Origin of the sequence: Acetobacter sp. A11-2, from assembly GCF_040208445.1 — a bacterium.
Lineage (GTDB): Bacteria > Pseudomonadota > Alphaproteobacteria > Acetobacterales > Acetobacteraceae > Acetobacter > Acetobacter oryzoeni.
In genome coordinates this window covers 1901968-2000000 of record NZ_CP157843.1, presented here as the reverse complement: position 1 = coordinate 2000000, position 98033 = coordinate 1901968, and the positions used below count along the sequence as shown (strand labels likewise).

89 protein-coding genes, 4 tRNA genes, 2 rRNA genes and 2 pseudogenes (2 of these 97 only partly in view) are annotated in these 98033 nt (G+C 51.7%); 41 read left to right on the top strand and 56 right to left on the bottom strand.

Features of this window, described 5'->3' with window-relative positions:
- The 3 genes from ABNV41_RS09735 to ABNV41_RS09725 all read left to right on the top strand — a co-directional run.
- Positions 1-2657: ribosomal RNA gene (locus tag ABNV41_RS09735) — 23S ribosomal RNA — on the top strand (it extends 86 nt beyond the left edge of the window).
- Between the two features lie 108 nt (positions 2658-2765).
- Positions 2766-2881 (top strand): 5S ribosomal RNA (gene rrf / locus ABNV41_RS09730).
- 55 nt (positions 2882-2936) lie between these two features.
- Positions 2937-3013: transfer RNA gene (locus tag ABNV41_RS09725), tRNA-Met, on the top strand.
- 103 nt (positions 3014-3116) lie between these two features.
- Here the strand turns inward: ABNV41_RS09725 and ABNV41_RS09720 are convergent.
- On the bottom strand, positions 3117-4040 hold the full coding sequence (locus ABNV41_RS09720) for a LysR family transcriptional regulator (RefSeq protein WP_087651585.1): 924 nt from the start codon (positions 4038-4040) through the stop codon (positions 3117-3119).
- Between the two features lie 120 nt (positions 4041-4160).
- Here ABNV41_RS09720 and ABNV41_RS09715 point away from each other — a divergent pair, with 120 nt between their 5' ends.
- The 4 genes from ABNV41_RS09715 to ABNV41_RS09700 are packed head-to-tail and all read left to right on the top strand — an operon-like array spanning position 4161 to position 9165.
- Positions 4161-5801, top strand: coding sequence for an MFS transporter (locus tag ABNV41_RS09715; protein ID WP_087651584.1), 1641 nt, complete (start codon positions 4161-4163; stop codon positions 5799-5801).
- Between the two features lie 15 nt (positions 5802-5816).
- The gene (locus ABNV41_RS09710) at positions 5817-6893 is read left to right on the top strand and encodes an HlyD family secretion protein (RefSeq protein WP_050818589.1); all 1077 of its coding nucleotides are present in this window, start codon (positions 5817-5819) and stop codon (positions 6891-6893) included.
- A gap of 4 nt (positions 6894-6897) precedes the next feature.
- A complete protein-coding gene (locus tag ABNV41_RS09705; protein ID WP_050818588.1) occupies positions 6898-8421 on the top strand; it encodes an efflux transporter outer membrane subunit in 1524 nt (507 codons plus the stop codon).
- Between the two features lie 9 nt (positions 8422-8430).
- The gene (locus ABNV41_RS09700) at positions 8431-9165 is read left to right on the top strand and encodes a hypothetical protein (RefSeq protein WP_050818587.1); all 735 of its coding nucleotides are present in this window, start codon (positions 8431-8433) and stop codon (positions 9163-9165) included.
- A 98-nt stretch (positions 9166-9263) separates the two neighbouring features.
- Here ABNV41_RS09700 and arsC read toward each other — a convergent pair whose 3' ends face one another.
- On the bottom strand, positions 9264-9611 hold the full coding sequence (gene arsC / locus ABNV41_RS09695) for an arsenate reductase (glutaredoxin) (RefSeq protein ID WP_087651580.1): 348 nt from the start codon (positions 9609-9611) through the stop codon (positions 9264-9266).
- An 80-nt stretch (positions 9612-9691) separates the two neighbouring features.
- On the opposite strand from arsC, the gene ABNV41_RS09690 reads away from it, so the two are divergent.
- Positions 9692-11383, top strand: coding sequence for a SulP family inorganic anion transporter (locus tag ABNV41_RS09690; RefSeq protein ID WP_050818585.1), 1692 nt, complete (start codon positions 9692-9694; stop codon positions 11381-11383).
- Here the strand turns inward: ABNV41_RS09690 and ABNV41_RS09685 are convergent.
- Together ABNV41_RS09685 and ABNV41_RS09680 are read right to left on the bottom strand one after the other, a co-directional pair.
- Entirely contained in the window at positions 11378-12163 is a 786-nt protein-coding gene (locus ABNV41_RS09685; RefSeq protein ID WP_050818584.1) for a sulfite exporter TauE/SafE family protein, read from the bottom strand. The two genes, ABNV41_RS09690 and ABNV41_RS09685, sit on opposite strands and share 6 nt — an antisense overlap.
- 29 nt (positions 12164-12192) lie before the next feature.
- A complete protein-coding gene (locus ABNV41_RS09680; protein WP_050818583.1) occupies positions 12193-13119 on the bottom strand; it encodes an MBL fold metallo-hydrolase in 927 nt (308 codons plus the stop codon).
- An 88-nt stretch (positions 13120-13207) separates the two neighbouring features.
- Here ABNV41_RS09680 and ABNV41_RS09675 point away from each other — a divergent pair, with 88 nt between their 5' ends.
- The 5 genes from ABNV41_RS09675 (at position 13208) to ABNV41_RS09655 (ending at position 15801) form a co-directional block, all read left to right on the top strand.
- The gene (locus tag ABNV41_RS09675) at positions 13208-13888 is read left to right on the top strand and encodes a peroxiredoxin (protein ID WP_050818582.1); all 681 of its coding nucleotides are present in this window, start codon (positions 13208-13210) and stop codon (positions 13886-13888) included.
- A 4-nt stretch (positions 13889-13892) separates the two neighbouring features.
- On the top strand, positions 13893-14321 hold the full coding sequence (locus tag ABNV41_RS09670) for a helix-turn-helix transcriptional regulator (RefSeq protein WP_050818581.1): 429 nt from the start codon (positions 13893-13895) through the stop codon (positions 14319-14321).
- A gap of 14 nt (positions 14322-14335) precedes the next feature.
- On the top strand, positions 14336-14899 hold the full coding sequence (locus ABNV41_RS09665; protein ID WP_050818580.1) for a DNA-3-methyladenine glycosylase I: 564 nt from the start codon (positions 14336-14338) through the stop codon (positions 14897-14899).
- Between the two features lie 70 nt (positions 14900-14969).
- Positions 14970-15416 carry a hypothetical protein gene (locus tag ABNV41_RS09660; RefSeq protein WP_349934635.1) on the top strand — a complete coding sequence of 149 codons (447 nt, stop codon included), beginning with the start codon at positions 14970-14972 and terminating at the stop codon, positions 15414-15416.
- Between the two features lie 25 nt (positions 15417-15441).
- A complete protein-coding gene (locus ABNV41_RS09655) occupies positions 15442-15801 on the top strand; it encodes an ArsC family reductase (RefSeq protein WP_050818578.1) in 360 nt (119 codons plus the stop codon).
- Positions 15802-15852: 51 nt separating this feature from the next.
- On the opposite strand, the gene bfr is transcribed toward ABNV41_RS09655, so the two are convergent.
- From bfr to ABNV41_RS09640, 3 genes are all read right to left on the bottom strand, one after another.
- Positions 15853-16338, bottom strand: a complete 486-nt coding sequence (gene bfr, locus ABNV41_RS09650) for a bacterioferritin (RefSeq protein ID WP_003624713.1) — start codon at positions 16336-16338, stop codon at positions 15853-15855.
- A gap of 186 nt (positions 16339-16524) precedes the next feature.
- Positions 16525-17550, bottom strand: a complete 1026-nt coding sequence (locus ABNV41_RS09645) for a DUF4105 domain-containing protein (protein ID WP_050818577.1) — start codon at positions 17548-17550, stop codon at positions 16525-16527.
- Positions 17547-19511: a triacylglycerol lipase gene (locus ABNV41_RS09640; RefSeq protein WP_050818576.1), complete on the bottom strand. Its 1965-nt coding sequence runs from the start codon at positions 19509-19511 to the stop codon at positions 17547-17549. Before ABNV41_RS09640 ends, ABNV41_RS09645 begins: the two co-directional genes overlap by 4 nt.
- A 119-nt stretch (positions 19512-19630) precedes the next feature.
- On the opposite strand from ABNV41_RS09640, the gene ABNV41_RS09635 reads away from it, so the two are divergent.
- Positions 19631-20221: a histidine phosphatase family protein gene (locus tag ABNV41_RS09635; protein WP_349934634.1), complete on the top strand. Its 591-nt coding sequence runs from the start codon at positions 19631-19633 to the stop codon at positions 20219-20221.
- 321 nt (positions 20222-20542) lie between these two features.
- The gene (locus ABNV41_RS09630) at positions 20543-22219 is read left to right on the top strand and encodes an alpha-keto acid decarboxylase family protein (protein WP_050818574.1); all 1677 of its coding nucleotides are present in this window, start codon (positions 20543-20545) and stop codon (positions 22217-22219) included.
- A gap of 125 nt (positions 22220-22344) precedes the next feature.
- On the opposite strand, the gene ABNV41_RS09625 is transcribed toward ABNV41_RS09630, so the two are convergent.
- The 9 genes from ABNV41_RS09625 to ABNV41_RS09585 form a co-directional block, all read right to left on the bottom strand.
- A complete protein-coding gene (locus tag ABNV41_RS09625) occupies positions 22345-23082 on the bottom strand; it encodes a class II aldolase/adducin family protein (protein ID WP_050820036.1) in 738 nt (245 codons plus the stop codon).
- Between the two features lie 37 nt (positions 23083-23119).
- Positions 23120-24166 (bottom strand): isopenicillin N synthase family oxygenase, encoded by a 1047-nt coding sequence (locus tag ABNV41_RS09620; RefSeq protein ID WP_050820035.1) that lies wholly within the window; start codon positions 24164-24166, stop codon positions 23120-23122.
- Positions 24166-24657 carry a hypothetical protein gene (locus tag ABNV41_RS09615; RefSeq protein WP_349934632.1) on the bottom strand — a complete coding sequence of 164 codons (492 nt, stop codon included), beginning with the start codon at positions 24655-24657 and terminating at the stop codon, positions 24166-24168. The genes ABNV41_RS09620 and ABNV41_RS09615 overlap by 1 nt, the downstream gene beginning before the upstream one ends.
- Before the next feature lie 282 nt (positions 24658-24939).
- Positions 24940-26325 carry an IS1380-like element IS1380A family transposase gene (locus ABNV41_RS09610; protein ID WP_012812390.1) on the bottom strand — a complete coding sequence of 462 codons (1386 nt, stop codon included), beginning with the start codon at positions 26323-26325 and terminating at the stop codon, positions 24940-24942.
- A gap of 16 nt (positions 26326-26341) precedes the next feature.
- Positions 26342-26701, bottom strand: a complete 360-nt coding sequence (locus ABNV41_RS09605) for a hypothetical protein (RefSeq protein WP_349934631.1) — start codon at positions 26699-26701, stop codon at positions 26342-26344.
- Positions 26702-26730: 29 nt separating this feature from the next.
- Positions 26731-29004, bottom strand: coding sequence for a TonB-dependent receptor (locus ABNV41_RS09600; protein ID WP_087651980.1), 2274 nt, complete (start codon positions 29002-29004; stop codon positions 26731-26733).
- Positions 29005-29151: 147 nt separating this feature from the next.
- Positions 29152-29904 (bottom strand): amino acid ABC transporter ATP-binding protein, encoded by a 753-nt coding sequence (locus ABNV41_RS09595; protein WP_050820032.1) that lies wholly within the window; start codon positions 29902-29904, stop codon positions 29152-29154.
- A complete protein-coding gene (locus ABNV41_RS09590; protein WP_080986819.1) occupies positions 29894-31471 on the bottom strand; it encodes an ABC transporter substrate-binding protein/permease in 1578 nt (525 codons plus the stop codon). The genes ABNV41_RS09595 and ABNV41_RS09590 overlap by 11 nt, the downstream gene beginning before the upstream one ends.
- Positions 31471-32424, bottom strand: coding sequence for a LysR family transcriptional regulator (locus ABNV41_RS09585; RefSeq protein WP_050820031.1), 954 nt, complete (start codon positions 32422-32424; stop codon positions 31471-31473). The genes ABNV41_RS09590 and ABNV41_RS09585 overlap by 1 nt, the downstream gene beginning before the upstream one ends.
- Positions 32425-32739: 315 nt before the next feature.
- Here ABNV41_RS09585 and ABNV41_RS09580 point away from each other — a divergent pair, with 315 nt between their 5' ends.
- Together ABNV41_RS09580 and ABNV41_RS09575 are read left to right on the top strand one after the other, a co-directional pair.
- Positions 32740-33603, top strand: a complete 864-nt coding sequence (locus ABNV41_RS09580) for a dimethylarginine dimethylaminohydrolase family protein (RefSeq protein WP_050820030.1) — start codon at positions 32740-32742, stop codon at positions 33601-33603.
- A gap of 35 nt (positions 33604-33638) precedes the next feature.
- Positions 33639-34550 carry a glyoxylate/hydroxypyruvate reductase A gene (locus ABNV41_RS09575; protein WP_050820029.1) on the top strand — a complete coding sequence of 304 codons (912 nt, stop codon included), beginning with the start codon at positions 33639-33641 and terminating at the stop codon, positions 34548-34550.
- Here the strand turns inward: ABNV41_RS09575 and ABNV41_RS09570 are convergent.
- A protein-coding gene (locus ABNV41_RS09570; protein ID WP_082779839.1) for an IS5 family transposase occupies positions 34540-35336 on the bottom strand; the annotation gives its coding sequence in 2 pieces (ribosomal slippage) (positions 34540-34997 and positions 34997-35336; 798 coding nt in all). The two genes, ABNV41_RS09575 and ABNV41_RS09570, sit on opposite strands and share 11 nt — an antisense overlap.
- Before the next feature lie 127 nt (positions 35337-35463).
- Between ABNV41_RS09570 and ABNV41_RS09565 the strand changes: the two genes are divergently transcribed.
- Together ABNV41_RS09565 and ABNV41_RS09560 are read left to right on the top strand one after the other, a co-directional pair.
- A complete protein-coding gene (locus ABNV41_RS09565) occupies positions 35464-36708 on the top strand; it encodes a M20 family metallo-hydrolase (protein WP_205737124.1) in 1245 nt (414 codons plus the stop codon).
- A 116-nt stretch (positions 36709-36824) separates the two neighbouring features.
- Positions 36825-37424: pseudogene (locus ABNV41_RS09560) on the top strand (flavin monoamine oxidase family protein); the annotation flags it as partial.
- A gap of 276 nt (positions 37425-37700) precedes the next feature.
- On the opposite strand, the gene ABNV41_RS09555 reads toward ABNV41_RS09560, so the two are convergent.
- Complete coding sequence (locus ABNV41_RS09555) at positions 37701-38723, bottom strand: IS110 family transposase (protein WP_050818395.1); 1023 nt, start codon at positions 38721-38723, stop codon at positions 37701-37703.
- Positions 38724-38984: 261 nt separating this feature from the next.
- A complete protein-coding gene (locus tag ABNV41_RS09550) occupies positions 38985-40370 on the bottom strand; it encodes an IS1380-like element IS1380A family transposase (RefSeq protein ID WP_012812390.1) in 1386 nt (461 codons plus the stop codon).
- A 93-nt stretch (positions 40371-40463) separates the two neighbouring features.
- Between ABNV41_RS09550 and ABNV41_RS09545 the strand changes: the two are divergent.
- Both ABNV41_RS09545 and ABNV41_RS09540 read left to right on the top strand, forming a co-directional pair.
- Positions 40464-41474: pseudogene (locus ABNV41_RS09545) on the top strand (flavin monoamine oxidase family protein); the annotation flags it as partial.
- Positions 41474-41893: a cytochrome c gene (locus tag ABNV41_RS09540; protein ID WP_349934630.1), complete on the top strand. Its 420-nt coding sequence runs from the start codon at positions 41474-41476 to the stop codon at positions 41891-41893. The pseudogene ABNV41_RS09545 and the gene ABNV41_RS09540, both read left to right, overlap by 1 nt.
- 47 nt (positions 41894-41940) lie before the next feature.
- On the opposite strand, the gene ABNV41_RS09535 is transcribed toward ABNV41_RS09540, so the two are convergent.
- The 8 genes from ABNV41_RS09535 to ABNV41_RS09500 all read right to left on the bottom strand — a co-directional run bounded on the left by ABNV41_RS09535 (position 41941) and on the right by ABNV41_RS09500 (position 51156).
- Positions 41941-42016: transfer RNA gene (locus ABNV41_RS09535), tRNA-Glu, on the bottom strand.
- A 534-nt stretch (positions 42017-42550) separates the two neighbouring features.
- Positions 42551-42985 carry a DUF1489 family protein gene (locus tag ABNV41_RS09530; RefSeq protein WP_050818569.1) on the bottom strand — a complete coding sequence of 145 codons (435 nt, stop codon included), beginning with the start codon at positions 42983-42985 and terminating at the stop codon, positions 42551-42553.
- Between the two features lie 44 nt (positions 42986-43029).
- On the bottom strand, positions 43030-44184 hold the full coding sequence (gene hemW, locus ABNV41_RS09525) for a radical SAM family heme chaperone HemW (RefSeq protein WP_349934629.1): 1155 nt from the start codon (positions 44182-44184) through the stop codon (positions 43030-43032).
- A gap of 4 nt (positions 44185-44188) precedes the next feature.
- The gene (locus ABNV41_RS09520; RefSeq protein ID WP_050818567.1) at positions 44189-46171 is read right to left on the bottom strand and encodes a potassium transporter Kup; all 1983 of its coding nucleotides are present in this window, start codon (positions 46169-46171) and stop codon (positions 44189-44191) included.
- Between the two features lie 113 nt (positions 46172-46284).
- Entirely contained in the window at positions 46285-46983 is a 699-nt protein-coding gene (locus ABNV41_RS09515; protein ID WP_050818566.1) for a YggS family pyridoxal phosphate-dependent enzyme, read from the bottom strand.
- Positions 46984-47126: 143 nt separating this feature from the next.
- Entirely contained in the window at positions 47127-48158 is a 1032-nt protein-coding gene (locus ABNV41_RS09510; RefSeq protein WP_349934628.1) for an NAD(P)H-quinone oxidoreductase, read from the bottom strand.
- A 124-nt stretch (positions 48159-48282) separates the two neighbouring features.
- On the bottom strand, positions 48283-50049 hold the full coding sequence (locus tag ABNV41_RS09505; protein ID WP_050818565.1) for a chloride channel protein: 1767 nt from the start codon (positions 50047-50049) through the stop codon (positions 48283-48285).
- A gap of 84 nt (positions 50050-50133) precedes the next feature.
- Positions 50134-51156: an ABC transporter substrate-binding protein gene (locus tag ABNV41_RS09500; RefSeq protein WP_050818564.1), complete on the bottom strand. Its 1023-nt coding sequence runs from the start codon at positions 51154-51156 to the stop codon at positions 50134-50136.
- A 95-nt stretch (positions 51157-51251) separates the two neighbouring features.
- On the opposite strand from ABNV41_RS09500, the gene ABNV41_RS09495 reads away from it, so the two are divergent.
- Complete coding sequence (locus ABNV41_RS09495; protein WP_196332587.1) at positions 51252-51464, top strand: hypothetical protein; 213 nt, start codon at positions 51252-51254, stop codon at positions 51462-51464.
- A gap of 21 nt (positions 51465-51485) precedes the next feature.
- On the opposite strand, the gene ABNV41_RS09490 is transcribed toward ABNV41_RS09495, so the two are convergent.
- The 8 genes from ABNV41_RS09490 to tkt form a co-directional block, all read right to left on the bottom strand.
- Positions 51486-51713 (bottom strand): hypothetical protein, encoded by a 228-nt coding sequence (locus tag ABNV41_RS09490; protein WP_050818562.1) that lies wholly within the window; start codon positions 51711-51713, stop codon positions 51486-51488.
- An 18-nt stretch (positions 51714-51731) separates the two neighbouring features.
- On the bottom strand, positions 51732-52316 hold the full coding sequence (locus ABNV41_RS09485; protein WP_050818561.1) for a gluconokinase: 585 nt from the start codon (positions 52314-52316) through the stop codon (positions 51732-51734).
- A gap of 10 nt (positions 52317-52326) precedes the next feature.
- Positions 52327-53040 (bottom strand): ribose-5-phosphate isomerase RpiA, encoded by a 714-nt coding sequence (gene rpiA / locus ABNV41_RS09480; RefSeq protein ID WP_050818560.1) that lies wholly within the window; start codon positions 53038-53040, stop codon positions 52327-52329.
- Positions 53041-53056: 16 nt separating this feature from the next.
- Positions 53057-53803, bottom strand: a complete 747-nt coding sequence (pgl, locus tag ABNV41_RS09475) for a 6-phosphogluconolactonase (protein WP_050818559.1) — start codon at positions 53801-53803, stop codon at positions 53057-53059.
- On the bottom strand, positions 53800-54687 hold the full coding sequence (locus ABNV41_RS09470; RefSeq protein ID WP_349934626.1) for an HAD family hydrolase: 888 nt from the start codon (positions 54685-54687) through the stop codon (positions 53800-53802). Before ABNV41_RS09470 ends, pgl begins: the two co-directional genes overlap by 4 nt.
- A 37-nt stretch (positions 54688-54724) precedes the next feature.
- The gene (gene gnd / locus ABNV41_RS09465; RefSeq protein ID WP_050820271.1) at positions 54725-55723 is read right to left on the bottom strand and encodes a phosphogluconate dehydrogenase (NAD(+)-dependent, decarboxylating); all 999 of its coding nucleotides are present in this window, start codon (positions 55721-55723) and stop codon (positions 54725-54727) included.
- Positions 55724-55744: 21 nt separating this feature from the next.
- Entirely contained in the window at positions 55745-58600 is a 2856-nt protein-coding gene (locus ABNV41_RS09460) for a bifunctional transaldolase/phosoglucose isomerase (protein WP_349934625.1), read from the bottom strand.
- Between the two features lie 84 nt (positions 58601-58684).
- Entirely contained in the window at positions 58685-60787 is a 2103-nt protein-coding gene (gene tkt / locus ABNV41_RS09455) for a transketolase (RefSeq protein WP_050818556.1), read from the bottom strand.
- Between the two features lie 339 nt (positions 60788-61126).
- On the opposite strand from tkt, the gene ABNV41_RS09450 reads away from it, so the two are divergent.
- The 4 genes from ABNV41_RS09450 (at position 61127) to ABNV41_RS09435 (ending at position 64539) form a co-directional block, all read left to right on the top strand.
- Entirely contained in the window at positions 61127-61699 is a 573-nt protein-coding gene (locus tag ABNV41_RS09450; RefSeq protein WP_050818555.1) for an ankyrin repeat domain-containing protein, read from the top strand.
- 98 nt (positions 61700-61797) lie between these two features.
- On the top strand, positions 61798-62868 hold the full coding sequence (gene hisC / locus ABNV41_RS09445) for a histidinol-phosphate transaminase (RefSeq protein ID WP_050818554.1): 1071 nt from the start codon (positions 61798-61800) through the stop codon (positions 62866-62868).
- A gap of 176 nt (positions 62869-63044) precedes the next feature.
- Positions 63045-63332, top strand: coding sequence for a hypothetical protein (locus ABNV41_RS09440; RefSeq protein ID WP_050820270.1), 288 nt, complete (start codon positions 63045-63047; stop codon positions 63330-63332).
- Between the two features lie 145 nt (positions 63333-63477).
- Positions 63478-64539 carry a transporter gene (locus ABNV41_RS09435; RefSeq protein ID WP_050818553.1) on the top strand — a complete coding sequence of 354 codons (1062 nt, stop codon included), beginning with the start codon at positions 63478-63480 and terminating at the stop codon, positions 64537-64539.
- A gap of 3 nt (positions 64540-64542) precedes the next feature.
- Here the strand turns inward: ABNV41_RS09435 and ABNV41_RS09430 are convergent, their stop codons facing one another.
- The 3 genes from ABNV41_RS09430 to ABNV41_RS09420 are packed head-to-tail and all read right to left on the bottom strand — an operon-like array spanning position 64543 to position 66611.
- Positions 64543-64890: a YnfA family protein gene (locus ABNV41_RS09430; protein ID WP_050818552.1), complete on the bottom strand. Its 348-nt coding sequence runs from the start codon at positions 64888-64890 to the stop codon at positions 64543-64545.
- A gap of 3 nt (positions 64891-64893) precedes the next feature.
- Positions 64894-65751, bottom strand: coding sequence for an ABC transporter ATP-binding protein (locus ABNV41_RS09425; protein WP_050818551.1), 858 nt, complete (start codon positions 65749-65751; stop codon positions 64894-64896).
- Complete coding sequence (locus ABNV41_RS09420; protein WP_050818550.1) at positions 65748-66611, bottom strand: ABC transporter permease; 864 nt, start codon at positions 66609-66611, stop codon at positions 65748-65750. The genes ABNV41_RS09425 and ABNV41_RS09420 overlap by 4 nt, the downstream gene beginning before the upstream one ends.
- A 189-nt stretch (positions 66612-66800) precedes the next feature.
- Here ABNV41_RS09420 and ABNV41_RS09415 point away from each other — a divergent pair, with 189 nt between their 5' ends.
- A complete protein-coding gene (locus ABNV41_RS09415; RefSeq protein WP_050818548.1) occupies positions 66801-68165 on the top strand; it encodes a transglycosylase SLT domain-containing protein in 1365 nt (454 codons plus the stop codon).
- Between the two features lie 81 nt (positions 68166-68246).
- Here the strand turns inward: ABNV41_RS09415 and ABNV41_RS09410 are convergent, their stop codons facing one another.
- The 5 genes from ABNV41_RS09410 to rfaD are packed head-to-tail and all read right to left on the bottom strand — an operon-like array spanning position 68247 to position 72899.
- Positions 68247-69236: a hypothetical protein gene (locus ABNV41_RS09410; protein ID WP_050818547.1), complete on the bottom strand. Its 990-nt coding sequence runs from the start codon at positions 69234-69236 to the stop codon at positions 68247-68249.
- Complete coding sequence (gene pgeF / locus ABNV41_RS09405) at positions 69233-70018, bottom strand: peptidoglycan editing factor PgeF (RefSeq protein WP_050818546.1); 786 nt, start codon at positions 70016-70018, stop codon at positions 69233-69235. The genes ABNV41_RS09410 and pgeF overlap by 4 nt, the downstream gene beginning before the upstream one ends.
- A complete protein-coding gene (locus ABNV41_RS09400) occupies positions 70015-71043 on the bottom strand; it encodes a class I SAM-dependent methyltransferase (RefSeq protein WP_050818545.1) in 1029 nt (342 codons plus the stop codon). Before ABNV41_RS09400 ends, pgeF begins: the two co-directional genes overlap by 4 nt.
- Before the next feature lie 8 nt (positions 71044-71051).
- Positions 71052-71894, bottom strand: coding sequence for a prolipoprotein diacylglyceryl transferase (gene lgt / locus ABNV41_RS09395; protein WP_050818544.1), 843 nt, complete (start codon positions 71892-71894; stop codon positions 71052-71054).
- A 24-nt stretch (positions 71895-71918) separates the two neighbouring features.
- Positions 71919-72899 (bottom strand): ADP-glyceromanno-heptose 6-epimerase, encoded by a 981-nt coding sequence (gene rfaD, locus ABNV41_RS09390; protein ID WP_050818543.1) that lies wholly within the window; start codon positions 72897-72899, stop codon positions 71919-71921.
- A gap of 149 nt (positions 72900-73048) precedes the next feature.
- Between rfaD and ABNV41_RS09385 the strand changes: the two genes are divergently transcribed.
- Positions 73049-73351: a putative quinol monooxygenase gene (locus ABNV41_RS09385; protein WP_003623595.1), complete on the top strand. Its 303-nt coding sequence runs from the start codon at positions 73049-73051 to the stop codon at positions 73349-73351.
- Between the two features lie 52 nt (positions 73352-73403).
- On the opposite strand, the gene ABNV41_RS09380 is transcribed toward ABNV41_RS09385, so the two are convergent.
- Positions 73404-74158, bottom strand: a protein-coding gene (locus ABNV41_RS09380; protein WP_087651418.1) for an IS5 family transposase whose coding sequence is annotated in 2 segments (ribosomal slippage) — positions 73404-73819 and positions 73819-74158 — 756 coding nt in all. Because the reading frame shifts where the segments join, the coding sequence is not laid out codon by codon here.
- Positions 74159-74304: 146 nt separating this feature from the next.
- The gene (locus ABNV41_RS09375) at positions 74305-75897 is read right to left on the bottom strand and encodes an L-lactate permease (protein WP_349934624.1); all 1593 of its coding nucleotides are present in this window, start codon (positions 75895-75897) and stop codon (positions 74305-74307) included.
- A 179-nt stretch (positions 75898-76076) separates the two neighbouring features.
- On the opposite strand from ABNV41_RS09375, the gene ABNV41_RS09370 reads away from it, so the two are divergent.
- Positions 76077-77420 carry a lytic transglycosylase domain-containing protein gene (locus ABNV41_RS09370; RefSeq protein WP_196332622.1) on the top strand — a complete coding sequence of 448 codons (1344 nt, stop codon included), beginning with the start codon at positions 76077-76079 and terminating at the stop codon, positions 77418-77420.
- 79 nt (positions 77421-77499) lie between these two features.
- On the top strand, positions 77500-78900 hold the full coding sequence (locus ABNV41_RS09365; RefSeq protein ID WP_087651540.1) for a sugar porter family MFS transporter: 1401 nt from the start codon (positions 77500-77502) through the stop codon (positions 78898-78900).
- A gap of 113 nt (positions 78901-79013) precedes the next feature.
- Here the strand turns inward: ABNV41_RS09365 and ABNV41_RS09360 are convergent.
- Positions 79014-79158, bottom strand: a tRNA-Arg gene (locus ABNV41_RS09360).
- A 297-nt stretch (positions 79159-79455) separates the two neighbouring features.
- On the opposite strand from ABNV41_RS09360, the gene ABNV41_RS09355 reads away from it, so the two are divergent.
- Entirely contained in the window at positions 79456-80787 is a 1332-nt protein-coding gene (locus ABNV41_RS09355; RefSeq protein WP_349934623.1) for an integrase arm-type DNA-binding domain-containing protein, read from the top strand.
- 73 nt (positions 80788-80860) lie between these two features.
- Here the strand turns inward: ABNV41_RS09355 and ABNV41_RS09350 are convergent, their stop codons facing one another.
- The 3 genes from ABNV41_RS09350 to ABNV41_RS09340 form a co-directional block, all read right to left on the bottom strand.
- The gene (locus tag ABNV41_RS09350) at positions 80861-81796 is read right to left on the bottom strand and encodes a hypothetical protein (protein WP_349934622.1); all 936 of its coding nucleotides are present in this window, start codon (positions 81794-81796) and stop codon (positions 80861-80863) included.
- A 273-nt stretch (positions 81797-82069) separates the two neighbouring features.
- Positions 82070-82252, bottom strand: a complete 183-nt coding sequence (locus tag ABNV41_RS09345; protein ID WP_349934621.1) for a hypothetical protein — start codon at positions 82250-82252, stop codon at positions 82070-82072.
- Entirely contained in the window at positions 82242-82478 is a 237-nt protein-coding gene (locus tag ABNV41_RS09340; protein WP_349935104.1) for a helix-turn-helix transcriptional regulator, read from the bottom strand. The genes ABNV41_RS09345 and ABNV41_RS09340 overlap by 11 nt, the downstream gene beginning before the upstream one ends.
- A gap of 144 nt (positions 82479-82622) precedes the next feature.
- Here ABNV41_RS09340 and ABNV41_RS09335 point away from each other — a divergent pair, with 144 nt between their 5' ends.
- The 8 genes from ABNV41_RS09335 to ABNV41_RS09300 all read left to right on the top strand — a co-directional run bounded on the left by ABNV41_RS09335 (position 82623) and on the right by ABNV41_RS09300 (position 89366).
- Entirely contained in the window at positions 82623-82889 is a 267-nt protein-coding gene (locus tag ABNV41_RS09335) for a hypothetical protein (RefSeq protein ID WP_349934620.1), read from the top strand.
- Positions 82886-83329, top strand: a complete 444-nt coding sequence (locus tag ABNV41_RS09330) for a hypothetical protein (RefSeq protein ID WP_349934619.1) — start codon at positions 82886-82888, stop codon at positions 83327-83329. Before ABNV41_RS09335 ends, ABNV41_RS09330 begins: the two co-directional genes overlap by 4 nt.
- Positions 83326-84549 (top strand): hypothetical protein, encoded by a 1224-nt coding sequence (locus ABNV41_RS09325; RefSeq protein ID WP_349934618.1) that lies wholly within the window; start codon positions 83326-83328, stop codon positions 84547-84549. The genes ABNV41_RS09330 and ABNV41_RS09325 overlap by 4 nt, the downstream gene beginning before the upstream one ends.
- 146 nt (positions 84550-84695) lie before the next feature.
- Entirely contained in the window at positions 84696-85001 is a 306-nt protein-coding gene (locus tag ABNV41_RS09320; RefSeq protein WP_014457422.1) for an AlpA family transcriptional regulator, read from the top strand.
- A gap of 2 nt (positions 85002-85003) precedes the next feature.
- Positions 85004-85600: a hypothetical protein gene (locus tag ABNV41_RS09315; protein WP_349934617.1), complete on the top strand. Its 597-nt coding sequence runs from the start codon at positions 85004-85006 to the stop codon at positions 85598-85600.
- Positions 85587-86648, top strand: a complete 1062-nt coding sequence (locus ABNV41_RS09310; RefSeq protein WP_349934616.1) for a toprim domain-containing protein — start codon at positions 85587-85589, stop codon at positions 86646-86648. The genes ABNV41_RS09315 and ABNV41_RS09310 overlap by 14 nt, the downstream gene beginning before the upstream one ends.
- 4 nt (positions 86649-86652) lie before the next feature.
- Positions 86653-88548, top strand: a complete 1896-nt coding sequence (locus ABNV41_RS09305; RefSeq protein WP_349935103.1) for a DUF927 domain-containing protein — start codon at positions 86653-86655, stop codon at positions 88546-88548.
- Between the two features lie 248 nt (positions 88549-88796).
- Positions 88797-89366, top strand: coding sequence for a recombinase family protein (locus ABNV41_RS09300; RefSeq protein WP_281854742.1), 570 nt, complete (start codon positions 88797-88799; stop codon positions 89364-89366).
- An 868-nt stretch (positions 89367-90234) separates the two neighbouring features.
- Here ABNV41_RS09300 and ABNV41_RS09295 read toward each other — a convergent pair.
- A tRNA-Arg gene (locus ABNV41_RS09295) sits at positions 90235-90311 on the bottom strand.
- Between the two features lie 72 nt (positions 90312-90383).
- Positions 90384-90836, bottom strand: coding sequence for a hypothetical protein (locus ABNV41_RS09290; RefSeq protein ID WP_050818539.1), 453 nt, complete (start codon positions 90834-90836; stop codon positions 90384-90386).
- A gap of 219 nt (positions 90837-91055) precedes the next feature.
- Between ABNV41_RS09290 and guaA the strand changes: the two genes are divergently transcribed.
- Positions 91056-92657: a glutamine-hydrolyzing GMP synthase gene (gene guaA, locus ABNV41_RS09285; RefSeq protein WP_050818538.1), complete on the top strand. Its 1602-nt coding sequence runs from the start codon at positions 91056-91058 to the stop codon at positions 92655-92657.
- A 72-nt stretch (positions 92658-92729) separates the two neighbouring features.
- Here the strand turns inward: guaA and ABNV41_RS09280 are convergent, their stop codons facing one another.
- The 4 genes from ABNV41_RS09280 to mtnA form a co-directional block, all read right to left on the bottom strand.
- Positions 92730-93770 carry a cysteine synthase A gene (locus tag ABNV41_RS09280; protein WP_003623602.1) on the bottom strand — a complete coding sequence of 347 codons (1041 nt, stop codon included), beginning with the start codon at positions 93768-93770 and terminating at the stop codon, positions 92730-92732.
- Between the two features lie 112 nt (positions 93771-93882).
- On the bottom strand, positions 93883-94806 hold the full coding sequence (locus ABNV41_RS09275) for a DUF2272 domain-containing protein (RefSeq protein ID WP_050818537.1): 924 nt from the start codon (positions 94804-94806) through the stop codon (positions 93883-93885).
- A gap of 142 nt (positions 94807-94948) precedes the next feature.
- Entirely contained in the window at positions 94949-95467 is a 519-nt protein-coding gene (ybaK, locus tag ABNV41_RS09270) for a Cys-tRNA(Pro) deacylase (RefSeq protein ID WP_050818536.1), read from the bottom strand.
- A 118-nt stretch (positions 95468-95585) separates the two neighbouring features.
- Positions 95586-96716, bottom strand: coding sequence for an S-methyl-5-thioribose-1-phosphate isomerase (mtnA, locus tag ABNV41_RS09265; protein WP_080986708.1), 1131 nt, complete (start codon positions 96714-96716; stop codon positions 95586-95588).
- 284 nt (positions 96717-97000) lie between these two features.
- Here mtnA and ABNV41_RS09260 point away from each other — a divergent pair, with 284 nt between their 5' ends.
- The gene (locus ABNV41_RS09260; RefSeq protein WP_050818534.1) at positions 97001-97720 is read left to right on the top strand and encodes a hypothetical protein; all 720 of its coding nucleotides are present in this window, start codon (positions 97001-97003) and stop codon (positions 97718-97720) included.
- A 262-nt stretch (positions 97721-97982) separates the two neighbouring features.
- On the opposite strand, the gene ABNV41_RS09255 is transcribed toward ABNV41_RS09260, so the two are convergent.
- Positions 97983-98033: the final stretch of a hypothetical protein gene (locus ABNV41_RS09255; protein ID WP_230844577.1), read on the bottom strand. 459 nt of this gene lie beyond the right edge of the window; 51 of the gene's 510 nt are visible here — the last part of the coding sequence; its start codon lies beyond the right edge, outside the window; it ends in the stop codon at positions 97983-97985.

The window sequence follows — 98033 nt, the reverse complement described above, 5'->3', positions numbered from 1 at the left end:
CCGCGAGCAGGCATTGATCCGCAGATTTCCGAATGGGGCAACCCACCCAGCGATGGGTATCGTGATCTGAATACATAGGGTTACGAGGCGAACCCGGGGAATTGAAACATCTCAGTACCTGGAGGAAAAGACATCAATTGAGATTCTGCTAGTAGTGGCGAGCGAACGCGGAACAGGCCAGTCATTTTTGAAGAAGAAGCAGAACAGTCTGGAAAGGCTGACCACAGTGGGTGATAGTCCCGTATGTGTAGTGTCTTTGAGAATGCTTGAGTAGGGCGGGGCACGTGAAACCCTGTCTGAACATGGGGGGACCACCCTCCAAGCCTAAATACTCCCTAGTGACCGATAGCGAACAAGTACCGTGAGGGAAAGGTGAAAAGCACCCCGACGAGGGGAGTGAAAGAGACCTGAAACCGGATGCCTACAAGCAGTCGGAGCCTCTTATGGGGTGACGGCGTACCTTTTGTATAATGGGTCAGCGAGTTTCTGTTTGCAGCGAGCTTAAGCCGATAGGTGTAGGCGTAGCGAAAGCGAGTCTGAATAGGGCGCATAGTTGCTGGCAGAAGACCCGAAACCGAGTGATCTAGCCATGGCCAGGCTGAAGGTGCGGTAACACGCACTGGAGGGCCGAACCCACGCCTGTTGAAAAAGTCGGGGATGAGCTGTGGCTAGGGGTGAAAGGCCAATCAAACTCGGAGATAGCTGGTTCTCCGCGAAATCTATTGAGGTAGACCGTCAGGTGGTTACCCCGGGGGGTAGAGCACTGGATGGGCTAGGGGGGCCCAAAGCCTTACCAAACCCAACCAAACTCCGAATACCCGGAAGTATAGCCTGGCAGACAGACAGTGGGTGCTAAGGTCCATTGTCGAGAGGGAAACAGCCCAGACCACCAGCTAAGGCCCCCAAATCGTGGCTAAGTGGGAAAGGATGTGGGGATTCCATAACAACCAGGAGGTTGGCTTAGAAGCAGCCATCCTTTAAAGAAAGCGTAATAGCTCACTGGTCTAATAGAAACCCTGCGCCGAAAATGTAACGGGGCTCAAGCCACGTGCCGAAGCTGTGGGTGCATATCTATGATATGCGCGGTAGCGGAGCGTTCCGTAAGTCTGTGAAGGAGACGGGGTGACCCTCTCTGGAGATATCGGAAGTGCGAATGCTGACATGAGTAGCGACAAACAGTGCGAGAAACACTGTCGCCGAAAGTCCAAGGGTTCCTGCGCAAGGTTAATCCACGCAGGGTTAGTCGGCCCCTAAGGCGAGGGCGAGAGCCGTAGTCGATGGGAAACAGGTGAATATTCCTGTACCTGCCAGAAGTGACGAATGCGATATGTTGTCAGGTCTTAACGGATTGACCTGGCTTTTGGAGCATTCCAGGAAATAGCTCTGGCGTATAGACCGTACCCGAAACCGACACAGGTGGACTGGTAGAGAATACCAAGGCGCTTGAGAGAACGATGCTGAAGGAACTAGGCAAATTGCTCGTGTAACTTCGGGATAAGCGAGACCCGTTGGTGGGCAACCATTGGCGGGTGGCACAGACCAGGGGGTAGCGACTGTTTATTAAAAACACAGGACTCTGCGAAGTCGAAAGACGACGTATAGGGTCTGACGCCTGCCCGGTGCCGGAAGGTTAAGAGGAGGTGTGAGAGCGCTGAATTGAAGCCCCGGTAAACGGCGGCCGTAACTATAACGGTCCTAAGGTAGCGAAATTCCTTGTCGGGTAAGTTCCGACCTGCACGAATGGCGTAACGACTTCCCCGCTGTCTCCAGCATCGGCTCAGCGAAATTGAATTCCCCGTGAAGATGCGGGGTATCCGCGGTCAGACGGAAAGACCCTATGAACCTTTACTGCAGCTTTACAGTGGCATCAGAGACATTCTGTGTAGGATAGGTGGGAGGCTTTGAAGCAGGGGCGCCAGTTCCTGTGGAGCCATCCTTGAAATACCACCCTGAATTTTTCTGATGTCTAACCGTGGTCAGTTAGCCTGATCCGGGACCCTGTATGGTGGGCAGTTTGACTGGGGCGGTCGCCTCCCAAAGTGTAACGGAGGCGCGCGATGGTGGGCTCAGGCCGGTCGGAAACCGGCTGTTGAGTGCAATGGCATAAGCCCGCCTGACTGCGAGAGTGACAGCTCGAGCAGAGACGAAAGTCGGCCATAGTGATCCGGTGGTCCCGCGTGGAAGGGCCATCGCTCAACGGATAAAAGGTACTCTAGGGATAACAGGCTGATCTCCCCCAAGAGTCCACATCGACGGGGAGGTTTGGCACCTCGATGTCGGCTCATCACATCCTGGGGCTGGAGCAGGTCCCAAGGGTTCGGCTGTTCGCCGATTAAAGTGGTACGTGAGCTGGGTTTAGAACGTCGTGAGACAGTTCGGTCCCTATCTGCCGTGGATGTTGGAGACTTGAGAGGATTTGTCCCTAGTACGAGAGGACCGGGATGAACATACCTCTGGTGCACCGGTTGTCGCGCCAGCGGCACCGCCGGGTAGCTAAGTATGGAAGGGATAACCGCTGAAAGCATCTAAGCGGGAAACCCACCTCAAAACTAGGTCTCCCTGAGGGTCGTGGTAGACCACCACGTTAATAGGCCAGGTGTGAAAGCGTGGTAACACGTGCAGCTAACTGGTCCTAATCACCCAATAGGCTCACTCTCTTACTGTCCCCTTAAAAGGACGGCCCGTGCACAGAAATCATCCATATAACGCCTACTTCTTCATAACCAACCGTCCTCCACACACCCCTTACAGGGTGGACTGGATGACCTGGTGGCCATGGCGGGGAGAGATCCACCCGATCCCATCCCGAACTCGGCCGTGAAAACCCCCAGCGCCTATGATACTGTGGCTTAAGCCACGGGAAAGTCGGTCGCCGCCAGGTCTTCCAATCCACCCTATACAAATCTTACCCCTACAAATTTCAACACATCTTCAACCGCGGGGTGGAGCAGCCCGGTAGCTCGTCAGGCTCATAACCTGAAGGCCGCAGGTTCAAATCCTGCCCCCGCAACCATACCTAAAGCCCCGCTCAACCAATCGGTTGGCGGGGCTTTTTTGTGTCTCAAAAAAGCCCTAGCTAATTTGGTGTCCGCGGCGGGATTCGAACCCACGGCTTACTATGGGGGAAATTTTACCAATACCTGGCGGGCAACACGGAAAAGGGTTTCTCGCAACCAGCGATGCACTGGGTCCATATCACGGCGAGGATGCCACGATTGAAAAGCTTCCACGGATGGAAGTGAAAGCGGAAATTCAAAAGAAGTCAGCCCCAGAGCATCTAATGAGATATGATCAATCACAATACCCGGTAAAGGTAGAATGAGATCTGTATTTTTCATACTTTCTATCATTGCATGGTAATTGGGCACTACCATCGCAATCCTACGGGTGAGCCCATGTTGATTACGCAGCATCCAATCAATAGGGCCTTGTGCCCGGCCTCTGCGTGAAACGCTGATGTAATCGTAGCGCACCATGCTTTGAGGTGTGATGGGCTCTGCCAGAATTGGATGTTCTTTACGTACAAGGCCCCGCATATAATCGCGGAAAATGGTCTGGCGGCGTATTTCGGGCTTCATTGTGTCTGTCGCACCGATGTACAAATCTACACTGCCATCGCGCAGTGGATCAGATGCAGCGGCATCAAGCTCAGGTGCCCAGATAACTTCACAGCGTGGGCAATCTTTTTTCAAGGCTTCCAAGAGTGGAAGTGCCAAGGCTGCCACAACCAGATCATTCGCCCGGATGGTAAAAGTAGGCGCCATGTTTGCCAGATTGGCAAGTGCGCGTGTTTCTATAAGGCTATCTGCCGCTACAACAACATCCTGCACACGGTTGAGTATGCCTGCGGCAAAGGTTGATGGGGTCATGCGTCGGCCAGATTGCACAAGAATAGGGTCAGCAAACGCTTTGCGTAATTTGGCCAGCTGGCGGCTCATGGCCGGTTCGCTGATTTTTAGCCGACGTGCAGCAAGAGAAACGCTTTCTTCTTCAACAAGAACCTGAAGGTAGCGCAAGAGGTCGAGATCATAACCTTTCATCCTTTCAGAAATAGATGTTGATTTATGGAATGGCCAGAAGTTTCTATTCCGAAAATCGAATTCGTCACTTACCAGAAATGGAGGTTGTCGGGGGCGCTGTAGGCGGCTTGAACTGCGCTTATGAATACTGCCGCTCCTGCACAAGGAGGAGGTGCCGCACCGGTTATTCACGCTGCGCCACCACGCCCTTCTTACATCCCACCCTTTGGCCTACGTACTGTTATTGGCTGTTTGGGCATGCTGCTTGCCGTGCATGTTGCAGGATTTAATGAGCATGTGACCGAGATTGGTCTGTCCGATATTCGCGGCGCCATGCACATTGGGCATGATGAGGGCACCTGGGTTATTGCCATTTATGAGGCGTTCAATATTGCAGCCATGGCGTTTACGCCGTGGTTTTATATGACGTTCTCAATCTATCGTTTTTCCATTTTCATGACAGCAGCCATGGCGCTGCTTTCCATCCCTGCACCTTTTATGCCGGATGTGACGTCGCTTTGTATTTTGCGTGCCTTTCAAGGTTTAACAGCCGGGTGTCTGCCGCCTGTGCTGATGACCGTGATGTTAAAATACCTTCCACCAGAAATACGCGTATTTGGCATTGGGGGGTACGCCATGAGTGCGACCTTCGGCCCTAATCTGGGTTTGCCGTTAGAAGCATTCTGGTTTGAACGTATGGGGTGGCACTGGCTGTATTGGGAAATTATTCCAACGGCAGTGTTGGCCATTGCGATGATGGCTTATGGTTTGCCGAAAGACCCAATGCATTTTGAGCGGTTTGAAAAGTTCAACTGGCTTGGCTTGTTGGTTGGGCTACCGGCCATCTGTTCCTTGGTGATTGTGCTGTATCAGGGAGACAGGTTGGATTGGTTCCGCTCCTCCGTCATTACGGATCTGACATTCTGGGGTGGCGCAGCTTTTATTGTCTTTGTGATTAACGAAGCCTTTCATCCCAGCCCTTATTTTCGCATTCAATATTGGCGGTCTCGTAATATCCAAGCGGCTTTGCTCTCACTGGTCGGTATTCTGGCCATCTGTGCGATTATGGGGGATATTCCAGCCACCTATCTGTCGGCTGTGCGTGGGTATCGGCCTATTCAAACAGCGCCTGTTTCTTTGGTAGTTGCATTACCGCAGCTGATTATGCTGCCGCTGATTGCTGCTTTCTGTAACAGCCGTAAGGTAGATTGCCGTTTTGTGCTGGCGGGTGGCATGTTGTGTCTGGCTGCTTCTGCATGGTTGGGCACATGGCTGACTGTGGATTGGGTGCGGGATAATTTTTATCCGCTACAAATTCTGCAGGTTTTTGGCCAGCCCATGACCGTTATTCCCACTCTTATGTTGGCAACCCTTGCTATGGGCCCCGCCGATGGCCCATTTATTTCTGGCATGGTCAATATGCTTAAAGGCTTGGCCAATGCAGTTGCTTATGCATTGTTTGCGGCATTAACCCGCCGGCGTGAACAATATCACTCCACAATGTTGCTTGATCATCATGGCACGCATGGCTTGGCCTTGCAGGGTATGGGCAACCCTATTACGCAACAGCTTTCCGTGACATCGCCCGATAGTGCACATGTTGCACGTAATTCATTGCAGGTTTTCCATACCTATGTGCATGAGCAGTCACTCGTTCTGGCGCTGAACGATATCTATTATGTGCTGATCTGGGTCTGCCTTGGTTATGCCTGCATGAACCTTGTTTTGCCGCGCCGGGTGTATCCGCCGCGCGCGCCTTCTGCAAATACTCCAGCCCGCTAATCCGGAATACAGATTATGATCTATAAAAAACCGCTGCTTTACGCTGGCTGTGCCGCTGCTGTGCTTGCCCTTGTTGCATGGGGTGGTTCGCGGCTGATTAATGGTGATGGTGTCAACCAATATACCAATGATGCGTATGTAACAGCAGATTTCCCTACAGTTGCACCTAAGGTGTCAGGCCGTATTGATAGGGTGATTGCGCAGGATAACCAGCTTGTGCATGCAGGTGAAGAACTGGCGCATATTGAGGATGATGATTACCGGGCAGCCTTGGAAGTGGCAAAAGGTAATGTGCTGGCAGCCCAAGGTGATGTTGCTAATCTGGAAGCCGAACTTGGCCGGCAGGATGCCATTATTGCGCAAACACGTGCTGCTGTAATGGCAGATCAGGCAGCGTTGATGTTTGCTCGCCAAAATGCCACCCGGTATCGCAATCTTTCTTCTGGCGGTGCGGGCACAATTGAGCAAAAGCAATCTTCTGAAGCACAGGAAAAAGAAGCAGTTGCGGCCATAGCGCGAGATCAGGCCGGAGTAGATGCGGCTATTCGGCAGGTTGCTGTTTTAAAAGCCCAGCTTCAGCGGGCCCGTGGTGTTTTGCTGCGTATGCAGGGTGATGAAAAACAGGCAGAACTCAACCTGTCTTACTGCACCATTCCGGCTCCAATGGATGGCGTGGTGGGTGAACGTGGTGTGCGTGTAGGGAATTATGTGCACCCCGGTACGGGTATTTTGGCTGTTGTGCCTGTTCATGAAGCCTATGTGCTAGCCAATTTTCAGGAAACGCAGCTTACAAAAGTGCAAACCGGCCAGAGTGCGACTGTTTGGGTCGATACATTTCCCGGTCATCCGCTCAAAGCTCATGTGGATTCATTGGCGCCTGCCACGGGTGTCGCTTTTGCACCTATTCAGCCAGATAACGCGACGGGTAACTTCACCAAGGTTGTGCAGCGTATTCCCGTTAAACTCACGTTTGATCCAGGCCAGCCGCTTGCAGCAAAGGTGCGTGTTGGCATGTCTGTTGAGGTGAATATTGATACGGCGTCAAAGTCAGAAGGCCCGCATGCCAATAACTCTCGTTATATCTGGCAGTAATGTCATGAAGCGTCTTTTTCTTTCCGGCTTGTCTGTATTCGTGCTTTCTGGCTGCACAGTCGGGCCGAACTATCATAAACCGCAGGTGAAAGCGCCAGCAGATTGGCGCGCAACGCAACCGCCAGCAGAAAGCCAGATTACAACGGCATCAACAGATCCGCAGTGGTGGACGCTGTTTCATGATCCGGTGCTGACAAAGCTGGAAAATGAAGTTGCAGCCTCTAATCTGGATCTTAAAGCCGCCAGCCTGCGTTTGATGCAAAGCCAGGCAGAGCGGCGGATTGCCAGTGCCGCACAGTTTCCACATGCAGAAGCCAACGCCTCTTATGGGCGAGAACGGGCCAGCACCAATGGTGTGTTGGGGTTGCTGGGCACTATGGAGCGTGAACAGGCAGGATCTATTGCATCTGGCTCTCAAGGGTTTGGCCCAACCGCCTTGCCCGGAAGTGTTGGGAACCCATCATTCAACTTGCCTCAATACGGTATGAACGCATCGTGGGAAGTGGACTTCTGGGGGCATGTGCGCAGGCAGGTGGAAGCAGCTACAGCGGCCATGCACGAAACGGAAGAAATGCGGCGTGATATTCTGGTGTCTCTTATGGCGGAGACAGCGCAGGATTATATAGATTTACGCGCCACACAAACGCAGATTGGTATTTTGCAACATAATATTCAGGTTGCAAAAGATAGTGTAAAACTCACAACATTGCGGTTTGAGCAAGGTGCCGCCACACGCTTGGATGTGGCGGAAGCTACAGGACAGCTGCATACATTTGAAGCACGTTTGCCGCCATTGCAGGCGCAGGCAACACATATGCTGAATGCTCTGAGCTTTCTGGTTGCACGTGAACCGGGTGCATTAGATGCAGAACTTGGGCCACCAGGCCCCATTCCGCTTGTGCCTGCTTTGGTGCCGGTTGGTTTGCCATCTGAACTGGCAGAACGCCGGCCAGATATCCGTATGGCTGCGGATCATTTACATGCCGCCACAGCCAGTATTGGTGTGGCCATTGCAGATTTCTTTCCGCGGGTTACGCTATCTGGCAGTTTGGATGTGCAGGCGCTTCAGTTTAGCGGGTTAGGATCATGGGCATCACGCCAATATGGTTTTGGCCCCACGGCAACGCTTCCTTTGTTTGAAGGTGGGCGGCTGACAGGCCAGCTGCATTTGCGCAAGGCGCAGCAGAAAGAAGCTGCCACCATGTTCCAGCGCACGGTTTTAAAGGCGTGGCAGGAAATTGATGATGCCATGGCCGATTTTACGGCGGCGCAGCATCGGCGAGATGAATTGGCCGAAGCCGTGCATGAAAACGAAATTGCAGTAGATACGGCCAAGGCTCAATATGTGCAGGGCTCATCCGATTTCTTGAATGTGCTGACATTGCAGAATGCACTGTTGTCTTCTCAAAGCGCGTTGGCTGATGCCACGGCACGCGTGGCAGGGTCTGTTACGCATCTTTATCGTGCGGTTGGTGGCGGCTGGGAAGGGATGTACCCAGAAAGAACAAAAGCAAAAAAACATGTGTGAGATTAGCGTATGATAACAATCAGGCAAGCTCCTACGTTAGGCAGTGCACATTCAGATACGTTAATACTCCGCTGCCATTTTGCATTTGCTGATTATCAAGATCCTGCACATATCCATGATGGGCGCTTACGTGTGCTTAACCTTGGCATGCTTAAGCCAGAGCAGGTGTATCATCTTGGGCCAGAAGCCAATGTGGATATTCTCACATGGCTATCTGCGGGAAGTCTGGTGAGTCATGCAGATGGTTTTGAGCAGGAAAAAGTAGGGCAGGGCGGACTGCATCTTTTAAGTACGGGCACGGGCTGTAAAAGACTGGAATGGTCTGCTGGCCCAGAGGGTGCCGCGTTTATTCAGTTCTGGTTTATGGCTGATGTAGAAGGTGTGGCCCCTGCGCAGGAAGTTCGTGCAAGTTTTCTTCAATTGGAAGATGGCGGTTTTAGAATTCTTGCATCAGGATTTCCTGAAGATGATCCAGAAGAAGATGGTCAGATTACAGATGGCGCACCTGTTACCTTAACGGCGCGGGCCCGTTTGTTACATGCCATTATACCAGCGGCAGAGGGAGCTGCTTACAGTACCACGTTAGGGCGAGATCTATATCTGCTGGTTGTATCAGGCATTGTGACAATAGATGGGTGTGTTCTGCATTGTGGTGATGCAGCAGCAATAACCGGTCAGCCGGATATCGTTGTGATTGCGCAGGAAAAAGCAGAGCTTCTTCTGGTCGATGTCGCATCTCGTTAGATATAAGGGGCTCAAGTAACAGAATGCTTGAGCCCCTTATATCTAAAACCATACGCTCATTCTTTGTGAGAAAGATAAGGCATATGGTTGCGCTTGCTTTATAACAGTTCCAGCACAACATCAGCCGGACGGCAGGCTTTTGCGCCTTTGGGTGTAACCACAACGGGGCGATTGAGAAGCTTGGGGTGTTCTGCAATGGCATCAAGTATCTGATCATCGCTGATGCCGGGCGCATCAAGCCCCAATTCCTTACATAAAGCTTCCTTGCTGCGTAAAATGTCGCGCGCGCTCAACTTTCCTTTGGCTAAAATGTTTTCCAATTCTGCCCGGGTTGGTGGCGTTTTGAGATAAAGGATAACCTCCGGTTCAATTCCTGCATCTCGAATAAGGCCCAAAACTGTGCGTGACGTGCCGCAAGAAGGGTTGTGGTAAAGAGTGACAGACATAGGTGCATCCTAAAGAGTGAGGCCTCAATGATGATATTTGAGGGTATCATGGCACGCAAATAGAGTGGGATAGAGAAAGTATGTCGCCCTTGTTAGGCATAAAAAATTGGCTCGGCCAACGGATAACCAAAAAATCCGGGTCATGGTCGGATATGCTGGCGGGGCTTTCTCTAGCTTCCATGAACATTCCTCAGGTTCTGGGGTATGCGCGTATTGCCGAAATGCCTGCTGTATGCGGGTTATATACAGTGTTGTTTCCGTTAGTGGCGTTTGCTCTGTTTGGTTCATCACGTCACCTCGTGGTGGCGGCAGATTCTGCCACAGCAGCCATTTTTTCCAGCGGCCTGTCAGAAATTGTTTCGCCCGGCAGCGCCAGATATATGGAATTGGTAAGTGCGGTAGCTCTTCTTAATGCGGGGTTTCTGCTGGTTGCCCGCTTATTTCGCTTGGGCTTTCTGGCAGATTTTCTGTCTCGCACTGTGCTGGTGGGCTTTTTGGCAGGTGTAGGTGTACAGGTAGGCCTAAGCATGTTGTATGACATGACAGGCTTGGTCTCGTCCTCTCACAATACACTGGTGCAGGCGATAGGGTTGTTCCAGGGCTTTGGGCAAATGCAAGGCTTAAGTATGGCCATTGCCAGCTTGAGCTGCGTGGTGTTGTTGGCAGGCGCAAGGCAGAAGCCCCATTGGCCAGTAGGCCTGTGTGTTGTGGTTGTAAGTATTTTGTGTAGCTGGGGTTTGGATCTGCAGCATTACGATGTTGCCATTTTGGGCAGCATACGCGGTGGCTTGCCGGCGTTTTCCATACCACTTCCGGGCTGGCATGATATGCTGGCCCTGCTACCTATTTCTGCATCCTGTGTTTTTGTTATTATTGCGCAAAGTGCAGCTACATCACGTGCTTTTGCAAACATGTTTCATGAACATGTTGATGAAAATGCAGATATTGTGGGGTTGTGTGCGGCCAATGCTGCGGCTGCTTTAACCGGCACATTTACGGTGAACGGTAGCCCTACACAAACAGCTATGGCCGTGCAGGCCGGAGCAAGATCACAAAAAGCGCAGCTTGTTTTTGCTGCGGTAACGGCCTGCGTACTTTTGTTTTTTCCAGAACCCTTGCAGTATCTTCCTCGCTGTGTGTTGGGTGCCATTGTGTTTTGCGTAGCCGTGCGGATGATAGATCTTCAGGCGCTTAATGGTATCCGCCAAGAAAGTCCCGGAGAATTCCGTTTGGCGCTGGTAACAGCTGCTACGGTTGTAAGCGTAGGGGTAGAGCAGGGTATCTTTATTGCTATTGCACTCTCTCTGTTTCGGCACGTGCGGCATAGCTATATGCCGCATACGTTGATAATGGCACCAGAAGCCTCCACCGGGATGTTGGAAGCAGAAGCGGTCGCACCCGGAGAGCAAAGTATGCCGGGTATTATCATTTATCGTTTTTGTGCAGATCTGTTTTATGCAAATTGTAATTTGTTTGCAGATGATATCATGACACTGATTTCATCAGCACCCAATCCGGTAAAATGCGTTGTGGTAGATTGCAGTGCAATTACCGATATTGATTATTCAGCAGCACAAGTTGTGCGGGATGTTTTGCAAAGATTACATGCGCGCGGAATAACCGTTTTGTTTGGGCGTGTTGCTCCATTCTTTCTAAAAGATATGGAGCGTCATCATATTACTGCCGTGCTTGGAAAAGAGAATATTTACACACAACTGCATACGGCACTGGCGAGCGCACGCAAGCTATGTGGTAGCGCAAAAGCTTTATAATTTCTGCACACCTTGCCAGATCATGTAGATGGCCACGATAAAAATGATACAGGCAAAAACTGTTGTAAGATGATTGGAAGAGCCTGACATACGGCGGGCTGTGCGGGTACCAAACAGGCTGCCAAGCGCTCCGCCTAAAATGAACAAGGCTGCTAATTGCCAATCTATATAGCCAGAAAGCATATAGCTTAAAGCTGTGCTAAACCCAAAAGCGGAAACGGCAACCAGAGATGTGCCTACGGCATTGAGAATGGGCATGCCGGTAGAAGCAATAAGGCCAGGTACAATTAGAAAACCACCGCCAATGCCAAAAAAGCCAGAAAGCAGACCAGTGCCAAGGCCATAGCCCATAACTTTGGGGGCATTATGCCTGTTGCAACTTGCCCCTTGGCAGCCAACGTTATGCCGCCCGCGGAGCATAAGAATGCCAACGCCAATCATCAGCAGAGCAAAAAACAAAAGCAGCTTTTTGCCATCAACTGTTTTGCCAATGGCTGCGCCAATAAAGGCCCCGGCAACTCCACAAGATGCAAAAATACCTGCGCAGCGCCATTTTACTGTATGATTGCGGGCATGCTGTGCAAGCCCCACCAATGCGTTGATAGCGACAGCCAATGCACTGGTGCCAATAGCTACATGGGGGTTTTTTACCCCCACCAGATAAACCATAAGTGGCACAGCCAGAATGGATCCCCCGCCACCGATTAATCCCAGAGTGAAGCCAACCAGAACGCCAGACATAAGTTCCAGCAGGAGATGGGCAGAAAATAAGGTGAGCATGCGGGGTATCCAGAAAAGATCAGTAAATTTCAGAGTTTGTTGATGGGGATCTTGATGTAGCTGGTGCCATTATCTTCCGGTTCCGGCATGTGTCCCCCGCGGATATTGACCTGCACGGAAGGCATGATCAGGTTGGGTAGAGCGAGCGTTGCATCGCGCGATGTGCGCATGTTTACAAAATCATCTTCACTCACACCTTCATGCACATGCACATTGTGCGCGCGTTCTGCACCCACTGTGGTTTCCCACGCATAGGTATCACGGTTTGGCGCTTTGTAATCGTGGCAAAGGAACAGGCGCGTTTCTGCTGGTAAGGTAAGAAGGCGGCGGATAGAGCGATACAGCATGCGGGCATCCCCACCGGGGAAGTCTGCGCGGGCGGTGCCGTAATCTGGCATGAACAGTGTATCGCCAATAAAGGCGGCATCACCGATAATAAAAGCCATATCTGCGGGGGTGTGCCCTGGAACGTGCAGGGCAATAGCGTTCAGGTTGCCCAGCTTGAACTGTTCACCATCTTTAAAAAGATGATCAAACTGAGATCCATCACGGGCAAATCTGGTATCGGCGTTAAAGATTTTGCCAAAAACTTCCTGCACCTGCACAATGTTGGCACCAATACCCAATTTGCCGCCCAGCTGTTCCTGCAACCACGGCGCAGCAGAAAGGTGATCAGCATGCGCATGTGTTTCTAGTTGCCATGCAACCTGCAACTTTTCAGCGCGTACATAATCTACAATTTCTTGGGCAGAATCGTATTTAATGCGGCCAGAAGCCGGATCATAATCCAATACGCTATCAATTACGGCAGCTGTGAGGGTTTGTGGATCATGCACCACATGGCTGGCCGTGAAGGTTTTTTCATCAAAAAAGGTTTTTACAACAGGCCGTTGTTCGGGGTGCTGCACAGCCATCAGAATCTGCTGGGTGGCTGTGGCGATAGCTGGATCTGACATAAGGGAAACTCCCAACAGTTTATTATTTTAAGTAAACATGAATATACACTTTAATTAAGAATGAAAGCGTCTTGCGTCAAGGGAAAGAATGCGCGTAAACACTGCAGCTATGAATGACCGCATCATAGATACCAGTCAGTTGGAGCCGGTAGTGGCCGCACCCAGAATTGGAGACATGGCTCCAGATTTTATGGCGCGGACAACCCAAGGCATGCTTACGTTAAGTGCATTGCGTGGGCAGTGGGTGCTGCTGTTTTCGCATCCGGCAGATTTTACGCCGGTTTGCACCAGTGAGTTTATTGCGTTTGCACAAGCTGCTTCGCAATTTGCTGACATGAATTGTGCATTGGTGGGCCTTTCCGTGGATAGCCTGCCCGCGCATCTTGCATGGATTGAGGCCATACGGGAAAGGTTTGACGTAAGAATTCCTTTTCCTGTGGTGGAAGATCCCTCCATGGCCATTGCACGTGCCTACGGCATGCTGGACCCAACAGCCCGCAATAGTGCAACGGTGCGCAGTGTGTACATGATTGACCCACAAGGTATTGTGCGTGCCACAACCTGTTACCCCATGACTGTGGGCCGTTCTGTAGCAGAATTGTTGCGTTTGCTTGCGGCTCTTCAACGAGTGGATGAAGGGGACGTGCTGACACCAGAAGGCTGGACGCCCGGAGGGAATGTGGTGTTGCCTACAGCGCAAACCCAAGATGCTGTCATGCAGGCGGGGCCATCGTGGTTTATGTGTTTAAAGCCTGATCAGGGGCGATAAGCTCATGGTGGAAATGTCTTTAGATGAAGCAAAGCAGTTGGTGGAGCAGCTAAAGCTGTTTGCTCAGCCGCAGCGGCTTATGATTCTGGATGCGCTTTTGCAGCATGGGGCGCTGGCTGTGGGAGAACTGGAAAGCAAAACCGGGATTGGCCAGCCGACTCTGAGCCAGCAGTTGGGCACGTTAAGGCGTTCTAACCTGATTGTGCCACGTCGCGAATCGCGGACGATTTACTATAGTTTGCAGAGCGAAGATGAAGCCTTGCGGGTAAGGATTCTGATTGGTCTTTTAAAAGGTGATAAAGGCCTGCTGTCCGCCACCCATGAAATTGCAGATAAGCTCGGGACAAAATCGACCAAAAGAAAAGACCAGATCCTTCGGGAAGAAGGCGCGCAGTTTGCTTTTGTGCAAACACCACAGCCACGCCGCTTCTAAAACCAAAAATTAGCATGGATTCTCCTAAGCATCGGTGCAAATGGGCGTGTGGAAACATGCTTTTGCGTGATTACCATGATGCTGAATGGGGTAAGCCCATCAAGAACGCACGCAGCTTATGGGAAATGCTGGTGTTGGAAAGTTTTCAGGCTGGGCTTTCATGGAATACAGTGCTGCAGAAGCGCGAAAATTTTCGGAAAGCTTTTGCAGGGTTTGATCCTGAAAAAATCGCGCAGTTTACAGAGCACGATGTGCAAAGGCTGATGCAAGATGCTGGCATTATCCGCTCGCGCCGAAAAATAGAAGCCACCGTTAAAAATGCACATGCTTATTTGCAGATGCAGGCAGAAGAAGAGGATTTTGCAGATTTTGCATGGGGTGTGGCGCAACAAAACCCCGTAAAAGCAGAACACCCTCATGCACTTGCGCAAACGCTAGCTTCACAGGTTCTTTCCAAGGAATTGAAGAAGCGTGGTTTTTGCTTTGTGGGGCCGGTCATTGTTTATGCATGGATGCAAGCAGCAGGCATGGTAAACGGGCATGAACCAGATTGTTTTCGGTATCACGCCTGCGATTGATTTGATAAGCCTCGTGAAATGGCTGTCCTCAGGCGTATTGCGGAAAGCAAAATTATAACTGAGGCAAAACATGACAAAAAATGTAATTCAGCAGCGTGTTGAATGGGCGAGGGAAGGAAAGTTCCCTCAAGTTATCGGGCGTATGCCTTCAGGTTGGCTTATTGTAGCCGATACACAGCCTGTACAAGGTTATTGCCAGCTTTTGTCAGACCCTATTGTGCCAAGCCTGAATGACCTGCAAGGGCAGGAACGTATGCAATATTTGGCAGATTGTGTAACGGTAGGTGATGCCCTGCTGAAAGCCACGGGTGCTGCCCGCATTAATTATGAGACATGGTGTAATCAGGAGCCTTCGCTCCATACCCATATTGTGCCGCGTTATCTGACAGAAGCGGATGCCGTAAAAACCAAGCCTGTTTGTGTAGGCTATGCGGGCATTTCTGCACGCCTGTTTGATCTGGAGCAGGATACAGCTTTTATGGAAGAGATGCGGAAACTTCTGGATATCCAGCCATAAAAGTTGCTTTGCCTTGGGAGGGTTTATGAGCGCGCCAATAACGATATACGGAATTAAATCCTGCGATACGATGCGTAAGGCCATGAAGTGGCTAGAGGCGCACGGTGTAGCATATGACTTCCATGATTATAAAAAGCAGGGAATAGATACCGCTACACTCAAGCAGTGGGCACAAAATGTTGGGTGGGAAAAGCTTTTGAATAAAGCTGGCACCACGTTTCGTAAATTGTCTGATTCTGAAAAAGAAAATATTGATGAACCACGCGCATTGGCGCTTATGGTTGCTTATCCTTCCCTTATAAAACGGCCTGTTTTAGAAGCGCAGGGAAAGATCACGGTTGGCTTTAAGCCAGAAATCTATGCAGATTTATTTGCGAAAAATTAAATAGCACGGAAATATGGGGCGTATGAAACGCCCCATATTTTTGATCAGTGATTATTCCTGATCAGGTGCAGCTGCGGAGTTCAGCTGGATGTAGCGTTCAATGCCAATCTGCTTGATCAGATCAAACTGACGATCCAGGAAGTCTTCGTGCTCTTCTTCGTTTTCAAGGATCTTCAGTAGAAGATCACGGGAAACAAAGTCACGCACGCTTTCGCAGTAGGCAATGCCTTCACGCAGATCAGCCAGAGCTTTTTCTTCCAGCTTCAGGTCGCATTCCAGAATTTCCTTCACGTCCTGACCAATCAGGATGGTGTTCAGGCGCTGAACGTTGGGCAGGCCACCCAGATACAGAATGCGTTCGATCAGCCAATCAGCATGACGCATTTCTTCAATGGATTCTTCGTATTCTTTCTTGCCCAGCAGGGTAACGCCCCAGTGGCGCAGGGTGCGTGCGTGCAGGAAGTACTGGTTGATAGCCGTCAGCTCATTTGTCAGCTGCGTGTTCAGATGTTCGATAACCTTAGGATCTTTTACCATGATACGATTTCCAGATTTTGATGGAGGTTTGTGAGGTCTTTTTACGGATATTTCAGGCACAATGCAATCAGAAAATCGTTAAATATCAAGGAGTTTTAATAAGTAATTCTTATTCGCAAATGTTATTAGTGTTTTTTGTTGTCGAAACAGCATCTTATGTATGTAGTGTCCATTATAACATTTCTGTTATTTGGTTTGTGAAAGTTTAGGTGTGTCATCTAAAGGTAAATGAGCGCGTATTTCTTGCGAATAGTATGCATCTGGCGTTGCGCCCTCAGGCCTTTGTATGCGGCTTAGGCGTTTAAGGGTAGGGAAGTCATACTGCGTGTTTAAGAGCCCCAAATCATAAGCTAGGGATGCTGTATAGCCACTTAGCAACACGCGCCAGTCCAGCCGATAATGCAGTTGTGCACCAGCGCGGGAGAGAATTTCTGTTGTGCAGTTATCTGTAAGTGTATTGTACCAACGCGGGTGGGAATGTAGGAAATGAATTTCCGAAAGATAGCTTTTAAACAGGCGCTCACGTGTTTGCGGTGAAATGAAGAGCCGGTAAAGATAGACGCGCTCCTTACGGATATCTGTGCGCACGCCAATCAGATCCTGCTCATCTGCAGTCACGTAAAACATTTCATAATGATGGAAAAAGCCAGCAATCGCAGAATAGGGGAAACGCTTTTGCCTGCGTGTTTCAATAGATATCGCAAGGTGGCGCCCATCCTTGAACCCAAAGGTAAGGAAAACATGGGCAATGCTTTCTCCCGCCCAATAGGAGGTGATCATATCTACGGATGAAAGGTCATCCAGATTATATGTGGCATCGTAATAATGTGGCGTATAATCCGTTTCTGTTTTGTATTTGAAATTGCGTATGTTTTGAATGTGCACTGTTCGACCGGTCAAAATGGCATCAGCCGGCAGCGCATATTCTCCCGCCCACTCTCGATGATTGCGAGGAGGATCAGTTAAATACCATATTGCAAAAATAGCACATAAAGCAGGAATGGCAGGGCGGCGAAGCCGTGCAGGAGCAAAAAAGAACGCACCTAACACAAGCAGCGGAAAGACAATGCTCAGGCCTAAGCGTAGAATATCTGGTGTTAAGGTAGAATAATAAAATGCCGCAGCTGAGTAGAGGCTGAATAAGCATACGCTTGCCGCTTTTATCCAAAAAATCCAGCCATGCGTGGAAGAATTATGAGGAAGCTTGCTCATGGGTGTACCGGGGGGGTGGTTGGCTGATACTCACCGCCAATACGTGTGATATTTTGTTTGTTCATATCCCCTGTTTCTGGCGCTCCCGGGGTAAGGTGTGCCAGATGTTCCAGCAGAATGCGCCGCACCTCTGCGATGGTGATTGGGTTGGACTGTGTGGAATGGCCAGAATGCCGCACAACCAGTTCGGAATCAGCATAAGGAACATGTGCGCTGCGGTATTTTACCACGCCATCATCGGCTGTTGCTAAGGGGCCATCCCCCAAAACCGGAATAATGGAATGTGTGCGCACTTCCGGCACAACAGGTATGGAGGCAAGAGAGCGGATAAAAGCACTATGAGGTGTCATGCCATAGACGCTGCCCATACGCCACGAGCTCATATTTACGCGTATTGAACCGGACTCTCCAGCAACAACTTGTTGCATCACCTCTGTCAGACTAACGGGAAATGTTACCATACGGCCTACAAGATGCGCTAGAGAAAGTGCAGCCAGGTAACTTCCGTGTTGTGGTGTAGAAATAAACACAACTTGCTGCACCTCAGGCAACGGTTTTGGAAACAGGGTTTCTTGCAAAAAGCTATGGGCTTTTGGGGTAAGGTGTAAACTGTTGAAAGGGTGATGCGTGAGGCCATTCCAGAGTTTATCCTTGGGGTCTATCACTTGCATTTTTGCTAGAAGGCCACCTTGGCTATGGCCAATAAGCACCATATGCCCAAGCGCGGGATCGGCCTGCGTGCCACCGTTGTTTTGAATGGCAGCTTCCAGAGCCTGGCGAAGTTGGAAGGCAGAGTAAGGGATAGGATTGCCCGTAGCGTAAGAAAAAAACCAAAATTCAAAATGGGCGCGGATTTGAGGATCTTCCAGAAGATCGTTCACCATATCAGCCCATCGTCCCGGGCTGGAAGCTGTGCCGTGAACAAGCACAACAGGAATACACCCATAGCGGTGAGGTTCTATGGCAATAAGCTGAGGTTTGCGGCCGTTATCAAAAAAACGACCGTCCAGAAAACCTTTGTACTCGCTAGACCAATCTACAGCATTGCTAAGGCTCAGCGCGCGCGAGGCTGTTTGATCATACTGCAGGGGGATGGGTGTTTTTTTTGCTATGAGAATATGTCCCTGATCATCCAACGCTGTTAGAGTCAGATGTCCAGAAATATGATCGGAGAGAACTTGCCTACGTGGATCAGGTATTTCCATAAACAGGCTGACAGGGATGCGCAATTTGTCCGTCACGGTAAAGGACGATGGGGCACGGCCATCTACATGCGGAATAGCGGCTAGAGGTTCGCCCAGCCCCATATGACTATAAATATTTTTAACGCCATTTACGGTCAGGCGTGCTGTGGGGCGAAAATCGGTTAATTCGTAACCATGCCATATATGTTCTGCCGGGTTTGATGAAAGATCCAGATCACCAAATGGCAGTACCCAGTGTTGAGCATTCACATTGGCGGGTGATCCTAAGGCCTCTGTCAGGCTGAGCATATAAAGATCACACGCTTGCCGAAAATGTGGATCATACGGATCGGGATGGTCCGATGTTTTATCCGCTGGGTTGAGGTACGCATATGCATACATGGCAGCAGCCATGAAATCTGTGCGAGACTTATGTTTTTTGCCACGTAAGTAGCTGAGTTCAGCCAACGCAAAAAGCTGGTCATTTAGATCTGGTGTGTAAAATTGGTCTTGCGTGCTTTTACGCAGGATATCAATGGCGGCACTTGGGTGTGCTTGCCATATGCCCAACAAGTTTTGGCGTTCCAACACAATCCGGGTGGTGTTGCTAAGGATTGTCCCGTTAAGGGCCGTATGAGTACGGTCCAGATAAGCTTCTGTCAGACTGAGTTGCTTGACAGATACAGGAGGGGTGCATCCTGTAAGGGCCAGAAAAACAGCAATGTAACAAGCTTTGTGATTTAATTTTCTTATAAATCTTATAGAAAAAACAGACATTATGCTTTCCGGAAGAACACGCCCAAGCGTTAAAATATGCGGCGGAACTTACGATGTTCACGAGTATGTGGCAAACAGAATGAACAGAAAGAGAGTTCTCTAAAATATTGGAAGATATTATGCGCAATATGCCAGCATTACGTGTTGTTTTATTGGGAAGTTGTATGCCTGATAATGTGCGTAAAGGGTATATACCAAAAAAAGATGAAATAATAAAATTTCAATTACCCAAGTTATTTCAGGAAAACATTTTAGAAAAACAGAATATTACACGTATTTTTTGTGCGCCTGATATTCAGATTTCTCCAGAACGTTTTTTTTCTAAATATAGTATTGAATTAGAACCAAAGTTGGAAAATAGGAATTATGGCATTTGGGCCGGACAACAGTTAAAAAATTTGTTGGTGGAAGATCAGGTGCAATTCATGAACCCCACATATTCTCCAAATGGGGGGGAAAGTATGTGCGCGTTTCATATCAGATTAAAATCCTGGCTTGATAGCCTATTTAATAAAGCTCAAAATCAAGATACATTCTTGGTTATAGCTTCACCTGTTATCATACGTGCTTTGAGTGCATGTATTCTAGCTGATGAGATAAAAAATTCGTTTCATATTCTAAATAAATTAGACATTTATCCGGAAAGCTGGAGTGTTTTTTCAGGTAGAGCGGGAAAGTGGCGTATTCTCACACTTTCTGCTCCATTTTGAAGTCATAAGGTGGAATTATAAAAATATCCGTAAAATTTTTGTTTGTTAAGAATAATCATTCACGATGTGGTGACATTTTGTGATATATTATATAAATATATATAAATAATTTCAGTATAAAATTCTCCTTAATTGAAAATTAAATACCTAATATCAATAGGTTAACATATATTTTCTGATAGAAATAAAAGATATTTTCTTGGATATGGAATATCTTTTTTATATGAAAGACCGCTGTTTCATATATTGGACATTTGTCAGGTTGAGGGTGTTAGCTAAAAGCCGTTTTTTGAGGCTATTCCGATAGGAGTGACTAAACCCATGACATATACAGTCGGCATGTATCTTGCTGAGCGTCTTTCTCAAATCGGATTAAAGCACCACTTTGCCGTAGCCGGCGATTTCAATCTGGTTCTTTTGGATCAGTTGCTGGCGAACAAGGAAATGGAGCAGGTTTACTGCTGTAATGAGCTAAACTGTGGATTTAGTGCAGAAGGTTATGCTCGCGCACATGGGGCAGCTGCAGCTGTTGTTACCTTTAGCGTAGGGGCTATTTCTGCCATGAACGCTATTGCAGGTGCTTACGCAGAAAATCTGCCTGTTATTTTGATTTCAGGCTCACCCAATAGTAATGATTACGGCACAGGCCGCATTCTGCATCATACTTTGGGCACAAATGATTATACCTATCAGTTGGAAATGATGCGGCATGTAACGTGCGCGGCAGAAAGCATCACTGATGCCGCATCTGCTCCGGCTAAAATTGATCATGTTATCCGCACGGCCCTGCGTGAACGCAAACCAGCATATGTTGAAATTGCTTGTAACGTATCTGATGCAGAATGTGTGCGTCCTGGTCCGGTATCGTCTTTGCTGGCAGAATTGCGAGTAGATGATGTCAGCCTAAAAGCTGCGGTAGAAGCTTCCCTCAATTTGCTGGAAAAATCTCAGCGTGTGACCATAATTGTAGGGAGCAAAGTGCGTGCTGCACATGCACAAACACAAACAGAACATCTGGCAGATAAGTTAGGCTGTGCTGTTACTATTATGGCAGCAGCAAAAAGCTTTTTCCCAGAAGATCACAAAGGTTTTCGTGGTCTGTATTGGGGAGATGTGTCTTCACCTGGCGCGCAGGAACTGGTTGAAAAATCTGATGCGCTTATCTGTGTCGCGCCCGTCTTTAATGATTACTCCACAGTAGGTTGGACAGCATGGCCCAAGGGTGACAATGTTTTGTTGGCAGAGCCCAACCGCGTCACTGTGGGCGGCAAAACATACGAAGGTTTCACGTTGCGTGAATTCCTTGAAGAGCTGGCAAAGAAAGCCCCCAGCCGTCCGTTAACGGCGCAGGAAAGTCAAAAACACACGCCAGTTATCGAACCAGCCAAAGCAGATGCACGCCTGACGAATGATGAAATGACCCGTCAGATCAATGCAATGCTAACATCAGATACCACTCTGGTTGCTGAAACAGGTGATTCCTGGTTCAACGCCACACGTATGGATTTGCCGCGTGGCGCACGTGTTGAGCTGGAAATGCAGTGGGGGCATATTGGTTGGTCTGTGCCGTCGGCTTTTGGGAACGCCATGGGTTCTCAGGAACGCCAGCATATTCTTATGGTAGGTGATGGATCATTCCAGCTAACTGCGCAGGAAATGGCGCAGATGGTGCGTTATAAGCTGCCAGTCATTATCTTCCTTGTGAACAATCGTGGCTACGTTATTGAAATTGCTATTCACGATGGTCCGTATAATTACATCAAAAACTGGGACTATGCCGGTCTGATGGAAGTGTTCAATGCTGAAGATGAGCATGGCTTGGGCATGAAGGCCACTACAGCAGGTGAACTGGCAGAGGCCATCAAAAAAGCCAAAGCAAATCGTGAGGGCCCAACCATTATTGAATGTCAGATTGAACGTTCTGATTGCACCAAAACATTGGTGAAATGGGGCAAGAAGGTTGCTGCAGCTAACGCCAGAAAGCCTCAGGTTTCCTGATACTTTGAGAGTTGAAATCTAGAATATTTATCCCCTCTTCTTTTTGTAAAAGAAGAGGGGGTTATTTATATGTATTTATTATACAATAAATTTTACAAATATTGTTACAATCAATAGGTTTCAATTTATTTTTTATAATCGGGTTGTTCCCTGTCCAATTTACGGCGCAGGGCTTTCCAGATCATTTGGCCCTGATCGGGGTCTGTATCAAACTGGCTTTTGGTGCGCAGAATTTTTTCTTCTGAAGGTATATGTAGCGGCACCCCGGTAGATTGAGCAGCAATCTGGATTTTGCAGGCCTGTTCCATGTAATACATACGGTAAAATGCTTGCGCTACAGTGCTGCCAACGGTTAACAGGCCATGGTTTTGCAGAATGATGGCATTGCGAGATCCAAGATCGCGTACAAGCCGTTCACGCTCGCTCAGGTTATCATCCGCAGCAATACCTTCGTACGCATGAAAAGCGACAGCACCGTAAAATTCGATGTTAATCTGGTTAAGTGGCAGAATGCCTCTATCTTGCGCGGCAATCACCATGCCTGGAACGGTATGCGTGTGCATGACACATGCCGCATCGGGGCGGTTGGCATGTATGGCGGAGTGAATGACAAAACCGGCCGGATTTATGGCCCAACTGGTTTCCTGCTGGGGAATGCCATCAGCATCTACAATCACCAGAGAGCTTGCTGTGATTTCTTCAAACAGCAGGCCATACGGGTTGACCAGATAGCGATGTCCGGCATTGGGAAGCCGAACGGAAAGATGGGTATAAACAAGATCAGTCATGTTGAAATGCGCCATCAGCCGATAGGCGGCTGCCAGGTCTTCCCGCAGTTCCTGTTCTGTTTGCTGTGTTGTCATTTGTAAAACCTCCTTAAAGGTCTGCTACAATTTGTATTCAGGCGGCAGAGTTGCGTTTGAAGTGCCCAAAAGTGGCTGTTTTACGTGCTCCTTTTGGTAATTGCAGTTCGCCCTTTTCAACCTTTTTAACCAGATATTGATATGTTTGCAGAGCCTGGGCCCACATGTGCTCGCCAATGGTTATGGTTTCATAAGAAGCATCATCTTTTTTTGCAAAGGCAGGAAGTGGGCGAATCTGAGTGTGATAGTCACAGGCATAAAATAGTGGAAAAGAGTAACGTTCTTCAGAAACTTTTCTAACACGGTGTGCTGTGGCCACAAATTCTCCGGCCGTCATCACTTCCAGCATATCACCAATATTCACAACAAATGCACCCGGAATTGGCGGCGCATCAATCCAGTCTCCGTTGCCGTTCATCACTTCCAGGCCGGGTTTATCCGCCAGCAGAATTGTAAAACACTCGTAATCCGTGTGGGCGCCAATACCTGGGGCGTCTTGTGCATCAGCATCGTAAGGATAGTGGATCATGCGCAATTTGGAGGGGGGAAAATTTGCAACTGTATCAAAGTAGTTTTCGTTTAACCCCAATGCGAGGGCAAACCCGCGGAAGAGTGTGCGACCCAGATCAAAAACAGCGCGGTAATAAGCTTCTGCAGCGGAGCGGAACCCCGGAATATCTGGCCAGTTATTGGGCCCCAGCAAGGGTGTTCCTGCCTGCACCAGAGGATGGTTGGCAGGTACTTCATATCCAATATCAAAGGCTTCCTTATGGTCTGGCCGTCCAGCAGAATAGACTTCTTCTCCTTCAGGCACGAACCCTTTATGAGTGGCAGATGTGCCTATGTAATATTCCATCTTTTTTTCAAATGGTTCGGCAAAAAAATCACGTGCAGCCTTGCGCACGCCTTCAATCAGATCAGCACCAACATTATGGCCGGAAATGTAAAGAAACCCGACATTACGGGCCGCATCTCCCAATTTTTCTGCTACAGCCTTACGCTCTGCAAGGTCAGAGCTATATAATTTGCTGATATCAATAACCGGAATACTGGTAAAAGTTTCAGTGGTCTTGGAAACAGACATCAACCCAATTCCTTCTTGTTGCCAGAATCTGACATGACATGTTGAAAATGTTCGTATTCTGTCTGGCCCGTCCAGACATTGAGTGACCAGAGGTCTGCTACGGGCATGTTGGTAAATGGCAAGGTATGCAAATAGCCATCAGGCCCACATTCTGGGGTCATTGTGGTGGTGGTGTATCCGCGCGTGCGCTGGCTTTGCCATATCTCTTGCCAGATATGCTGATGGAAGCGTAGGGCAGGGGCATATTCAGGAGCTGCTGGATGAGGAGCCTGAGGGCCCTGATCATATCCTACACGTGCCTGAATGTGATGAACACGGCTTATGAAAGGGGAGAAATCATCTGCCGGATCATTCAGTAACCGTTCACAGCAAACAACCCAATGGCTAATGTCAGCAGTAAAGAGCACATCTGGAAGTTGCCTGATAACATCAAGTGTAATCCAGGGTGTTGCCAGAATGCGGGAGCGATGTGTTTCAAAACAACACATCATATTTGCTGCACGACATATTTCCTGCGCAGATGCTATGAATTCAGCTTGTTTGTGAGCAGGCCATCGATCATTTCCTCCTAAAATATTAATAAATCGACGCGGATTTCTCACACTTGAGGCAATTTCGGGTCATTTTGTAGAATTCAGTCATCCCACAGGAGCCCGATCTGGAATATTGACGATATTCTGCTTCTGGCGGCGGGTTCTGAACGCAGTGAGGGTGTCACGGCCTGAGAAGGCAGTGTTGGTGGAAGCTATGTGGTCTGTGCACTGTCTGTTTCTTCAGATGGCCTGCCGGAGCCTTCGCAATCGTGCATGAGCGAGGGCGAATTCATGCTGACAGGGGAACATGTCCGGCATGGACAGGACAATCCGACGGACGCTGAGCGTTACACGTGTCGCGATTTTGAGCAGCCGTGCGCGTATGGTGCCACAGGTCGCCGTCTCCAGGCTGGTCTGGCCAAGGGCCAGTCTTTGCAGAGCGGTCAGCAGGACATAGGCTGCGGCCGAGAACCACAGCCGGAGCTGGTTGGCCCGGATGGTGTGGGACGAGGTCCTGTCTGAGAACAGATCCATCTGGCATTCCTTGATGCGGTTTTCCATATCCCCGCGTGCGCAGTAAATCTGTTCGTAGAGATGGCGGGGGTCGGACATTCCCTGCGGTAGGGTGGTGACAATGAAGCGATGATAGCGGTTGCCGTGGCGCCATTCGGCCTTGGCCACGACCCGCCTGCGGCGCGTCCAGCTGTCCTTTGTGATCCAGTCAAAGGAGGCGAAACCGCGCGCAGCTCTGCCTGTCGTGGCGGCTTCGTCACGAACCTCAGCGGACAAAGAGGCAATCCGGTCATACAGGCGGGTGTTGCCTGCAAGCCCGAACAGGAAGTCAACGTGGTTGTCTTCGCACCATGTCATCAGACTGTCCCGGGCGAAACCGCTGTCCCCACGCACCAGGATACGCACCCGGGGCCAACGGCTCCTGATCTGCTCGACGATCCGGCGGATGTCTGCCAGTGCTTCCTTCCCCGGGTCCCTGTCTGCCGTGCGCAGGGTAGCGCTGAGGAGATGGTCCCCGCAGAAGACATACAGGGGAAGATAGCAGTTATGGCCGTAATATCCATGAAAGGCGCGGCCTTCCTGATGGCCATGGATACGGTCATCGGTGGCATCCACATCCAGAACGATCCGGGCGGGTGCGTGCTCATGCTGGTCAAGGAAGAGCGTGACGAACAGGGTAGCCAGGGCCTCATGATCAGCAATGATCCGACAGTAACGATCTGCCTTGTGCCCACTGCGCTCCAACCGGTTCAGTGTAGATTTGCCAGCCAATGCTGCGCAGTTTGCCCGGCCTCCTGACAGACGACCCGAGGCCAGACCAAAGATCAGGTCATGCCGCAGGGCATCGTGATCATTGAGATCTTCATAGCCCAGTGCCAGGCCCATGATCCGCTGACGGACAAGGTCTTCAACCCGGTATTCCACAAAGCCGGGATGCCGCTTATCGCGAAAACAGGCAGCAAAGCGGCGGCTGAGCCCCAGAATGTCATCAGCCTGCTTCACCAGAATGACGCCCCCATCCGAACTCATGCGACCCCCGTCAAAACGGGCCACAACACGCCGTCCACAGGAGGCTGGAAACTCATACGCGCCTGCGCTACACTCTGTCTGCATCGGGTTTTCTTGATGATTATGGAAATTTCTTTTCTACAAAACAGACTTTTTCATAATCTAACCCGATGTACAACCCTTCTGTGAGATTTCCGCGTCGAGGGTTCATAAGCGATGCGCGGTCTATGGCATCATGCAGATCATCTAGATGATCCTGCACTGTTGCACTCTGCCGCGGAATAACGCCTCCACCTGTCATGGCAATAGCAATGAAGGGAGCGCCTTCTCCCTGTAAAATGGCAGCACATTCCTGAGCCTCTTCATGAGTTGGAGGAATACGTGCCTCCAACCCCACAAAACTGGCTTTGCGTGCTTCTGCCAGAGGGATATCCCATCGGCGGCTATCCCCCCACAATGTGCGGAAAAGTTCAAGTTTCATAAGCTCTTTCCCGGTTTCTTGTGTAGTATTCAGAAGTTGTAGTGTAGGTCACAGCCAACCCAGCGTGGTGTCTGAATATACTGGGCGCGGTTATCATCACTGCCGGTGAAGGAATAGGTTGTGCCATGCTTATTCTGCAGATTGTCAACATATACGGCAGCAGTCCACTTGCCGGTTTTGGGGCCGAATTCCATGCGGAGGCCAAGGGAGCTGATCTTGCTGGATTTGGCGTTGGGGTCCCCCAGAGCAACCCACATGTTGTCTTTCCATGTGTAGCTGGCTTGTAATGTTGTACGGTAAAGGCCCATGTCGATGCCATAACGGGCAACGGCGCTCCATGAAAAACGCGGCGCGAATGGCAAAGGCGAATTATGCGTAACGGGAGGATCTAGCGGTAGCCCATTAATGGAACCTACAGGGCTTTTGGCCTGAGCATCCAGATAGGCAAATGATCCGCGCAGATCTAGATTGGGGACGAGATTATGCAGCGTGCTGGAGAGTTCTCCCCCACGAGTGCGTGCCCGGGAAATTGTGCCCAGTGTAAGGGAGTTTGATCCATCTGGCATGGGCGCGAAGAAAAGTGTCTGCCGATTATGATATTCGTAGTCAAATAAAGAACCTTCCACAACAAGCTTGTTATGCAGGAGGGAGGATTTGATCCCAACTTCATACGCAATCAGGTTTTCAGGCTTTACGTAATCCAGAGCAGATGTGGCGGCCACGGGGCCTGCAAAATATGTGCCTGGCTTATAACCATTGGAAATGGTGCCATAAGCGTAAGTGCCAGGTACAATTTGGTAGCGCAGGCCAACACGCCCGGTAAAACGATGATACGCGTGAGTAGTGTCCAGAAAGGTTCTTTGCTCACCTGTCTGAACATTGTGTGTGCCACCATTAAAGCCGCGTTCATCGTAGGAAAGGCGGCCGGATGCAATGAAATCCAGCTTTTTGGTGATATTGGTAACTGTGTTGACGTACAGGCCTGTAGACAGGTTTTGCTGAGAAAACTGGTCTCTCAGCCAATATGGTGGTGTGGCAGACAAGGAATTGCGGAAGCTTGTGTAACTGCCATCAATTTTATCATAGGACTCATAAACACCTACGGTCAGATGGAGAATTTTTGCAAGATTCATGCGCAGGTGCATGTCGTGTGATTGCGCGATGGATGTATCATTCCAACGATAATCACCATATTCGTTGGATGTGCCATCGTAGTTGTCGTAATCATCACGGCGGTAGAAATCTATGCCGGTGGTGGAGGTGAATGTGCCAAAGTTGAAGGCTTTGGTATAGGCAACAGAAACACCGCCTCCATTTTCATTACGTTTAGCAGGGTCTTTTCCGACATTGACAGCATTGGCGTGTGGATGTGGCCCTACACCATCTACGGGATCCAGATCTTGCGGAGACATCGGGGTACCTTTGTCTCGTGTATAATGCAGATTCAACAATACGGAGGAAGTGTCATCTATCACAAACTTGGTCAGGTTGCGGATAGATAGCAGATCCTGCGATCCATAGCGTGCACCGGTTCCAACATCTTTTTGCCAGCCATCACCCTTTACGTAGTTAAAGGCTGTGCGATTGTAAATTTTGTTGGTGATGGGTACGTTTACAGCAAACCGACCACGGTTTGTATTATAGCTGCTATACCCCCATTCTGCATAACCTCCGAATTTATCAGAAGGCTTTACAGACTGAATATTGACCGTTCCACCTGTAGAGCTACGCCCCATATCAAAGCCTTGCGGCCCTTTTTCCACCGCAACATTTTCTGTATCGAGCATTTGGCCATTATAAAATACCGGATACGGTGCCAGCAGCCCATCCAGATAAATGCCAATTCCCCCCATGTTTGTGCCGATATAGTCATCCAAACCAACACCACGGATAGAAAAAATGGGTGTTGAACCGGAAGTGGCGTTTACTGCCGTAACACCAGGCGTAAATGCGGCAATATCCTTTGGGCTTTCAATGCGCAGTGCACGCAGTTCCTGGCCACTCATAACGTTCACCGTGCCAGGGGAGGACAGATAACGGTGTGTGTGGGAGCGTGTTACCTCCAGCTGTTCAGTAGAACCCATGTGTGGGGCGGTATTTTTACGGCGTGGCGTAACGACTGCATGCTTTCGTCCAGGAGAGACAGAATGCGCCGAAGCAGGCTGCGTGCTAGCGGTGGGTGTTGCTGTAGCAGCCAAAGAAGATGTTGATGCCAGAAGCAGGCAGGGCAGGGTTGGCAGTGAGATATATGCTGGAACAACGGCCAGAAAACGGAAGGACCGATGTAAAAAAGATGATTTCATGCCCGTATTCCTGTTTCATTCCTATTGGAACCGGTTTCTGGGGCGCGAAGACAACCGGCTTTTCATTTCTATTTGACAATGAAATTGGGTCGCCTTCGTTTAGGAATGACTCAAGCATACTTTTTCTGATTGATATTGAGATGCTGTTCAGTAACGGAGCATCTGGTTCAGAAAATTTTGTGCACGATCCGTTTGTGGTGCTGTAAAAAAAGTTTCTGGAGGCGTAATTTCCAGAATTTTCCCTTGATCCATAAAGATAATATGGTCTGCAATACGGCGGCTAAACGCCATTTCATGCGTTACGCATACTGTTGTAATACCCTGTTCAGCCAGTTCATCTATAATGCTTACCACACCTACAATCGCTTCGGGATCAAGTGCCGCGGTAGGTTCGTCAAATAACATCACTTCTGGCTGCATGCATAGTGCTCGGGCAATCGCAACGCGTTGTTGTTGCCCACCAGAAAGCTGAATAGGGTATTTATCTGCCTGATCGGGAATGCCCACCTGATTGAGATAGCGGCGGGCAAGATCTGTGGCCTCAGTGCGTGTCATGTGCCGGACGCGCATGGGGGCCAGAATACAGTTTTCTAAAACACTTAAATGTGGAAACAGATTATAGTTTTGAAAAACCATACCGACCATACAGCGGAGTTGGATAGGATCTGTTTTGTCATTAATCAACTTGCCGTTGATTTTAAGCGTTCCGCTATCGTGGGGCTCAATGCGGTTTAATGTGCGGATAAGGGTAGATTTTCCAGATCCAGATGGCCCCAGAATAACAATTTTTTCCCCTTTTTCCACATCAAAGTCTAAGCGGTCAAGCGCTACAAACTCTCCAAACAGTTTGCTCATGCTGCGCACGGAAATCATGGGGGTGGTTGTGGATTCATGCTGCATTAGACACAACCTTTTTGCGGTCAGACCAGGTGAAGCGTCGTTCAACCCGTTTTTGAAGGAAAAGGAAAAAGAAGACCATGACCAGGTAATAAACCAGAGCCGCAGCATAATATTCTGTAAAGGCAAAGGTCCGTGCAACCTGTATTTGTGTCACGGCCAGAAGTTCTTGCAGTGAAATAACAGAGGCAAGAGATGTAATTTTAAGAAGATTGATAAACTCGTTGATGGTAGGCGGCAGAGCAATACGGAATGCTTGCGGAAAAATAACGCGCCAATAAATATCACGTCGGCTTAGTCCAAGTGCGCTGGCGCCAAGTTCCTGCCCCGGATCTACGGCGCTGAGTGCGGAACGGTTGATTTCCACCTGATAAGCAGATTCATTGATGGAAAGGGCCAGAACTGTCGCCAAAAAGGGCGTAAACCATTGTTCACGAAAAATGGGGAAAAACTGCGGCACAGCGTTCCAGATGAAAAGAAGCTGCAACAATGTTGGGGCGGCACGAAAAAGAGCGACATATCCTTCCAGAACAATTTTGAGAACAGACCGTTGAGGATTGTTGAGTGCAATGGCAATCGGCACGGACAAAGTGATGGCGATGATGTGAGAAAGGAGGGCCACGGTTAATGTAATCAGGGCGCCATGGAGAAAGGCGCGGGATGTCAGCGCAGAAAAAAAGGCATTCCAATCAAATATCGAGCCAGAGGAAGACGCATCTGCCCCTTGTTTTGTGGACTGATCGGTAATGGACCATTTGTTGCGTAGTGTCGCCAGTGTTCCATCTGTTTCCAGCGCAGTGATTGCTGTTTGGAGCAGTTCCTGATCCTGCTTGTTCTGGCGCAGGTAAATGGCAAAATGTCGGTAATCCGGAATATCCGGGGTCAGAAGGATGTGTAGTTTGCCCTGAAGCTGCCGCATGCGAAAAAAGATTTCAACATCCTGGCTGACAAATGCAAAAACCCGCCCAATAAGAACCTGCTGTACAACCTGTTCTTCGGTTGGATATTGCTGGATAATCATAGGGGCTTTGCCTGCAGCAACCAGGGCATCGTTTATGACGCCAAGGCGGGTCACATAGCTTGTGCCAGATTCTACAGCGACATCCTTGCCAGACAACTCATCCATACTGGTCAGAACAGGAGTATTTGCACGTCCTGCCACCACCAGCGCCGTATCCTGATAGGAAACCGCATCAAAGCTTTTCTCTCGCGGGGGTGTGCGGATAATGCCACTCATGACCAGGCCACAACGTTGGGCGCCCAGACTGGGGAATAATCCTGTAAAATCCATGGTAACAACGGAAAGTTGCGCATGCCAGCGTGTGGCCAGAAAATGTGCAACGTCAATATCAAACCCTTCCGGATGTGTGACATCCTGCCCTTTCACGAAGGTCATGGGGGGAAGGGTCGGGTTGGTGCAGATGGTCAGTGTGCCATCATGTATAAACGAAGGAAGTTCTTCGGCTCGTGCTGATCCCAGCTGGCCTGAAGCCATAAAAAGGATGCCGAGCAGCGCGATAACATGCTGGAACCACTGCATGAGTGGCTGATGGGGGAAAAAGCGGGACATTAATATGACGCTTCCAGTAAATTACGGAATGTTTCGACCATCAGGCTGGTTTCGGGAGACATGCGAGCCAAAAAATGGCAGCAGGTTATAAGGTGCAGATCATTAAAGGTAATCCGGCGTAGTAATTTTTGCGCCACAAGAGGTGCTGCAAAAATTTCCGGCAAAAATCCAATGTAACTGCCAGACAGGATAAGAAGAGCGCGTGCATCTACTTTGTCCGCCTTGGCATGGTAGGTGAAATGCGGGCGTATTTCTTCCCATGCTTTGGATGTTGCAGCATCGGCAACGCTGATCATGCGCTGGCTGGTGAGCACATCAAGCGTGATTTCTTTTTCAGGCATATGAAAGAGAGGATGCCTGGCGCCGCAGAACAGGAAAGATGATTCTGCCACCAGTGGACGGCTGCCTAAAGGGGCCTCTCCCTGGGCGTAAAGGGCAATGCCAGCCGTAGCCTGCCCGTTTATAACCGCCACTTCCACTTCCTTGGTTGCAGCAGAATGCAGGTTCATAAATACGCTTGGGTGGTTTTGTGTGAATGTATGAATGGCTTTTACAAGCGGTGTTTCACCGTGGGTCTGTATGTTGTCGGGCACATACAGGTTGAACGTGCCGCTTAACATACCGCTGGCTTGGTTCACCTGCTGGCGAAACTGTTCAAGATTAAGAAAAAGCGCATGTGTTGCCTCCAGCACCTCACGCCCTTCATCTGTCAGTGCAAAGCCACTTCGTCCGCGTAGGCAAAGGGTGATCCCCAGACGTGTTTCTAAGGCTGAAATGTCCAGACTGATAGAAGACTTGCTTTTCCCCAGGGTTATTTCAGCGGCGCTGAACCCACCCTGTTCTGCCACAGTATGAAAGACACGCAGAAGGCGCAGGTCTATTTCCGAAACATGCCCTTGAAACCCACGCGGCCTTTTTCTGGGACGGGGTTTTTTATGGCTGCTTCCTATCATGGTTTGAATGCTCCTGCTGGGTGGGGCGTCAGGATAAAGATGGAGGAAACTGTCGGAGGATCCTTTGGCTTGATTAACAAGGCTCTATTGTTTCTTATAAGGAATGATTATGGCGTGTAAAACATGGGCTGTGAAGAGCGAACTGCGGACAATTATCAACATGTCGGAGGCAGAAAGCGGGAGAAAGGCGGTTTTCCGGGTGATTTGAATATATTTGTGAAAAAACTAAAGTGAACTCTTGTCCGTTCGTATTCGGATTGCAGTATCTCTCGGATAGTCTGTGCTTGAAACAGATACCTTGAGGAATTTCAAGACATGGCTGCAAACAGGTGGTTTATAGACAGCGAAACCGGCGTGCTGGCAGACGTTCTTTTGTGTCCGCCTGATTATTATGAATGGATTCCAAGTAACGATATTGCTATTCAAACAATGGCGCATGGTGGAAACATAGATCGCACCGCCTTGCGTACTCAGTTTGATGAACTGGTTTCAACGCTTAAAAGCGAGGATGTGTCCTGCCATTTCTTGGTGCCGCATGAAAACATGCCGTACGAAGTTTATACGCGAGACAGTTCACAAACCACACCATTTGGCACTGTTGTTACAAATCTTTCCCGCCCGGAACGTGTAGGAGAGGAAAAAGAAATCCGTTCTTTTTACGCACCGGATGAAATCTGGCGCACATGTACCGCAGGGCGTATTGAGGGCGGGGATATCCATATCATTCGCCCTGGTTTGCTAGCCGTTGGTGTAAGTGGCGGCCGGACGGATGCAAAAGGGGCGGCCGAATTCATCAGCTGGTTTGAAGAAGCTGGCTGGACCTGCCGCATGATTCACTTTCCAGAGCATTTTCTTCATCTTGATGTCATTTTCTGCATGGTTGCGGAAAACCTTGCGATTGCTGCCGTGGATGTGTTGGATGAAGCTGATCTGGAATGGTTCCGTGAACAGGGCATCCGTATTCTGCCGGTAAGCTATCGTGAGGCCATGCGGGATATGGGGTGTAACGTACTGTCCTTGGGGAAAGACAGGGTGGTAAGCCCACGTCACTCCGTGCGTATCAATCAGATGTTGCGCGCTGAAGGGCTGACAGTTCTTGATCCAGAACTCAATCAGTTTTCCCGTGGTGGCGGCAGTATTCATTGCATGACCATGCCTTTGCGCAGGCAGCCATTGTAAAAGCTTTAGGGATTTTACAAAGAAAGGAATAGCAAATGCCTGCTCGTATTGTAATCAGCGCAGATGGCCACGAGGTCTTTGAAAGCTGGCGGCAGGCTTTTGCTACGGTTGCGCCTGGTCTTCCTATCTGCTCATGGTTTGACCCTGCGTGGCAATTGCAGCCTGATGATTATGCCTTGGTCTGGAAACCAGAACCAGAGCATGTGGAATGCCTTGCCCATATGAAAGGCATTATATGCACAGGAGCAGGTGTTGATCATCTGCTTTCCTTGCCGGATTTTCCGCAGGATGTGCCTTTGGTGCGTATGGGCGGGGAGCAGACAGCCCGCCTGATGGCGGATTATGTGCTGTGGGCAGTCATCAGTCTTCTCAGGGGGGCTCGCACATGGGCTCTCCAGCAACAGCACGCTATATGGCGCAATAATGTATGCAGCCGCACATCCGATACAACCAGAGTGGGCGTGATGGGCCTTGGGCATCTTGGCGCTTTTGTTGCGCAGGATCTGGCCAGGTTTGGTTTTTGTGTCTCCGGATGGAAACGTCTGCATTCTGATGTGGAAGGCGTAACAGTCTGGAGCGGTAGAGAGAATCTGCCCGGATTTTTGGCCGAAGTGGATGTTCTGGTAAATCTGTTACCAGCAACGCCTGCAACAGAAGGGCTGATTGATTCTGACTTTTTCCAGCATCTTCCAAAAGGTGCAGGATTTGTAAATGTTGGCCGTGGGAAACACGTTGTACAGAAAGATCTTCTGAAAGCACTGGATGATGGCACGTTATGTGGTGCCGTGCTGGATGTTGTTACGCCCGAACCATTACCCGCAGAATCTGCCTTGTGGCAGCACCCACGCGTAATACTTACGCCGCATGTTGCATCTGAGGCATCACGTGAAATGCAGGCCCGTTACGCAGCGAATGTGGTGGCATGCCTAGGGCCTGTTAGGGCTTGATCCAGTCTGCTGCGGCAGCGATGTGGATGACCGCGAGGAACGACGTTGCTGTTTTTTCATATCTGGTTGCGACAGCGCGCCACTCCTTGAGGCGAGCCCAGAGGTTCTCAACGAGATGCCGACACCGATAGGCCCATTTGGGGCAGGCGACCGGGCCATCGCGTCGTTTCGCAGGAATGGCTGGCCGTGCTCCCATGTCCCATATCCGTTCACGCATGGCGTTCGACGCGTAGCCCTTGTCCGCTACTACCCACAGGGGAGTGGCGGGAAGGCTGTCGAGCATGGCTGGTGCCAGAGGCAGTTCATGAGCCTGTCCAGGGGCCAGCGCAAAACCGAAGGCTTTTCCATGTCCATCAGCGATCACGCAGACTTTTGTGCCATAGCCGCCGCGAGAGCGGCCAAGTGCTTCACGATGGTCTCGCTCTTCGAAAGAGGCCCCTTTTTTTGGGCTCCCGCCGCTTTGTGGTGAGCCCTGATGTTTGTGCCATCCAGAAAAGTCATTCCGAATGCCACTCCCTGTTGTTCCTGAACCAGTGCGAGCAGCCGCTCCCATACGCCGAGCTTCGCCCAGCGGATGAAAAGCTGCGCAGCCCGCCACCACGGACCCAGTTCAGCGGGGATACTCCGCCATTTCGCGCCATTCTCATGACGCCAGAAAATCGCTGCTATCGTCCGCCGCAGATCATGTGGCGGCGTCTTGCCCCTCGGGCGAACCTCCTCAATCAGAGGTTCCCAGATCGCCCATGTCTCGTCCGTAAAGGTGCCTGTTCTGTCTCCTTCTTCCATCCCTACAATATGGGAAGAAATTCAAGATCTAACAGGCCCTAGAGCGGGGAGAGCGGCCCGCTTTGTTATGTGATGTTGCGCGTGGATATTGAATACCAAAAAGCCTGAAACAGAAAAGGTGCAGAATATGAGCCAATATGCCGATCTGACAGTGAATGGACAGGCGCTGTGGCATGATCTCACCACAACTGCTGCTTTTGGCGGTACGGCCAAAGGTGGCATATGTAGGCTTGCTCTTTCGGATGAAGATTTTCAGGTTCGGGCATGGTTTGAACAAACCTGCAAGGCGCTGGGATGTACTGTAACCCATGATTCTATGGGTAATCAGTTTGCCCGTCGTGCTGGCCTGCAAAATGATCTGCCTCCCATTATGATGGGCAGCCATCTGGATACTCAAGTTACAGGTGGCCGTTTTGATGGCATTTTAGGCGTATTGGGCGGTATTGCGGTTTTGCGTGCGCTTCATGATGCAGGCATTCATACGCGGCATTCAATCGAAGTGGTGAACTGGACAAATGAGGAAGGGGCACGCTTTAGGCCTCCCATGCTCGCTTCAGGTGTTTTTGGTGGTGCTTTTACAGAGGAATTTGCCAGCAGCAGGACAGATGCAACTGGCATAACGTTGCGGCAGGAACTGGAACGTGGTGGCTTTGTAGGAGAAGAACACTGCGGGCAGCATCCGGCGGCAGCATATTTTGAGCTGCATATTGAACAGGGTCCTGTGCTGGAAGCCAAAGAATGCACCATAGGTGTTGTAACCGGCGTGCAGGGCATGCGCTGGTATGAGGTTGTGGTACGCGGCCGCTCTGCACATGCAGGCACAACCCCCATGCCCATGCGTAAGGATGCCTTATTGGCCGCCGCACGTATGATTGACCAAGTGAATGCCGTGGCACAAGCGTATGCGCCTGATGGTTTAAGCACCATTGGCATTATCACGGCGTTTCCTGCCAGCAGCAACGTTGTTCCGCGGGAAGTGCGCTTTACTGTGGATTTGCGGAATCCATCGGAAGACGCGTTGCAGGGTATGGAAGAAGATTTCCTGCGCCGTATGCAGGAATGTGCGCAAGCGGCAGGTGTGGAGGTCAGCATAACGCCGACATGGAATTCCCCAGCCGTACATTTTGATAAGCGCTGCGTTGCCTGTGTTCGGGAAAGCGGGAAAGAGCTGAATTATAGCATGCAAGATATTGTATCCGGCGCCGGGCACGATGCTGTGTATGTTTCTAGGGTTGTGCCAACCGCCATGATTTTTGTGCCATGTTGGCAGGGTATCAGCCATAACGAAGCAGAAAGTGCAACGCAGGAAGATGCAACGGCCGGAAGCAACGTGATGCTGCATGCCGTGTTGAAGGCAGATCAGGCATTTTGAACAGATATATTCATGTAAAGCGATATATGTAAAAGCCCTGCATTTTTCATATGATGCTTTGGAATGTTTGTCGCAGAGTTCGGTAACGCTGAATACAAAAATGACGGGATTTTTTGATGTCACAACCTCATCATTCATTCCCTTTTACACGGCGGCAATTGCTTACGCGTATTGGTGCATTGGCAGGCAGTGTGGCGCTATATCAAGCCATGACCACTATGGGGCATGCCGCCGGAACTGATTTTACACATCCTCCTTCTCTTACTGGCGCTAAAAAGGGAACTAGAATTCTGGTTCTCGGGGCGGGGCTGGCAGGTATGTTATCGGCGTATGAACTGCGCAAGGCTGGATATGATGTTCAGATTCTGGAGTTTCAGAACCGCAGTGGTGGCCGTAATATCAGCTTGCGTGCGGGAGATACCGTAACGGAACTGGGGGGCGCGTCACAGAAAGTTCGTTTTTCAAACGGGAATTATTTCAATCCGGGTCCGTGGCGTATTCCGTATCACCATCAAGGATTGCTATATTATTGCCGGAAGTTTGGGGTTGAGCTTGAGCCGTTTATTGAGGTCAATCATAACACGTGGCTGCATTCAGGTGATACTTTTGGTGGTAAATCCGTAAGGTACAGGGAGTTTTCTGCCGATTTTTACGGATTTACGGCAGAACTTCTCGCCAAGGCAATCAATCAGCACAAGTTGGACGATATCGTCGCGGATTTCTTCTGTGGTTACCGTCCGTTATGCAAGAGTTTTCTGACCAATATTGACGTGTGATCGTGTGCGGTCTTCTGTAAGGCCTGTTGATGTGGCCTTTCAGAAGCCACTGGCCGGTATGGTGATCAGCGGATCAGATCCAAATCTCACAGGCGTGCTTTAAAGCACAGAGAAATCCACTGGTTTTTCCGATCCGGATCAAACGATCATGCGCCCATTCAGGTCATCGCCCTCTCACACCCCTACCGGTTCCATCCGCGGGAGCCGAGCCATCGCTCAGGCTGCCAGGGACAGGGCCGGATCCCGATAATCCTCCTGTTTTGTTGCCATGGCCCAGATGGCTCGTGCCATCCTGTTGGCCAGCGCAATGGCTACCAGCATACGGGGCTTGCGGGCCAGCATCCGTGCCAGCCAGCTTCCCGGTGCAGGGGCCTTACGGCTGGCCCAGTTCACCTGGGTCATGGCGCCCATGATGAGAAGCCTGCGGATATCAGCCTGCCCGGCTTTTGATATCTTCCCCAGCCTTTCCTTTCCGCCAGATGAGAACTGACGGGGCACCAGCCCCAGCCACGCAGCAAAGTCGCGCCCGCGCCGGAAGCTCTGCAGGTCAGGCGCAAAAGCTTCAATCGCAAGAGCGGTCAGAGGACCCACTCCAGGCATGCTCTGCAATCTGCAGGTGTTTTCACTTTCCTGGGCAAGCATCCTGATCTTCTTTGTTCTGACATCAATCCGCACACTCTGCTCCGAAATCTGTCGCAGCAGATCAAGGCATTCCTGCTTCACAGCCTCTGGCAGAACCGCCTCATCCAGCATGGTTTCAATGTGTCTGATATGCGCAATCCCCTGTGGCACGACGAGACCGAATTCATACAGAACGGCACGCAGGGCATTCACCAGTTCCGTGCGCTGGTGCACCAGACGCTGCCGGGCCCGGAAAAGAACGCCACGCGCCTGCTGCGCTTCAGTGCGTGGTTCGACAAAGCGCATTTCCGGCTGCCGGGCCGCAATGACGATCGCTTCCGCATCAGCAGCATCGTTCTTCTGGCGCTTCACGAAAGGCTTCACATACTGCGGAGCGATCAGTCTGACCTCGTGACCAGCTCCTGCCAGTTCGCGAGCCCAGTAATGCGCGCTCCCGCACGCTTCAAGAACGACCAGAGCAGGCGGCTGCGTGGCCATGAACTGCATAAACTGCTGACGACGCAGCTTTTTGCGAAACATCACCTCGCCCGCACGCGAAGCTCCATGAACCTGGAAAATGTTCTTTGCCAGATCAACGCCTATCACTGTATCCTTCATCTGCCGTCCTTTCGCGCAGTCGTTTCTTCCAACGACCATTCTGGCACATTGCGATGCCGTGCGGGGAGGACGGCAACCACCCCATCTCACACTTGAGGCAATTTCGGGTCATTTTGTAGAATTCAGTCATCCCACAGGAGCCCGATCTGGAATATTGACGATATTCTGCTTCTGGCGGCGGGTTCTGAACGCAGTGAGGGTGTCACGGCCTGAGAAGGCAGTGTTGGTGGAAGCTATGTGGTCTGTGCACTGTCTGTTTCTTCAGATGGCCTGCCGGAGCCTTCGCAATCGTGCATGAGCGAGGGCGAATTCATGCTGACAGGGGAACATGTCCGGCATGGACAGGACAATCCGACGGACGCTGAGCGTTACACGTGTCGCGATTTTGAGCAGCCGTGCGCGTATGGTGCCACAGGTCGCCGTCTCCAGGCTGGTCTGGCCAAGGGCCAGTCTTTGCAGAGCGGTCAGCAGGACATAGGCTGCGGCCGAGAACCACAGCCGGAGCTGGTTGGCCCGGATGGTGTGGGACGAGGTCCTGTCTGAGAACAGATCCATCTGGCATTCCTTGATGCGGTTTTCCATATCCCCGCGTGCGCAGTAAATCTGTTCGTAGAGATGGCGGGGGTCGGACATTCCCTGCGGTAGGGTGGTGACAATGAAGCGATGATAGCGGTTGCCGTGGCGCCATTCGGCCTTGGCCACGACCCGCCTGCGGCGCGTCCAGCTGTCCTTTGTGATCCAGTCAAAGGAGGCGAAACCGCGCGCAGCTCTGCCTGTCGTGGCGGCTTCGTCACGAACCTCAGCGGACAAAGAGGCAATCCGGTCATACAGGCGGGTGTTGCCTGCAAGCCCGAACAGGAAGTCAACGTGGTTGTCTTCGCACCATGTCATCAGACTGTCCCGGGCGAAACCGCTGTCCCCACGCACCAGGATACGCACCCGGGGCCAACGGCTCCTGATCTGCTCGACGATCCGGCGGATGTCTGCCAGTGCTTCCTTCCCCGGGTCCCTGTCTGCCGTGCGCAGGGTAGCGCTGAGGAGATGGTCCCCGCAGAAGACATACAGGGGAAGATAGCAGTTATGGCCGTAATATCCATGAAAGGCGCGGCCTTCCTGATGGCCATGGATACGGTCATCGGTGGCATCCACATCCAGAACGATCCGGGCGGGTGCGTGCTCATGCTGGTCAAGGAAGAGCGTGACGAACAGGGTAGCCAGGGCCTCATGATCAGCAATGATCCGACAGTAACGATCTGCCTTGTGCCCACTGCGCTCCAACCGGTTCAGTGTAGATTTGCCAGCCAATGCTGCGCAGTTTGCCCGGCCTCCTGACAGACGACCCGAGGCCAGACCAAAGATCAGGTCATGCCGCAGGGCATCGTGATCATTGAGATCTTCATAGCCCAGTGCCAGGCCCATGATCCGCTGACGGACAAGGTCTTCAACCCGGTATTCCACAAAGCCGGGATGCCGCTTATCGCGAAAACAGGCAGCAAAGCGGCGGCTGAGCCCCAGAATGTCATCAGCCTGCTTCACCAGAATGACGCCCCCATCCGAACTCATGCGACCCCCGTCAAAACGGGCCACAACACGCCGTCCACAGGAGGCTGGAAACTCATACGCGCCTGCGCTACACTCTGTCTGCATCGGGTTTTCTTGATGATTATGGAAATTTCTTTTCTACAAAACAGACTTTTTCATAATCTAACCCGATGTACAACCCTTCTGTGAGATTTCCGCGTCGTCAGTGAAGACGAGCATCATTATTTAATTGAAGCCATGAAATCATGGGGGGCTCTTACGCCAGACCTTTCTTATACAAAAGGTACTGTCAGTTCATGGCGTCGTGGTTTTGAGCGTGCGCAAGGTGGCGGTTTGAATGGTGCACCTATCCCATCAGAGGTGTTGGCACGCAAAGATATCATGAAATCTGGTTTGTGGGACTGGATGGCATTTAACCAACGTATTGATATGCAGACAACACTGTTCCAACCTGTGGGTGGCATGGACCAGATTGGCAAGGGTTTTGCACGACAAGTTAAAGATCTCATTACATTAAACTGTAAAGTTACAAAGATTTCCCAGAATGAACAGGGTGTAACCGTTACTTATAACGATATGGCACGTGGTGGCGCTGTTAGACAGATGCAGGCTGATTATTGTATCTGCACTATTCCTCTTTCCATTCTCTCACAACTGGATGTGCAGGTGGAAGATGCGATGAAAGCTGCAATCCTGGCTGTACCGTATGCATCTTCTGTTAAAATCGGACTGGAGTTTAATCGTAGATTCTGGGAAGAGGATGAGCAGATTTACGGTGGCATCAGCTTTACAGATCAGCCGATCAGCCAGATTTCCTATCCCAGTCATGGGTATTTCAGGAAAGGACCGGCAGTATTGCTGGGGGGCTATCTGTTTGGAACGCCTGCGTATGACTATGTTGGAATGCCTCCCCAAGAACGCCTGGAACGTGCTTTGGAGCAGGGAAGTATTATTCATCCTCAATATCACAAGGAGTTTTCAAACGGTGTGAGCTTTGCTTGGAGCCGGACACCATGGGTTATGGGATGTTGTTCCATGTGGACAGAGGAAGCAAGGCGAACACACTATAAAACACTTTGCAGCATAGATAAGCGCATTGTGCTGGCAGGCGAGCATGCTTCTTATGTTGGATGTTGGCAGGAAGGTGCCATTTTATCTGCCTTGGATGCTATTACGCGCTTGCATCAACGCATAGTGGGGGCAGCCTGATGCGTAATACGTTTTTTTATACTACCTTCTTTTCACTTCTGATTTTTATATCAACAACGGCATGGGCTGATAGCTCTGGTAATGTAATAGATAAAACACAATCCCTTTCAGATGGTGCTGATATTTATAAGCACATCTGCCAGAGCTGCCATATGTCAGATGGAAAGGGTGCAAAAGGTGCTGGTGCCCGGTTTCCTGCCTTGGCGAAAAATCCCAAATTACAGAGTGCGGAATATGCTGCATCTGTTGTGCTTAACGGCATGGGCGCTATGCCATGGTTTGCCGTCACCCTGGATGATCAACAAATAGCCAATGTTGTAAATTACATTCGTACACATTTTGATAACCATTATACAAATGCAATCAAGCCGGACACTATTACGATGATGCGGCCACATCTAACCGAAGAATATGAATAAATTTTTTGAGAATAAAAGCACTTTGCCTGCAAGCCTTTAAAAAGACTTGGCGTCCCGTACGGGATTCGAACCCGTGTTGCCGCCGTGAAAGGGCGGTGTCCTAGGCCTCTAGACGAACGGGACAAGAGGCTGTGTTGAGGCGCTTTGTAGAGATAATGCTGGGGGGCGTCAAGGCAGGAAATGGACTTTTGTGGAGGTTTTTGAAAAAATAATCATTCCAGAATATGCTAACTGATTGTTCTGGTTAAAATGGCATGATGAGTCCCGATTAAGGCCAGCAATGCACATGCCAATCAAACATTTTATAAAAGGCCTAACGGTTTGTTATTTTGTCTGCACGGTTACGGTAGCAGCATTCGCGCAAAGCAGCTTGCATAATATTGCGGTCTGTCAGCTTTCGGCTGGGCATCCTGTATTTTGCAGTAAGCCTTTTACGGGAAAGGCTGCAATGCCGTTCCCATTGGGAAGCGGTGCATATTATACGTGCTCAATTACAGCAGGAAACATCACATTCTGTGCTGCACCTTATACAGGTAGAGCGGTCATTCAGCAGCTTAATGGTGTGTATGCATCCTGTTTGATTGAACTTGGGCAGGTAAAGTTTTGCAGCCTTCCTTATACCGGTCGTGCTGTTATTCCCGGGTGATAGGGAATATTTTACAGGCCAAGTTCTAACAATTTTTTCTGCAGAGAAAGGGGCAGGCCTTCTGTGCGCGCTTCGGTTCCCTGTAAATCAGGTGGTGTATCTTGGCTTTGTAGGTACCGCCACCCCTGAAATGCCCGCATGGCGCGGGGTTCTACGGGAATAATCTTGGGAGAAAGCAAGATAAGTGTGCCCTGTGTACCATCAGCCCGTGTTGTGGTTTGAATATCCAGAATGGGTTGTCGGCACAAAATAAGCCCGTTGATAACGCGGTAAAGCGAACCACCATCTAGAAGGGCATCTTTCTGTTTGGGGAAAGAACGCGTGTGCACCACAGGCAGGGGCGTATCATAATCAGGGTGGCTGTGCGTATTGAATGGCTGTTTTAACCGTTCACTCAGATCTTCGAGTGATTCAATGCCTACAGCCAGCTTGATCAGATTAAGCATTTTTCCAATGTAGTGTACTACTTACGCCAGACAAGGCTCTATTTTTAAAGCACCAATGCATGCAATAGGGCTTCTAACCGCAAGCGGCCTTCTTCTGTCGCGTATAAATGGGTGGGCGTTTGCACAAGGTAGCCTTCTTCCAACGCAGCAGCCAGAATAACCGGGTCTAGGGTTTCGGTTGGTTGCAGGCCTGTGCGGGCCTGAAAGTGGCTAAGTGCAATGCCTTCTTGTAAACGCAGGCCCATTAGCAACATTTCTCGCGCACGTTCCTGCGGTACAAGCGGCTCCTGAGATGTCTGTCCAGAACTCGTGCGTTCTACAAGCTCGGCCCAAGGTTCGGGCGCGCGGTGCCTGCGTGTGGCATAAAGCTGGCCATCTAGCGTAATGCGCCCATGCGCACCCGGCCCAAGGCCCAGATAATCACCGTAATGCCAGTATGTCAGGTTATGGCGGCTTTCACTGCCCGGTTTGGCGTAGTTGGAAACCTCATACGCATTCAGCCCATGTGCGTGCGTGATAGCCGTTGTTGTTTCATAAAGTGCTGCGGCTGTTTCCTCATCCGGTAGGCTGAAACTGCCTTGCCGGTAAAGGGCTTCAAACTTGGTACCAGGTTCAATGGTTAACTGATAAAGCGAGACATGATCTGCCACCAGTTGCAGCGCTGTCTCTAGTTCTGTTTCCCATGCAGCCACGCTCTGGTTGGGGCGTGCGTAAATCAGGTCAAACGTAATGCGGGGGAACAATGAACGCGCAAGTTCCAGCGCAGCCAGTGCCTGTGTGGCGGAGTGCTGCCGGCCCAAAAAATGCAAAGCCTCATCATTCAAAGCCTGAATACCGAGGGATACACGGTTGATTCCGGCCTGCCTGAAATCTTTCAGTCTTTCGGCTTCTACGCTGGTTGGGTTGGCTTCCAGCGTAATTTCAAGGTTGGGGGCAGCATCAAATAGAGATGTGGCATCATCTATCAGGCTTGCGACCGTTTGCGGGGCCATGAGAGAAGGTGTGCCGCCACCAAAAAAGATGGATGTCAGGCGGCGGCGGCCCAAACGGTTTGCCTCGTGCGCAAGTTCTGCGCGAAGGGCCTGCGCAAAGCGCGCCTGTGGAATTTCTGCCCGTACGTGTGAGTTGAAGTCACAGTACGGGCATTTGGCCAAACAGAATGGCCAGTGGATATAAAGGGCGAGTGCGTCCTGTTCCACAGTGTCAGATAGCCACTTTCACGCCCAGTTCCACAACACGATCCGGCGGAATACGGAAGAATTCCATGCTGGAGGTAGAGTTGCGGAGCATGAACAGAAAGATGGACATTCTCCAGCGCGACATGCGCGGCACAGAGGAACGGGTAATCAGTTCGCGGGATGTGAAATAGGAGGCCTGAAGGGCATCAAAATCCACGCCGTTGGCTTTCAGTTCTTCCAGCGCGCGGGGAATGTTGGGCATTTCCATAAATCCGTAGCGCAGCACAATGCGGTAGATATCTGGCGCCAGTTCTTCTACAGCCACGCGGTGGCCGCGCTCTGCTTCTGGCTGATCAAGGTTCTGCACGGTTACGAACAGCACATGATCATGCAGGATCTTGTTATGGCGTAAATTATGCAGCAGGCACGGAGGCACAAAGTCTGGTGTGCTGGTCATGAACACAGCCATGCCCGGTACACGAATGATGCGGGACTGCGGAAGCCGGGCAATGAAGGACCCCATGGGCAGACTATCCTGCCGCTGGCGTGCAATAATAAGGCTGCGGCCTTTTTTCCACGTGGTCATCATCAGGGTCAGCACGCAGCCAAGCAGCACTGGCACCCAACCGCCATCAGGAATTTTAAGGGCGTTGGCAGCAAAGAAGGTGCTGTCCAGCAGCAGGAAGCCGCCAAATATGGCTCCCACTTTCCATGCAGGCCAGTTGAAGTGGCGATGGAAAACGACAATGGCCAGAATGGAGGTGCAGATAAATGTGCCCGTAACCGCAATACCATAGGCGGAGGCCAAGGCATCGGAACTACGGAAGGCCACCACCAGCAGTACGGCTCCAACGGCAAGGAAGCGGTTGAAGTCCGGCAGATAAATCTGGCCTTCTTCTTCGGCATTGGTGTGGGTAATGCGAAGCCGGGGCATATAGCCCAACTGGATCAACTGGCGGCAGATGGAAAAGCCGCCGGAAATACCGGCCTGACTGGCAATAACAGTGGCAAAGGTAGAAAGCACCACCATTGGCCCCTGCATCCAGTGCGGGCACAGCAGGAAGAAGGGGTTTGCCAAGGCTTTAGGGTCAGCAATAACCAGTGCGGCCTGCCCAAAATAGTTGAGCACCAGCATGGGCAGCACAAAGAAAAGCCACGCATAGCGGATAGGGGCACGGCCAAAATGGCCCATATCAGCATACAGAGCTTCTGCCCCGGTAACGCACAATACGACAGAGCCGAGTGCCAGAAAGGAAAGCTTGCCGTGGTAGAAGATAAATTCCAGCGCGTAGGTGGGTGAAAGCGCCATCAGAATAGCTGGGTGATGCAGAATTTCCATCAGCCCCAGCACACCCAGCGTGCCAAACCACAGCAGCATGATTGGCCCAAATATGGCGCCAACCTTGCCCGTGCCTATCCATTGCACGCTAAACAGGCTGATAATCACCAATATGGCTACGGGTATCACAAAGTCATGCGCCGCAGGCACACTCACTTCCACGCCTTCAATGGCGGAAAGCACGGAAATGGCAGGGGTAATAATGCCATCACCAAAAAACAGACAGGCCCCTACAATACCAACCAGCCCTAATATCCATCGGGTTTTCTGGTTGATAACCACGCGTTGCGCGAGGGACATAATGGCAAGGATACCGCCCTCACCATTATGGTCAGCCCGCATGATCAGGATGACGTATTTAACCGTGACAATCAGGATCAGCGTCCAGAAAATCAGGCTGGCAACGCCCAGAATTTCCCACGGGGCTACCTGATGGTGGCCCGAAATAACTTCGACCGTAGAGCGGAAGGCGTAAAGTGGGCTGGTGCCGATATCACCATACACAACGCCCAACACACCCAGCAGAGCAGCAAAGCCAACAGGGGCGGCAGCGTGCTGCGGTTGGTCGGCGTCAAATTCCGTAATGCGCCGCGGTTCCGGCGCTGAAGCCACATGCGGCTGATCTCCTGTAGGGGAAGAACCAGCCGGTTTGTTGGCGGGGTCAGTCATGGTGTCTCTGGCTCCACGTCAGTCTTGCAGGGGCACGTTGCCCCGTTCGCCCTGCATAAAGGGCGCAGATAGGTGGAAGCAAGGCATACTGGCCTCCACCCAGAAAATGAAAATCAGGGAGAAGGTGGCCGCAGGCCGAAAATTGCGGTACCAACACGCACAAGAGTTGCCCCTTCGGCAATGGCCTGTGGGTAATCGGCAGACATTCCCATGGAAATAACAGGAAGCCCATGTTCCTGCGCCATGCTGCGCAGAAGCCTAAAATGCGGCACTGGGTCTTGCGTGGCAGGTGGAATGCACATCAGTCCTTGCAGTTTGGCCCCAAACTGCTGGCGGCAGGTGCGGATAAAGCTATCTGCTTTTTCACGCGGGACACCAAACTTCTGGGGCTCATCACCTGTGTTAACCTCAATCAACAGCTCAGGCAGGCGGCCTTCTTTATCTGCCGCTTTGGTCAAGGCTTCTGCTAGTTCCGGCCGATCCAGGCTTTCTATTACATCGGCAATGCGCACTGCATCACGCGCTTTGTTTGTTTGCAGGCCGCCGATCAGGTGCAGTCGGAGGTCAGGATAAGTTGCCCGCAGGGCGGGAAACTTGCTGGCGGCTTCCTGCACCCGGTTTTCTCCAAACACACGCTGGCCTGCGGCAAGAGCTTCCTGCACGCTTTCAAGCGGATGGAATTTGGAAACGGCAACCAGCGTAACAGAGGCGGGATCCCGGCCTGCTGCATGTGCTGCTGCGTCAATATTCTGGCGAACGGCCGCAAGCCGGTCCGCCAGAACAGATGAGGGAAGGGTGGATGGTGTTTCCATGAGGCGTCAAAATTCTTGAAGATGCGCACTTGGTCAAGTGCCGCAAACGCCGCATACCTATGTTGAGATGGGAAGATAGTCTTTTCAGGCGCCTAGAGAACTTGGACTAAAGCGCCTGAAGGATGCCGAGTATAAAAGCAAATTTATACTGCAAGAGAATCGACTGTTAAGATAATTTTACCCAAATGGTGCCCATCTTCCATTGCCTGATGCGCAGCCGCAGCCTGTGCCAATGGAAAAGTTTGATGGATAAGTGGGCGTATTGTGCGGCTGGTTAGCAAGGGCCAGACTTTTGCTTTCAGCTCCTGTGCAATGCGGGCTTTGCTGGCGCTATCACGCGGGCGCAACGTGCTGCCTGTTACAATAAGCCGGTGCGTCATAATCCGCACCAGATTAGCCTGTTCGGCCTTTGCGCCACCTTGCAGTGCGATAATGATGAGCTTGCCATCAAAGGCGAGGCTTTTGAGATTTCGTTCAAAATAAGGGCCACCCACCATATCAAGAATAGCATTTACGCCTTTGCCTTTGGTCAGTTCCGCAATGCGTTCGGCAAAGTCTTCCGTTTTGTAGTTAATGGCTTGTGCACCCAGTTGTTCGCACAGAGCGCATTTTTCATCAGTTCCGGCTGTTGCAAAAGGCGTGCCGCCAAAAGCTTTAACGAGCTGAATAGCCGTTGTACCAATGCCGCTACTGCCCCCATGGATCAATACCCGTGCATCTTTGGGCAGCATGGTGGGCATAAAAAGGTTAGACCACACGGTAAAAAAGGTTTCCGGCAGTGCTGCTGCCTCTATGGCATTAAAGCCTTCAGGCCAAGGCAGACACTGCCCGGCAGGTACAAGGCAATATTCTGCATATCCGCCTCCATTTGCTAGGGCGCATACGCGGCTCCCTATGGCGGGCATTGTAACATCTTCTTGCGGCAGACCGTGCGCAACAACTTCCCCTGCTATTTCCAGCCCCAGCCTAGGGCAAGCACCGGGCGGAGAGGGATAAAGCCCTTTGCGCTGCATGATATCCGGCCGGTTTACGCCAGCAGCCATCACGCGTACCAGCACTTCGCCGCGGCCAGGCTGCGGAATCTGAATGGTTTCCACGTGCAGCACATCGAGTGCGCCCGGCTGCGTAAAACAGATGGCTTTCATGGTGGAAGGTAAAAGGGGGGCTGCAGACATAGATTGTTCCACCGTTTGTAGTGGTTAAACCAAAAATATTTAACGTATTTGCATTATCGTATAGACACCTCATGCACGTTCACGTCTGCGCTATAATTGGCTGTTTTCTCTGGTTTGTGATGTGCTAGCGCCGGTGTTTTTCACCTGCCAGTTCCCGGCGGGTGCGTTCCAGTTCTTCTGCATAACGGCGTAAAACATAGCGTTCACTTAGTATGCCAAGCACATTGTGATCTGTGTCTGTAACAGCCAAGGCGGGCAAGCTTGTGCTTTCAAACGCAGCCAAAGCGCGGGAGAGGCTATCTTCTGGCGCAAGAACCATGCTGTCTGAAGGTAGCAGGCTCTGCAAGGGGTGGTTAGCGGGCGTTACCATGGATTGAACTTGCGCGTATTCTACCAGTCCCATGCAGTGGTGCTGATTATTCAGCACAACAATGTAACGGGGTGCGCGGCCCGTAAACGCAGTGCGTGCTTGGGCTACAGACGTTTCAGCAGGCAGCGTATCCACTTGTGTGCGCATCATCTGCCCCACGGTCAGTGTGCGCATCCAGCCCACATCTACGCCAGAGCGAATGTTTTCTCCACGCAGATGAAAGCGCCATGTGGTGAAGGAATAGCCAAAAATACGCCGAGTGGTGAGCGAGGATGTAATGGCAGCCAAAGCCACGGCTGCTGTCATGTTGGCGCTGTGTGTTGTTTCCAGCGCCAACAGAATCATGGTGAAGGGGCCACCAATAATGGTTGTCGCCAGTGCACACATGCCGGCAACGGTGCAAAGCGTAATGGGCAGAGAAAGAAGAGGGGCTGTCAGCCCCGTAAAGGCTGCTCCCGTTAGAACGCCCAGATAAAGAGATGCAAAAAAGAGACCACCACGAAAGCCACTGCCAATGGAAATGGTAGAGGCCAAGGCTTTCAGCAGAAGTAGGCCTATGGCCAGCCATAATGTGGGCGGCATAATCAGCCCTTCCCGCATGGCCATGTGCCCAGAAGACAGCACAGATGGAGAAATCAGGGCCAGTAACCCAACCAGTAATCCACCTACTGCCGGACGCAACCAAAGAGGAGGCAGAATACGACGGAAAAGAGATTCCGTCAGTGTCACGCTTTTCATCAGCCCAACGCCGATAAGGGCTGTGGCAACGCCCAGCAGTATGAGAAACGGATATGCCAGCGGTGGAATGGCTTGTGGCAATGCAAGAGAGAGTTCTGGCAGATTGGCCCCCGCAAGATGCACAACAGCCAAAGCACAGAGAGATGCGCAGGCCACAGGTGCAAGGAGGGGAAAGGCGTAGGAGCCAATAACCAGCTCAAACGCGTAAAAAGCCCCAGCCAGAGGGGCATCAAACGCAGCGCCAATAGCGCCAGCCGCACCGCACCCTACCAACAGGCGTATATCTGCACGGTGCATGCGGAGGTTTCGCCCAATGCGGGAGCCAAATGCGGCTCCAATCTGGCTGAAACCGGCTTCCAGCCCAATAGACGCACCGCAACCGTTTGAAAGAACAGTTTGCCCGGCAACAATCAGGCTGTCTTTCAGGGTCATGCGGCCGCCGTGCAGGGCATTGGCTTCAATAGGGTCTACAGGCCGATGGCGTTGGCGGGTAAGGGCGAGGTTCCATAACCCAAGCAACAATCCGCCGAAAATGGGAACCAACAGGGCGTGTAAAGGTGTAATGTGTTGCAGGCCAGAAAGTCGGGAATGACCGGGCGCTAGAATCTGATGAACCAGAAAAGTTGCTTTGGTCATAAGGCTGACAGCGCCACCAGCCAGCAGACCAATAAGAACAGCCAGTGCAACAAGCCATAAGGAATCCGTACGCACCAAGGCGCGTAAGGTCAGCAAAAGGCGTGCAGGCGTTTTATGAGTGCGCAGGTGGTCCAGCAATCCTGTCATGGGTCGGACATAACAGGACGACTGAGCAACGTCCAACACATCACATAAGTGTCATGCACTTTTATGGCATATGATGCATGGTGATTATGGAGCAGGCGGTTTTCCTGTCAAAATAAGATCAGCTTCCTGATCTGTTAACGGGTACTGAAAAAACTTGCGATAGAAGGCCTGTGTGGCCTTGTGCATATCGGTATCAGCAAAAAGGTCTGGATGCAGTTTTTGTGCAACCCATTGGAGTTGCAGCAGTTCTTCCGCTCCGTATCTGTCCCATGCAAATACGCCTTGTGGGTTTATCCATACCCGCCCGTTTTTGAAAGCGGCGAGAGATCTGAGAGGAGAAGCCGCATCTGGCATGCCTGCAGAGGCCCCGATAATAATGACATCCGGGTTCCACACAGCAATCTGCTCAAAAGAAACAGGCCGATGGTTACCGCTGACCGTAGCGGCATTTTGCCCACCAGCGGTTTGTATCCAAGCGTCTATCAGCGTGTCTGTGCCATCAATCTGCAACGGGTTCAGGCGCGCAATATGCAAAACGCGTGGGCGCTCTTTGGCTGGTACGTTGGTCAAACGGGTGCTTAATTGCTTCAGCGTTGCTTCCATATCCTGCCTGTAGGATTGGGCAACCTTAGAGGCTTCTGGCGTATCCAGCGCTTGGGCTGTCATGTCCATGGATTTTAGCATTTGCGGCAGAGTTGTATATTCCGCACATAAAGTGGGTACACCCATTCTGCGCAGTTCTTCTGCCTTTGCAGCAGTTGGTACAAAAGCCAGACCGATGTTGAGAGCCAGCAGATTTTCTGCACTGGCGGTATCAGGTCGCACACCCGTATGGGCGTTTTTCATAATAGGCGCGACCTTGAACAGCCAAGGGCTATCTACCGGGTTTTCAGCAGAAACCCGGATACGGTCTGCCGCCCCCAGCATGACGGAAATTTCGTTATGGGCAAACCATAGATCTGCAATGGGTGGATGGTCATCCTTGATCTCAACGGTATGACCACTCATATCCGTAACGCTGCGTGCCATGGCGGCAGGGGCAACAAAAGAGCCTAACCCCGCAATCAGCAGGGTGGAGCAGCAAAGGCGTGTCAGCAATGAAGTCATGAAATGTATCCTATTTTTATATACGATAGGATACAGATAAATGCACCACAAGCACCATGTTGGTGCGGATATGGTGCAGCATTGGAGGAAAGAGCGTGCGGAAGCACAAGGTTATGCTGGGGGATAAACTGCTTTATCAGGCATCTCAGCTTTCACATGCTCAACGCTTTGCAAAGGCACGGCAGGCCGAAGGTGTGCCATGCCACGTTGTGCCAGATGAAACGCCTAAACTACCCCGTAAGGTGAGAATCAATAGCCTCACCGGTAAACCGTATCGCAAGGTGACATCGGAAAAAGCAGAGCGTTAACAGCTGCGCTTCGTGCAAAAATTATACAAGCACCGAGCGGTTGTTGCGCCATGCTTCTTCCAGCGCATCTGCCGGGTCTGCATGGGGTGCGCTCCAGCTTCCTTCCTTATCCGGTGCGTGTGTGAGCGCGCGCCATGTGGCTTCACCAGTCGGACGCTCCAAAGCAATGTGCCAGCCGGGTGGGATACGTGTGAGCAAGCGCTCCATTTTCTGACCGGATGTAAGCGGTTTAGCGTAATTATGTCCCACTACCTTCTCCCGTAGCGTTTACATGTTTGAGGGAAGAGTTCTCAAGCGCGTTAGAATTTCAGCAATGACTTCAGCAGGTTCAGGCAGCACGGAAAAAGTGAGCGCCTGTTCATCTGCCTGCGGAGGTTCCAATGTTTGTATCTGGCTTGGCAGTAAGGAGGCGGGCATAAAGTGGTCGGGCCGCGTTTTTAGCCTTTGCGCCAGAACAGATGTATCTGCGCTTAAATAGATAAATAATGGTTTTACGCCATCTTGCCGAAGTTGATCACGATAAATGCGGCGGAGGGCAGAGCAGGCAAGAATACCGCCTGTGCCGGCTTTTTGTTTTTCTGCCAACCAAGCATGGCAGCGTGTGAGCCAGCCTTGGCGATCTTCATCCGTAAGTGGGATGCCGTGAGCCATTTTTTCAATGCTGGAGGGAGAATGCAGGCTGTCTGCATCCAGCCACGGCCATCCCAACTCATTATGCAGGCCCTCGGCCACAGTGCTTTTGCCAGATCCGCATACGCCCATAACAACCAGCAGGTGCCGGGTAATGCCCTGTGCCGCTGGTTGGGTAGGGAGTGTGCTGTCTGTGGGGGAGGCAGAAGCATTCTGTGGCATGGGAGATATTTTAATCCTGTTGCGGGGTAAGGATGCGTATGCCTTCTGGCCCAGCAGTAATGGTTTGGCACGCCATATGCAGGAACAGCCCGTGTTCAACCACACCAACAATTTCCAGAATGGAGCGGCCCAGTTTTTCGGGTTCCATCATGGGGCCAAATACGCAATCCATGATCAGGTTCTTTTCATCGGTCAGATAGAAAGAACCGTCTCGGTTGCGCCGTGGTGTCACGTGCGCGCCCAGTTCGCCCAACTGGCGTGCAACGTTTTCCCAACCAAAAGGAATAACCTCTACGGGCAGGGGGCATTTTGCACCCAGATGGTCCACGTATTTGCTGGCATCAGCCACCACAACAAACTGCTTTGCGGCAGATGCGACTATTTTTTCCCACAACAGAGCGCCTCCTAAACCTTTAATCAGGTTGAGGGTGCGGGGTTCAATTTCATCAGCACCGTCTATGGCGATATCAAGTTCAGGCTGTTCCCCAAAAGTGGTGAGGGGAATCCCTTCTTCTTGAGCCTGCTTTTCCGTAGCACTGGATGTGGGAATGGCACGGATACGCAGCCCTTCTTCGCGCACACGGCGGCCGAGTTCAGCAACAACAAATTTGGCGGTAGAACCCGTGCCAAGGCCAACGGCCATGCCATCCTGCACAAGGGATGCAGCCTTGATGGCAGCCTGCTGTTTAAAGGCGGCAGCGGGATCGGGCGGTGTTGCGGTCATGCCTGTTTGTATCCTGTTAGTTCTGCGGTGCTGGGGCTGCGGGCTGATCTAAAAACCAGATCAGATCTCCTGCACTGGTAATGGCGCTGGCGGGGCAGGCGGGATCCTGCGCTCTCACGCGGGTAACGGCTTCTTTTTTATCAGCCCCTTCTACCAGAAAAATAACATGCCGGCTGGCATGAATGGCCGGGTAGGTCAGTGTCAGACGTGTGTGGGGGGCAACAGGGGGCACGCAAGGGGCAACCCATGCAGTGCGCTCCTGCAATACCGGCTGGCCGGGGAAAAGGGAGGCTGTATGGCCATCTGTGCCCAGGCCCAGCAGGTTTACGTCAAAAAGTGGTTTGTCTGCCCGCAGAGCATCTCCCTGATATATCTGTTTCAGGGTTGCTTCATATTCCTTGGCGGCTTGCTCCGCTGTGCCTTTATCCGGCATGGGGAAGATGTTTTCTGTGGGCACAGGCACGCGGGAAAACAGCAGGCGGCGCATCATGCCATAATTGCTGTCTGCATGATCGTGCGGCACAAATCTGTCATCCCCCAAGAAAAACTGCATGCGCTGCCACGGAAAGCGGCTGGCATAGGGTTCTTCTGTCATCAGGCGGTAAAGGTGTTGCGGTGTGCTACCCCCGCTGAGTGCGATGCGGAAGGGGGCTTCCGGGCGCTGGAGCGTCTGTTTTACAAGCCAATCAGCCAGATCATGCATCAGGCTGTCTCGTGTTGCAGAAATGTGCAGGGCACCGTTGGCGGTAGTCTGTTCTGTCACGATACTGTCTTTCCTGCCGTGTCTGAAAGCGGAGCCACGCGGGGCAATACAAACTGTTCCATAGCTTTGGCCCAGCCATCTTCCGAATTAGGGGCGGTTACGAAATGTGCCGTTTCTGCCACTTCCGGTTTTGACTGCCCCATGGCGATAGAAAGCCCACCAATGGAGAGCATGGGCACATCGTTGTTCATGTCCCCAATGCAGGCTACTTCTTCTATGGGAATATTATAAAAGTTGGCCAATTGGCGCAGAGCATAGCCTTTGTTGGCATCTTTGGGGGTGATATCTAAAAAGCATTGGCAGGAGCGGGCCACGCTGGCGCGGCCTTCAAGCAACTGTCCGATCTCCAGTTCCTGACGCATCAAAGCTTCATAATCGGCAGAAGATCCGGTCACCTTGCCAACATCCTGCCGGTAATCATCAAAGGATGGCACGGCTGTAGGCGTCATGCGCACGGCTTTTGCTTCGGGTTCTACGTAAGCGCCGGTTGCATTGGTGACCAACCATTCGTGCCCACGGAACAGCCAAGCATCAATGTCGTGCACCTTGAGCATATCCAGTGTTTCCTGAACAGCTTCGGGGTCTAATGAAAGGCGGGAGCGGATTGTGCGGTCTGCATTAAAAATGGTGCCACCGTTTAGCGCGCCATAAGGCGTGTGTAGGCCCAGCACATCAAAATACATTTCCATGCCACCCGGAGGGCGGCTGCTGACAAGACAGACCGGCACACCGGTCTGCTTGAGCGTTTGGATGGCGGCAATGCTATGGCGTGTTACCTGTTTTTCAGGCGTAAGCAGCGTGCCATCCATATCAGACACAACAAGGCGGATGCGGGAGGCAGGCGGACGGCCCGGGTTGAGTCCGTTCTGTCCGTTATCTGTCATACTTCCCGACTCCTAACCTTGTGTCTAAAATGTTATTTTAGTTCTTGTTTTCTACGTGGCCACCAAAGCCAAAGCGCATGGCTGATAGCACTTTTTCTGCAAATGTGTTGCCGCTGCGTGAACGGAAGCGTGTGAACAGTGCAGCTGTCATCACCGGCACTGGCACGGATTCCTCAATGGCAGCTTCAATTGTCCAGCGGCCTTCACCAGAATCACTGACTTCACCGCTGAACTCAGAAAGTTCACCATTTTTGGCCAGAGCCTGAGCGGTAAGATCCAGCAACCAGGAAGATACCACGCTGCCACGGCGCCAGACTTCGGCAATATCTGCCATGTTGAGGGAGAAGCGTTCATCTTCTGCCAGCAGTGGTGAATCCTTGCGGTACATCACATCAAAGCCTTCAGCAAAGGCCTGCATCATGCCGTATTCAATGCCGTTATGAACCATTTTAACAAAATGGCCTGACCCAGCTGGGCCACAATAAAGGTAGCCCTGCTCCGCACGGGGGTCGAGATCTGCGCGCTCCCGGTCCGGCGTGCGTGGAATATCCCCAATTCCCGGTGCCAGAGAGGTCAGAATGGGGTCAATATAATCAGCGGCTTCACGCGGGCCGCCATACATCATGCAGTAGCCGCGGTCCAAACCCCACACACCGCCAGATGTGCCAACATCAATGTAATCAATGCCTTTTTCAGCCAGCACTTTGGCGCGGCGGATATCGTCCTTGTAGTAGGTGTTGCCACCATCAATAACGATATCACCTTTTTGCATCAGGCCAGCCAAGGCCATTACGGTTTCTTCCGTAATGGCGCCAGCCGGAAGCATGGACCATACAATTTTTTTGGGTCCGTTCAGCTTTTCCACCACATCGGCAAGGTTGCTGGCAGCAACAGCACGACCGGCTTCTGCGCGGGCAACGGTTTTTTCCACCATTGCGGTATCGCGGTCATAAACAACAACGTCGTGCCCGTGCCGTGTCAGGCGGACGGCAATGTTGCCGCCCATTCTGCCCAGTCCAACAATGCCAATCTGCATCATGTTCTCCTGTTTAATATTTTACAGGGCGTCATGCAGGGCAGAAGCAAGCGCTGCAAGGCCTTCTTTCAGATTTCCTTTAATATGCACCCGCAGGGCACGGCGCTTGCGTTCGGCCAGCACATCAAAATCACCACGTGCCTGAGCGGCTTTTACAACGCCAAAGGAATAGCCAGTGCCGGGCACGGGTAGGTCTCGCGCATCATCCGCTGTAATTTGCAGGAACACCCCTGTGTTGGGCCCACCTTTGTAAGCCTGACCGGTGGAGTGCAGGAAGCGCGGCCCGAATTCTGCTGCCGTGGCAATGGTTTTGGCATCACGCACATGCAGGCGTGCATGCTGGATCCATTCCAGTGTTTCACGGTTACGTTCAATGTAAGCCAGAAGCCCCACGTAATCTCCAGCCTTTACGCGGTCAAAATGCGCTTTCAGGATAGCTGTGGCCGTATCTCCCTTAAGGGCGGCTGCATTAGCCTGATCTGCAAAAAACACCAGCGGCCCGTGCTGCGCAAAGGGTTCTTCTGCAGGCAGTTTGCCAGTTTTTTCGTAAGCTTCCATCAGCTTGCGCGTTTCGATCTTGGTAGATTCAACATCCGGCTGATCGAACGGATCAATGTTCAGGAAAGCACCAGCAACAGCGGTGGCAATCTCCCAACGGAAGAATTCCTGCGCAATCTGGCGCTTATTGTGGAAATTGATGGTGATAACAGGCTGCCCGGCATCAATCAGGGTTGCAATGGCTTCGTCCTGCTTATGCCGATGTTCTGTTGCAAGGCGCAGATAAACAAACAATCTATCCTTGCCGTAGCGCTTGGGGCCGCCCAGCGTTTCATCATCAATGGGGATGATGCCTTTGCCATGCTTGCCGGTGGATTCAGCAATAAGCTGTTCCATCCAAGCGCCAAAGTCCATGATCTGTGGCGTGGCAATAATTGTCAGCTTATCCCGCCCGAACTGTGTGGCGGCAACACCCATAATGGTGCCCAACAACACGCCGGGGTTGGATACGGGCGGCACGCTGCCATCGCACATACGTACGCCACGCAGCGCGTCTTCAAGAAACAGGCGTAACGGCACACCGGCGGCTGCTGCAGGCACCATACCAAAGTTGGAAAGCACTGAATAACGGCCGCCAATTTGTGGGTCACCAGCAAAAATCTTCCAGAACCCTTCAGCCTTGGCATAGGCTTCCAGCTTGGATCCTGGGTCTGTAATGGCCACAAAATGTGAACCCGCTTTTTCTTTCAGCGCCCGTTTGGCCAGATCTTGGAAGTAGGCCAACATGATATTGGGCTCCAGCGTGCTGCCGGACTTGGAGGCCACAATAAACAACGTGTGGTGCGGGTCTATCTTTTTCTCAAAAGCAGCAACCTGCTGCGGGTCTGTGCTGTCCAACACGTAAAGATGGCCAAAGCCTTCGTGCTTGCCAAAGGTCATGGCCAGCACTTCTGGCCCAAGGCTGGAACCACCCATGCCCATAAGCAGAACCTGATGGAAGCCGCGGGCTTTTACTTCAGCCTGAAAGGCTTCCAGATCTCCAATATGGTTCAGGCGGTCATCTACCGTGTTCAGCCAGTTCAGCCATTTGGCTTCTGGTCCATTGGTCCAGACAGACGCATCCTTAGCCCACAAACGGCGGATGGAGCCATCCTTACGCCAAGCGTTTAAGCCTTTATCAACAGCTTCCTGAAAATCAGCTGGAAGGCTTGTTTTCAGGGTGGTGAGCTTATCTCCAAGAAGAGTTGCCTGCTTGGCGGCAACAGAGCCCAGCAGCCCATCAAAGGCATCAGCAAAGGATTGCACACCTTCATCTACAAGGGTTTTGGTAATACCTTCCAGATCAAGGCCAAGGCGCTGTGTATCTTCCATCACCTGTCGGGCGTTGGCGATATCCGTACCGAGTGTTTCGGCCACGGTGCCGTGGTCACGGAAGGCATCCATGGTAGCAGGCGGCAGGGTGTTGACAGTCTGCGGGCCGATCAGGCTCTCAACATACAGCACATCGCTATAGGCTTTATCTTTGGTACCAGTAGAGGCCCACAGGAGGCGCTGAGTTTGAGCGCCTGCGTCTTCCAGCGCTTTCCAGCGCGGCGTTTGCATCATTTCCTGCCAGTACACATAGGCCATCTTGGCGTTGGCAATGGCAACTTTGCCACGTAGGGTCTTTAGGGTTGCGGCGTCTTTATCCCCCGCAGCAACGCGCCGATCAATTTCTGCATCAATCTTGCTGTCAATCCGGCTGACAAAGAAGGAAGCAACGGATGCAACGCGAGACAGATCTCCGCCTTTGGCTTTCAGGTCTTCCAGACCGCTGAGCCATGCGTCCACGACGTCTTTGTAAGCATTCAGAGAGAAAATAAGCGTGACGTTGACGTTAATGCCCGCAGCAATGCTTGCCCGAATAGCCGGAATGCTTTCTGGCGTTGCGGGAATTTTAACCATCAGGTTGGGCTCAGCCACATCTGCCCACAGGCGAGCAGCCTCATGTGCTGTGCCTTCCATATCCCGCGCCAGATACGGAGAAACTTCTAGGCTTACAAAGCCATCCTTGCCATGGGCCTGTTCATAAACAGGGGCCAGCACATGGGCCGCTGCCTTGATATCGGCAACTGCCAGCTTTTCGTAAAGTACGCCCGGGGCAACAATTTCATGCGCCAGAATATCGCGCATCTGGGCATCATATTCCGTGCCTTCTCCCATTGCTTTTTGGAAGATGGCCGGGTTGGAGGTGACACCACGAATGTCATCATCCTGCACGAGGCGCGCCAGTGAACCATCTTCCACAAAGGAACGACGGATGAAGTCCAGCCAAGGGGACTGGTGGGCTTTTGCAAGTGCCCGTAGTGGATTGGCGCTTGGCGTGGCAGAGGATGTCATTGGTGGTTATCCTTTCTCCATCCTGCCCGATCAACAACCGGGCAGGCCGATGTCATATAACGCGCGGTGAAAGATCAGGTTTGCTTAGCCTGCCTGCCGCTTGGCTGCTGCCAACACGGCATCTGGCGTGAAACCAAATTTTTCAAGCAGTTTGCCCGCTGGAGCCGAGGCACCAAAGCCACGCATGGCAATGATTTCACCTGTTGGTCCAGCATAACGGTCCCACCCAATGGGTGAGCCTGCTTCTACAACCACACGTCCTGTTACAGCGGCGGGTAGCACGCTCTCACGGTAAGATTGTGGCTGAGCTTCAAAAAGTTCCCAACTGGGCATGGAAACAACGCGGGCTGGAATGCCTTCTGTGCTCAGGGCTTCATATGCGTCCACGGCAAGAGAAACTTCGCTGCCCGATGCAATCAGGATAACCTTTGGTGTCTGTTCGCTGCTTGCAAGAACATAAGCACCTTTTGTGAGGCCAGAAGCCGGTGCGTAGCGGGTACGATCAAGCGTTGGCAGATTCTGGCGGCTTAGGGCGAGGGCAGTGGGGCCATTGCGATGCTGGATCAGAAAACGCCATGCTTCGGCCACTTCATTGGCATCGGCCGGGCGCAGCGTTACCAAGCCCGGCGTAGCACGCAACTGCACCAGCTGTTCGATAGGCTGATGTGTGGGGCCATCTTCACCCACCCCGATGGAGTCATGGGTGAAGATATAAGTGACAGGCAGGCCCATAATGGAGGAGAGGCGGACAGGGGCCTTCATGTAATCCGAGAAAATCAGAAAGCCAGCCGCATAAGGGCGCAGGCCATACAGGGCCATACCATTTACAATGGCCCCCATGGCATGTTCGCGCACCCCAAAGTGGAAATTGCGCCCAGCATAGCTTCCACCCCATTGAGCAGGCTGAAAGCTTTTTTCACCCTTCAGCAGCGTTTTGGTGGAGGGAGCCAGATCTGCAGATCCGCCCAGAAGCCAAGGCAAACGGCCAGCTACAGCGTTAAGCACGGTGCCAGAGCTGGCGCGGGAGGCCTCACCTTTTGCGCTGGTTTCATAAACCGGAATATCCGCATCCCAGCCTTCTGGCAGAGTGCCATTGAAAATAGCGTCTAGCTCTGCAGCCAAAGCGGGGTGTGAGGAATGGTAACTGGCAAACAGTTTGTTCCATGCGGTACTGGCGGCGGCCCCACGGGCCCCTAAACCATCCTGCATATGTTGCAGTGCTTCTTGTGGAACAAGGAAGCTGCTGTCTTCTGGCCAGCCGAAAAACTTTTTGGTTTCACGCACTTCTTCTGCGCCCAAAGGTTCCCCGTGGGCGGAGGCCATGCCAGCCTTATTGGGCGCACCCCATGCAATAACCGAATGTGCAATAATAATGCTTGGGCGGTTGGTTTCAGCCTTGGCTTGAGCGATCAGCTGAGTGAAGGCTGCTGTATCATTGGCATCCTTCAGTTCCAGAACCTGCCAACCATAGGCGGCAAAGCGTTCTGCCACGTTTTCTGTAAATGCAATGTTGGTGCCGCCTTCAATGGAGATGCGGTTGGAATCGTAAATCCAGATCAGGTTGCCAAGCTGAAGATGGCCGGCGAGGGATGCTGCTTCGCTGCTTACACCTTCCATCATGTCACCATCACCACACAGGGTGTAAACATGATGGTTAAACAGCTCGAAACCCGGTTGATTAAAGCGTGCAGCCAACCATTTTTCTGCCATGGCCATGCCAACGGAATTGCCACAGCCAGCGCCCAGTGGGCCGGTTGTGGTTTCTACGCCGGTTGTGTGCCCGTGTTCTGGGTGACCCGGGGTTTTGGAGCCAAGCTGGCGGAACTGTTCTAAATCAGCCGTTGTAAGGGCCGGAGCGTTCGTCACCTTGCCGTTCGTCACCTGCCGGATGCCGGACAGATGAATCATGGAATACAGCAGGGCAGAGGCATGCCCGATGGAAAGCACGAACCGATCCCGATTGGGCCACAATGGGTTGGTCGGATCATAGTTTAAGAGGTTTTGCCATAGAGTATAGGTCAGCGGCGCCATGGACATGGCCGCCCCCGGATGGCCAGAATTGGCCTTCTGCACAGTGTCCATGACAAGTGCGCGAATGGTGTTGATGCACAGCGTATCAAGGCTGGATGCGCCACTGCCCTGCATTTGTGCAGGTGCGCGAACAGGAGTGGGAAGAGAAACGCGCATGCAGACCTATCCTCCAGACTGGGCCGTAATTACGAATTATGGCCGGAAAGTTATGAGCACCCCTAAGCGGTGTGCCTTGTAAGAGTTCCGCACAATTCCACGGTTAGGCGTTTTTCGGCAAGAGATGATGACGCTTGGGCTGCTTTTTATGTTCAACAGGCCTGCTGTCATAACTCTGTGATTTTGGGCCTGAAATGCTCTTTTTACCTGGGCAGGGAGCAGGCGTGCCACTTGTGCGTTTGTGGTATGGACAAAGGGGCTGATATGGTTCTTTTTCTTAATAACGCGGCAGCGTAAGATAACCGTTGTTGCAAAACCATTCTTTTCCGGAGGTCAGTCATGACAGAAGTTTCTTCCCGGACTCCGTCCGAGCAGGGAACAGCCGCCCCGGCAACCGGTGGTGGCGCACAGGGCTTTACGCGTGAACAGATTGAAGCACTTTTCCTGAACGCGGCGCGTGAAGGGGATGCAGATATGCTGGCCCGCTTTTTGCAGGCTGGAATGGACCCGAACCTAAGGGCTGAAAAAGGCTACACGCCGCTTATTTTGGCCTCTTACAATGGGCATAAGGATGCCGTGAGCGTGCTGCTGGCTCATGGTGCCAAGCCAGATTTGCAAGATGAAAAAGGGGCAACAGCGCTGGCTGGCGTGGCGTTTAAAGGCGATATGCCTATTGCCACCATGCTGCTGGAAGCTGGGGCAGGGGTGGATATTCCCAACGCTGTTGGGCGCACACCTTTGATTTTTGCCGTGATGTTTGGGCGGGATGATATGGCTCTTTTGCTGCTGAAAGCCGGTGCCAACCCGACATTGCGTGATGGCGAAGGCTTAAATGCTATAGATCTGGCCCGTAGGCAGGGTAAGCCTGCACTTGAAGAAGCGCTGAAAGCAGTGGCCGCCAGTCTTTCCTGAAAAAGGATTGGCGGGTTATTTTGGTTTTACACCTTCAGATAAGAAGGGATAAGGCGGCCTGATATCAGGCTGCTTTTGTTTTTTTGGATATAGGTAGCATGAGTCGTTTCTGGAGCCCGCTTGTTCATAAGCTGACACCGTATGTGCCCGGTGAGCAGCCCAAAATGACCGATCTGATCAAGTTGAACACCAACGAATCGCCTTATGGCCCGTCTCCACGTGCATTAGAGGCTATTCGTGCTGCGGATAATGACACATTACGCCTGTATCCCGATCCCGAAGCTTTGGCTTTGCGCACGGCTTTGGGCGCGCGTGTTGGGTTAGGGCCGGAATATGTGTTTGTAGGCAATGGTTCGGACGAGGTTCTGGCCCATGCTTTTCAGGCATTTTTTGCGCACGGTGAACCATTACTGTTCCCGGATGTAACTTACAGCTTCTACCATGTGTATTGCGGCCTTTATTCCCTGCCGTTCCGTACGGTTCCGCTTACGGATGATATGCAGGTAAATATTGCAGATTACGCGGGTCCATGCAGTGGGGTTGTGGTGGCCAACCCGAATGCCCCCACAGGCATTGCCCTGAGCTTGGCAGAGGTGCGCCAGCTTCTGGAACTCCAGCCAGACCGTGTTGTGCTGATTGATGAAGCCTATGTGGATTTTGGTGCAGAAAGCGCTGTTTCCTTAATTAAGGACTATCCTAATCTCTTGGTCGTGCAGACTTTCTCTAAATCACGCGCACTTGCTGGCTTGCGGGTTGGTTTTGCATTTGGGCAACCCGAACTGATTGAAGGTTTGGTGCGCATAAAGGATAGCTTTAATTCCTACCCGCTGGATCGTCTGGCGCAGGTAGGGGCAACGGCTGCGGTGGAAGATGAGGCATGGTTTGCCTCCAGCGTGCAGAAGGTTGTTGCCAGCAGAACGGCATTGGCAGAAGGGCTGCAAAAACTCGGTTTTGATGTCTTGCCGTCCAAAGCCAATTTTGTTTACACTCGGCACCCGAACCGGAACGCAGCAGAACTGGCTACCCAACTCAGAGAGCGTGCCATTATTGTCAGGCACTTAAGGGGTGAGCGCACCGCTGCGTGGTTGCGCATTACGGTCGGCACAGATCAGCAGTGTGAAAAATTGCTTTCAGCATTGCGGGATATTCTGTGCAGCAATTCGCTCTAACCAGACCTTAAAAGTCTGCTTTTCTTACGCGTATAAAGGGCTTGCCTGCCGCTTTTTGCGGTGGGTGAACTGCTATGTGCGTTTGGCGCAGGTTTCAACGGGTCATTTCTGCACTGTGCAGGCAGCGCGGCCATAACGTTGGCCGCGCCTTATTTTGTTGTAATGAGGTTCAGCTCATGCGTGCTTATCGTGGCCAGATGTCTGACAACCAGCCTATTCGTCGTTCTCTGCCAGAAAAACAGAAGCAGCTGCGCGATCTGAAGGAAACGCTGGGGGCAATGAAGGCTCATACCTCTCCGGCACTTAAGGAAAGCATACGCAAACGTATTGCTCAGCTTGAGGCCGAGCTTACAGCAGCGCCCGTTCTTAAAGCTGCACGTAAGCAGCAGAATGGCACGCGCTCTGCGCGTCCAACTGGAGAAGGTGCGGGCCGCCGTCCCGGGGGTTTGCGGGCGCGATCATAAGTTAAGTGTTGGCAAAAGGTGGTTTCCCTGCCTTTTGCCAATTTCTGGCTCATGTTATGCAACCTGACTGGCGCTGGCGCCAAAAGCAGGTTTTATGACACAGCCCGCTTGGGGATATGCCCGTAAGAAAGCAGGGAGACCAGTGATGCCCAACCCACCATCAGCCGGAGCCCTGCCTGATCTTCTTTCTGAAGGAGGCACCCTTTTGCGGGATGGCTTGGTATGGGCCATTTTCTGCCGACCGGGTAAGGAACCGGTAGAACTGGGGCGTGATGTTGTTACGCAGCGCCTGACAACCGGCAGCTTTCCCCCGGAACTGATGCAGGAAGATGGGTGGGCCTGGTTCCATTTTGATATCGTCCATACCCTTTCTCGCGCGCAGATTGAAAGCATACCTTCGTTACCAGAAGAAGTACGTCAGGTTCTGACTAATCTGGAGCGCAGCACCCGTCTGGAAAGTGAAGACGATATTGTTTTTGGTGCGCTGCCAGCATTTGATGACACATCCACTGATGATGAAAGAAATGTCAGCACGTGGCGGTTTGCGCTGGAGCCTGATCTGCTGCTGACCACGCGCAGGCATCCCATTCCGGCATTGGGTGTGGTGTATCACGAGCTACAGCGCGGTCTTGTGCCCCGTTCTCCTGCCAAGGTGGTGGATAGAGCTCTTCTGGAATTTGCAGATACATTGCGGCGTGATTTTGCACGGCTGGATGATCAGTTAGACCGGGCAGAAGATGTGCTGCTGATGCTGGACCGAGATACAGATCTGGGCCGTATGAGCGGCCTGTTGGGTGTTGCCCGGCGTCGCTCTACAGAGTTGCGTCGTGTTCTGGCGCCGGTAGATCGTATTTTTCGTGATGAAGAACTGGAGCTGCCGGAATGGGCTGAGGATGATTTGCGAGATCGTTCCCAGCGCCAAGTTCATGCGGCACTGGATGACCTTTTGGCCTTGCAGGACCGTGCGCGCTCTTTGCAGGACGAACTCACATCCAATCAGGCGGAAGAAACCAACCGCCGCCTGTATATTGTTTCTGTTGGTACAACTTTGATGCTGCCCGCCACGTTTGTAACCGGGTTTTTTGGCATGAACACGGGCGGCATGTTTTTGTCCGGCGGTGCGTGGGATACGGTTATTGCCGGTATTCTGTGCTTTGGCATTATGCTGGGCACATGGTTTGTGCTGAAGCTGACAAAGCTGCTTTAAAAATTATCCGTACCGTGGGGCCAACAGAATAACGCCAGCACCTAGCAGGCAGATAAGGGCTCCGGTTATTTCCCATTTATCTGGTGTCCGGCCTTCTACACAGCGCATCCATATAAGTGATGCCGTAATGTAAATACCGCCATAAGCGGCATAGGCTCGGCTGGCGCTTTCTTCATCTATACGTGTGAGCAAAAGGGCAAACACACATAAGCTGATAAGGCCGGGGATAGTCAGCCAGCCTGAGCGGCCTTCCTTGATCCAGAGCCAGACAGCAAAGCAACCTGCAATTTCGGCAAAACCCGCAAGAAGATAGATTCCGAAAGAACGCAGCAGAAAAATAAGTGTATTCATATTTCAGGAATGATCTTTCCGGGCGTTTTGTTCAGATTCTTTGCGATATGCATCCATAACGGATTCCACTGGGCCATCCATCCGTATCTGGCCATGTTCCATCCAGAGCAGCCGGGTACACCATTTTTCCAGCACACCTAGCGCATGTGAGGTGATGACCAGAATATCTGTGGAATCTACAACAGAGGCCAAGCGCTTTTCAGCGCGTTCCTGAAAGTGGAAGTCTCCTGCCATAAACCATTCATCCATCAGAAGAATCTCTGGAGTAATGGAAGTGGCAAGCCCAAAACCCAGGCGAATAGTCATGCCTGTGGAGTAAAGCCTTACGGGCAAGTCCAAAAAGTCATCCAACTGGGCAAAAGCTTCTACGTCTTTTTCAAGTTGGGTGATCTGTGCAGAGTTAAAGCCTTTCTGGTGGCCAAACAGGCTTATGTTTTCTCGGCCTGTAAGTTGTGGGTTCATGCCAGAAAGTAGGTCCAGCAACGGGGCTACTTTGCCATGAATATGCACGTTTGGCGCTTCCGGCATGTAAATGCCCGCCATGACACGCAACAAAGTAGATTTACCAGCACCGTTATGCCCGATAAGCCCCACGCGTTCTCCAGCTTTGATACTGAGCGAAACATCTCGGAGTGCTTCTACGTAAACAGTGCCTGTTTCACCTTGCCCGAGGGTAACGGAGCCGCCTGTCTGAAGCCCACGTGCGCTGGCCAGCAGCGACTTGCCGCGTTTGAGCAGCATTTTCTTAAGTGAACGTGCGCCCCCATGGAAAATGGGAAAGCTGAGCGAAAGATCTGTAATGCTGATGGAGGCAGATTCAGTCGTGGTTTTTGTGCTCGTGGGCGCAGAAGAACCTGTCATATCCAGAACGCCAGTCTGCTACGGGAGCGGGAGAAGGTAAAGAGTGCCAGAATCCATAAAGTCAGGCTGAAACCACCGGCAATCATCCATAGCGTTGCTTCTGGAGCCTGCCCCAAAAACGGGCGGCGTACAATTTCCAGCAACGCATAAAATGGGTTGAAGTATAGCCAGAAAGTTGTGTTCCCAAGCTGTTTGGGCTCCCAGATTACTGGGGTGACGTAGAACATAATCTGGAGAATACTGCCCACAATAGGGGGAATATCTCTAAAACGGGCGCAGGCACTGCCCAGCAATAGGCAAAGTGCTACGTTGTTAGCGAGCCATATTGCAATGGCAGGTATAGCCAAAAGCATTGTAAGACCGGGCCACACGCCCAATATCAAAAATACCACTACAGGCACGATGATGTTGTAACCAAACATAATCCCACACCGCACCATAGTGCGGAACGCCTGCACGGAATATGGCATGTTAACCGAGCGCAGAGTTTCTGCCGCACGGGTGAAGGTAGAGCAACTTTCCTGAATAAGAGAGGAAAGCCCCGCCTGCCATAGAATAAGCGAAATTGCCAAGTATGGCAGGTAATCGTGCAGAACCAGATGGAAGAGCTGAGAATAGATCAGCCCCATGGAGCCAACCATGACACCAGTAGTGAGTGTGAGCCAGAAGGGGCCGATGCGTGACCCGTTGAATTGCAGCCGGATATCTAGCCAGCCCAATGAAAGGGCCAGCCGCCACAGGCGCAGCCCGCCCGCAATATCATTGCAGGCGGAAACAAGGCGGGAGCGCGAAGCCCGGCCTGGTTGTGTGGGTAACCCAGACCCTGAAAACTGCGCGGAAGAACCGGATGTGGCCGTCATGCTTTATGGCCTATCCGATCAATTCGGTCTCTGCAACAGGCAGTATAATGGGGAGAGAACAACAGCAGCGATTTCTTGCATGAGAAACATCCGAGGTATAAATACCAGCATGAGTTTTATGCCAGATCGTCAGGAAAACCTCCCGACAAGCCGGTGCCTTGCCTTCCATGAATGGGATGACCAGATAGCATGACATCCAGACAGATCAGCCAGCATAAGCGGTGTTCTGTGGCATGGCGAGGCAAAAGGCTGGCCCATGCTGCCAAAGGTTCAGTTATTCTGGGGCTTCTGGCCTTGCTTTCTGCCTGTGCAAATCAGCCCAGTGGGGATGATATTACCATGCCTGTGGCAGAAGAAGCCGCACGGTATCGGGCACATGCACGTTCCTATTACGCACCACCGGGCACGGCGGAAGATCCTTGGGGCCCTTATATTCAGGAAGCCTCAAAGCGCTTTGATGTGCCGGATGAATGGATACGCGCCGTTATTCAGCAGGAATCGGGTGGGCGGCTTTTCCATAATGGCCAGCTTGTTACATCCGGGCCGGGCGCTATGGGGCTGATGCAGTTGATGCCGCCTACATATGATGAAATGCGCCAAGCCTATAATCTGGGTGACGATGCGTTTGATCCGCATGATAATATCATGGCGGGCACGGGCTATATTCGCCAGTTGTATGATGTATATGGTTCTCCGGGCTTTTTGGCGGCCTACAATGCAGGGCCCGGAAGGCTAGAAGATTTTCTAACGCGCAACCGCACTCTCCCGCGTGAAACCCGTAACTATGTTGCCTCTATTGGGCGCAGAATTGTTGGTATTTCACCCACCAATCGCTCTCAGGCAGATCTGCTGGTAGCCAGCCATGATAGCATGGCCCAATCTTACCAGCCCATTCAGTCTGTAGGGGAAGTGAACTCCGTTAAGTCCGCATGGGCACAGCGGAGCGGAAATAGTGGTGCACAGCCCGTGCAGTTGGCTGAAGTTGTGGGCAGTGATGGAGATTCTGCAACCACTTCTTACACGCCAGAATGGCAGCCGGTTGCCCGTAAGGGGCGCATTAACGGGCTGACAGAAAGCCCGGCAGATGTACGTGCTGCTTGGGCTCAGCGGTTGGGATCTTCTGAAACAACGGCTTCAACTACGCCGGTGCAGGTGGCAGATGCGTCTGACCCCATTCCAAACCCGCCAGAACAACCTACGGCGCCTGCGCGCCTTGTGTTGGGAAATACATCTTCCCAACGACGCATGCAGATGTTTCCTGCCGCACATGCAGAGCCTGCACCGTTATTGACGCACCGCACACGCGGCGATGAATCAAAAACATGGGCTATTCAGGTGGGGGCTTTTGGCACGCAGTCCATGGCGCAGAGCGCAACCGGGCAGGCCCGTAATCGGGCAGCTCTTTCTGGGGCCCGTGCGCAAATTGCAAGTGTTCAGGCCAAAACGGGCAAATTGTATCGGGCCCGGCTGACCAATCTTTCGCATGAGGAAGCATTGGATGCCTGCCGCAAGCTTAGCGGTTGTGTGGTAATTTCCCCCGGTTCGCGCTCATAAGGTTTCTCTTTCTCTGCCTATCTTGATGGACGAGCAGAGAAAGAGATTCATTATTTCTTATGGTAATGCAGAAGGTGCCGGTTAATTTGGCTGGGCTGGATTTGCCATGCTGTTTGTGCTTCCGGTAGCTTTTGCTTGTGTTGGCTGTGGGGGTTGTGCGTTGGCAGCGCCTAATGGTGCATTATCTCGCCCAGAATAACGGCCAATAATCTGTTTAACGGCAGCGGCTGCTTCCTGCGCTGCGGCCACGGCAACATCTCCCCAATAATTATCTAGGGAATGGGCATCAATATCATGCAGCTGTGTTGCTGCTCCGGCTTCCTTGCCTTCCTTGTCCACAACGCGCCAAACAATTTCGATATGTTGCTGGGGGTGTCCAAGTGTGCCTACAGGGCCAGGTGTAAGTTTAACGGTGGAACTGACCGTAAAATCTGCATTTTCCTTTGAGTTCTGGATTGTATCTTCACTGTCTCGGAAAGAGGCGGTGAAGGCACGGGCCAAAGATATATTCCCATCGCCCGGTGCACCGGTTACACCGGTAAAGTAAACCCGTGCAGCACGATGCTTCAGGCTGTGTGGGTCTTTTTCCATATCATCTGCCTGAATACCCGTCAGCACAGAGGAAATGCGTGGCGCAGCATCCTGCGCAACCAGCGTGAAGAAGGATGCATCTCCGGCAGACCATTGGGTGGCCGGTACGGCTTGCCCTTCCTGCGTAGCGCGAATTTGGTTTTTGGGCGTCATGATTGTGTAAATTGGCACAACCTGATCTCCCCTTAATTCTGCCCGCATTTTGAGCCACCAGTCTCCGGGCCGTGTGGGTTGAGCAATGGCCGGAATGGTTTGCTGAAGCAGTTCCGATGCAACATCCTTGGCCCATATCTGGGCAGAAGCATTAGGGAGCAAGGAATCCGTAGGGGTAGGGATATCTAATCGGGATGGTGGTGCATTGGCCGCAAGTTTTGAAGCCCCTTTTCCGGGGTTAGAAAACGGATGCGGCACATCCAAACACCCTGCCAACAGCAGTAAAGAGGAAAGGGGCAGGGCAGTATGGCGTAAAAGGCGGTTCATCCGTTCTGAGGTCCCGTAGCAATCGCTGAAATCTGGTGTCCAATTTGTCCACCACCCGCCAAAGTGCGGCGGCGATGGCTAAAAAAGCGTTTTTCGTCAGAGAGTGTATCAACGCCTAATGCGGCAGCATTGCGCACCCCAGCTTGCTGCAACCTGAAAACACACCAACCAGCCAGATCAAACTGATAATGGCCGGGGCGTGTGCCCGGTGCAAAAAAGCGTGCGGCCTGTTTATCTGCCGAGGTAATGGCCGTGTGCATGTCTTCTGCCGTTTCGTAGCTTTCCTGAGCAATGCAGGGGCCAACAACAGCGCTAATACTTTCAGCGTTAGCGCCAAGGGCTTTCATGGCTTCCAAGGTAGATTCCAAAACGCCAGCCAAGGCACCGCGCCAGCCAGCATGGGCGGCGCCAACAATGGTGCCTTCTGCATTGGCAAACAGCACAGGCGCACAGTCTGCGGTAATAACACCAATGGCGATATCAGGCTGATTGGTGACAAGCGCATCGGCTGGTGCGCCAGAGCCGGGCGGCCAAGGTGCTGTGGCAGTGACCACGGCACGGCCATGCACTTGTGTAACGCCTAACAAGTGGTCTGCCTGAACGCCCAGATGGGTTGCAACCCGCCTACGATTTTCAGCCAGATTCTGTGGGCTATCGCCAGATTTTGTAGAGCAGTTGAGGCTGGCATAGGGGCCGGTGGAAACACCACCTTCCCGCGTAAAAAATCCGTGGCGTGTATGCCCAAGCAAAGGGCTGGTGAGAGGTGAGAGCGTTGTGGTCATACGTCCGCTCCTTTCATGAAGCCGGGAGGTGAGGGCAGGCCGGGGGAGGCAAAGGCCATAACACGGAACAGATGCCCCATTTTTTCAGGAGCGGCTAGCCGATGCGCGGCACTGCGCAATATGGCGGCCTCTTCTGTGGTCGCACGTGTGGCCAGTTGTTCGGTGCGTTCCATAAGGCCTAATGCGCGCAAAAAAGCACCTTGCGTTTCTGCGCCATAAACATGGGCACCTGCTTGTTGGGCAGCTGCGGCAAGGGCGGTGAAATCAACATGCGCCGTGAGATCGGCCTCTCCGGCGGCTTTTAGCGGATGGGCTGGGCGTGCATGGCGTAAGGCCTGTAGGGAATCACCCGTGAGGGTGGAATGGTGGCCGTAATCAATAAACAGTGCCACACTCGGCTGTGCTGCAAAACGTTGCCCCAGATAGCGTGCAACCTCCAGCGCGGGTTCGCATAACTCTACAATAGTGTCTGGTTCCAGATTTCTGCCATCTGGCAGTGCTGGCGCATGGCATGGAACAAGATGAAATGCCTCATCCATAACGTAGCGTTCGTGCCAGCCTGAAGGGGTCTGCACGAACTGGCGAATAGGAAGGGCATCCAGAAATTCATTTCCCAATAGAATGAGCGGGCCAGAAGGAAGATCTTCTATCCGATCATGCCATGTGGGGTGCACATAAGGGGCTAGAGCCTGCTTTTGTGCTTGCCGCATAAGAGGGGAAGTTTCTATCAGATGCACATCAAGGGCACGCGCAAAATCTGGGGCACAGCGCGTAATCAGGCGTAGTGCATCTGCCATAAGTGTGCCGCGTCCCGGCCCGGCTTCGGCAAGAATAACCTGCGCAGGGCTGTCCATATTCTGCCAGACCGTGGCAGCCCAGGCCCCAAGAAGTTCTCCAAAAACCTGAGAGATTTCAGGGGCAGTAATAAAGTCTGAAAGCAAAGGCTTGGTTGCATAATAGCGCGCATTGGCGCGCGCCATAAATATATCCAGCCTTTCAGCTTTCGGAGGCAAGGGGGAAGGCATGAGCGCGTTTATGGCTTGGCTTCTTCTGCTTCTGGGGGAATACCCTCGTAAACAGGGTGGCGGTTAGCATACACCATAAGCGCAATACCGGCGGCCAGCATGGGGCAGCACAACAATTGCCCCATGGTGATGCCACCGGGCAGAAAACCAAGGAATGAATCCGGTTCACGGAAAAATTCACAAAAGCTTCGGGCACAGGCATATCCGGCTAAAAACAGGCCGGCAAGAAAACCGGGATGTTGACGGATAGAGAGTTTGCGAGAGGCCGCAAACATAACCAAAAAAAGCAGCAGCCCTTCTGTAAGCGCTTCGTAAATCTGAGAGGGATGGCGTGGGATGGGCCCTCCATCTGGGAAGATCATCGCCCATGGCAGGGAGGCCGGAGCTTCACGCCCCCAAAGCTCACCATTGATAAAGTTGGCCACGCGGCCCAGCCCCAAACCGATTGGCACGGCAATGGTTACACGGTCTGCAAAAGCCAGAAAGTTGAGCTTGTGCCGCCATGTAAACAGCATCATGGCAATAATGACGCCAAGCGCGCCACCGTGGAAGGACATGCCCCCGTGCCATACTTCCAGCATGGCCAGAGGGTGCGTGATGTAATAGCCGGGCTGGTAAAACAGCACGTATCCCAGCCGGCCGCCCATTAGAATGCCAAGGGTTACCCAAGCCAGAAAGTCATCTGCCAGTTCTGGCGTGCCAGCACGCGGAGGAAGATTCACCAACCGCCGCAGCAGCGTAATGCCCAGCACAATGCCGATGATGTAGGAAAGTGCATACCACCGTATGGCAAATGGCCCGACATGCACCAGCACCGGGTTAAACTGAGGAAACATCAGAACAGGAAGCATGATGGGTGATCCGGTATGGCTGGGTCAGAGATAGGGATTATCAGTGGCAAGATAATCTTGCACGTAGCGTTTAACGCCCTCTTCCAGCGGTGTGAACTGGGCAGTGTAGCCAGCAGCCCGCAGGCGGGAAAGATCTGCCTGTGTGTAGGATTGATACTGCCCATGCAAGCTTTGGGGCATATCAATAAATTCTACCCGGCGTTCACAGCCAATGGCATCACACACGGCATGGACCATATCCAGATAGGTGCGTGCAGTGCCTGTGCCGCAATTAAACAGGTCTGATACCTCCGGGTTATCATACAGCCAGAGCATAACGTTTACGACATCACCTACCCATATAAAGTCACGAGCCTGCATGCCATCTGCAATATCTGGCCTGTCAGACCGGAACAGACGTGCTGGCTGGCCGGATTTCACCTCATCATATTTTACTTTAACCACAGAGATCATCTTGCCTTTGTGGTATTCGTTTGGCCCGTAAACGTTAAAGAATTTTAACCCGGCCCATTGCGGTGGGCGAGGTGTGTGCTGATCAAGCGTGGTGGTAACGTGCTGATCAAACACGTGTTTGGACCAGCCGTACAAATTAAGCGGCCGCAATTGTGAAAGATTGCCCGGATCATCATTGAAGAGTTCTGGTCTGTCAGCCGCGCCATATGTGGCGGCAGAAGACGCATAAATAAACCGTGCGCGGTTGCGTGTGCACCAGTCCCATAATGTTTGTGAGAGCTCCACATTGGTGCGCCATACCAGATCACCATCTGTTGCGGTGGTCTCGCTGATAGCGCCCATATGGAAAATGGTGTCTATTTTTGGGGTTGTGGCCAAAAAGGCTTCCAGATTTTCTGGCGCAATCAGGCGCGTGGGCGCATGCTGAGACACATTGCGCCATTTGCCTTCCTGCCCAAGCCAATCAACAATTATTGTTTCCAGCCCTCTGGCAGCCAATGCAGCCTGTAGGCATGAGCCGATAAAACCGGCTCCCCCTGTAATTACTATCATGGCGGGGGAGTATAAAGGGCGGCATCGTGCACTCCAAGCTGTCAAATGCCTGATGTGCCCAGAAGTGGGGTTTCATCCCATAGTCAGGGCGAAACATATTGCCTAGTATTCCTGCGTGATCGCAATTTAACAGGAAAGAGGCACATAGCATGAGCGAAGAAATTACAGTTGTTGCTCTTTTGAAGGCAAAGCCGGGCGCAGAGGAAAAAGTGGCACAGGCTATGGTGGCGTGCATCAAGCCATCTCGTGCAGAAAGCACCAACAGCCAGTATGTGCCCAACCGTGATCTGGATGATCCGCAGACATTTGTTTTTGTAGAGCGTTGGGCAAGCCGCAAGGCATTGCAGGATCATATGGAAACGCCGCATTTTAAAACACTTGCAGCAGAACTGAACACGCTGTTGGAAGCCCCCATTCAGCTTCATATCTTGCAGCCTCTACCTGGCGCCTGAGTGCACGTAGTGAAATCTGCATAAAAAAACGGCCCCATATTACGGCGTGTCGTCAGTTAAGCAGGATGATGATTGAGGCGAACTGCACGGCTGCGAGGAAGGTCGATTTCAGTTTATCGTAGCGGGTTGCGATAGCGCGAAACTGCTTGAGTTTATTGAAGAACCTCTCAACAAGGTTCCGTTCGCGATAGAGAGAAAAATCGGTTTTCCGTCGTGTCGTTCTGTTGCGTTTTGGCGGGATGACCGGGGTAATCCCGCGCTGTATCAGCCGATCGATCAACCTGTCCGCGTCATACGCCTTGTCAGCAAGGAAAGCATCCGGTTCGATGTTTTCCAGAAGTGGTTCTGCCTGGGTGATATCGGCATCCTGTCCCGGTGTGATGCCGAGTTCCACTGGATTGCCCAGAGCGTCGCAGATGGCATGGATCTTTGTAGTTAGCCCGCCTCGTGATCGTCCGATGGCCTGATCCGTGCCCCTTTTTTGAGAGCTCCGGCACTATGCTGATGCGCTCGGACAATTGTGCTGTCGATCATCATGTATTCGTTGTCGTAATCAGCGGCCAGATAACGAAATATCCGTTCGATGACGCCGCTTTCACACCAGCGGCGCAGACGCCGGTGCACGTTTTTCCAGTCACCGAAACGGGCAGGAAGGTCGCGCCATGGAATACCCGCGCGATAGCGATACAGCACCGCCTCCACGAACAGACGGTTGTTCACCGCAGTGCCGCCGACATAGCCTTCTCGACCAGGAAGAAGATCCTTTATCCGCTCCCACTGGTCATCGCGTAAACTATAGCGCCGCATCTGTCTGTCTCCCCAAAAAATGGGAAAACAGTCAGCACACGCAGACACAAAGTACAACCCTCACGTGCCACTCTCAGGGCTTAACTGACGACACGCCGTAGGTGGGGCCGTTTTTTGTTTTGTGTAATCGGATGGCAGTGAACTGGCTATCGCAGCACAAACTGCTGAAAAACAACCACCAACCCGATACAGAATGTTAAAAACAGACTGTGCTTAAAGGTGCGCGCCAGCACTGTACCTTCCTGCCCTTTGAGGGATGTTACAGATACGCCGGTGGTGATGTTCTGAGGAGAGATCATCTTACCTATCACGCCACCTGATGAGTTTGCTGAAGCAAACAGCACCGGGTCCAGTGAAAGCTGATGCGCTGCGGCCACCTGCAGGTTGCCAAAAAGGGCGTTGCCGGAGGTATCGCTCCCAGTCAGGAACACGGCAATCCAGCCAAGGAAAACAGAAACCAGTGGGAAGACCATGCCCGCAGAAGAAACGGCATATCCCAAAGTATAGGTCATGCCGGAATAGTTCATCAAAAACGCCAGCCCGATTGTGAGTGCAACAGTCACAACGGCCAACCAGCCCTGTTTGAGCGTAGTGCGGGCGGCCGCGCCAAACTGCTGTAATGTTGTACGGGTGAACAGGGCTGTTAGAATGGTGGCAACCAGAATAGCCGTACCTGTGCCCAAGGGTTCAAACTTCCACACAGCGGCATAGGGCGTTTTATACAGAGAGATAAACACCGCATTATCCAGCCCCGGCCAATGAATGGGCAGTGCGCCAATTTTGGCGATATGCAGCGCATCCCACGCAATAACCACAGCAATAACCGTAATCCACGGAATCCACCCTTGCCAACGCGGAACGGGGGCAGTGCCTGTGTGCTGGTTGTGCAGATGGCTAAGATCAATAGCGTATTGTGGGTCGGATATCGGTTTCCAAAAGCGTAGGAAGCCAATGGTAGCCACAAGTGCCACGCTGGAAGAAAGCACGTTGCTCAGGCTGTAAAGCCCGGCGCCAGAAATAATCAGCAGCGTTAAGGCAAAGCTGCCACCAGCAACCAGTAGTACGGGCCATGTCTGCCGGACGGAACGCCACCCGCCGTAAAGTGCCATAACGTAAAAGGGAATAAGCAGCGCAAACGGGGTAAGCTGCCGCCCAATGGTTGCCCCCAGCACATCTGCCGGTAGCCCTGTAATGGAGCCCAGAACGGTAACGGGAATACCCAAGCCACCAAATGCTACGGGTGCGGAGTTAAAGATCAGCACATAGGTCAGGGCATCCAATGCCGGAAAACCCAGCATGATCAGCAAAGCACTGGTAATAGCTACGGGGGTGCCAAATCCGGCCACACCTTCTAGGGCAGCGCTAAAGCAGAAGCCCAGAACAACAAGCATGATGCGCCTGTCATTGGGGACGTGCTGGATAATCCAGTCTCGGAAAGCATCAAATCGCCCATTCTGCACAGCCACATTGAACAGAAAGAGTGCAGAAAGCGCGATCCACATAACTGGCAGAAGAGAAAACACAACACCATTGCTGATGCTGGCAACAGCCAATTTGGCAGGCAGCCCCCAAATTGTGGTGGCTACCAGCAGCCCTACAATCAAGCCGCCCAGAGTGGCCTGCCATGCCGGACGACGCAGAATGCCCATAACAAAGAGTGTAACGATAATAGGTGAGGCCGCGAGCAGAAATGACAGCACAAGGTTGTGCCCTGCTGGAACAAGTGGCTGTATGAACATGGCAGTTCCTGAATAGGCGTTAATTCCCCTTCTTACGTGGGGGATAAAACAATCTTAAGGGAACGGTTGCGGCGCGATGCAAGAAAAAATGTCGTTATAACAATATGTTGTGATGAGGGAACTTTTAGAAAGGCAGCTAAACAGCCATCTTTCATGAAAATGACATATTGGTAATGGATGTGGAGAAGCCCCGTAATCCGTGCTTTTTGTCGCAAGTTTATGGGACAAGCCTTATTGGCAAAAGTTCATGCGGAAGGGGACGGCAGGTGTCTTTTCGGATTCAGCAACGGCAAACGGTATGTGCCGCGTTACTGCTGGGGTTGGCGGGGTGCGCCACGCCTGCTGTCAGACCCGGTGGATATGCATCCTCTCAAGCGTATTATCAGGCTGCATATGAAAGGTCAGAAGCCAACCCGGCGGCCTATAGGCCTGTAGGCCCGGCAGAGGATCCATGGGGACCATATATCAGGGAAGCAGCGCAGCGTTTTTCCATACCGGAAAGCTGGATACGTGCCGTGATGCAGCAGGAATCGGGTGGGCATCAGTATCTGGATGGTCAGCTTACAACGTCATCCGCCGGTGCAATGGGGCTGATGCAGCTTATGCCCGCTACCTATGCGGATATGCAAAGCCAGTTCAATCTGGGGGGAGATCCGTATAACCCACATGATAATATCATGGCGGGGGCAGGGTATATCCGCCAGATGTATGATCATTATGGTACGCCCGGATTTTTGGCAGCTTATAATGCTGGCCCACAACGCGTAGATGACTATTTAACATCTGGGCGGCCTTTGCCGGATGAAACGGTGAATTACGTTGCATCCATTACGCCCCATCTAGGTACAGCAACCGCACCAGCTGGCAGTTTTGCCCCAGCACCTTCCCCTGTAATGGTAGCCAGTGCTGGTTCATCCATAGTGGCTGCTCCTGTGGCAGAATATGCACGGGCAGATCTTTCGCGCACGGCCGATGGCTGTTTGCGTGACCCGGATGCAGCATATGATCCCTCAACCCCTTGCTTGATGGATAGAGATACGCCTCATCCAGACCCGCAACCGGTTGAAGAAGCTGCGCCTGTAGAAGTTGCACAGGCGCAACCGGCTGGTGTTTCAGATCAGGCGGTAACAGCTACGCCGCTTGCTGTGGTGCCTGCTGGGGCTGGTAGTACCCCGGTGCAAGCTGCGGCATATAATATACCTTCAGAACAAAGAGGATATGCGCGTTCCAGCCCGGCGCATGTTCTCACGCTGCCTTCATCATCTTTGTCAGCAAGATCATCTGGAGCGGTGCAGGTAGGGGCCTTTGCATCTTATGCCGAGGCACAGCACACGCTGGAATCTGTAAACCGTTTGCTAACAGCGCATGCCTTATCTGTACGTCCTACTGTTACACAGGCTTCTGTAGCAGGGCGGTCTTATTATCGGGCGCAGTTTATTACGGCTCAGAATACCGGTCCGGCTGATGTTTGTCAGGTACTGCGGGCACGTGCGCTCCCCTGTATTCAGGTGCGTGGAGGGTAAGAGGAGAAAGTCTTTTCCCTTTTGAGCCAATTACCTGTAAAGCCTCTGCGTCTTCCAGAAAAACAAAGTGGAACAATAAATGGAAAACGCAGCAATGCCTGAGAAGGGAGCAGATAGTACTGTTCCCATAAAGGTTGTGGTTGTTGGTGTTCTGGCTGCAACGGCAGGCCTGATGTCCGGGTTGGATATTGGCGTTATTTCCGGGGCGCTAGATTTTCTGGCGCGGGATTTCAACGCATCTACTCTAGCGCAGGAATGGATTGTCAGCGCCATGATGGCGGGCGCTGCCGTAGGGGCTGTAGGTGCAGGGTGGATTACCCGGCATACCGGGCGCAAATGGTCTTTGGTTTTTGGGGGCGGCGTTTTTATTGCCGGCTCCTTACTGTGTGCTCTGGCATGGTCTGTGCCTGTGCTTATAGCTGGGCGCGTGCTGATGGGGTTGGCCATTGGCGTGGCAGCTTTTGCCGCTCCCCTTTATCTTTCCGAGGTATCAGACCAATCCAGCCGTGGCGCCATGATTTCCACCTATCAGCTTATGATTACGATAGGTATTTTTCTGGCGTTTTTAAGCGATACGTTTTTTAGCTACCACGGGCAGTGGCGGTGGATGTTTGGTATTATTGCCATTCCCGGCATTGTTTACGTTATTGGGGTTTTGTTTCTACCCTATAGCCCGCGCTGGCTTATGATGCGTGGCCGGAGGGCAGAAGCGCTGGAAGTGCTGACAAGCCTGCGCGCAACCCCGCAGGAAGCACGGGCCGAAATAAAGGCCATTCATAACCAGTTACAGGCACGCCAGAATGGCTGGAGCTTATTGCGTGCAAACGGCAATTTTCGCCGTTCGGTTGGTTTGGGCATGCTGTTGCAAGTTATGCAGCAATTCGCGGGCATTAATGTGGTGATGTATTATGCCCCACGTATTTTTCAGCTTGCAGGCTTTGTCGGGACTGCACAGATGTGGTGCACCGCCATGATCGGGCTGGTAAATGTGATGGCAACATTTCTGGCCATCAGCCTGGTTGATAAGTGGGGGCGTAGGCCAGTGCTGTATTGTGGCTTTGCCATTATGGTGCTGAGCATGGCGAGCCTCTCCTTACTGCTCCACGGCAGCATGGTGGATCAGGCATCCCGTATGGCATGTGTGTTTATGGTCATGGTTTTTATTGTGGCTCATGCCATGTCCGCCGGGCCGATTGTGTGGGTGCTGTGTTCGGAAATTCAGCCAATGCAGGGCAGGGATCTGGGCATTATGCTTTCCACCCTGACAAACTGGATTGCCAACATGATTGTTGGTGCTTCTTTTTTAAGCGTGCTGGCATGGTTGGGTGGTTCTGCCACTTTTGGAATGATTGCCGCATTGAATGCCTGCTTTTTAGGGCTGACATATTTGTTTGTACCAGAAACCAAGGGCATCAGCTTGGAGCAGATTGAGCGGAATCTGATGTCTGGCAAAAAATTACGGGATATCGGAATTTCTTGAGCAAACCATAAGAATGGGCGCAGACAAAATGCGTCCATTCTGAATGTGCAAAAAATACAAAACCACATGCAAAATCTTGCAAGGAAAGTATTTTAAATTTTCTTGGGAAAACTTGGCGCACCCGAAAGGACTCGAACCTCTAACCCCCAGATTCGTAGTCATTGGCACTTAAAAGTCGTTAAGACGCAAGGAAGCGCAAAAAGGCGCAAAACTGCCGAAAATTAGATGGTCAGAAATTCCGTTCACGCAGCTAGATGCAGCGAAACGCATGGATTACTCTTTCCATTCACTCCGGAAACACTCCGGAGAATGGCATCTGGTGCTGACACGGGGGCATGACTTGGGGATGGTTCCGGAGTGAGACACCAGCAGAGATAAGAGGGTGGGAAGTGCCAAAAAATCCGGCGGGGTTACACCAAAACACGGTGTACTGGTGTAACAGGTGTAACACATACATATATACTATTGATTTTGCTGGGTTTTCTTCCCTCCATCCTGTTACACCTCACGCCTCCGTGATGTGTAACAGGTGTAACAGACCAGTTTGAGGGCGCCATGAAGCTTACAAAATCGGGAATAGACCTCCTCACCTGCCCGCCGGAAAAGCGCGATGTCATGTTTTCAGATGATGAGGTGAAGGGCTTTGCCGTCCGTGTGACGAGCAAAGGCAGCAAGGTATTCCTGTTCAATTACAGCAAAAATGGCCGTTCTAAGCGGGTGAAGCTGGGTGCGTATGGGGATTTAACCGTGGCGCAGGCCCGTAAGCTGGCCGAAACACTGCGGGGCAGGGTGATAGCTGGGGAAGATCCTGCGGAGGATAAAAAAGCACAGGCGCAGGCGGTTGAGGCCATGCTTGCAGCACAGGCAGAACAGGCAGCGGCGGATGCTTTAACGCTGGGTGTGCTGATTGATCGTTGGCAGGAGAACAGCCTGAAAGATGCCAGTGCCAGTTATCGCAAGGAGGCTCCCCAGCGTTTACGCTCTAGCCTGCCAGCCTTACTTGCTCGACCAGCTCATGCCTTGAAGGTGGCGGAGGTGCAAGCGCGGCTGGATGAAGTAGCTCAAGATCACCCCACAAATGCCAGGCGTATTAAAGCGTATGGCCGCGCCATGTATGGATGGGCTGAAAAGCGCAATCTTGTAGAAGGCAATCCATTTGCCCGCGTGATTGTTGAAGGCAGGGAGGTTTCGCGTGATCGGGTGCTGTCTGATAGGGAACTGGGTGAATACTGGCGGGCTGCTGCCCTTATACCGTATCCGTTTGGCCCATTTTTTCAGCTTCTGGCCCTGACATTGCAGCGCAGAACAGAAGTTGCGGGCATGAGGTGGGATGAAATAGCGCCAGATTGGAGTGAGTGGACTATTCCGGCGGAGCGCACCAAGAACGGCAAGGCCCATGTAGTGCATTTATCTGATGCTACCCGGCGCGTGCTGGCCGGTATTCATCGTCAGGTAGATGCAAAAACCGGCCATATCTCGCCTTTCGTGTTGAGTGGCACCGGCAAAACGCCTGTTTCCGGGTTCTCTGTAGCTACCAAGCGGCTTAAAGCCCTGATTATGCTGGAACGGGCAGGGAATGAGGCGGAGGGCCAAAAAATTGCGGGAAAAAATCCCTCCGCGCTGCCTGCGCTAGGGTGGCATTTGCATGATTTGAGAAGGACGGGCGTTACAGTAATGGCACGCCTGAAAATTGGGCCGCATGTGGCTGATAGAGTGCTGAACCACATTGAAGGCACCATTAGCGGCGTTACGGCTGTGTATCAGCGCCATGAGTTTCTGACAGAACGCGTTGCAGCGCTGGATATATGGGCAGCACATGTCTTGCGTGTGGCTGAAAGTTCAGGAGCAGAGTCTTTGGGAGGCAACGTGGTGGCGTTGTGGCGGTAGGAATAAAAAAGGCGTTCCTTTAACCGAGAGGAACGCCTACAGAGCATAGGGCAGCGCACTGAATAATAACTCTTTAAAACGGTAAATTGATTTGTCGAGCGGCACTGCGGTGCTGAAGCACTTTCAGAATTTTAGTTTCACTTTTCAGGCCGTGGTCTGTCTGCCATTGCTGCACTAGCACCTTACAGAGAAGAATATCCCCCTTGGCAAATGAGATTTCGTTTTTATCAACGGCTTCCAAAAATTCTTCATCTTCTATGGATGCCCATACCACATTCTGGCCGTCGTTTAGCTTCCACTTTCCGTCTTCGCTAAATGACAGGTTTACAATGGAAAACGCTGCTATGCTTTCCATGTCTATAATTTTATAGTCATCTCCATCTGGCGCTGCAAAAGCAGGTAATTCCGGCTTTGTTACATGAACCGGGGCCGTATCTTTAGTTGTTCCGGCTGGCCGGAGGGAAAGGTCTGTAATGCCGTCTCTCCCTAAGGGCTTTACTGTTTCTGCTATTGCCTTTCTAACCCTCACATCTCGATATAGTTCCGCAATTTGAACCGGTACTATGATCGTATCGCCTTCCATAGATAAGGAATCAGATGGAAACTCTAGAGAAACATGGCCGTCACGCAATACGACTGCTTTCTTGACTTTACGACCGCGCGCAAACTTCAGAAGTCCATACAGACTTCCTCCGATTGAAGTGCCTGCTCCTAAAAACGTCCACAGGTTCGACAATGCTGACGCACCGTTTCCTGATAACAGGTCGCAGGCTTGCGCAAAAAACCCCTGAACTAAGTGTATATAAACTTCGAATGAGCCTTCATTAAAGGCTTTTACACGTACTGAAATATGGGATTTTTCACCATTAATAACACGGTTTGCTTCTTCAAATAGCTTGCCAAAAGCGATCAGCGCCGGAGCCAAATCAGCCACGGCCATTTCTCCAGCTTCTAGAGCTGGGCCATCATAATTGATGCAGATGGTCTTTCCGCTCATTTCATCGCTCACAGCTTTTCCTTACACATAATCAACGCACAACAGGCTAGACTTTGCTAATTAAAATTTTGACGGCCTTTAAGCATGACTTGTGTAAGCTGTCTAACCAAGAAAAACTGAATACTTTTTAGGCCAGTCCTGCGCCTAATCGTATTCTACCGGAACTCCGGTATCAGTCACTTCTCCATCTGAGCAATGCCTGAAACTCTCAAAGTCTAGATATGATCTTTGGTGCCTTCAGTTATCAAGCGTTCCTTGACAACTGAAGGCACAGAACCGGCTATTTCACTTTGCCCAAGGTTCGCTTAGCATTAAGCGGGCAAGTGATGCATTGTCACCAACGGCTGAAGCTTGTGTTGTTTGGGACTGGCCATTCTTCTTGCTCGTTACAGTTATCATACCATTTTTCACAGAATACTGACCAATAACCTTACCATCTTTTAAAACATCATATTTATCAGACATCATTTTTTTCCTTTCTAAACCTCACCCCAGCTCCTCCGCCATTTTCAGGGATAAATTCAACCCCTGCGGCTTCTAGTGCGGAGCGGATGGTTTCTATTGTGCTGGTTTTTAGTTCTTCGCCTCTTTCAAGACGAGCAATGGTATCAGGGGAAACGCCTGCTTCTTTTGCAAGATCACGCACTCCCCAGCCGATAGCAGCGCGGGCCATTTTACATTGAACAGCTAACAAAATCCGAACCCTGATACGATTTTTCCATTGCAGATTTATCGTAACTGTGTTCGGATAATAGGGCAATGTAATTTGCGGCCAAATGGGGAGCTTGGACCCTCCCACACTTGGCCTAACCACAACCGCTCGCACTAGGAGACGGTAATGGCTGAACACGCCTATACCATGCCCGGCAAATGCTGGGCAGTGCTTACACTTGCTCGCCTGCATGGCGATACTCTGGCCGCCATTGGCGCTGCTGGCCTTTCTATGCTGGCTCTTGCTGGCTTTCTGCACCCTGAACATTTGCACAGCCCCTCCGGCGTGCAGGCAGCACAGCACACACAGCCCCAGCATATCCGCGCAATGTCACCACAGCGCCGCGCTGGTGCCGTTCTGGCGCTTTCCTCTAGCCGGAGGGCCGGAGCATGACGCAGCCTGCCAATACAGCCGTATCACGCCGCACAGCGTTGGCCTCGGCTTTTGCGGCCTCTGCTGCCTCTGTTCTGCCTGCTGTAGCCTGTGCCGCCACCTCCGCCGGAAATGATGCACACCTGTTGGCGCTATATCGGCAGTTTCAACGTGTGAGTGATGCTATTCACGCCATAGATACTGGGGTGGTGTATAAATGCGGGACACCAGAAGCCACGCAGCAGGAATCCAAGCTAGAAACTCTGCTGAGGCGTGATGATCTATTGTTGAAGCAGATAGCCAACACGCCAGCTCTTACGCCGCGCGGTAGGCAGATTAAAGCTTCTATCGTGCTGGCTAGGCTGCCTCGTGCCGTAGAAGATTTTGACCTCGATCTTAGTAGTGAAGAAATCAAAATGTGTCTGTCTCTGGCGCGTGATGTGGCCGGAGGTGTCGCATGATAGCCATGCAATATCCCTCCGGTGGTTCCCTATTGCCTATTCCTGTTTTGTTCCCAATGATACCGCCTAGCGCGGCTAGGTTTGGCCGCCGAACGCCTGCACCCCATGACAGGCCCGCCGCGCTGCTTTCTGATATTCATGGGATTAACCGGCGTGGGGCGGTTGTGTGGGAAATGTATACTCTGCCTGCTATTGAAGACAGGCTGAAAAACGGCATTAGACTTTCAGATACGTTCCCTGCCTTTGTGATGCTGGATGATTGGATACAAGATAATTTTGACCGTATGAGCCGGGCTATGCGTAATTGCATGAAGCACGGAGTTCCGGCTGATGCCTTTTATTATCCCGAAATATTGGGGTCTTTCGTTAAAAATAAGGATGCACCCCCAGACTGTCTGAGGACATTCGAGTATTTTCGTGATGCAATCTATCTGGAAATCCAATCCCTTCTTAAAAGCGGGCGTTTATCTGCTTATGGGAAAGAGAATTTAACAGATGAAAAGTGGCAGATAATACCCACTTCGTATTTTTCATTAGATTGCAAAATTCTCTTTAAGCAAAACAAGGTTCTTGTAGAGGGTGCAAGCTATCTGGACGTGCGTGTAACGTGCATAGAAAGCTTGCCTATCTGGTGCGCTATGATTGCTTATGGAGACCCAGAGCAAGTTCGCGTGCTTATGCAGTTATTCACTTATGACCGTTCTTCTTACCCTGCTGGCGTGCAGGAAAATGATCTCATTTCTGAACAGAATACCTTCAAGAAATATTTTTGCGCCTTAATGCGGGCAGAAAAATTAAAGGGCTATTATTTAGGCACTGATGAGCAAGTAGAGCCTGCCTTATGGATTGAAGATAAGGTTGATCTCATTTCCTCTAAAATCTGCATTAGTCCTAAAATATGGAAGGGCGTTAAGGTTTACACACCACATCCCCCGCTAAATGCAGCCGATGGAGAAGCGGTAGCAGGCCGTGAAAGGCAGCAAACGGGTATGTCGGGTTTGGGGCGTCCTCAAAAACACAAACCAGAGCAAGGCTATAAACGTCTAGATGCTCCGCTGCTTAAGGAAATGAAGCATCTCCTTGAAAGCGGGCAAGCCAGAAGTTTACACGATGCAGCTAAACAAGTGGCAGACCGGGCCGTTGGAAAAAATACTCAACTGGAAAGCAAAATAAAGCGGCTTATGAAGCATTTTAAAGAAAAATATGAGCCAGCTTTATAGCCGCCTATTCTTTCAGACTTTTTCAGAAATATTCAGCCGGAAAAGTTCTGAAAAGACCTGAAAACATCATCCCTAGTAGTCCTTAATTCACGCACCAAGCAGCACAAACATGCAGCAAGGGGCTTGTGAAACAGGGAGATCAAATCATGCCTTCTACGGCACAAGTTCAAAATGAAAAAACAGGTCTGATGGGCGGTGTTGCTCACTTTCCCGCACGTCATCGCAAGGAAACTATAACGCCGTTGGTGTTCTCAAATGACCAAGCTGCTGCCATGGCTGGGGTTTCACCTCGCACTATGCAAAATATGCGATTGGATGGCACAGGGCCGGAATTTGTAATGCTTACAAAAAGGCGTGTTGGCTACACCATAGAAGCCCTCCGTGCGTGGATTGCCAGTCGCTCTGTTAAGAGCACATCAGACGCCACCACACGTTTTGGGGGTGCAGCATGAGAATGTCATATCCTTCATGCGGTGCGATGCTGACACTTCCCGAAATGAACCAAGCAGCTAAGCGTTATCAGGAAGTGCCCTGCACTTGGTTATGGTCGGATTACACAGAAACCGGCCCTAATCTTCTTGCCCGCCTGTTGCGTTTTTTGGGTGGGATTGATGAATATCTGCAAAACAGCCTTCACCAGCCCAACATGATAGAGGCTTTGCGTCCATTCTACATAAAAGAGTTCAACCCTATTCCTTCTCAAGCTGTGATCGTAGGGCTGGCTATCGTATGGCCAGATATTTGTAAGCTTCTTGATGCCGATAGCCGTTACGCTTCCTTGGTAGATTGGGAACGCAGGCCGCAAGATGCCGTATGGCGGTTTGTCCCTATACGCGGCGGCCTGGTGCGGTTGCATGAGGCTCTCTATCGCCACCGCCGTACACATGAAGCTTATTACTGGCTGTTGCAGATCGGCTGGAATGAACTGCTGGAATTGGCTGACAAGCGAGACCATGCAGCCCGTGAACTAATGGCTGGCCGTGCTTTTTTTGAACCGGAGGGTGGCATTGCAGTGCTTCCTGCGGATTGGGTAAATCATGAGGCGGCATAGCGCAGCCGAATTGGCTCGGCTTCTGGCTGATAACATTACCCGCCTTGCACCAGAATTGCTGCCACATGGCAAAAAGGATGGTGCAGAATGGCGTGTAGGTTCTTTGGCTGGTGAGCCGGGCCAGTCCCTTGCTGTGCGTCTAACTGGCGCACGGCGGGGGCTATGGTGCGATTTTTCAAGCGGTGAGCGTGGCGATGCCCTAGACCTTGTGGCCGCGTGTCTCTTTGCCGGGAATCGTAAGGATGCAATGGCGTGGGCCAGCTCATGGCTGGGGCTGACAGATAACAGCACACAAGCAGCGATACAGCGGCGTCCAATCTTGGAAAAAGTGAAAACTTCTGAACTTGATAAAGAGGCGCAGCAAAGGCGGGCCAAGGCGCGGCGGCTTTGGCAGGAAACGCCTGCGGGCATTGCTGTTACACCAGTAGAAAGTTATCTGGCAGGCCGTGGCATAGATCTTCGCCAGCTAGGCAGAGCGCCGGGTGCATTACGTTTCGCGCCTGCTGTCTGGTGTGCAGAGGTGCAGAAGCCTTTGCCAGCCATGCTGGCCGCAATCTGCGGGCCTAATGGTAAAATGGTGGCCGTGCACCGCACTTGGTTACAGCAATCTCCCTCCGGCACATGGGTTAAGGCTGACCTGCACAATGCCAAGAAAGTGCTGGGTAGTTTTGCGGGTGGGTGTATCCGGCTTTGGCGCGGTGCCTCTGGTGCAGCTCTTGGCGTAGCGCCAGAGGGTGACATAGCTATTTTGGCGGAGGGTATAGAAACAGCCTTATCTACCGCCATTGCTTGTCCGGAATACCGCGTGCTGGCCAGTGTCAGCCTATCAAACATGGCAGCCGTAAAACTGCCTGACACCATCAAAGAAATTATCGTTGCAGCAGATAACGATGCCGAAAATCCGGCGGCGCGTAAGGCGCTGACTGCTGCCATCCATCAATTCACAGAGCAGGGCCGCACAGTCCGCCTTGCCGTGCCAGAAATCGAGCATGGAGACTGGAACGATGTCCTCCGAAATGAACCAGACACAGGCCACAACGGGCCGTGAAAGCGTGCGGGCGGCTATAGAGTCGGCCAAAGTTGTTAATCTTGATAGCGGTAAAGGTAAAAAAAGCAGCCAGCGTAAGCCCTCCGGCAAACGGGTAGAATCGCCTTGTGGCCAGTTTTTCTGCGATGCTTTCGGTCTGTTCAAGAAAGCAGCGGATAGCAGCAAAACAGACATGAAGCTGTCAGGGCCTATTGAGGTTTTGGCAGAAACACGCGGGCCTGACGGTACGGGGTGGGGTTTGTTGCTGGCGTGGCAGGATAGGGACAATCAACGCCATGAGCAGGCTTTTCCGCGTGCCATGTTTGCGGGTGACTGTGCAGAATTACGCAGCCAGCTTGCAGACGGAGGGCTAACACTTGCATCTGGCCCAGCCGCTAAAGCTGCTTTTGCTGCATTTCTATCAAGTATTTCCAGCACAGAACGGGCGCGGTCTGTTCCGCGTATTGGCTGGCATACCCTCAAAGGCGGCATGAGCTACGTTCTGCCAGATGCCACATATGGCAACACGGAAGAACGGGTTGTGCTGCAAACAACAGACCCGGAAACAGACTTATTTGGCGTTGCGGGCACATCGGAAGAATGGAAGCAGCACATAGGGTTTCTATGTCGTGGCAATTCGCGGCTCGTCTTGGCGGCGTCTGCTGCATTTTCTGCACCTTTGCTTGGCTTGTTAGGTTTGGACGGCGGCGGCGTTTCGTTCTTCGGGGCATCGCGTGCCGGTAAATCTACCGCCTTGCTGGTTGCTGCCAGCGTATGTGGTGGCACACCAGAAGCTGGTGCCAGAGGATATGCGCGGTCTTGGCGTTCTACTTCTAACGGTCTGGAAAGTGTTGCTCTTGCAAGTTGTGATGCCCTGTTGCCGATGGATGAAATCGGGCAGCTAGACCCAAAAGAAATTGGTGATGTGGCCTATATGCTTGCCAATGGCCAAGGCAAAGTAAGAGCCAGCCGCACAGGTGCAGCGCGTGCCGTGGCGCGGTGGCGTGTCCTGTTCTTGTCCACAGGTGAAAAGACGCTGGATGATGTGAACAGGGAAGCAGGCCGCGCAACCAAAGCAGGCATGGAAGTGCGCTATTGTGACGTGCCAGCGGATGCCGGTGCCGGAATGGGTTTATTTGAAAACACCCACCATCTGGACAGCGCCGGTGAGTTTGCAGACCATCTGGCAAATGCTTGCGGCCAGTTTTACGGCACACCATTCCGCGCGTTCCTTACACACTTAACAGAACGCATGACGCAGGAAGGCATACGCCCGTTACGTGAACGCCTGCTGGAACGTCTGGAAACAATAGCAACCGGATATCTGGCAAACTGGCCTAAATCCTCCGGACAGGTGCGCTCCGTTGCACGGCGCTTTGCCATGATTGCCATAGGTGGTGAGCTGGCAACCTCTTTCGGTCTGACCGGATGGGATACAGACACAGCAGAAGTGCTGGTAGGGATGTGCTTTGGTGATTGGTTGCGGGCACGTGGCACCTCCGGCCGGAGGGAAGATGAACAAGCCGTGCAGCAGCTACGGGATTTTATTGCCCGTAATGGCTCTGCCCGCTTTGCTGATTGGGTAGATAAAAACCCGGAGGAACTGCCTGAAACGTGGGATGAAGGTAAGCCACCACCAGAGAGATACCGCATACAGAACCAAGCAGGCTGGCGGCGTTGGCTTAAAACACAGGATGGCCGCTGGGGATGGTGCTACATGCTCACATCATCCGGTATGCGTGAAGCTCTGGCAGGGCTGAATATGAAAGATGCTACCAAGGTTCTGGTAGATCGGGGTGTGCTGATACCAGACACACAAGGCAAAACCTCACGCCCGGAACGGCCACCGGGACAAGCTGGCCAGATTCGCCTTTATGTGGTGGCCGGTAATATTCTGGCTCTATCTGCTGGCAATGAATGAACACTAGCCGGAGGGCATGCGCCCTCCGGCTCATTCGGGCTGGGTTCATCCTCCTATAGCGTCTTTTCTCTCGGTATGTGTTTCGTGCATGGCTTTTTGGTGTTCCAATAGGGCAAGGTCTATTGGAACAGATGGTGTGGAACACTTTTTGCCCACTTTTGTGTTCCAATAGGGTTGTTTTTTGTATTTTGGAACAATACCTATCTAGGGTCTAAACCCTATTGGAACACATTTAGGAACACTCTCACATGAAAATCGGATACGCTCGCACCAGCACCACAGATCAGGTGGCCGGATTAGAAGCGCAGGCCCGTGACCTATTAGCCAATGGGTGTGAGCGTATCTTTCGTGAGCAAATAAGCGGTAGCAGCACAGACCGGCCAGAATTAAGCGTGGCGCTCGATCACTTGCGGGCTGGTGATGTGCTTGTAGTGACCAAGCCAGACAGGCTGGCGCGTTCTACGGCTGACCTGTTGAGGCTGGTAGATGAGATCAAAGCCAAAGGCTGCGGCCTGATTGTGCTTTCCATGAACGGTGTGACATTGGACACCACCAGCCCCACCAGCAAGATGATGCTCACTATGTTGGCTGCTGTAGCCGAATTTGAGCGGGACATTATGAAAGAGCGCCAACGTGAGGGCATAGCCAAAGCTAAAGCCGAGGGACGCTATAAGGGACGCAAGCCAACAGCTCGTAGTCAGACAGAACAGGTGCAGGCTCTTGCGGCTAACGGTATCAGCGCGACAGAGATAGCCAAGCGGTTAGGCATAGGCCGCACCTCCGTTTATCGTTGCCTTGCGGATGCGGCGGCATCGTAAGTGTGGTTGTGCCGTGGTGTGCGCGGGCAGCGCGCGGGTTTCTTTTCCGATTTTTGAGAATTTTTAGCCCAAAACGGCTCTAGCTATGCGCTCACAACATAACAAAAACAGCCCATTTTGAGGGTGTCCAAAACAAGAACACCACGAAGAATATTCGTATTATTGCGTGCATATTGGCAGAAAACCGCTAATGTTTGCTTGATGTTTGGTACACCTGTTACACCGATTTCTAAAAGGTGTAACAGCGTTGTGTATCAATTTTAATATTATAAATCATATACTTAGGTCAGTTGTTACACCTGTTACACTTGTTACACCGCATTTTGGTAAGGGGTTGAGTAAGAGGCAGGTGTAGCAGTTCCGGGTGCATGCAAAAAACGCATACCTACGGCAGCCGCCTGATAGGGGGGTGGGTAAATCTTTACAGGCTGATAGGCGGCGTAACCGCGCCAGTCTCATGCGTAGATTTTCGATACATTTTTTGAAAAAAATCAAAGAAATCAAAGAAAGAGCGGGCAATATGAGTAAAAGCAGGCCCAAATTCGCAAAAAATGGCGGAAAACTGCGAAAAAACGCCAAGGAGGGGTGGGGGGACAAAAATCTCTAGCACTCATGAGCACCTGAACCGCGCCATGGGCAAATTTTTGCCCCCGCGAAATTGCAGCAAAAAGATACGTCGATGGTCAGGAGGGCCAAAGGGTGGTGGGGGCGATCATGGTTTTGAGAGCTGGGAAGAATCAGCAGCGGGGAAAAAGCCTCTGCCATGCCAGCGTAAAGCAATGGCTGCCAGTCACTCCGCAAACACTCCGGAAAGCAAAAATGCTCTGCCATCTTGAAGCGCCAATTTCGAATTTCTTTAGGAAAATTCTGGCGCACCCGAAAGGACTCGAACCTCTAACCCCCAGATTCGTAGTCTGGTGCTCTATCCAGTTGAGCTACGGGTGCGCCGTGAGCGGGTATTTAGCCGAGCACGGTGGGGTCGGCAACCCCTAAAATGCAAAAAAGTGAAATTTTTTGTCAGTCATTGCCCAGAAAGTTTTTCCAACCGCGGTTTTCTGGGCGATGGAGTGTAACATGCGCCCGACATTCAGGGGTTCCGTATACGCCTTCAAACGTATCTCCAGCCGGATGCGCTTCAAACACCATGGGAAGCGGCTGGTTTTTGGCGTCCTTTAAAACAAGTTGGGCATGATAATGCTGCTTACTCTTGTCAGGTGTGCCGCGCAGGATCAGCGTGCCCATTTCAGGCACAAAGATCATGCGTTTGGGTTCGATCTGCATGAGTGATGTGCCGTTAACGGGGCAATTTTCGCCTTTGTCTTGCACAAGGGTGCCAATCCATTCCCCGTATGGGTCATCTGCGGCAGAGGCCGGTTGCGTGGCGGCTTGGGCGGATGTGCAAAAAAAGCCAAGGCTGCCCAATGCCAGTGCGCCATATTTCAGCCAACAGGAAAAACGTGTGTGCTTCATGCAAAAACTCCTGATTTCGTTGGCAATCTGTACCTTGTGTATGGCACAGGCAAGGCGGGTATCAGGCGGAATAGGTGTGCACCTTTCTGGTTTTTAGGGTGACGCCATGACAGCATGGCTTTATATCCGCCTGTAAGAGAGCCCGTGCAGCCCCATATGTGGCCGCACATCCTTAGGAAAAGCCAGTTCTGGCACTGAAATCAGAAAGACCTGCAGTTCATGTCTGTTGATGCCACCCCGCCTGTTTCGCCTTCCAAGCTGGATGAATCCTTGCACCATGACCGTATTCTGATTCTGGATTTCGGAAGTCAGGTTACGCAGCTGATTGCCCGCCGTGTGCGCGAAAGTGGTGTGTATTGTGAAATCTGGCCGTTTACGGCAGATGCTGAACGGATTCGTCAGTTTTCACCCCGTGGTATTATTCTTTCTGGTGGCCCTGCCAGCGTAAACAACCCGGATGCCCCGCGTGTGCCGGATGTGGTGTTTGAAATGGCCGTGCCTGTGCTGGGCATCTGCTATGGGCAGCAGGCCATGTGCAAACAGCTGGGTGGGCAGGTTGAAAGCGGAGACCACCGTGAATTCGGCCGCGCCTTTGTTGATATTGTAGAAGATTGCGCGCTGTTCCGTGGTGCATGGGCACGTGGTGGCCGTGAACAGGTGTGGATGAGTCACGGTGACCGCGTGGTGGAACTTCCCCCCGGTTTCCGTACTGTTGCAGTGAGTGAAGGCGCACCGTTTGCTGTTATCGCAGATGAAGGCCGCCGCCTTTATGGTGTGCAGTTCCACCCGGAAGTGGTGCATACGCCACATGGTGCAGCACTGCTCAAAAACTTTACCCATAATGTTGCAGGCTGCTCCGGCACATGGACGATGGCTGGTTTCCGTGAAATGGAAATTGCCCGGATTCGTGAGCAGGTCGGTGATGGCAAGGTTATCTGCGGTCTTTCCGGTGGTGTGGATTCTTCCGTGGCTGCGGTGTTGATCCATGAAGCTATTGGCGATCAGCTAACTTGTATTTTTGTTGATCACGGCATGCTGCGCGCTGGCGAAGCTGATGATGTGATCAAGACATTCCGCGGCCAGTTTAACATCCAGCTTGTGCATCGCGATGCTTCAGACATCTTCCTGAAGGAATTGGAAGGCGTTACAGACCCGGAAATCAAGCGGAAAACCATTGGCCGCTTGTTTGTGGAAGTGTTTGAAGAAGAAGCCACAAAGCTGGGCGGGGCGCAGTTCCTTGCGCAGGGCACGCTTTATCCAGATGTGATCGAGAGTGTCAGCTTTACGGGTGGTCCTTCCGTTACCATCAAGTCTCACCACAATGTGGGTGGCTTGCCAGAGCGGATGAACATGAAGCTGGTTGAGCCGTTGCGCGAACTCTTCAAGGATGAAGTGCGCGATCTGGGGCGTGAACTGGGGATTCCCGAAATTATTGTCGGGCGTCATCCGTTCCCGGGGCCGGGGCTGGCTATTCGTATTCCGGGCAATATCACGCGGGAAAAACTGGATCTGCTCCGCAAGGTGGATTCCGTGTTTCTGGAAGAAATCCGGGCTGCCGGACTGTATGATGCTATTTGGCAGGCCTTTGCAGTGCTGCTGCCAGTACGCACCGTTGGTGTGATGGGCGATGGCCGCACGTATGATCAGGCGTGTGCCCTGCGTGCCGTCACCAGTACAGATGGCATGACAGCCGATGTTTATCCGTTTGACATGGGCTTCCTCACCCGTGTTGCTGGGCGCATTGTGAACGAAGTGCGCGGGATCAACCGCGTAACGTATGACATTACGTCTAAGCCCCCGGGCACGATTGAGTGGGAATAAGTTTCCCGTCATAAAAAAGGCCGGGTGGCTGTAAAGCCCCCGGCCTTTTTTATTGGTTTGTGACCAAAGATCTTATTTGTTCAGCCAAGGTGCGATTGGCAGATTTTTTGCCCGCAGGAACTCGGGGTTGAACAGTTTGGATTCATAACGTGCGCCGCCATCGCAAAGAATGGTGACAATCCGATGCCCCGGCCCGAGTTTGCGTGCAGTACGGATTGCAGAGGCCACGTTAATGCCAGAAGACCCGCCAACGGAAAGACCTTCTTCACCTAGCAGGCTATAAATAATTTCCAGCGCTTCTGGGTCAGGAATCCGCTCGGCATCATCAATAGGGGCCCCTTCCAGATTGCCTGTTACGCGGGATTGGCCAATGCCTTCTGTAATGGAAGATCCAGAAACAGACAGATCATTGCTTTTCACCCAGCCATACAGCCCAGAACCTTCTGGGTCTGCCAGCACAATACGGGGGGCTGTTACGCCATCGCGCTTGGCAGCATCATGCAGCCCCAAGGCCACGCCAGCTAACGTGCCACCCGTGCCGCAGGCGCAGGTAAAGGCATCTACCTTACCGCCCATCTGCTGCCAGATTTCTGGTGCCGTGGTGGCGCGGTGGCCTTCACGGTTGGCAACGTTATCGAACTGATTAGCCCATACCCATCCGTTTTCTTCGGAGAGGCGGCGTGAAACGTGCACATAATTGCCCGGATCACGGTAGGGTTTGGCAGGCACAAGGCGGAGATCTGCCCCGATCATGCGCAGAAAGCCGATTTTTTCCTGGCTTTGGGTTTCGGGCATGACAATAACGCATTTATATCCACGCGCATTGGCAACCAGCGTGAGCCCAATACCGGTGTTACCGGCGGTGCCTTCAACAATTGTGCCGCCGGGTTTAAGCACGCCACGGCGTTCTGCATCTTCAATAATGGCCAGCGCCGCACGATCCTTGACAGAACCGCCCGGATTCATGAATTCGGCCTTGCCGTAAATATCACACCCTGTGGCTTCAGACGCTTTGCGCAGGCGTACCAGAGGGGTTCCGCCCACCGCGCCCGGCATGTCGGCAGAAAGCGTGGTCCAGCCGGGGTGAGGGGTGGAAACGGCGTTTTCAGTCATTTGGTTACACCTTATGCTGTCACGTTATAATGCGTTGGTCAGACTATCATGCTCCATCTGAAAATTCTGCCCCAAGGGCAAACAGATGAAAGATAGCGGCTTATGCCGTTTTTTACTGACCAGATGTTGGTTCCTGTTCTGCGTCGTAAAGCACTTCGAGAATGGCTGCCCACGGATAGCGTGAGTCGTAGCTCTGGCCATCGGGGGAGGCGAGGCGCCCTTGGGTGTCTGTTGGTACATGGGTCAGGGCAACGGCATCATCAATATTGCCACCGATAATGCTGATTTGTCGGCCAAAAGGCTGTCCATTCTGGCCAACAGCAACAACAAAGCCGCAATGCGCAGGAAACCCATAAGAGGTGGGCAGGCTGGAGAATCGGATTGTGTCTTTGCTGCGGCCACGTGCCACACAGATGAGGTCACCCGGTTTTGGAGTGTAATTTGCCGGATCCTGCGCCCGCAGAATGGGAGACTGCCCAGAAGCTGCAGCGTTGATATAAGTGGAATGGTTGGGAGAATAGGGAAAGCGGCTGTTAGCCCCTGCTACGCGCATAACGTAGGAAATAAAGGCAGCGGACCACGCATAAGATCCATCATGCACAAAGTCGGTCAGCCGTCCATTGGCATCGTGTTTGCCGGTCCATGATGTTTCTGTCATGTCCGGGGCCATACCAATCCACCAGTATTCCCCTACGCGTTCCCACAGACCGGGGGCGCGTTCTGGCTTTACAGAGGCCACTTGCGGTTCTGGGCGCTGTTCCGGGTCATCATCATTTACCGGGCTGCCAAACAGGCGCCATTCACGCATGGCAATGCCCACAACATCCTGCCGGTTAAAAGGTTCAAAATTGCGGGTGGCAAAATCTGGCACATGGCCACCATAGCCGTAGCCACCACTGGCTGTGTTCCACGTATTTGTGCTGGAAGCACTAGGGGTGGGGCGTGCACCTGGCTGTGGTTGCTGTGTGGCGCATGCTGCCAGACACAAAGGGGCCAGCAGGGCAACGGTAAGCTTGCGTGACAATCTCGTCTCCATACCAGAACAACTCTCCGGTAGATCCGGAGCGCGAGACAACCATTGGTCGGAAGTCTGAATGCTATAGCAATAAGCGCCTGTTGTTCTGGGTGGAAGAGGGTTTGTGTTTTTGTGCCGCGCCTGTTTCTTTTCTGTATCTGTGTTATCCGGCGTCAGGAACAGTAACATCAGCCGTGCGGGCATTCACGCAGCGGATAGCATCTGCTGGTTTAAGCGCTACCACCAAGCCTCTGCCGCCGCCGTTAATGTAAAGTGTATCCAGTTTGAGAACGCTTTCGTCTAACACCACCGGTACTTGCGTGCGTGCGCCAAAGGGGCTGATACCCCCTACCTTAAAACCGGTTAGGGCTTCGGCTTTTTCAGCTCCCAGCATACGTGCATTGCGACCACCAAACAGGGCAGCCACCTTTTTTAGGTCCATTTTTTTATGAACAGGAATAGCTACACAAACAATCTGCTTTTTATCGATTTCAACCATCAGGGTTTTGAAAACCTTGTTTTGGTCGATACCAATGCCAGCAGCAGCATGCAGGCCGATTTTTCCAGGGTCAGACACATAGTCATAATCCTGAAGGGTAAAGGCAATGCCGTGAGCAGTCAGAAACTGCGTTGTGGGTGTTTCAATGGTTTCTGACATGGTAACCCTTTCTGGAAAATCCATGAAGCATTGTGACTTTTGCAAGGCCTGCACATGGTTTCGCTTATTCAATAGTTACTCTTAGCGTCAAGTCATGAAGGCTGCATACCGCCATGCAGCATGGCGGTATGCAGGATGACTTTTACTTATGGTCAGGGAAAAGGGTGAGGAGACCATTTTCTGTAGCCGGGCAGCAGCCTTTTTCTGTAATGAGCCCGGTTACAAGTCTGGATGGTGTGACATCAAAAGCAGGGTTGGCTGCTGTGCTATGATCTGGGGTGATCTGTACAGAGCCTATTTTTCCGTCTGGCATACGCCCCTGTACGTGAGTCACTTCAGATGCTGCACGTTCTTCAATAGGAATATCACGGATGCCATCGGCAATACGCCAATCTATGGTTGTAGAAGGTAATGCAACCCAGAATGGTATTTTGTTGTCCTGTGCAGCCAGAGCTTTCAGATAAGTGCCTATTTTGTTTGCAACGTCCCCGTTACGGGTTACACGGTCTGTTCCAACAATAACAATATCAACCTGACCATGCTGCATTATATGGCCACCGGCATTGTCTGTAATAACAGTATGCGGAACGCCGTGGCTTCCAAGTTCCCATGCGGTAAGGGCAGCTCCCTGATTGCGAGGGCGTGTTTCATCTACCCATACATGCACGTTCAGGCCCAGATCATGCGCCATGTAAATGGGGGCCAAGGCGGTGCCCCAATCTACTGTGGCAATCCATCCGGCATTGCAGTGGGTGAGAATGTTCAGGCGCTGCCCTTTTTCTTTTTTTGCGGCAATATCCTGCAAAAGTTTAAGACCATGCCTGCCAATAGCTTCATTTTGGGCCGCGTCTTCATCACAGATGTGCTGGGCTTCAGTATAAGCAGCGGATACTCGGTTTTCTGGCGGAATGGGCCGGAGAGCATTTAGCATTCTTTCAAGAGCCCAGCGCAGATTTATGGCAGTAGGGCGCGTTGCCGCAAGCATAGCTGCGTTTTGTTCAAGGCTGGTATCACTGCTGTCTGTGCGTAATGCCAGTGCCAGACCATAAGCGGCAACAGCACCAATAAGTGGAGCGCCACGTACCTGCATACTGGTAATGGCGTGGGCTACATCCTGAACGGTGGTAAGCCGCAGGATATCTAGTGAAAAGGGAAGGCGTGTTTGATCGAAAATATGAATAGACCATAGGTCTTTTTCATCAACCCATACACTGCGGAAAGAGGTGCCGTTGATTTTCATGAAGTATGTTCCGTGAGAAGGAGAGGTCTGCATTTAAGATATAAGGATGATTGCCTGTTTTGAGCAATATGCCACAAGCACATGAATTTTTGAGAACGTATTTAGAACATTTTTAAGGTAAATAGATCAGAAGAATGAAATATATCTTTAAATGTGAAAGTATTTTTTTGCATTTTCTATAGCATTTGTTATGTAGAATGAAAATCTAAGGCTATACCAGTTCTTATAGGTATGTGCTTCAGTTAAAGAAGTTTTGAAGTTTAAAAATGTTGTTTGTATATCTCCTTATTTTTAAAGGGAGATGAAAAGGAGTTGGAATGAGTGAGACAAGAGCCCGCCGAAAACCTGCTGCGGGTAAGACGGTTTCCAAGCGCAAGGTTGCTACTGCAGCACCTAAAAAGCGTGCACCTCGTGCAAAAGTTGTCGAAGTAGAAGAGCTTTTTGATTTCGAAGCAGAGCCAGAAGCTCCTAAGCCGCGTCGTGCTTATGTGCGTAAGGCTGCTCCCCGCAAAACGGCAGAAGAAAAACCGGTTGCACCCAAAACAACAGCACGTAAGAAAGCTGTAGCTGCTAAAGCTGAAAGTAAGGTTGCTCCCAAGACAACGCGGCGCACTAAAGCCAAAGCGGAAGATGTGGTTGAAAAGCCAGTGCGTGCCACCAAAACAACGCGGGTTGCCAAAGCCTCGGTTGCTACTGCAGCGCGTAAAACTGCAAAGCCAGCCAAGGTGGAAGCAGCAAAGCCTGTACGCGCCACACGCACTGCCAAGGCCCCTGCTGCCAGTAAGGCTGCAAAACCAGCAACTTCAACACGTAGCGCTGCAGCTGCTACAACCCGTAAGCGGGCTGTGCGTGAAGTAGAACCCGCAGCTAAAAAGAAACTTTCAGCTGTAGAAAAGCTGCGTATTGTCCAGGAAGAACGTCGTCGTAAGCGCTACGAACGTTTGGCGGCAGCTGCAGAGGCTGAAAAAGTAGCAGTAAAGGCACCTGCTGCGCGTAAGGCAAAAGCAAAAACCAGCCGTCGCACGCGTGCGTCCTAAATGTCATAACCTTTTATCTGGTTTAGATATTTAGCTGTAAAATAATGCTGTTTTAAAAAGGGTTCATTTCTGTGAAAACGGAATGAACCCTTTTTAAATGGAATATGTTCCTGAGAGGAAATTTTACTTTTTACGGGTAATTTCCTTTTCAGGGGAGAAACGTTCTGAATCTATATTTAAGTATATATAGTTTTCTGGCTACTTTCCCATTCTTGTCTGTTAGATTTCTCTAAGACTACCGTGCTAAAATAGAGGTCTCTTTTTAAGTTATCGCGCACTTAAAGTTACCGCTCAGTAGGTAGCAGTTGCTTGC

Coding starts and splice junctions, on each gene's coding strand:
- ABNV41_RS09720 (WP_087651585.1), bottom strand. CDS start 4,040: ATGAAAGGTTATGATCTCGACCTCTTGCGCTACCTTCAGGTTCTTGTT.
- ABNV41_RS09715 (WP_087651584.1), top strand. CDS start 4,161: ATGAATACTGCCGCTCCTGCACAAGGAGGAGGTGCCGCACCGGTTATT.
- ABNV41_RS09710 (WP_050818589.1), top strand. CDS start 5,817: ATGATCTATAAAAAACCGCTGCTTTACGCTGGCTGTGCCGCTGCTGTG.
- ABNV41_RS09705 (WP_050818588.1), top strand. CDS start 6,898: ATGAAGCGTCTTTTTCTTTCCGGCTTGTCTGTATTCGTGCTTTCTGGC.
- ABNV41_RS09700 (WP_050818587.1), top strand. CDS start 8,431: ATGATAACAATCAGGCAAGCTCCTACGTTAGGCAGTGCACATTCAGAT.
- arsC (WP_087651580.1), bottom strand. CDS start 9,611: ATGTCTGTCACTCTTTACCACAACCCTTCTTGCGGCACGTCACGCACA.
- ABNV41_RS09690 (WP_050818585.1), top strand. CDS start 9,692: ATGTCGCCCTTGTTAGGCATAAAAAATTGGCTCGGCCAACGGATAACC.
- ABNV41_RS09685 (WP_050818584.1), bottom strand. CDS start 12,163: ATGCTCACCTTATTTTCTGCCCATCTCCTGCTGGAACTTATGTCTGGC.
- ABNV41_RS09680 (WP_050818583.1), bottom strand. CDS start 13,119: ATGTCAGATCCAGCTATCGCCACAGCCACCCAGCAGATTCTGATGGCT.
- ABNV41_RS09675 (WP_050818582.1), top strand. CDS start 13,208: ATGCGCGTAAACACTGCAGCTATGAATGACCGCATCATAGATACCAGT.
- ABNV41_RS09670 (WP_050818581.1), top strand. CDS start 13,893: ATGGTGGAAATGTCTTTAGATGAAGCAAAGCAGTTGGTGGAGCAGCTA.
- ABNV41_RS09665 (WP_050818580.1), top strand. CDS start 14,336: ATGGATTCTCCTAAGCATCGGTGCAAATGGGCGTGTGGAAACATGCTT.
- ABNV41_RS09660 (WP_349934635.1), top strand. CDS start 14,970: ATGACAAAAAATGTAATTCAGCAGCGTGTTGAATGGGCGAGGGAAGGA.
- ABNV41_RS09655 (WP_050818578.1), top strand. CDS start 15,442: ATGAGCGCGCCAATAACGATATACGGAATTAAATCCTGCGATACGATG.
- bfr (WP_003624713.1), bottom strand. CDS start 16,338: ATGGTAAAAGATCCTAAGGTTATCGAACATCTGAACACGCAGCTGACA.
- ABNV41_RS09645 (WP_050818577.1), bottom strand. CDS start 17,550: ATGAGCAAGCTTCCTCATAATTCTTCCACGCATGGCTGGATTTTTTGG.
- ABNV41_RS09640 (WP_050818576.1), bottom strand. CDS start 19,511: ATGTCTGTTTTTTCTATAAGATTTATAAGAAAATTAAATCACAAAGCT.
- ABNV41_RS09635 (WP_349934634.1), top strand. CDS start 19,631: ATGCGCAATATGCCAGCATTACGTGTTGTTTTATTGGGAAGTTGTATG.
- ABNV41_RS09630 (WP_050818574.1), top strand. CDS start 20,543: ATGACATATACAGTCGGCATGTATCTTGCTGAGCGTCTTTCTCAAATC.
- ABNV41_RS09625 (WP_050820036.1), bottom strand. CDS start 23,082: ATGACAACACAGCAAACAGAACAGGAACTGCGGGAAGACCTGGCAGCC.
- ABNV41_RS09620 (WP_050820035.1), bottom strand. CDS start 24,166: ATGTCTGTTTCCAAGACCACTGAAACTTTTACCAGTATTCCGGTTATT.
- ABNV41_RS09615 (WP_349934632.1), bottom strand. CDS start 24,657: ATGATGTGTTGTTTTGAAACACATCGCTCCCGCATTCTGGCAACACCC.
- ABNV41_RS09610 (WP_012812390.1), bottom strand. CDS start 26,325: ATGCAGACAGAGTGTAGCGCAGGCGCGTATGAGTTTCCAGCCTCCTGT.
- ABNV41_RS09605 (WP_349934631.1), bottom strand. CDS start 26,701: ATGAAACTTGAACTTTTCCGCACATTGTGGGGGGATAGCCGCCGATGG.
- ABNV41_RS09600 (WP_087651980.1), bottom strand. CDS start 29,004: ATGAAATCATCTTTTTTACATCGGTCCTTCCGTTTTCTGGCCGTTGTT.
- ABNV41_RS09595 (WP_050820032.1), bottom strand. CDS start 29,904: ATGCAGCATGAATCCACAACCACCCCCATGATTTCCGTGCGCAGCATG.
- ABNV41_RS09590 (WP_080986819.1), bottom strand. CDS start 31,471: ATGTCCCGCTTTTTCCCCCATCAGCCACTCATGCAGTGGTTCCAGCAT.
- ABNV41_RS09585 (WP_050820031.1), bottom strand. CDS start 32,424: ATGATAGGAAGCAGCCATAAAAAACCCCGTCCCAGAAAAAGGCCGCGT.
- ABNV41_RS09580 (WP_050820030.1), top strand. CDS start 32,740: ATGGCTGCAAACAGGTGGTTTATAGACAGCGAAACCGGCGTGCTGGCA.
- ABNV41_RS09575 (WP_050820029.1), top strand. CDS start 33,639: ATGCCTGCTCGTATTGTAATCAGCGCAGATGGCCACGAGGTCTTTGAA.
- ABNV41_RS09565 (WP_205737124.1), top strand. CDS start 35,464: ATGAGCCAATATGCCGATCTGACAGTGAATGGACAGGCGCTGTGGCAT.
- ABNV41_RS09555 (WP_050818395.1), bottom strand. CDS start 38,723: ATGAAGGATACAGTGATAGGCGTTGATCTGGCAAAGAACATTTTCCAG.
- ABNV41_RS09550 (WP_012812390.1), bottom strand. CDS start 40,370: ATGCAGACAGAGTGTAGCGCAGGCGCGTATGAGTTTCCAGCCTCCTGT.
- ABNV41_RS09540 (WP_349934630.1), top strand. CDS start 41,474: ATGCGTAATACGTTTTTTTATACTACCTTCTTTTCACTTCTGATTTTT.
- ABNV41_RS09530 (WP_050818569.1), bottom strand. CDS start 42,985: ATGCTTAATCTGATCAAGCTGGCTGTAGGCATTGAATCACTCGAAGAT.
- ABNV41_RS09520 (WP_050818567.1), bottom strand. CDS start 46,171: ATGACTGACCCCGCCAACAAACCGGCTGGTTCTTCCCCTACAGGAGAT.
- ABNV41_RS09515 (WP_050818566.1), bottom strand. CDS start 46,983: ATGGAAACACCATCCACCCTTCCCTCATCTGTTCTGGCGGACCGGCTT.
- ABNV41_RS09510 (WP_349934628.1), bottom strand. CDS start 48,158: ATGTCTGCAGCCCCCCTTTTACCTTCCACCATGAAAGCCATCTGTTTT.
- ABNV41_RS09505 (WP_050818565.1), bottom strand. CDS start 50,049: ATGACAGGATTGCTGGACCACCTGCGCACTCATAAAACGCCTGCACGC.
- ABNV41_RS09500 (WP_050818564.1), bottom strand. CDS start 51,156: ATGACTTCATTGCTGACACGCCTTTGCTGCTCCACCCTGCTGATTGCG.
- ABNV41_RS09485 (WP_050818561.1), bottom strand. CDS start 52,316: ATGCCACAGAATGCTTCTGCCTCCCCCACAGACAGCACACTCCCTACC.
- rpiA (WP_050818560.1), bottom strand. CDS start 53,040: ATGACCGCAACACCGCCCGATCCCGCTGCCGCCTTTAAACAGCAGGCT.
- ABNV41_RS09470 (WP_349934626.1), bottom strand. CDS start 54,687: ATGACAGATAACGGACAGAACGGACTCAACCCGGGCCGTCCGCCTGCC.
- gnd (WP_050820271.1), bottom strand. CDS start 55,723: ATGCAGATTGGCATTGTTGGACTGGGCAGAATGGGCGGCAACATTGCC.
- ABNV41_RS09460 (WP_349934625.1), bottom strand. CDS start 58,600: ATGACATCCTCTGCCACGCCAAGCGCCAATCCACTACGGGCACTTGCA.
- tkt (WP_050818556.1), bottom strand. CDS start 60,787: ATGCGCGTTTCTCTTCCCACTCCTGTTCGCGCACCTGCACAAATGCAG.
- ABNV41_RS09450 (WP_050818555.1), top strand. CDS start 61,127: ATGACAGAAGTTTCTTCCCGGACTCCGTCCGAGCAGGGAACAGCCGCC.
- hisC (WP_050818554.1), top strand. CDS start 61,798: ATGAGTCGTTTCTGGAGCCCGCTTGTTCATAAGCTGACACCGTATGTG.
- ABNV41_RS09440 (WP_050820270.1), top strand. CDS start 63,045: ATGCGTGCTTATCGTGGCCAGATGTCTGACAACCAGCCTATTCGTCGT.
- ABNV41_RS09435 (WP_050818553.1), top strand. CDS start 63,478: ATGCCCAACCCACCATCAGCCGGAGCCCTGCCTGATCTTCTTTCTGAA.
- ABNV41_RS09430 (WP_050818552.1), bottom strand. CDS start 64,890: ATGAATACACTTATTTTTCTGCTGCGTTCTTTCGGAATCTATCTTCTT.
- ABNV41_RS09425 (WP_050818551.1), bottom strand. CDS start 65,751: ATGACAGGTTCTTCTGCGCCCACGAGCACAAAAACCACGACTGAATCT.
- ABNV41_RS09420 (WP_050818550.1), bottom strand. CDS start 66,611: ATGACGGCCACATCCGGTTCTTCCGCGCAGTTTTCAGGGTCTGGGTTA.
- ABNV41_RS09415 (WP_050818548.1), top strand. CDS start 66,801: ATGACATCCAGACAGATCAGCCAGCATAAGCGGTGTTCTGTGGCATGG.
- ABNV41_RS09410 (WP_050818547.1), bottom strand. CDS start 69,236: ATGAACCGCCTTTTACGCCATACTGCCCTGCCCCTTTCCTCTTTACTG.
- pgeF (WP_050818546.1), bottom strand. CDS start 70,018: ATGACCACAACGCTCTCACCTCTCACCAGCCCTTTGCTTGGGCATACA.
- ABNV41_RS09400 (WP_050818545.1), bottom strand. CDS start 71,043: ATGCCTTCCCCCTTGCCTCCGAAAGCTGAAAGGCTGGATATATTTATG.
- lgt (WP_050818544.1), bottom strand. CDS start 71,894: ATGCTTCCTGTTCTGATGTTTCCTCAGTTTAACCCGGTGCTGGTGCAT.
- rfaD (WP_050818543.1), bottom strand. CDS start 72,899: ATGATAGTAATTACAGGGGGAGCCGGTTTTATCGGCTCATGCCTACAG.
- ABNV41_RS09385 (WP_003623595.1), top strand. CDS start 73,049: ATGAGCGAAGAAATTACAGTTGTTGCTCTTTTGAAGGCAAAGCCGGGC.
- ABNV41_RS09375 (WP_349934624.1), bottom strand. CDS start 75,897: ATGTTCATACAGCCACTTGTTCCAGCAGGGCACAACCTTGTGCTGTCA.
- ABNV41_RS09365 (WP_087651540.1), top strand. CDS start 77,500: ATGGAAAACGCAGCAATGCCTGAGAAGGGAGCAGATAGTACTGTTCCC.
- ABNV41_RS09355 (WP_349934623.1), top strand. CDS start 79,456: ATGAAGCTTACAAAATCGGGAATAGACCTCCTCACCTGCCCGCCGGAA.
- ABNV41_RS09345 (WP_349934621.1), bottom strand. CDS start 82,252: ATGATGTCTGATAAATATGATGTTTTAAAAGATGGTAAGGTTATTGGT.
- ABNV41_RS09335 (WP_349934620.1), top strand. CDS start 82,623: ATGGCTGAACACGCCTATACCATGCCCGGCAAATGCTGGGCAGTGCTT.
- ABNV41_RS09330 (WP_349934619.1), top strand. CDS start 82,886: ATGACGCAGCCTGCCAATACAGCCGTATCACGCCGCACAGCGTTGGCC.
- ABNV41_RS09325 (WP_349934618.1), top strand. CDS start 83,326: ATGATAGCCATGCAATATCCCTCCGGTGGTTCCCTATTGCCTATTCCT.
- ABNV41_RS09320 (WP_014457422.1), top strand. CDS start 84,696: ATGCCTTCTACGGCACAAGTTCAAAATGAAAAAACAGGTCTGATGGGC.
- ABNV41_RS09315 (WP_349934617.1), top strand. CDS start 85,004: ATGTCATATCCTTCATGCGGTGCGATGCTGACACTTCCCGAAATGAAC.
- ABNV41_RS09310 (WP_349934616.1), top strand. CDS start 85,587: ATGAGGCGGCATAGCGCAGCCGAATTGGCTCGGCTTCTGGCTGATAAC.
- ABNV41_RS09300 (WP_281854742.1), top strand. CDS start 88,797: ATGAAAATCGGATACGCTCGCACCAGCACCACAGATCAGGTGGCCGGA.
- ABNV41_RS09290 (WP_050818539.1), bottom strand. CDS start 90,836: ATGAAGCACACACGTTTTTCCTGTTGGCTGAAATATGGCGCACTGGCA.
- guaA (WP_050818538.1), top strand. CDS start 91,056: ATGTCTGTTGATGCCACCCCGCCTGTTTCGCCTTCCAAGCTGGATGAA.
- ABNV41_RS09280 (WP_003623602.1), bottom strand. CDS start 93,770: ATGACTGAAAACGCCGTTTCCACCCCTCACCCCGGCTGGACCACGCTT.
- ABNV41_RS09275 (WP_050818537.1), bottom strand. CDS start 94,806: ATGGAGACGAGATTGTCACGCAAGCTTACCGTTGCCCTGCTGGCCCCT.
- ybaK (WP_050818536.1), bottom strand. CDS start 95,467: ATGGATTTTCCAGAAAGGGTTACCATGTCAGAAACCATTGAAACACCC.
- mtnA (WP_080986708.1), bottom strand. CDS start 96,716: ATGCAGACCTCTCCTTCTCACGGAACATACTTCATGAAAATCAACGGC.
- ABNV41_RS09260 (WP_050818534.1), top strand. CDS start 97,001: ATGAGTGAGACAAGAGCCCGCCGAAAACCTGCTGCGGGTAAGACGGTT.